We start from the raw sequence: 113140 nt of genomic DNA on the forward strand, positions 1-113140 counted from the left end.
AATAAAGCGGGACAAGTCCACTTCACGGTGATGACACCACCATTCCCATCCGGGCGAAAGGCAAATGCACAACCGGACGCATCTGGACTTATGTGAGAGATGATCAACCATTCAATGGCCAGGCATCGCCCGCGGCAGTCTATTATGCTTCGGGTGATCGGCGCGGCGCGCACCCGCAGAAGCATCTGGCCAGATACGGCGGCATTCTGCAAACGGATTGCTACAACGGGTTTGAACCGATTGCGGTCGCGCAAATGAAAGAGATCCCGATTACATTCGCCTTTTGTCATGCACATGCACGACGGAAATTCTTTGAACTGGCTGATATTGAGAAAAGCGCCCGGGATCGTAAGCGGAATGGCAGGCCAATATCGCCCATTGCGCTTGAAGCCGTTAGGCGTTTCGATGCACTGTTTGACATTGAGCGGCAGATCAATGGACTGAGCGCTGAAGAACGGGTCAAAGAGCGGCAGAAAAAGAGCAAGCTGCTGTTCGATGATATGCATGAATGGCTAATAAAAGAGCGTGCTACACTGTCCAGTTCATCCGATGTGGTCAAGGCCATGGATTACATGCTCAAACGATGGGAGGGCTTTGCACGCTTCATCGCAGACGGCAGAATTTGCCTTACAAACAATGCCGCAGAAAGAGCGCTGAGAGGTATCGCATTGGGGCGCCGTAACTGGACCTTCGCCGGATCACAGCGCGGGGCCGATCGTGCCGCCATCATGCTCACATTTATCATGACCTGCCGTCTTAATGACGTCGATCCGAAAGCCTGGCTAGCCGATGTCTTCGCCCGCATCGCCGATCTGCCCGTATCACGCCTGCACGAACTCCTGCCCTGGCAGTGGAAAAAACTGCCCGAGGTCGAGAAAACCCTCGCTCAGCCCGCAGACTGAACAGCCGTCACAGCATACTTCATCAGAGGATTGCGCGCGCTAGAAAATCCAGCGGTCTTCGGCGCATGGGTACTATGAGTGGGCCGAAAAATTGATTAGAGTTCGTCCCAAATGAACCGCGAGCCGTTCCCACGCGGACCGTCATAGGCACTCCGGGTTTAGGGATCGACTATACGCTCGGTTGTCGCGATGGAGACGCACTGTCTCGAGTGGCGTTGAAAACTGTGATGGTGCTTTGTTCGAACGCCGCCAAGTCTCCGCGGGAAGCGACGGCGCGCGGCTCGGCAAACCGACCCAGCGCAACGCTCGGCATGATAAAAAATTTCTGCTAAACAATTATGATGATGAGTGCGGCAGAGGTTGATGAAACAAGTCGAACGAAAACGCTTCGGCTCACTGATCGCCTTCGGCATTTTTAGCACCGGACTCTTCGCGCCGGTCCTGATCGCGCACCAGCCAGTGGACTGCTCCGAGCGCAAGAGCCGCGCCCGCAAGGGCGGCAATCTTGGCTGGCTCCGTCTCGCCAAGGTCGAGGATGATAAATTTGCGCGCGATGGCGAGGAGCGCGATCAGCACGATCGTGCGGACTTGGAGGATCCCGAAGCTGCGTTCGGTCGCAACAAGAAGGGAGCGCTTGAACTCGAGCGCGATCACCACGGTGAAGACCATGCCGAACACCACCTGGAAGGTGGCGTAGTCGAGAGTGTCAAATGCCCCCAGAAGCAAGCGGTTCACGACTTCGCGCATCAGCGCCCAGACCGACGCCACGACGATCGCCGCAATGATGACGCTGAGGACGAGAATGACAACTTGCTCGAACTTCTCGTAGAGCGTCATCGCCGACCATTGTTCACGGGTCAGCCCAGATCGTTGCAAGTCTTTCATGATTGCCTCTCGAAAGCCGCCCTGGAGAGACAAGCTCCCCGGGGCTTTGCCAGACGGTGCGATATCGCACGGAGCGGAGGGGACGCCGCAAACCGGCGACACCCCATGTGGCAAATCAGCCGTTCTTGACCTCGATGCGCTTGACCTTGGCCTGCGCCTCGGGAGTCTGTGCCAGCTTGATCGTCAGAACCCCGTTCTTGAAGGATGCTTGCGCCTTTTCGCCATCCACGCCGGGGGGGAGCGGAATTGTCCGGTAGATCGCGCCGTAGCTGCGCTCGGAGAGGTAGTATCCCTTCTTCTCCTCCTGGCGCTCGATCTTCTTCTCCCCCTTCACAGTCAACATGTCATCGTTGACCGTCACCTCGATGTCCTTGATCTCCATGCCCGGCAGTTCGATCGACACTTCGATCGCGTTGTCGGTCTCAACCACGTCGGACTTCGTCTCTCCACTGCCAAAGGGCCATTCGAAATGACCGGCCCGATCCCAGAAACTCTCGAACACATGGTTCATTTCGCGCTGGAGCGTCGCGATCGGGTTGTCTTGGCTGCTCTTCGCATCTGGCGTGCTGTCCTTGCGCGCCCAGGGAATGAGGTCTTTAATCTGCATGATTGGTCTCCTTAGGTTTTCAGGCGCCCTTGACGGCGATCCTTTTCGGCTGCGCTTCAGGGGCCCGGGGGAGCGTTAAAGTTAGGACGCCTCCTCGCATCTCGGCTTCGATCCTGTCGGGGTCGAAGTCCTCGGAAAGCGTGAAGGCACGCTCGAAATCGCCCTCGCCATATTCGGCATAGGCAAGTTCGAGGTTTTTCGGCCGCACCGGGTCAACCTTGCCGCGGATCGTCAACACACGATTTTCGAGCGTGATTTCGATCGCATCGGCGGCGACCCCAGGCATTTCAAGCATCATGGAGACACCCTGATCGGTCTCGACGATATCGGTCAACGGGCGGTAGATGCGTCCGCCGCCGGTGGTCTCGGGCGAGTCGGTCGGCGTCTTTTCGGCGGCTTGCGTGATGTCGGTGCTCATCGTTCCAGCTCCTCTCAGGCTGCCTTGATCTCGATTTTCTTCGGCTTTTCTTCCTCGGGCCGGGAGATGACGATCCGCAATACGCCGTTCGTCATCCTCGCCTCGACCTTGTCATCCGAGGCCGCGAACGGCAGGCGGATAGTGCGGGAAAACCTGCCGAAACTGCGTTCGTTGCGGTGCCAGCGCGCACCGTCGGGAACCTCGGGCGCCTTGCGTTCGCCCGAAAGCGTCAGGACGTTGTCCTTGACCGAAATTTCAATGTCGCCCGGTTCGATGCCGGGAAGTTCAGCGGTGACTGCAACGGCCTCAGGGCCTTGCCAGACATTTACCGCCGGGAACGCCGCGCGGGACGGCGGCCAGAAACCGCGGTCGAGATCGCGCATCATGGAGCGCATCAGCGCAAAGGGATCGCTGCTGCGCAGATATGTCGGGTAGAGCATTGCTGGCCTCCTGTTGCTGATCGATACCCCCGAACCGTCGGCATGGAGGGACCGGGCAACGGTGCCGGCCGGATGTGGGTTCGGAGAACGCCTATCAAGATAGGCCGTTCCATTTATTATGCAAGCATGTATGATGGGTGCATTGCGTTTTGGATGGGGGGCGGTTTCTCCTGTGTACCATGCAATCGGCGGAAGGATAACCATGATCTCTTCGGACATCGCGCTGATCGGGACGACGATCCACCGGGTCGCGCAGCTCATCCAGCAGCGGATCGACCAAGACATCCGCGGCAGCGGCCTGACCCGCCTGTCCTGGATGGCGGCGGCGCATGTCGAGGATGCGCCTGGGCTGACCATCGGCGATCTGGCCGACCTGCTGGAGGTCGGCCAGGCCACAGCCGGCCAGCTCGTCGATCGCATGGTCCGGGGCGGCTGGGTCGAGCGGTCGCCCTCGCCCGACGACAGGCGGGCGCAGATCGTCACGGCAACGTCGAAGGCCCGGGCGATGCTGGAGGAACTCGCGCCGCGGCAATCGGCGCTCGAACATGAAATCTTCCAGGATCTGTCGGCGGACGAAAGGCGCGCCCTGCTGGCGCTGCTCGAGCGGATCAAGGCGCGGCTCGGGCGCCAGTGAAAGGGACAAGCGGCATGGAAAGGAAGACCGAATATAACATCTGGTACTGGGTGGTGGCTTTCATAGCCGTGCTTTTCATCCAGAACCTGATCGCCGGCTGGCAATCCGTCGCACCGATCAGCTACAGCCAGTTCGAGAAGTATCTCGCTGACGGGAAAATTTCCTCTGTCGCGGTCGGGTCAGACACTATCACAGGCACCTTCGCCGAACCGGTCGACGGCAAGAAGCAGTTCGTGACGACCGTAGTGAATCCCGCAATCCTGGAACGGATAGACCGGTCAGGTATCGAGATCACTGGCGTTCCGCAAAACACTTTTCTCGGCACGCTGATTTCCTGGGTGGCGCCAGCGCTTATCTTCTTCGGAATCTGGATGCTGCTGTTCCGCAAGTTCGCCGACAAGCAGGGCTTCGGCGGGTTCATGCAGGTCGGCCGCAGCAAGGCCAAGGTTTACATGGAAAAAGAAACCGGCGTCAGCTTCGCCGACGTGGCCGGTGTGGACGAGGCCAAGGCCGAGCTCGAGGAGGTCGTGGAGTTCCTCAAGAACCCGGCCGAATACGGAAAGCTGGGCGCACATATCCCCAAAGGCATATTGCTCGTTGGGCCGCCGGGCACCGGCAAGACGCTGCTGGCGCGCGCGGTGGCGGGTGAGGCCGGCGTGACCTTCTTTTCGATCTCGGGATCAGAGTTCGTCGAGATGTTCGTGGGCGTCGGTGCCGCGCGGGTGCGCGATCTCTTCGAGCAGGCTCGGAAATCCGCGCCGGCGATTATCTTCATCGACGAACTCGACGCTCTCGGGCGGGCGCGCTCCTCCGGCCAGGTCGCTGGCGGCCACGATGAGCGTGAGCAGACGCTGAACCAGCTTCTGACCGAGCTCGACGGCTTCGACCCATCAGTCGGCATCGTGCTGCTTGCGGCCACGAATCGCCCGGAGATTCTCGATCCGGCGCTGTTGCGGGCCGGACGCTTTGACCGGCAGGTGTTGGTGGATCGGCCGGATAAGAAGGGACGTGTGCAGATTCTTGGCGTTCACATGAAAAAGGTGAAGCTCGTCCCGGACGTCGATGCCGAGAAGGTCGCAGCGCTCACGCCCGGCTTCTCGGGCGCCGATCTTGCCAATCTCGTCAACGAGGCAGCATTGCTCGCCACGCGCCGCAAGGCCGATGCGGTGACGATGGACGACTTCAACAATGCCGTGGAGCGCATCATCGCGGGGTTGGAAAAGAAGAACCGCGTTCTGAACCCGCGCGAGCGCGAGATCGTGGCGCACCACGAGATGGGGCACGCGCTTGTGGCGATGGCTCTGCCGGGGGTGGACCCGGTGCACAAGGTCTCGATCATCCCGCGCGGAATTGGCGCGCTCGGCTACACTATCCAGCGCCCGACCGAGGACCGCTTCCTGATGACGCGGGAGGAGCTGGAGAACAAGATCGCAGTCCTGCTTGGCGGGCGCGCGGCCGAGAAGATCATCTACAATCATGTCTCGACCGGGGCGGCCGACGATCTGGTCAAGGCTACCGATATCGCCCGCGCCATGGTCGCGCGGTACGGGATGGACGAAGGCCTCGGGCATGTCAGCTACGACAGCGATCGGCCAGGCTTTCTCGGCACCGGCGACCAGTCGTCGTGGCTGAACCGCCGCTATAGCGAGGCCACTGCCGAGCGGATGGCCTCGAAGGTGCGCGACATCGGGGATGGCGTGTTCAAGCGCACCCTCTCGCTTCTCGAAGCCAACCGGGCGCTGCTCGAGCAATCCGCGCAGGATCTCCTGCAACGCGAGACACTGGACGAGCCCGATCTGGTGGCAATTGGGTCCAAGATGAAAAGAACGGAAGCGGTCGCTGCCTGACACCGTCACTGACGCAGATGATCGCGGACAACCCTGACTGGATAAAGAAACGGAGAGGAAAAATGGCAAACGGAACTTGCGATATTTGCGGTCGCCCGGCGACGGCGCGCGTGCGCGCTTCGGTGAACGGCAGGGTTCAGAACATGGAGCTTTGCGACCAGCATTACAGCGAAATGGCGCGCCGGTCGGGGCGCAGCGCCTCGCCGCTGGAGTCCCTGTTCGGACGGCGTTCCCTTCTTGACGAATTCTTCGGCGAGAGCGGTTTCGGCAGCCTCTTTGGTGACAGTCCGCTGCGAGGCGGCACGCTCGGCTCCATGGGTGATGGCAATGACGCTGTCGTCGACGCCACTTTCGGCGAGGGCGCGCCGCGGCGTGGATCGCGGCGCGGCGGCGGACGCACCATCGCCGACCGGCTGAGCGAACAGGGCAACAAGCTGCTGCAGGATGCCGCACAGAAGGCCGGGGAATTCGGGCGCAGCGAGGTCGATACCGAACATCTGCTTCTGGCATTGACCTCGTCTGACGTCGTCAAGACGATCCTGGAACAGTTCAAGGTCGATGTGGACGATCTGCGGCACCAGATCGAGAAGGAAGCGAAGCGTGGAGAGGCCAAGGCGGAGGGCGAAATCGGCGTCAGTCCTCGCCTCAAGGACGCGCTGAACCGGGCCTTCATCGCCTCGAACGAACTCGGCCATTCCTATGTCGGTCCCGAGCACCTGCTGATCGGCCTTGCCGAGGAAGGTGAAGGCCTGGCCGCGTCGATCCTGCGCAAATACGGATTGACGCCGCAGGCGCTTCGCCAGCAGGTGACCAAGGTCGTGGGCAAGGGAGCCGAGGAGGGCCGCGTGGAGGCGCCTTCCAGCACGCCCGATCTCGACCAGTTCAGCCGTGACCTGACGAAGCTCGCCCGCGAGGGCAAGCTCGATCCCGTCATCGGCCGCGCCCGCGAGATCGAGACGACGATCGAAGTGCTGGCCCGCCGGAAAAAGAACAACCCGGTGCTGATCGGCGAGCCCGGCGTGGGCAAGACCGCCATCGTCGAGGGACTTGCCCAACGGATCGTCGCGGGCGAAGTGCCCGAGGCGCTGCGCGACAAGCGGCTGGTCGAGCTCAACATCAACTCGATGGTGGCCGGGTCGAAGTATCGCGGCGAGTTCGAGGAGCGAGTCCAGAAGATCCTCAAGGAGATCACCGAGGAGAAGGACAGCCTGATCCTGTTCATCGACGAGATCCACACCATCGTCGGCGCCGGCCAGGGCGGTGGCGAAGGTGGTCTCGACATCGCCAACACCTTCAAGCCGGCGCTGGCGCGGGGCGAGCTGAACCTGATCGGTGCGACGACGCTCAACGAGTACCAGAAATACATCGAGAAGGACGCGGCGCTCGAGCGACGGTTCCAGCCGGTTTATGTCGAGGAACCCACGATAGCTCAGGTCATCATGATCCTGCGGGGGCTCCGCGACACGCTGGAAGCACACCACAAGGTGACGATCACCGACGAGGCCATCGTTGCGGCGGCCGAGCTTTCGGATCGCTACATCACCGGTCGCTTCATGCCCGACAAGGCGATCGACCTGATCGATCAGGCAGCCGCACGGGTGAAGATCAGCGCCACGGCGCGCCCCGTGGAAGTCCAGGAGCTGGAGGCCGAAGCCGCGCAGATCAAGCGCGAGCAGGACTATGCCGCAGCCCGCAAGCAATTCGACCGTGCAGCGGAACTGAAGAAGGAACTCGAGCAGAAGCAGAAGGAGCTGGACGAGCTTCTGGAAATCTGGAAGCGCGACCAGGCTTCGGCGACCGCCGAGGTGCGCGCCGATCATGTGGCGCAGATCGTCTCCAAGATCACCGGCGTTCCGGTCACCGAGCTGACCGCCGAGGAGAAGGACAAGCTTCTGAAGCTCGAAGACAAGCTGCATGAGCGCGTCATCGGCCAGGAAGAGGCTATCCGCGCCGTGGCCGATGCTGTGCGGCTGGCGCGCGCGGGCCTGCGCGAGGGACGCGGCCCGACCGCGACATTCCTCTTCCTCGGGCCGACCGGGGTTGGCAAGACGGAACTGGCCAAGACGCTCGCCGAAGTAATCTTTGGCGATCAGGACGCAATCATCCGCATCGACATGTCGGAGTATGGCGAGCGCCACTCGGTCGCCCGGCTGGTGGGCGCGCCTCCCGGCTACGTCGGATACGACGAAGGCGGGCAACTGACCGAGAAGGTGCGCCGTCGGCCCTACTCGGTCGTGCTGCTCGACGAGATCGAGAAGGCGCACCCGGATGTCTACAACATTCTGTTGCAGGTGTTCGACGACGGTCGGCTGACCGACGGCAAGGGGCGCGTGGTGGACTTCACCAACACCATCATCATCGCCACGTCGAACCTCGGTTCGGACATCATCCAGCGCAACCTCACGAAACGCGGCAGCAGTGAGTTCGACGAGGCCAAGCAGAAGTCCGAGCTGATGGAGGTGTTGCGCGGTCATTTCCGGCCAGAGTTCATCAACCGGATCGACGAGATCATCGTCTTCCACTCGCTGAACCAGTCGGAAATCCGCCAGATCGTCGAGTTGCAGCTCAACCGGGTGAAGCGGACCGCCCTTACCCAGGGCGTCGAACTCGAACTCGATGTGAGCGTCGTGGATCACTTCGGCGCGGTCGGCTTCCGTCCCGAATTCGGTGCCCGCGAGCTACGCCGGCTGATCCGGTCGCAGTTGGAGACCGAGTTGGCCCGCGAGATGCTCTCCGGGCGGATCGAGGATGGTGACAAGGTCCGCGTCGCCTGGTCGGAAGACGAACAGAGGGTCGTGTTCGAAAAGATCGTAAAGGACACCGGTGACGACAGCCCGGACGATCAGGCCAAGGCCGGGATCGAGGAGCCCAGCGAAGTTGCCGAAAACAAGACGGACGTTCCGAAGCCCAGCGTTGGGGATGAGGTGCAGTCCAAGGACGACAAGTCCGCCGAGTGACAGCGCAAAAGACTGGCCCGGCGCGATATCGGTCGCGCCGGACCATCTCTTCGGAGAGTTATAGGAAGGTCCACGGCATGAACGTCATTAGATCATTCCGCAATCTCGACCGGCACGGCCAACAGCGCGCGCCTGAGGTCATCGAGGAAGAATTGCGGCAACTTGAACCGCACCTTGCGCGCTTTCGCGAGGATCTGGTCCGGCTCGAAGTCGTTGCCTCGCAGACGAGGGGCAAGAAGCGCATCAAAGTCAGCCTGCGCCTGCAACTGCCGTCGGGCGTGATCGCGGCGCGGGAAGATGGATTCGAGATCGAGCCTGTCCTGCGCAAGGCCTTTGCCGACCTGCGCCACCAGGTCGATCGGCATGTGGCGCGCCTCAAGCACGAGCCTGAATACAAGCGTCCCGCCCGCCGGCGCCGGATCGGCGCCCCGCTGCCGCCCGCGCGGGATGCGGCGGAAGCGGACCGGCGCCAGCTCTTCTTTGAGCTGATCGAGGATCATCTCGATACGATCTATGACACCGTCAGGCGCGAGTTGACCTATCTCGAATGCAGCGGATCGGTACCGGAGGGTTACCTCAGCGTTCGCGATCTTGTCGATGCGACGATCCTCAAGGGACTGGAAAGGTTCGAGCAGCGGCCCACCGAGTTTTCCATAGGCGACTGGCTGCTGAAACTGGCTTTCGAGACCATCGAGGCCGAGGCGCGCGCCGCGCGCCGCGCCGTGCCTGAGGATGCCGCCTCCATCGAGGCGGAACCCGAGGCCCCGGCGGAGGATCCGACCGAGGCGGATCAGGCGATGTTCGAGTTCTACCAGCCCGACGAAGTGCTGATGCTGGAGGACCTCCTCGCCGACGACGGCGGCACAGACCCCGAGAGCCAAGCGGATCGGCATAAGATCGCCATGGTGCTGCACCGGGCAATCGCCGATCTTCCGCCGGTCGAACGCCGCGTTCTCTATCGGCTCTACCTCGACAACGCTACGATCGCGGAGACGGCAGACCTTTTCGGCCTGACCGAGACAATGGTCGCCGAGATCGCAGAAAATGCGGGCGCGACACTACGCGCGAGGCTTGCCGAAGCCGGGTTGGTCAGAGATCCATCAGGCCGCGCGCCCATCGAACGGGAAATCGCTCACACGCGGCGTCTGCCTCAGCCGATCGAGGATCGCCGCCGCGTGGCCGCCGCCCTAACCGGCGAGGAGGCCGGCTCCGACACCTGACATGGAACTGAATAGGAGATCGACCAATGACCATAGCCTCTGAAAACCCGACCGACAAGATGCAGGACATGCTGTGCAGCCTGTCCCGGAATTGGTGGGCATTCGTGTTACGCGGCGTGCTCGCATTGATCATCGCAGTGCTAGCCTTCGTCATGCCTGCGGAATCGCTTCTGGCGCTCACGCTGGTCTTCGGCGCGTTCGCCTTTGCCGACGGCGTGTTCGGCCTCGTCGCCGCGATACGTAACATCCGCAAGGGCGAACGCTGGGGCTGGCTGATGTTCAGCGGCATTCTAGGCATCGCCACGGGCGTCGTCGTGGTTGTCTCGCCTTTTGTCGCGACGCTTGTGCTTGCGACATTCCTCTGGGCCAGCATCGCATTCTGGTCCGTGTTCTCGGGTGCCCTCGAGATCGCGGCAGCGATCCGCCTGCGAAAGGAAATCAACGGCGAAATCTGGCTGATCCTGAGCGGCCTTCTCTCGGTCGTTCTCGGTGTCGTCGTGACCTGGATGCTGCTGACGCGCCCGGTCGAAAGCTTCCTCGCGCTCGGCTGGCTGATCGGCTTCTACGCCGCGGTCTTCGGGGGGATGATGATCCTCCTCGGGCTACGGCTTCGCAAGGGGGATCGTTCGGACGGTGCGGCCTTCGATAACGCTCCCCCATCGGCAAAGGCGTGAGGTGCCCTGTGGTGGATGACGGGCGACTTGCCGGCGAGGAGGACGATTTCACCCGATGGGACGAAACGATCTTCGACCGTTGCCTGAGCACCGGCTTCAATCCGTTCGGCAGCGGTCCGACGCCAATCTTCCTGCGGCACCGGGACGCAGAGGCGCCGGACGCCGATGCGAAGCCGTGCATGCCACCTGACACCGAAAATGCGAGGTGCTGATGTCGAACCGCCTGCCTGACTTGGCATTTGCTGCTGCGGCCGCTGCCTTGGGCATCGGCATCGTTTTCGTTTTTCGTTCGATGTATCTTGCCGAAGACATACTGCCTTTCGCGCAGGAGATGACGCTCATCTTCCTCGGCGCTGTCGTCACGATCATTCTGACCGCGGCGCTTCTCAATCGCCAGACCGATCTCGAGCTTCGCAAGGAAGGAAGGGTCATCATCCTCCAGCAGCAATGCGACATTTACATGGCCTGCATCGAGAAGGTCGCAGAGATCGTGGAAACCGCAAGGCACGATGCGAAGCTGATCGATGAACTGCGTGTTCTCAGCCACAAGCTGGCTGTGGTTGCGAGTGCAGGGGTCGTGTCCAGCTTCGAGCAGGTACTGGAGAGCTTGCAGTCCGGTTTTGCTGACGGCACGCTCTCGGACGGGGACGGAGAGGGCGTGATGAATGCCGTCGCCGATCTCACGATAGCGATGCGGTCGGACGTCCTGCACGCTGCTGCCTTTCCTTCGCAGAACACCGAACGCGCCGTTCGCCTGAATTCGAGGCGAATGGAAAAACTCGACGATCTCGAACGTCACCTTCTCGTATCCACCGACACCCGGGAGAACTGATATGCGCGGCCATAATCGCCCACCATTCCCGCCGAAAATTCCCGGAACCGATCTGCCATCCTGGGACGTGCCGACGGCAATCATCTACCGTCCTGCCCGTTCCGCGATGACATCGGCGCCTCGGCCCAACTACTGGGTCCTCGAGTTCGAGCCGTCCCGGCCGCCGCAGATCGAGCCGCTGATGGGATACACGTCCAGCAGCGATCCCTATCGTCCGATCCGGCTGAAGTTTCCGGATCGCGACAGCGCCGTGGACTTCGCAGAGCGGCAGGACTGGCATTATGTCGTGCGCGAGGACGCTGGGGGAGCCCGGATGGCGAACCCTTGGGCGGGTGAGACGCGCCACCGGCTGCACAGGGGCGTCGATGCCCCGGGAGCCTTCCGGGTCCCGTTCCGCCCCGATCGCCGCCTCTCAAGAGGCGTCCAGCATGAGAGCACGGCCGACCCGTCTACCAGCGACAGGGAGAGTTTCGATCCGGTCCTCGAAGCCTCGCTCGAATCCTTCCCCGCCTCTGATCCTCCGGCGTGGACGGGTGTGACAATTGCAAGAAAGACGACGGGATGACGGCCAGCTACATGCGCTCGATCTACCGGCTCTACCGCGAGGAGGGCCTGACGGTGCGCAAGCGCCGGGCGCGGCGACGCGCGGTGGGCACGCGGGCGCCGATCCTGGTCGAGGCAAGGGCGAACGCGCGCTGGTCGCTGGACTTCGTGCACGATCAGTTCGCCTGCGGGCGGCGCTTCCGTGTGCTCAACATCGTCGATGACGTGACGCGCGAATGCCTGGCAGCGATCCCGGACACGTCGATCTCCGGTCGCCGCGTTGCTCGTGAGCTGACGGACCTGATCTCCCGACGCGGCAAGCCGGGCATGATCGTCTCCGACCACGGCACGGAGTTCACCTCGAACGCGATCCTCGCCTGGTCGAAGGATCATCGCGTCGAGTGGCACTACATCGCGCCCGGAAAGCCCATGCAGAATGGCTACGTCGAGAGCTTCAACGGCCGGATGCGCGATGAGCTCTTGAACGAGAGCCTGTTCTTCGGCCTCGACCACGCCCGCAGCGCCATCGCCGAATGGAGGCAGGACTTCAACACCGCGAGACCGCACTCCTCGCTCGGATACCAGACCCCGGCGGCCTTCGCCGGAACCCTTACCGCAACCGGCTCCGACGCTTCGCTCGATAAGGGCTTCGCGTCTCCGCCCGTTGCTCAACCCGCGCCCAACGGCGTAACAGAAACGGTCGAGACTCTAATCGCCGCTGGATGAAAGTTCAGTGGCAGGTCACTTTGTGCGCAACTTTGTCTTGCCTGACAACGTTGATTCGACCAAGGTGACGGCTTCGATGAAAGACGGCGCGCTGGAAGTGCGGCTTGTCAAGGCCGAGCAAGCCAAACCGAAACAGATTGAAATCTCAGTCAACTAACTTTAATTAGGAGCCCAAGATCATGAATATCAAACAGCCCCAATCAACCTTCTCCGCACTTGCCCTGGCGGTCGTCGTCGGACTTAGCGGACCGGCTCAGGCCCAATCGGCGGCAGGTTCTAGCCCAGGTGCTGCAGCACCCTCTGCCGCATCCAAGGCGGCGCAGCCACAGGTAGATGACAAGGCCGCCCGGGAAGCCGAAAAAAAGCGTGCTGAGCTCACTCAGGACGCCATCACGGCGCTCACCAAGACCCAGGAGGCTTTGACACTCCTTGATGCAAAGAAGACCAAGGAGGCGCTCGCTGCGCTGGAACTGGCCAGCGGAAAGCTGGAACTGGTATTGGCACGCGACGCCAAACTTGCTTTGGCGCCGGTCGATGTACGCGTCATCACCCACGATATCCACGCCAACGTGGAAACGGTGAAGAAAGCGGTCGAGTTGTCTCGGGAGTTGTTGGGTGATGGCGAGGTGCAAAAGGCCCGGCCCATCGTCGCCAATCTGGCCAGCGAAATCGTGATCGAAACCGACAACCTGCCGATGGCAACGTACCCGGCAGCGATCAAGTCGGCCGCACGGCTCATCGACAGCGGCAAGATCGACGACGCCAAGGCGGAACTCGCCCGAGCACTGAACACGCTGGTGGTGACCTCGGTCGCCTTTCCTCTGCCCGTGCTACGGGCTGAAGCCGCGATGGCAAAAGCTGAAAAGCTGGCCGAGACCGACAAGCGCGATGCCAAGCAGAACGAGGAGCTCAGCACCTTGCTGTCGTCCGTGCGCACGGAGATCGAGATGGCGCAGATCCTGGGTTATGGCAAGAAGGCGGATTTCAAACCCATCTTCGATCAGGTGAAGTCCATTGAGCAAAAGTCGGCTGGTGGCAAAAGAGGCAAGGGATGGTTCGACGAGTTGAAGACGCGCCTCCAAAAGCTGTTTTGAGGTGATGAAGGGGCCGACTGTTCGGTCGGTCAGTCTCGCGATGTTCGCAGTCAGCCCCAATAGATTCGCCTATTTTCACTAACTCATACGAGGCATATCACCATGAATGAGCAAACATCGAATCCCAATGCGACGAACAAAGAAATAAACGAACAGGCCGCGGTAAGCAGCCTTCCTGTCAGTCCAGAGGCCAAGCCTGAAGTCGTCACGGAGGTACAGCCTGAGGTTCAGAAGGAAACGGACTCGCAGGCGGCAGACAAACGTAGACAAGTCCTCGATGAGGCCGTCTCGGCCTTGGCGCTGACCAAATCAGCGCTGGCCGCATTTGACGGCAAGGACGCTGCACGCGCATTGGCAATGCTGGCCGAAGTGACTGGAAAGCTGGAGCTGATTGTTGCGCGCGAACCCACACTTGCCCTGGCCCCCGTTGATGTGCGCACCATCGTGCACGACTTGTTCGCCAACACGGAAACCATTGAGGCGATGACCGACGAGGCGCTGGATGCCCTCAAACATGGCGAGGTGCAACAGGCACGTCACGTGCTGGCTTTGCTGGCCAGTGAAATCGTGATCGCGGTCACCAACATCCCTCTGGCGTCCTATCCCGCAGCCGTGAAGTCAGTCGTGCCGCTGATCGATCAGGGCAAGATTGAAGAAGCCAAAGCCGCGCTGCAGGCAGCGCTCAGCACGCTGGTCGAGACGCGCAGCGTGCATCCGCTGCCCGCCCTGCGCGCCAGGCTGCTCCTGAAGCGCGCCGAGACCTTGGTAGAAGATAGTCAGCGGAGCGAAGCGTCCAATGAGCGCCTGGAGACATTCTTGAACGAAGCGCGGCAGCAGTTGGAAATGGCAGAACTGCTGGGCTATGGAAAGAAGAAGGACTTTGAGCCCCTGTATGCTGAACTCAGGAAAGTCAAGCAAAAGACGGCTGGGGGAGGCGGCGGAAAAGGCTGGCTCGATGAAATCAAGGCAAAGCTGTCCAAGTTGTTCTGAAACCGCTGGATAGGGCGTAAGAGGGGCGCGTCGCGCCCCTCTCTTTGCTCAGGAGTGTATGCTTTTTCACCCCATTAGGCCGCGTGGACGAACCTGATCCATAAGCGGATGCAGCCGAGCAGGGCGAAGCCGAGAAAGCTGGAAGCGGTGTGGTCGTAGCGGGTGGCCACGCGGCGGCAGTTCTTGAGACGGTTGATGAAGCACTCGATGCGGGAACGCAGGGCGTAGAGGCGTCGGTTGACGCTGTGCTGCACCTTGCGGCTCCGCTTGGTCGGGATCTCCGGCTGGGCCCCCCGGTCGCGCGCATCCTGCCGCAGGCGGTCACTGTCGTAGCCCCTGTCACCGAGCAGCACGCCGGGATCGCTGTCGCGCTCGGCCATGAGGTGGTCATAGGCGATTAGGTCGTGGGCCTCGCCGGGCGTCAGCACGACGCTGATGGGCAGGCCATCGGCATTGGCACGCAGGTGGAGCTTGGTCGAGAAGCCGCCGCGCGAGCGGCCGAGAGCCTGACTTTGGGTCCCCCCCTTCCTCCGGCAGCGCAGTGGTGCGCCCGGATGATGGTGCTGTCGATCATCTGGAGCATGTCGGCCTCGCCGCCGCTGTCGGCGAGCGCCTGCAACAGCACGTCCCAGATGCCGGAGGTGGTCCAGCGCCGGAACTGGCGGTGGACCGAGTTCCACTTCCCGAGTTCCTCGGGCAGGTCACGCCACGGCGCGCCGGTTCGGGTGATCCAGAAGATGCCGTCCAGCGTGCGCCGGTGGTCCTTCGGTGGGCGGCCGCCGCGGGCCGACTGCTCCGTCAGGAACGGGGCGAAGGAAAGGAAAAGGAAATCCATGGATTTGATGCAACTGCTCTGGCTGTTCTTCATCGTCTCCGCACTGCAGCCGGCACTGCAGAGGAAGTATCTGGAGGCGATGCGCACTCGGAAGATCGCTCAAATCGAGAGGATGCGCGGAAGCCGGGTGATCCTGATGATCCATCGGCAGGAGACGATGAACCTCCTAGGTTTTCCCCTGGTTCGCTACATCGACGTTAACGACTCCGAGGAAGTCCTGCGCGCGATCCAGCTGACGGACGCCGAAATGCCGCTCGACATCGTGCTGCACACCCCCGGCGGACTGGTCCTCGCTGCCACGCAGATTGCTCGCGCCATCCAGGGACACAAGGGCAAGGTCACAGTTTTCGTGCCGCACTACGCCATGTCGGGGGGAACACTGATCGCTCTGGCCGCAGACGAGATCGTGATGTGCGACCACTCCGTGCTGGGCCCGATCGATCCGCAACTCGGCCAAATGCCCGCGGCTTCACTCATCAGGGTCGTCGAGCAAAAGCCGATCACGGAAATCGACGACCAGAGGTTGGTCTTGGCCGATGTCGGTCGAAAGGCGATCGCCCAAGTCGAGACCGTAGCGCGACGGCTCCTGACCGACAAGATGGACGAGGAAAAGGCGGCGACATTGGCGGCGCAGCTGGCCACCGGCACCTGGACGCACGACTACCATATCTCTGCGGAAGAGGCGCGCGAGATGGGGCTGCCGGTACGGACCGACATGCCCGAGGAAATACTCGAGCTGATGACCCTCTATCCGCAGCCCGTCCGCCGTCTGGGCGGCGGCGTCGAATACCTGCCCGAACCCCGCCACCGAGAGGCCCGGCGGGCCACGACCTCGCGCTGAACGGCGCCGCCCTGCCTGCCCCTCCGAAACGACACTCAAAGGGAGAACAGAATGCCCACCGTTGCTTGCCCGAAATGCAGTTCCGTCAATCGCGTTCCGCAGGAACGACTGACGGATAACCCCAGCTGCGGCCGCTGCGGCGCCGCCCTGTTCGAGGGCCGGCCAGTCACACTGACCGCCGCCAGTTTCGACCGACACGCCGATGCCGATCTGCCCCTGCTCGTCGATTTCTGGGCGGAATGGTGCGGGCCATGCAAGATGATGGCACCTCAGTTCGAGGCTGCGGCGCGTTCGCTCGAACCCCAGTTCCGTCTCGGCAAGCTCGATACCGAAGCCGAACAGCAGATCACCGACCGTTACGGGATCCGCGGCATTCCCACCATGATCTTGTTCAGGGGCGGCAAGGAAATCGCGAGGACGAGCGGTGTAATGCCTGCCGCGCAGATAGCGCAGTGGGCGCGGTCGCACGTTTAGAGTATACAAGTATTGGCATTTACTGCGACATGATATCAGGAGAAGAACATGCATGGCGTGACTGGATTTATCGAAAGTGCGGCCTTGTTGGTTTGCGCCGCGTTCGTACTCGTGACGATATGTTCACGGATTGGCGTGCCTAGCATCGTCGGCTACATTCTTGCCGGTATAGTCATTGGACCCGCTGGCCTCGGCCTGATTGCGGAGAGCGCTGCCCTGAGCAGTATTGGCGAAATCGGAGTCGTACTCCTGCTGTTCGCACTTGGTCTGGAATTCTCCTTCGAGAAGCTCGTAACACTCAGGAAGCATGTCTTCGGTCTTGGGGCTGTACAGGTTTCAGTCACGACGATAACGGTTTCGTTGGTAGCGAGTTTGGTCTTCGATCTCGCACCAGTTTCCGCAATCCTCATCGGCGGGGCCGTTGCGATGTCATCCACAGCCATGTGCCTCAAGGTGCTCGCAGGCGCGAACGCTCTTGGATCGGCTCATGGGCGCTTGGCCATCGCAGTGCTTCTGTTTCAGGACTTGGCAGCCGTCGCGTTCCTGCTTCTGCACGATGCAATGAGTGGTGCCGCCGAAGGGTATGGCGTGATAACGGTCATCGCCAGTGCAACGGCAGTGGTTGCTGCTCTGTTCATTGCCCGAGGTCCGTTGCAGGTACTTGCCCGTTGGGTCGCGTTGCGTGGCGATCCGGAGCTTGCCCAACTCCTCGCACTTACCATTGCGCTTGGGTCCACGATCGTCGCGACATCTGCTGGCCTTTCTCCGGCGCTCGCCGCATTCGCGACCGGTATGATCATCGGCGAGGGCGACGCGCGCCATGCTGTCGAGAACGAGATCCGGCCCTTTCGCGACTTGTTTGTCGGGATTTTCTTTATCGGTATCGGGACTCAATTGCCACTTTGGATCCTTCCATCTCAATGGCCTGCCGTGCTGGTCTGGCTTGCAATAATACTCTGCGGAAAGACGCTGATTGTTTTCGTCGTCGCCCGACTATTCGGCGAAGCGCTTCAGACCTCATTGCGGACCGGAGTCATCCTGGCCAACGGGGGAGAATTCAGCCTGATGTTGCTATCGGTTTCCTCGACGTCGGGTACAGTGGCCGAGGAGTTCGCCGGCCCCCTCCTCCTCGCGATTGGAGTGAGCATGTTGGCTGGAAGTCTTATGATTAGATGGGCGGGGTCAGGCCTAGGACCAATCGACATTAGGCCCTGTTGACAAAGTATGGCAGCCATATCTTTGCGGCGGCCAAGGCGAGAAATGCTGACACTCTAACCAAGCAAAGTCAGCCTTCGGCCCCCATTGCGGTCATCACGGGCCGAAGGGATATCCTGTGGAACACAGTCTATCGCAGCCGCGCTGTCGATTATGTTCGCACCCAGAGCATCGATATTCCCGCCGAACTGCTCTCCCAGGTCGCACCGCTTCCCTAGGCCCATATCGCACTCACCAGCGACTATCTCTGGAACGAAATTGACGGCCCCCCTCGAACGCTTCAGGCCGATCCGCGCTAACCGTTTCAACCCAAACAACTTAGCTTTCCCTTAGCGGGTTTTATTGCAGAAATGTCCACGGAACCCCTATTTGCAACACCTCTACCGGCGCGAATTGCTCTCGACTACGGGCAGGACAACCGGGCAACGCTGCTCCGTCTGGCTCTGGAACATATCCGCAATGCACTTATCCAGCGCCGCGCGGTTCGTCTCATAGACCCACCCGGCCGTCACGATGGCCTCCGCGCGCTTCGGGTCTGCCGCCTCGATCATGGCACGGCCGGCGCTGACGCGATCATACCCCATGACCAGGCTGGCAACATGGCTGTCGGCCGAAAAGGGCAGGAAGCGTGGCAGCAGCAAAATCAGGAATATGCCGACGAACAGCCCGACAAGGCCGGCCATCGACATGCGAAAATCCTGACCTTTCCGGTCGTAGGCGCTTTTCGTGTGGGCGGCGAGGTTCCGGCAGGCGCGCTCAAGGTCAGACGCCTGCCGCTCGAGCTGCTGCGCGGCGGTGCGTATCAGGGCCTCGCCGCTGCGCTCGAGGGCGGCCGCATAGTGTTGCGCGCCCTGCCGGAGAATGGGCGATTGCTCTACGCCGTGCAGGCGCTCCGCGACAACGCCGAGCTGCTGCACGAGCTGGGCGAGCTGGGGCTTGTAATCGGCCTGTGGCTCGATCCGTTCGAGCTGGTCGAAAGCAGCTTCCAGCCCGCGCCGCATCACGGTCATTTCCGCGCCGATCTGCGCGCCCTGCGTCTCAATCGTGCGCCGGAGCGCGTCGAAGGCTGCGGCCGGGTCGCCGGCGTCCTCGTCCAGTGCTTCCGGCTCGATTTCTTCCCTGTCGTCGTCCAGCTCCGCCATATTCTCCGTGCCTACCTTTCCATTCCGATACCCCGACTATGCCGGTGGCCGCGTGTCATTTCGTCTTGCAGCGCGCGGGCAATGCTCTGTTCCCGGCGAAGCTCCTGCCCGATTCCAAGCTCCCGGCTGCGATTGCGCACGAGGGATTCCGCCTGCGGGTCGCGTTCAAGGCTCTTGGCAAGGCTGCTCATCTGGCTTTCGACCTTGGCGCGGGCGTCGTCATGCTGCCAACCGCGAAGCTCCCGGCGCTGGCCCTGTAGCTCCTGCCAGCGTTCAACGAACCGCTCGGCCCTGACATTCGGGTCCTGCAGCGCGGCGTTTTCGCGCTTCATCCCGTCGATGACCTGCGCGACACGCTCCCGACCGGAAAGCTCGGTCATGGCGCGCGCCGTCGCCGGATCATGTTGCAGCGTCGAGCGCATCAAATCTTTCATGCCGCCCTGCACCTGGTCGAGCTGCTGGCCGGCATCGCGCATTTCCTGCCGCTGCATGTCGAGAACCGGCAAGCCCCCGCGCCGGTGCTGCACGACCGATTCATAAGCCCGCGAATAGCGGTCAACAGCCGCCTCAAGCGGCGACTGCCCCCGCGCCCGCTCGGCCAGCCGGTCGGGCGCCGGCGCCTGCCGCAAGCTCCCTTCCCTTTCCGGCCGCTCTGTGCGCTCCTGCGAGGGCGCAGGACGCGCATTGAGCTTGAGGCCGGCAAACATACCGCGCCGCTGCTTCTCGGCCTGCTGCGGCCGTTTCTGGTCGATCTGCGGGCCATCCTCGCCGGCGCGGTCTGGCTCGCGGCTCTCGGCCGCCGCGCCGCGCCCGAGTTTCAGGCCCTCAAACGGATTGCGACGCTGCTGTCGATCGCCGGCGAGATCCTCGCGCGGATCTGCACGACGATCCTGCCCGAGATCCGCGCGGATTTTTTGCGAGGATCTCCGATCAAGGGCATGATCCCCGGCCGTCGACTCTCGCTCCGCACGTAGCCCGGCGCGCTCGGCCGGAATTTCGATCTCGCTACGGACGCCCATTTGCTCCGCGATCCCGCGCCGTTCGGCAAAATCGCGGGTATAATCGAGCGTGGTTTCCTTCGCGCCAGACCGCGACAGCCGCCGCTCTAGCTGCTCATAGGCCAGCTCGCCGGCACCGCGCACCTTCCAGGCATAGCGCAGCGTCTCGGTGCCATCGGGCAGGGTGACGGGGGTAGCGCCGATATGCTGAAGGCCGATCTTCTCCCCGGTCTCGGGCGCGGCCTCCGACATGGCGCGTTCCAGGTCCACGCCCCATGTGGTGCGCCGCTCGCCCTTGTCGTTTTCCAGCGTCACGAAATAGCTGCCAGACTTCTGCGGGTCATGCTCGAAGGGCGCGGCCCCATGCTCGACCAGGCGGCCCGCCTGCCGGTCGGTAAACTCGTCCTGGGCTGCGTAGAGCTGCGCCCCGTCGCGATGCCGGGTCATGGCGACATAGGCGTCACGACACGAAAGTGTTGGATCTGTCCGACTTTTGAGAACGTATGGTGATCACGCTGCGAGGATAGATGTTTCGCGCCGCAATGGCCTGAGATCAACGCCGTCTGTTGGGGTCCAGATGTAATCGCCGGTGAGACTGATGTGCTGCCAGCCGAGTGGGGTAATGTGTTTGATGATGTCAAGCGGCGTGGGAATGCCATCTCGGTTGAGCTCGGCGAACGCCGGTTCGAGATAGAGTGTGTTCCAGTAGACGATGGCGTTGATTAGCAGGTTCCGTCCAGATGCTCGGTAGAACTGGACTTGTCCCGCTTTATTTCCGCCTCATGATCTCTTTTCGGCGGATATTTTTTCGAATTGGGCGGGCGATATTCCTCCGAGCGTCGAATGCCTTCTGCGAATATTGTAAAATCCGTTGATGTATTTGAAAAGTGCATCGGTCAGCTGCTGACGTGTTTGCCAGGCATGGCGCCAAATCAGCTCCGCCTTTAGTGTTTTGAAGAATGTTTCTGACACAGCATTATCCCAGCAGTTCCCTTTTCCACTCATTGATGCCTGGAATTTGAGCTGCTTCAGTCGCCTTTGATAGTCATAAGCACAGTATTGACTGCCGCGGTCTGTGTGATGAATGCAGCCGGGTTTTGGATTGCGCAAAGCAATGGCTCTGTTCAATGCCTGTAATGCAAGATCTTGTTTCAGACGGTCGCTGATAGCCCATCCCACAACGCGCCGTGAATGAAGATCGATTATGACAGCCAGATATAACCATCCTTCTCGTGTCCATAAGTAACTGATGTCACCCGCCCATTTCTGATTAGGCTTGTCAGCTGAGAAATCCTGATCCAGCAGGTTTGGGGCTATTTTGAAAGTATGGTTGCTGTCAGTTGTCACCTTATGCTTGCGGGTTCTAACCGCATAAATGTTGTTTTGGCGCATCAAACGCCCAACGCGTCGGTGCCCAACAGATAATCCAATATCCTGTAGTTCTTGCGTCATGCGGGGACGACCATAGGATTTAAGGCTAAGACGATACTGCTCTCGAATATGCGCGAGGATCACCATATCCTGTCTTTGCCTCTTGCTTAATGGTCGTCTGCGCCAAGCACGATAACCGCGCGATGTAACGTCCATAATCTGGCACAGCCGGTGGACCGGAAACTGAGTTCGGTGTTCTTCCACGAAAGCAAACCTCACTTGCTTTGGTTCGCAAAGAACACGGTGGCCTTTTTTAATACCTCCCTCTCCTCCAAAAGTAGGCGGTTCTCTTTGCGCAAGCGTTCATTCTCTTTCGCTAAATCAATTTCACCAGTCGGAGGCATATCCGCGGGGCGAGAGCACTGTATCCATTTCGATAGCGTAGAAAGGCCAACACCCAAATCAGTTGCTACCTGGCGCCGGGTAAGACCACTCGTAAGCGCAATCCGAACGGCTTCGCGTCTGAATTCATCAGTATGTAAGGCTGCCATAAATCTTCTCCTTAATGACTAATAGTCTATTCAAGGAGACGGAATCAAACCGCGACAAGTCCAAGTTTTTCCCGGTGCAGGAAAACGCCGCTCAGATCGAAGCCATGCGGGCCGGTCGGCTGCACGTGTCCGGCTTTAATACCGGTTCCAATCCGATCGCTGTCGCCTGTGCCGGCTTCCGGCCGTTTGCAATGATGGCCTCCAAGGACGGCGCCTTCGGCTACGAGATGGAAATCATTACTTATCCAGGTTCCGGGGTCGAGAAGATCGAGGATCTCAAGGGCAAGAAGCTCGCCTTCACCGCCGAGACATCCAACTCCGGTTTCAAGGCTCCATCGGCATTGCTGAAGTCCGAGTACAAGCTCGAGGCGGGCAAGGATTTTGAGCCGGTTTTCTCGGGCAAACTTGACAATTCGGTCCTCGGCGTTGCCAACAAGGACTACCCGGCTGCGGCTGTCGCCAATTCCGTCATGAAGCGCATGATCGCCCGTGATGTCGTCAAGGCGGATCAGATCGTCTCTATTTACAAGTCGCAGACCTTCCCGACCACCGGATATGGCGTGTCTCACAACCTGACCCCGGAACTGCAGGAAAAGATCAAGGACGCGTTCTTCACGTTTAACTGGGAAGGCTCCGCCCTGCTGAAGGAATTCCAGACCTCCGAGCCGCCTCAGGAGGCCTTCATTCCGATCACCTTCAAGGAGCATTGGGCAGTCATTCGCCAGATCGATGAAGCCAATGGCGTCACCTACGCGTGCAAATAAAGACGCGTGAACATAGGCGCCGGGGCGTTCGCGGCCCGGCGCTTACTCATGTTTTAAAGGCGGAGAACGACAATGCTCAGGATCACGGGGCTCACCAAATCCTACAAGACCGGCGACAAGGCGCTCAACGGGATCACATTGGAAATCCCTGCCGGCCAGGTGGTGGGTTTGATCGGTCCCTCGGGAGCTGGCAAATCCAGTCTCATCCGTTGCGTAAATCGACTGATCGAACCCACGTCAGGCAAGATCTTTCTAGGCGAGCGAGACGTGACCGCGTTGTCTCGGTCCGATCTCAGGGTCGCGCGCCGCCGTATCGGCATGATCTTCCAGGAATATGCTCTGGTCGAGCGGTTGACCGTAATGGAAAACGTGCTCTCCGGTCGGCTCGGCTACGTGCCTTTCTGGCGCAGTTTTTTACGCCGCTACCCCGCAGGCTACGTGCAGAACGCATTCGCACTTCTGGAGCGCGTTGGTTTGACGGCCCATGCCGACAAACGCGCCGATGCTCTCTCAGGCGGTCAGCGACAGCGCGTCGGTATCGCACGCGCGCTGGAGCAAGACCCTGAACTGCTTCTGGTTGATGAGCCGACCGCTTCGCTCGACCCTAAAACCTCACGGCAAATCATGAGGCTGATCGTCGAGATCTGCAAAGAACGAAACCTGCCGGCGGTCATCAATATCCATGACGTCCTGTTGGCGCAGGCTTTCGTTCAACGGATTATCGGCCTGCGTGCTGGCGAGGTAGTCTTCGACGGCACGCCTGACCAACTCGACACAGCTGCACTCACCCGCATCTATGGCGAAGAGGACTGGGTTGCCATGCAGAAGCAAGCCCAGGATGATGCCGAAGAAGAGCTCCTTGCAGTTATTGAACGAGAACGGGCGGAAGAGCGCTTGGCAGGAGCCTTGTGATGGCCCATGTACTCTCGACGAGCTATCCTTCGGTGTGGCGGCGGCCACCACTGTTCATCAGGTCGGCGGTTTTGCGCTGGCTGATCTATGGGGGCGCGCTGATTTATATCATCGTTGCCGTTGCGACCATCGATGTAAACTGGGCGCGTGCCTACGAAGGGCTCGATCGCGGCTGGCGTTTCCTTCAAGGCTTTCTGGTCCCAAACTTTACCACGCGCTGGCGTGATATCGCACAGGGACTTGAAGAGAGCCTGACGATGACGTTGACTTCGACTATCGTCGGTATCCTCGTTTCCATCCCGATTGGCATCGGAGGGGCGCGCAATCTTGCGCCAGCGCCCGTCTACTACGTGTGCCGCTCAATCATTGCCATTTCGCGTGCCTTCCAGGAGATCATCATTGCGATCCTGCTCGTTGCAATGTTCGGTTTCGGCCCGTTCGCGGGTTTCCTGACGCTCACCTTCGCAACGATTGGCTTTATCGCCAAGCTCCTCGCTGACGCTATCGAAGAAATCGATGAAAAGCAGGCAGAGGCCATCCGTGCCACCGGCGCGTCTTGGCTGCAACTCGTCAACTATGCGGTCCAACCACAGGTAATGCCGCGACTGATAGGGCTTTCGCTCTACCGGTTTGACATCAATTTCCGTGAATCGGCCGTCATCGGCATCGTCGGGGCAGGAGGTATCGGTGCAACGCTCAACACGTCGATTGACCGATACGAGTACGATAGCGCCGGTGCTGTGCTGATCCTCATTATCGTCATCGTCATGCTCGCCGAATACGGTTCGAGCTTAATTCGCAAGCGGGTTCAATAATGCCAGTTTCACATTCCCTTGATGGCAGCAAGACATGGCGCAAGCTCACGCCGAGCCGCGAGCTCATTCAGTGGATCGGTTGGCTGCTACTCGTCGCCTTCTTCATGTTCTGCTGGCAGATCATGACAAAAGATACGATCTGGGCGTTTATTTACGATGCGCCCCGGCAAGGCGGCGACATTCTTAGCCGCGCCTTTCCACCTCGCCTGTTTTATGTAAGCGAGCTCATCACTCCGGTTTGGGACACGCTCAACATGGCGACGCTTGGGACGCTTTTTGGCACTGTGCTGGCGGTGCCTATTGCTTTCCTTGCCGCTCGCAACACCACGCCCAGCCTGCTTGTCCTTCGGCCGATCGCACTTTTCCTGATCGTTGCATCACGGTCCATCAACTCGCTGATCTGGGCATTGCTTCTCGTCTCGATCCTGGGACCTGGACTGCTTGCCGGCATCATTGCCATCGCCCTTCGGTCAATTGGCTTCGTCGGAAAGCTCCTTTACGAAACGATTGAGGAGATCGACCAGAAGCAGGTTGAAGCTATCTCATCCACCGGGGCAAGTCGCATACAGGTTATCGACTACGCGATTGTGCCGCAGGTCCTGCCTTCGTTTCTGGGAATTACCGTGTTCCGCTGGGACATCAACATCAGGGAATCGGCGATCCTCGGCCTCGTCGGTGCAGGCGGGCTCGGCCTCAAGCTTCAGTCCTCTTTGAACATGTTGGCCTGGCCCCAGGTAACGACGATCTTCATCGTCATTCTGGCCACGGTTATCCTGGCCGAGTGGGTCTCGGCAGCTGTACGCAAGGCGCTCGTGTGAGCCTGTTTAACGTCAAGGCTTTCGGGTCCCGGGCAAGGCCGTCTGCAGTGTTGCAGTCTAAGTTCGTGCGTTCTTATTCAAAGTCGAGGGCAGGCGCTGCTGAACAAACGTGTTGACTTCGTCCATAATTCCAGTAATCTGGATATATGGAACAGGAACAGGCAATTCTCGCTCTTGCAGCGCTCGCGCAACCAACCCGTCTTGAGACTTTTCGGTTGCTCATAAAACACGCGCCGGAGGGGCTGCCGGCTGGCGACATAGCGCGTGCGCTCGTGGTGCCACAAAACACTATGTCGGCGCATTTGAACATTCTGTCGCGGGCAGGGCTCGTGTCCTCGCAACGGCACAGCAGAATCATCATGTATCGCGCCGAGATTGAACAGCTTCGTGAAATGACGCTGTTTCTCCTGAAAGATTGCTGCGGTGGATCGGCGGAACTGTGCGCCCCACTCATCGCTGAACTTACCCCGTGCTGTATACCTGCTCCGCAGGAAAGTCCGGCATGAGCGCGCTCACGGTAGAACGATTGAGCGGGAGTGACCTCGATCTCAAAAAAGCACTCTCGGGCGCCGATCTTCCGACGAATGACGTCGAGGACGAGGGGCGGACCTTCTTCAGGATTGTGGACGACAACGACAGGACTGTCGCCTTCGCAGGTCTTGAAGCATGCGGGGGTGATCAGCTTCTGAGATCAGTGGTCGTTCTTCCGGATCAAAGAGGGAAAGGTGTCGGCCATGCAGCCGTCTCGGCGGTTCTGGCGCATGTCAAGCCAGGCCGCGCTGTTTACCTTGCGACAACGAACGCATCGCCGTTTTTCGAGCGCCTCGGGTTCATCGAAGTTCAGCGGGAAAATCTGCCAGCTGGGGTGCTCGAAACCCAGCAGCTTTCTTCTCTCTGCCCATCATCGGCGACCATCATGAAGCTTACCCGACCCCCAACCTAACTACGGATCACAGATATGACCGAAAAGACCTATAACGTGCTCTTCCTGTGCACGGGCAATTCCGCACGTTCCATTCTTGCCGAAGCCATCCTCAACAAGGACGGTGACGGTCGTTTCAAGGCTTATTCGGCTGGAAGTCAGCCCAAGGGCGAAGTCAATCCGCACGCGCTCAAAGAACTCGCAGCGCTTGGGTATGCTTCAACAGGCTTCTCGTCAAAGAGCTGGGACGTGTTCGCTGAACCGGGTGCGCCACAGATGGATTTCATCTTTACCGTTTGTGACAGTGCAGCGGGTGAAGCCTGCCCGGTATGGATCGGTCACCCGATGACAGCCCATTGGGGTGTCGAGGATCCGGCAGTCGTGACCGGAACCGAAGTAGAGGTCCAGCGGGCATTCGCGCAGGCCGCGCGGTTCCTGAAGAACCGTATCAACGCATTCCTCAGCCTCCCACTCGCGTCGATCGATCGTATGGCGCTGCAAACACGGCTGCGGCAGATTGGCAGGATGGAGGGGGCCACCGGTGTTCAAGAGGTAACTAATTAATACCAGATGACGGATGCGACCGAGTAAAGAAACGGGCGACATTATCTCGTCGGCGCCTCGGTCTCCGTACTCTTTCTCCAGTCAAGCGAAACGGTGTAAGTTGAATGAACAAATGGGACGTTATCATCTACCACAACCCGGAATGCGGGACCTCACGCAACACACTCGCGATGATCCGCAACGCCCGCATCGAACCCCATGTGGTCGAGTATCTCAAAACCCCGCCATCGCGCGCTTTGCTGGAGCAGCTGATCGACAGGATGGGACTTTCCCCGCGCGACCTCCTTCGCGAAAAGGGAACACCGTTCTCCGACCTCGGTCTGGGCGACACATCTTTGTCCGATGAGCAACTGGTCGATGCAATGATGGAACATCCCATCCTCATCAACCGCCCAATCGTCGTCACGCCGATGGGTGTCAAGCTGTGCCGACCATCGGAAGTGGTGCTGGATATCCTTCCATCCGATCAGCAGGCGGCGTTTACCAAGGAAGATGGTGAAGTTGTGATCGACCAGACCGGTCGTCGCGTGGTCTAACGCAAGACATTGAAGCCGAGCTCGTGTAGCCGCAGTGTTAATGGCAAGGCTGCGGACGATGATTATCTGCTAAGGAGAACGCCAATGCGTCCCGAAGAACCAACACTACGCCTGTCGTTCCTCGACCGCTACCTGACTGTCTGGATTTTTGCCGCCATGGCATTGGGGGTGCTGCTCGGTACTGTCTTTACCGGCCTGCCTGCAGCGCTCGACAGCCTGTCCGTTGGCACGACCAATGTTCCGATTGCCATCGGCCTGATTCTGATGATGTACCCGCCACTGGCTAAAGTTCGCTTCGAGGAATTGCCGCAGGTCTTCGCCGACAAGCGGGTGCTGGGGATTTCGCTCCTGCAAAACTGGATCATCGGTCCGGTGTTGATGTTTGCGCTGGCGGTCATTTTTCTGCGGGATTATCCTGAATATATGACGGGCCTGATCCTGATCGGCCTTGCCCGCTGCATCGCCATGGTTCTGGTCTGGAACCAGCTTGCAAAAGGTGACAACCAATATGTTGCTGGTCTTGTAGCCTTCAACTCCATCTTCCAGATTCTGTTCTTTAGCGTCTATGCCTGGTTTTTCCTCAGCGTCCTGCCGCCGCTGTTTGGATTGGAAGGCAGCGTCATCGATGTTTCTTTCTGGACGATTGCGGAAGCCGTTTTTATCTATCTCGGCATCCCGTTTCTTGCGGGCTATCTGTCGCGCCGTATTCTGACCGCGACCAAGGGACGTGACTGGTATGAGACTGTCTTTCTGCCGAAAATCAGCCCGATCACGCTTGCCGCACTGCTGTTCACCATTGTCGCCATGTTCAGCCTCAAGGGCGGGGATGTCTTGCGCCTGCCGGGTGATGTGGTGATGATCGCCATTCCGCTGACGATCTACTTCCTCATCATGTTCCTTGTCAGCTTCTGGATGGCGAAGTCTGTTGGAACTGACTATCCTCGCACCACGGCGGTGGCCTTTACAGCGGCTGGTAACAACTTCGAGCTTGCCATTGCGGTTGCCATTGCCGCCTTCGGGTTGGCATCTCCGGTAGCATTTGCCGCGGTGATTGGCCCCCTGGTCGAAGTTCCGGTGCTGATTTTGCTAGTGCAGATGGCACTCTGGATGGGCCGCAAGTATTTTACCAAGTCGGCCGGAAACCCGGCTGCGTAAAAAGTAAGGAAGCGCAATGTCTTCGGACATTTTCGATGTCGTCGTGATCGGTGCGGGCCAGGCTGGCCTCGCATCGGCTTACTATCTGCGGCGTGCCGGCGTCAGCTTCGTGATCCTTGATGCTGAAGAAGGGCCCGGTGGTGCATGGCGACATGCCTGGAAGTCTTTGCATCTGTTTTCACCGGCATCCTTCAGTTCGCTTCCGGGATGGATGATGCCGGCGAAGACCGAGGCGACCTATCCCGCCAGAGGTGAAGTGCTGGATTACCTAGCCCGATATGAGGAGCGCTATCAGTTCCCGATTGAGCGACCGGTTGTGGTCCAGTCCGTCAGAAACGTCGATGGCGGGCTTGAGGTGATAGGTGAAGACAAAACTTGGCACGCCCGTAGCGTTTTGAGCGCCACCGGCACATGGGGCCATCCGTTCGTTCCCGGTTATCCGGGGCGCGAGATATTTCAAGGTCGCCAGCTTCACTCAGCCCATTATGTGGATGCTGACGCCTTTGCCGGCCAGCGGGTCGCCATTGTGGGCGGGGGCAATTCCGGGGCACAGATATTGGCAGAAGTATCAAAAGTCGCTGAAACCATCTGGGTCACGCCTCAAGCGCCGGTTTTCCTTCCCGATGATGTCGACGGACACGTGCTATTCCAGCGCGCCACCGCACGGGTGCTTGGCGGGGCGAGTGGCCCAGAAATTGGCAGCCTTGGCGACATTGTCATGGTTCCCCCGGTAAAGGACGCACGGGATCGCGGCGTGCTGGGTTCCGTGCGGCCGTTCTCACGCTTTGATCGGGATGGCGTCGTCTGGCAGGACGGGACCAGAAGCGATATTGACGCCGTCATATGGTGCACCGGATTTCGCCCATCGCTGGATCATCTCCAGGATCTCGGCGTCATTACAGGGGACGGCAGGGTTGATGTGGATGAGGGGCGCTCGATCAAGCAGCCACGCCTTTGGCTTACCGGTTATGGGAACTGGACTGGGGCCGCCTCGGCGACGCTTCTGGGTTCAGGCCGGACGGCCCGCGAGTTGATCCCGAGACTTGTCGCGGCGCTGTAAGCGCGCAATTCCAAGGAAGGCGACAACTGCACAGGCGCCAAGCGCCGTTGTAATGATGAGCGACCACATTGTGCCGATATGGGCGATGGCAAACGCTAGCGCAAAGGGTGCGGTGGCTGACAGTATCAACCGTGCCGCCATGACCTTGCCTTGAAGCCTGCCATAGCCATCGCTACCAAACAGCATCAGCGGTAAAGTACCGGTGACGATGCTGAAAAGACCGCTGCCCAAACCAAAGACAACTGCAAAAGCCATGGCTCCTGCTACCGACGGAGCGCTGAGGATCAGGATTAGTATGCCGCCCGGGATCAATGTGGCGGCAATCGTTGCCAAAGCCAGCGGCGGCAGGTTGCCGCCAAGCACCATATTGGTGAACCGGCTCAGTACCTGCGACGGACCAAACAGCGTGCCGACAATGGCGGCGGTGGCTCCAAGCCCAAGGCCCGACAACAGCGGCACCATATGCACCAGGATCGCCGCACTGACGAGAGATTGCAGCGAGAATCCCACCACCATCAACTTGAAACCGAACTGCCGGACATCCGGGCTCAGACTTCCCTCGACGATCTGCGCCGTGCCGTTTTGTGCCTCTGCTTTACCCTTGGCAAGTCCATAAGACAGCCAGGCGTGGAGCGGCAGGCAGACGAGCAAATTGAGTCCGGCAAACACCAGGTAGACGTTCTGCCACGACAAGTTGGCGTGCAATGCTGTGGTGAAAGGCCAGAAGATTGTCGAGGCGAAGCCGGCAATCAAGGTCAGGTAGGTGATGCAGCGCTGGGCGGTGCGGGGGCTTGCCTGTACCAGCAGCGCAAAGGCGGCCCCATATTGAACCAGATTGGCGGCGATCTCGATCACGATCAGGGCGGCGACAAAGCCGGTCTTACCCGGCGCATAGGCACAGGCGATCAAGGCTACCGCAGCAATTGCGGAGCCGGTCGTCATCACCCGTCCTGCGCCAAAATGGTCGATGGCCCGGCCGAGCCAAGGCGCACTCAAGCCGCCTAAAAGAAGCGCCACGGAGAGTGCGGCGAAAATCCACTCTGTCGACCAGTTCAGATCTCGCGCCATATCAGGCGCAAGGATGCTGAAGCTGTAATAAAGGGTTCCATAGCCGATGATCTGGGTGAGGCCCAGGGCAAGGATAGTGCCGACCGGCGGGCGCTCGCTCATATCGACTTCAGAGCCACGCGCTGTTCAAGCTTTGCGGCCTCTTCCTTCCGTTCGCTGTAACGGTCTGTCAGGTAGTCGGAGGCATCGCGGGTCAGCAGTGTGAATTTGACCAGTTCCTCGCAGACATCGACGACGCGATCATAATAGGCCGAGGGCTTCATGCGGCCATCGGCGTCGAATTCCTGCCATGCCTTGGCGACGGACGACTGGTTCGGAATCGTGATCATCCGCATCCAGCGACCGAGAATGCGCAGTTGATTGACAGCATTGAACGACTGCGAGCCGCCGGAGACCTGCATGACGGCCAACGTTTTGCCCTGCGTAGGTCGCACGGAACCGGTCGTGAGGGGAATCCAGTCAATCTGCGCCTTCATGATGCCGGTCATCGCACCGTGCCGCTCGGGGCTGACCCAGACATGGCCTTCCGACCAGAGAGAAAGGTCGCGTAATTCCTGAACCTTGGGATTGATGTCTGGCGCTCCATCAGGAAGAGGAAGCCCTTCGGGATTGAATATCCGAACCTCGCATCCGAGGTGCGCGAGAAGCCGTGCAGCTTCTTCCGCCAGAAGGCGACTGAAGGAAATCTTCCGCAGCGATCCATAAAGGATCAGGATCCGCGGCTTGTGCTGCGAATAAGCCGGGCGAAGCGCATCAAGGTCGGGCTGGCGAATGAGATCATCTGAGGCGGCTGGCAGATCGGCCATTGGGGCTACTCCGTATTGTAGGATTAAGACATTTGCGTTCCGAGGCTGTTAAGGATCTGACACGGCCAGTTCGGAAGGTGCGCAACCGGCGTCAGATTGACCAGAACAACAGTTCTCCATCAGGAAACGGACCAAGCCGTTGAGCGTCTCGAAATTCGCGCTGTAGACGATGGAGCGTGATTCTCGCTGAGCACTAATCAGGCCAGCATGTTCCAGTTCTTTGAGATGAAAGGAAATGTTGGAAGGCGAAACGTTCACAGTTTCCGCAATCGTACCCGCCGCCAATCCGCTCGGGCCGGCGATGACCAGCTTACGAATGACCTGTAGTCTTGTTTGCTGTGAGAGCGCGCCAAATGCATCCAGGACTTGCCGCTCGTTCATAATATCAATCCTCGTTGAATGCTTGGAGGTGCCGAGAGATACAAGGCGTCAGCGCCTGCCCGAGCGCTTCAAGCCACAAGTTAGTTTGACGTTTCTATGAATATTGAAATTATGGAATGTTTTTGGTCACGTCAAGACATCTTGTTATTGCTATCTCGATCTTTGTTGTCACCCCATTTTGAGCTATCGAAGCTCGTTGGCGCATCTAGGCACTTAGTTGTATGCACTCAAGCTTATTCAAGTGGAATATACGCCAGCTTGTTACGGCCCAACAGTTCCATAAGCATGGATACGCCGGACGGCATAGTTTTAGCAAGTTAAAGTTGCGACGTCCCCAGCAAAATAGAGATGCGACAGGTGCTGACGTTCAGCCCCTATTCCGAGAGGCTGGTCGGGGTTGCAAACGAGGAATGGGGGCGGGTGAATATCCACCTCTTCGGCTTTAGCTTTCTCAGTAGCAATTGTTCTGTCAACAGTTGATACTCGGCTCACCTGCATCGGGCAGGACAGGGATCCAAGTCGTACAATGCTACCAAAAATCTGCCTGCAAGGTGATGTCGATATCGCTGCACTCTCACCGCTGCTTCGCGGCATGCTGCTTGCAGTCGTCTATGCTCAGCGCGAGGGTGGCATCGGATTAACAGCAACTGGCGCAATGAACCGTAAATTCGTACACTGGGCTGCTGAGAACTTCCTCTGGCCAAGATTCACGGCCGAAGACCTCTACAGCATGCACAAGGTGCTCAATGAAAACGACATGCCACCACTTTGTGTTGTGCACGACCTGACCCGTTATCTGAAGCTTCTTCGCCGCAGGAAAAATGTACTGCTGCCAACCAAACGTGGCCTGGAGTTTCTGGTCAATCCACACGCTTTCTTCGATCTGATCGCCACCGATTATCTCTATTCGTATATTCATGCCACCGAACGTAAAGAGGCGATCCAGGCACGATTGCGTTGGTGGCGTATGTATCTCAATCTGCTCAATATCAAGACCAGAGAAGGGTGTAAGGCGATGGACATTGTAAAGATACTCTATCCGGATATCGCTCATCTGTCCGACACTGAAATAACCGTCGATGCGTGGGACCTGAAATTCGAGCTTCAGTACGGTGTCCTGCGACGCTTATGCTGGCTCGGCCTGCTTTTTGAGGCAAGAGAAGGGCTCAGCTTGCTTGACGACGGAACCTTCCACAAAACACCGCTCTGGACAGCTTGCCTGCAATTGGAGTCGGATACGCAAAGCGATATCGGCGTCCATTGACGCCCTTTATTCCGGCGCCGGCTGTCTCAATAAAGCTTGTTCTCGCCGGGCAATGACGGCAGGGTCGCTCATGTAAGCTGTTCGCGATTTACGCTCTCGCTTCTGATAGCCGTTCCCGACACTGCCGTCAGGTATACCAAACATATGGTTGGCCTGACCTGTACGACGCGGACCGCTTTTGCTGCGTTGCTGCTCCCGTCCCGACTGCATCTCAGCGACGATCGACAACATGTCATCCAGTCGCTTGTTCTCGACAACAGGCGAGCGATGAATGGAACGAAGCTTGTCGAATGTTGTATAGGGCAGGGTGTCCGTGCCATGCATGATCTCCAGACGTCCGTCGGGATAGTCGCAGACAACGACCTTCTGACGCGCAAGCCGCTTTGCAACTTCGGTCGGCTCCAGGATAAACAGAACCTTGTCATAACGAAGTGTCAGTGTTTGTGACAGCGTTCGCACTTCCTTCCGGCACAGCGCACCATCAATGTTCTCAGGCGCGGCCAGTGGTCGATGCATGTCCTTGGGATTGCGTGGCTCCTTGCCAAAACGGGCATTGAAATCTGCAATATATTCCGGCGCATATGCATTAGCTGCTTCGATCGTATCGATACCGCGCAGCCGCAATTCCTTGACCAGACGATCCTGCAAAGTCCTGTTTGCCCGCTCAACACGGCCTTTGGCCTGTGGAGTATTGGCACAGATAATGTCGATGTTGAGCTCATAAAGTGCCCGACCAAACTGTGTCAGGCCGCTTGTTCGGTCTTGCTTCGACGGATGAAGCGAACGAAAAACGCCATGTTTGTCGCTATAGAAAGCTAGTGGTTTGCCCCATTGCTGGAGATATGCCTTCGTCGCATGAAAATAATCAAACGTGTTCTCTGAGCCCGCAAAGCGCAAATGCAGGAGCTTGCCAGTGGCATCGTCGATATAAACGAGGAGGGCGCATTTGGGACCCCGCTCCTCGAACCACCAATGATGCGAACCGTCGATCTGTATCAGTTCACCAAAGCAATCACGCCGGCCGCGCGGTTGATGCAGTTGCCGCTTGCGTTCGCGACGCGATGTCCACAATCCCGCTGCTGTCATCCATTGCCGCAGCGTCTCCTTGCTGACTGAAAGCTGATGGCGTTCAATCAGCTTCTCACAGGCCAGTGTCGGCCCAAAGTCCCGATAATACGTCCGTACAATATCCAGAACATCATTCCGGAAATCCTCGCCATAACGGCGATTGCTCGGGCGACCGCGCTTGCCCGAAACAAGGCCCGTTGCACCAAGCCGATCAAATGCTTGTAACATCCGATGAACCTGGCTGCGACTGAGGCCAAGCAGCGCCGCTGCCTCCACCACACGAAGCTGATTATCTCTGATTTGCTGAACGGTCTTCAGCCGGTTGAGTTCTTTCTGCGACATCGTGATCAAACAAGACATGACGGCTCCCATCCGCTGTTTGCTGCTGAAAGCCCAGTCTTCCTTTCCGCGTTCGATTTGAAAAGGGCAAGAGATGCAAAAAATGTCGCATCTCTAAATTGCCCATGTGTCGCATCTGTATATTGCCGTGTGAGGTCATGCTGAAGCGCGACTTTTCGGTTTGAATTTACGCAAAACGATGTCTGTTTGCGAAGAGTTTCTGCCGAAAGACTTCTGCAGGTGTTTTGTACCCTAAACATTTGCGCGGTGTATTATTGAGGCGATGACAAATGAATGCGAGATCTCGATCACTGAGGGTAAGCGGGTCAAGGTCTCGGGGAAGCCAGCGTCTTGTGCGTCTGTTGGTGTTTTCAACGGTGCCTTTTTGCCAGGGTGATTGCGGATCGCAGAACCAGATTTGCGACCCTATCCCATTCTGCAGATAGGACCACTCTGTAAACTCGGTACCACGATCAAACGTAATCGATCGGCGGGCCATTTGGGGCAGGGGCTGGAGTGCTCTAATCACACCTTCCATCAACGGCTTTGATTGACGATCATTATTGCGCAACAAAACCGTGAAGCGGCTCACCCGCTCGACCAGAGACGTTACATTGGCGTTGCCAAACCTCTTGCGAAACTGGATAGTGTCGCCCTCCCAATGACCGAACTGCTTGCGCCTGGCAACCATGTCCGGACGATAAAGGATGCTTAGTTCTGGGGGAAAGCGGCGTCCATGATGACGCCGGGCATGACGTGGGCGTCGTTTGGCGCGACGTTCCGGCAGATATTTCCAAAGCTCTTCTTTGCGACCATCAGCGGAATACACAAACTGATAAATCGTTTCATGACTGACAGAGATTGGATGGCGTTCCAACCGCATTCTCCCGGCAATCTGTTGCGGCGACCATCCATCGTTGATGTGATCGATCACGGACTGCCGGAGCTCATTATAACGGATGAGTTTGCGTTGCTTCGAACGCCGTTCGCGGGATTTCTGGTCAGCAATCGTGCAGTAATAGCCGTTTAAATCTTTGATCTCATCATCGTTAAACTGGTTACGTTTGAGTTCACGAAAAATGGTCGATCGGTGCCTTCCAAGCTTCTCAGCAATAACGTCGACGGAAAGCTTTGCAGTGCGCCAGCGCGCTATTCTGCGGCGTTCATCCAAATCAATATGCGAATAGGTGCGGTCCATGACGAGTTCCTTGCATTGGATAACCCATTGTTATCATTTGCAAGTCGCACTTCAAACTAGAACCCACCCCCGTTATAACCCACCATCGCGTAATACCAATTATGGAACATTCTCTCGCAACGATGTTGAAGCAACAAATCGCTTCAAATTGGCTCCAGCCCTAAAAATGTACGGCGGAATGGCAAGTGAATAGTGACCACAGTTTAATTGCTGAACATTCGGATTTACGCCAGCATTATTCAGACTTTCCAACAGAGCAATTGACAATTCTGGCAATACAACCTTGTCTCTTTTTGCCAAAACAATCTGTATATCCAAATCTGGACGGGCGAGACTGTAGGCGTAATTTCCCAGATCGAGCGGTGCCCAAGCCCTGTGTAGATGAGAAAGGTCTATCGTGGGCTCAAAGCTCTCGCGTATGGCGCGCGTTGCGCGCCCGGTCCAGACCATCTCGGCCAGACTTCCGGCTGTGAGAAACAGCGAAGCTTTCTTAACATTGGTATCATGAGCCGCGACCAGTCCTGCAACCCATGAACCGAGGCTCATTCCAAGTACGGAAATTTCTCGATAGCCTTGGCTTTTGAGCCAGCGAATGAGCTTTTGTCCATCCCACACGGCCTGCCGTAGCGATTGGATCGTTCGGCCGAGATTTGCGCTAAGCATATAATCAGCGTAGTCGGACCCCGGACGGCTTCGTTCAAAATGATAAGGCATTGCGATCTCGACAACCGTAATGCCTCTTTTCGAGAAATATCGTGCGATCTGACTATTACGGGAACGTGCGTTCCAATGATGAAATATCACCAGTGCCTTGTCCCGTGACCCGCTATCCGTGATCTTAGCCCAGACCTGGTTGTTTTCCTCAACGTCTGTCGAAATTTCAGATGGAAATTTGAGGTAGTCCCCTGCCCGCTCAAAATCTCTATCGCTACCGAGTGGCGCTCTGAAGTACGATGGCGTGGCAGCTGCCTGCACCCCGAGCTGGCAGAATTCATCGATAGTGGAAACCTTTGGGGCGCCCGGAAACGCACGTTCTGCATCGAGAATGACGGCTGTTACTTTTTTAGCATCTTCTCCGCGTCGTGCCCGTTTCTCATCCCATTGATCAAGCCAACTATGAAACACTTTGATTACTCACCTCACTCGCGCGCCGGGACCCAAGGGCCGGATCAAATAAGCCATAAATAGCGATTAGGAGCCCGACAAACATCAAGACTGTAAAGCCAGAAAACGTGTCGATTGACAGATAGCTTGCAAATAGAAGCATCACAACGGCGGTCATTTTCCACAAGGTGACTTTAAAATGATTTCCTGCTCCAGTGCGGGTCACTCCATAAAGGAAAACAAAACAGGTCGATATTGCGATTAGCAGACTGCTGTAGTGTGTGGGCATTCGATAGCTGATACGGCTGTGCGCCGTCGCTTGATCGTACAAGATAGATGAAAGGTCGTTGATCACCCAGGCTACAATGCTCGCGCCGTTAGAGGCTAAATACGAGCTTTGTAGCTTCATCACGGTAGCGATCAAAATGCCTAAAACCGTGCAGCGAAAAACCCCCTGCATAACCCAGATTGCGGTCTCGCTTCTAAAGCCCGTACCTGCGTTCGTCTGCGCTGTTGGTCCTTCGCGTAACTTTCGAAGGTCATTGATGACCGAGTAAAGCAGTATGAGGCCGGCGAAGAAGAGATAAAATGAAAAACTCATATAAAGATAGGCAAATGCCGTAAAACCGATCGCAACAGGTATCGTCACGATTTCGGGCCGGACTATCGCGATTGTGCCCCAATCGGTTGCGTAATTTCCTCCTCCACTTATGAGAGGGACCAGACAAACGCCGATCCACTGGAACACACCAGCAAAAAGCAAACAGATTAGGAAGACCGCCCAAAACGAACCCGATGAGGCGTCGATAATATCACGCCATGCCCGGTCGCTGTACTCGGGTGTGCCATCGAAATGCCGACGACGTTCCTCCTGCTTCCACGAATGCACCAGTTCGGAAACGAAGGCCAGGAAGACCGGAAGAAACACCATGAACACGAGGGTCCAGTTCGCCGCCCAAAGGAATCCGACCTGCTTGATCACGCCATCTGATCGGGTGAATGTTACGTTGTGAATGCCAATGATGTACGAAAGGAACCCGAGAGCCGACATTCCAGCAAAAACCGAGGCAGACAGATTCAGTGGAGACCCCTCACCGAAAAGCTTCTCTGACCATCTAGTCAGATTCCATCGCTTACCATCGTTATCGTTTGCGGAGTCCGATGTTGCAAGGCGGGTTTCAAGTTGGGCTGGCACCGACGGTTCGGCTGTTTCAGTCTTCTTCTGCTCACGTCTTTTAGCGACAAGTCGAGAGTGTGCAGCGCTGAGTTCCATACTCCATTCGCTTGTAGCAACCGTATCACCACAACTTAAAACTCTTGCCAACAACCCGATGTTGGTCGTGCTTATGCCTTTTTCATTCTCCTGAAACCAGAGCTGAACCGTTCGAAGATCGACGCCAATCCGCTTAGGATCTACATGCGTTATGGCCTCCGCCAGAAGCTCTGGCGTCCATGGACCTGCCGTATGACCGTCGGATCGTAGCGGGCGACCAGCACCGGCGGCGACAATGAGCTTGAACAATTCTTTGAAGTCGCTCCCATCCCTCGGTGGCGGGAGAAAAAACTTTCCATTCTTTGTCAATAGCTTAGCGGCTCAGATTTCGTTTCGTTTCGCAGTGTTTCTTATCCTATCGTGTGGGATGCCTTAATCAACATTTTTATCACTTGGATTTTGGGATGACTGTTTCATCAGAAAATTGGTGTATGGAGACGAGAAACTGTGCATCGGGCAGTAAGAAGCATTGATCTACTAATGATCGTGTATCGTGCTGCTATCAACTAGGCATCAGTTTCGAGGATTGCACTTACGAGCATCACCCATCTTCTGAAAATGAATTTCGGAGGCCATTATGGATGCTATTGCAGATACATTGGATTGGCGGGATGAAACCAATGTCGTTGACCTAGGCGACAATGGCCCGACAAAACGACTGCTGGATATGTCATCGCTAGCGGAAGATCCGCGCCGGATCGTAGATTATGAGCCGCAAGATGTGGATGACGCCATCGGAAAACTGGTCTATCTCGCCGCTTCTCTTATCTCCGGGCGGATTACGCTCGCACGGGGCGAAATGGCATCAGTTTTGAAAAGCGTCGATAAGAAATTATGATTGCTTTGGAAGCCCGCCAGCGGGCTTCTTCTATTTGCGGTCTGTCGCAATCCATTCGCCAGAGGATTGATCCTTGGCAAATCCAACCGTCCTCGCAATAGCTTGCGCTGACGGATTTTTTTTGACGTTGGTAACGCACTCGACCATGCCGTTGGCACCGTCAACAGGCCAACAATTCGCTAGTGAGACGGAAAGCATTTCAAGTTCACTCCTATCCCACAATAGCGGATTTTTTTCTTCCAGCTTCCTCACGGCAAGCAATGCTTCAGCTTGAGTTGGCACATCGAGCTTGGCGCTCGCCGCTGGCTCATCGGGAACGGGACAAAGTGTAGGGTCGGCCTTGATCGCTGCAACGATATCGGCTTTTGCAATGGCTGTTGCGTTGCTCGAAGCGTTGGAGACTACAAACCAAGTACCGCCCGCGCCAACAGCGATGCCGGCGCTTGCTGCCAGTGCGAGAAGTGCGTTCTGATTCATTAGAGCTCCTTAAAGTTTCAAATTGAACCAATAGCGCCCCTTCAAACCTTGATAATCGGGAATGTCGAAAAAGTAAGGGTCTTTTCGCATTGGACGGGCAATGGAGACGACCTTTCGACAACTATTTCCGCGATCCGAGTTGCCAATGTCTCTATATTGAACATCCTTGTACTGCTGAAGCTCTTTGTTCTGTTCCCTGATCTTGTTGGTGCAGGTGTTGATTGTCTTTTCGCAGCGGTTGGACAGCTTTGCGCCGCGATCACTCATATTGCTGGCTTCCTTGAATCCAGATGGGCAATCCTCGTAAGGCTGATATCCGGGTTTGCCAGACTTAGCTTCATGGCAAATGGGCCATGAGAAACCCGGTTTTGCCATGGCCTTGATCAACTTGGTCATTGGCGGAACGCAATAAGGGACACCATGCCACGAGGGATTTGATGATGCTGCGCACAACAGGACCTGGCAGCCCCAAGATGGCGTCCCTCCCGTGTCCTGCGCTATTGCAGCGGATGGCATCACGGCGATAGTGCCAAGGCCAGCGAGTGCAAACAGAAACTGCTTCATTTCAGGTCATCCTCATATTGTAGCGGTTGAAACCAACCCGGTAGGCAACATGTCTCGGGCGTGAAATGGGGACCGTGTGATGAGATCTCCGGCCGCGTAGCTGCATAGTGCGATAAGTGTGAACGCGGAAAACCATTAGATTCCAATGCGATAGACCAGGAGCTGATTTGGAATATCGCGGCATACCGCTGGATAGGCAAAGACGCCGATCAAGAACGCATCGAACGACATTTGCCGTTGTTCGTGGAAAAACAGCGATACGGTGAGGAATAGGGCCGCGATTATGCCGTGGACCCACCAGATTTTCGACGACGGGATGATAAGCAAAAACGATAGCAGGATGGCCAGCAACAAGCAGGCCATAGGATCGCGCGCGAAATTGAGCGCAATATGAGCGATTTCCGACAACTATCGGTCTGTCCTTCTTGGTTTTCTGCGCGCGTTGGCAAACGGGGGAGAGATTTCGCTTTTGCGCTCTACGAGTAGGTTGAAATCCGCGATAGGCTGACGATCGAGCGTTTTGTCGACGGCCTTGCGCCGCCACTCATTCATATCCAGAACATAGGTCGCCCACATGCCATATCGCGCCGACATGGCGGTACGCTGATAGCCTATATATTGAGGGTGGCTGAGGTAGGGTGAATCCACCCTCGCCCAACCCACACGAAGCATTTCGAGAGCTAGGTCGCGTCCCCGCGATGTGCATCTCGCTCGCGCCATGCCTTCAGCATCATAGCCGACGACACCGCAGGAGACGGCGGACGCCCCGATCGCTCTTTTGAGCCAAGCTTTTGCAAAGGGGCCACAGGGTACAGGCGGCGGTGCTTTCGTGACGTCCCTGTTCGTCCATTTCGGATCAAGCGCCCATTGAGGCAATTCGCACGCGTCAATGTCCGCGAGCCGAACTCGTTGGGCATAAGTGGGAAACCAGAGGGTCCGACCATCAATAACCGCGACACGACCCTTGAAGATTGGAAGCGGTACCGGCTGGCTAGGTTGAACCGATACGCTGGCAGCTGGCGCGCGTTTAATAGCATCAGCTGCGAATGCTGGTGTCGATGCGACGGCAAATGACATTGCTACGATCAGATATTTCATTGTTGGGCATTCCTCGTCCGTTCGTTTGCCGATTTGCTCAACAGGATGGCAGGATGCTGAACGTCTTCGAATTGCCAGAGGCCTGCCCGCTTCTCACGAGCTTCCTGTTCGGCCACTGCGTATGCTGGATAGTAGGGAAGCCCGTCAGCCTTCAGCGCGGCAAAGGCATAGCCGCTCGTAATCAACACCGTCGATAAATCGAGGCGATTTCCGCCGATTGTCGCGTAGCAAACGACATAGGAAGTATCGGCAGTTTGCGCTACGGGAGCGCACACCGGTTTGGTGTCTTTGATATAAGCCGCGAATACGGCAAGCGAAGCCTCGCCGCAGTCCTTCTTTCTTCCGGTCGTATCAGTGAAAGCAGTTCCCCGAAGGCATGACTGAACACCATAGAGACGATAGCGCTGACCTTCAGAGACCCACGTATCCCCAGATTCCAAAGTAACGCCCGGCTGGAGGTCGAAATATCCCTCCGGCGCGGCAAAAGCCGTTGGCGAGAAAAGGACCACACATAGCGACATTAAGGCTGACTTCATTGGGCCTTCACCCGCGGATCGGCCCACATCCCATAAGAGCCGTCTTCTCCGATCTTCTGCGCCTTCTCCAGATCGGGACGCTCTAGCTTCCCGTCTTTCGATTTCGCAATGCGGAGCGCGCCGAGAGAGAGCATTTGCTCTTCGAGCATATCAACGGTGTCCAGGCTTCCGGGGTAATTGTAATAGCCGTAGCACGTCACATTTTGTTTGGGCGCGCTCTCTTCACTTACAAATGCCCGACAAAAGAGAACCTTCGGCGACTGCAACATGATCTGCAACTGCTGCTTGGCGTAGTCAGAGCAAGAACCAGCAAAATCATCCTTGCGGTTCACCATTTCGCCTTTGCAGGCTTCTAGCCCGTACAGATTCAGAAGGGTCTTATCATCAACCCGAAATTCGGTCGGTGAAGTTGCCTTATAGCCCGAGGCGGATGCAAACCCCTTCCGAGCCGTAACTTTTCCGTCTCCGTCATAATACTCAATGACAAGCACGGTCTTACCCGGCGATGCCAGCGACTTGATGTAATCCTTGTTGATTGCAGGCGCGGCGATTGCGGCTGTTGCCAACATACAACTGCTCATTGCGATTGCGATGGTTCTCTTCATTTTCTAGCCCTTACCGTATTGCTTATTCGTTTTCCCTGCTCATAGGGGGTTTATGATTTGCGAAAAAGCATGTATCACTTAGCCAAATCGGTATCATGCTATTATGAACTTAATCGGTTTTCGCCGCAATCTCAACAGCGCATGTGAGGTCGGCGACTAGAGCTAAAAGGGCTAGAATGGAAGGGCTATCAATCAAAGCGCTACTACTAAGCGCCGCACTGTACGCTCCGCTCGGGATTGCCGCCGCTTGCGCAGAAGAAACCGGCGGAATTGCGCCATTTGTGCAAGATAATGGCGACAAGTCGTCCGCTCAGAATGCATCCGGATCGCCATCTGTTTTGACGGTTTTCAATCGCCGCTGGCCAAGCGAAAGCAAAGAATTTGTTGTGGGCGCCGATGGCGTCGTCGCCATCGAGGATAAAAGCGGAAACGAGCCCAAAACGAGTAATCATATTGGCAATATACAGAGCGCCTATTTTTCCACTGGCTCTCTATCAGAGATTACCAATACGGATATTTCTAATCCGAATGAATCGTCCCGTTTCGGTAATTTATCCCTCGATAAACAGGCCGCAATATCCGTCCCGGAATGCGGCCCCTCCCCCCTAACGCCTGACGAAATCAAATCACTCGTCGAACAGGCTGCTCGTCGACATCAAGTTGACGTTCTGTTTGCGACGGCAATCACTTGGGCGGAAAGCCAATTCGACCGTTCTCGCAATTCAGACAAGGGCGCTCGCGGTCCGATGCAGCTCATGCCGAAAACCGCTGAGCGTTTCGGCGTCCGCGACGTCTGCGATCCGGCGTCGAATATTGAAGGCGGCGTTAGGTACCTACGTGTACTTTTGGACGAGTTCCAAAACCCGCTGCTTGTTGCCGCCGCTTATAACGCAGGCGAAGGCCGCATCTATGAGTATGGCGGCGTTCCACCCTTCAAGGAAACAGTTGGCTACGTGGCCAAGGTCGTCAATTACCAACTCGGCGTGGCTATGCCAGCGCCGAAAAAGAAGCCCGTTGGCGTCGGTCGGAGATCCTCGCCGGTCATAGCGAGCGAAACTGAATCCGGGGTCATTGCAGTCAAGAAAACCGGCACCTTCGTTGGTGGCGTGATGCATTTTTAAAGGAGAGAAGGATGATCAACGAACAAAATAAGGTTTGGCATATCAGCGCTTCAAAGCTGGCTATTTGCCTTGGTTTGCTGGCCGCGGCGCAAATTGCCGGGGCAGATTTGGCGATGGCACAATCAGGTGGCGTTGGCGGTGCCTTCGCGCCGGTTCAGACCGTGTTCCAAGCTATCGTTGATTTCATTAGCGGCCCTATCGGACGCCAGTTTGCAATCATAGCCGTCATGGCGCTCGGTTTCCTCGCCTTTGCAGGCCGACTGTCTTGGTTTCTTGCAGGCGGTGTCATCCTCGGCATTGGATTGGTTTTCGGCGCTCCGTCAATCGTCGACGAGCTGATCAGCACGGTCGGAAACTAGCGATGGCCGAATACGAGGATGTAAAGCCGCAACTGACCCCGTTGGTGATCGGACTTACCCGATCTCCTACCATGTGGGGTGTTCCGTATATGGCGGTCGTCGTTGTTATCGGGATCACAATCATAGCATGGCTGGTCAGCAAGTCCTTCTGGACGCTGCTGCTGGCCCCGATCAGCTATGTGGTCCTGTTCTCCCTTTGCGCCTGGGACAACAAAATCCTCGATGTTCTCGAAGTCACCGCGCGCAAAACGCCCCGCACACGCAACAAGTCCTTCTGGGGAACTAATTCGTACGGACCATAGCAAATGTTGAAAGTCGTCAGGGAAGAACTCGGATTTGGCAAGGTCGCTCACAATGAGCGGCCTATGGCAACACATATCCCGTATCTGCGGCATCTGTCCGATACTGTGATTGGCTTGGAAAACGGCGCTCTAATGTCGGTCATTAAGCTAGATGGCCTCTTTTTCCAAACGGAAGATCAAGCCGAACTCAATATGCGCTCGAATGTTCAGAATACGATCATTCGAGCGCTTGGATCGAGCCGTTTTTCTGTCTGGTCGACTGTAATTCGCCGACAGGTCGATTCCGAAATTGGTGGCGCTTTCGATGACCCGTTTTGCGATCAACTAAACAGCCGGTATATGAGCCAGTTGCGCCATAAACGCATGTTCGCCAACGAAATTTACCTCTCCATCGTGCGAACCAATATGCGCGGCGCCCTCGGCCTCAGCGACGTGGTAAGCCGTGCTTTCACGCGATCCGGCGGGGCTGAGGTTCGAGATCAGCAAACGCGGGAAATAGTGACCGAGCTCGAAGAGCTCGTCGCCAATATGACCCGTGAGCTGCAAAAGTATGGCGCACGCGAGCTTGGTATCACCTATCGCGATGGGGAGCCATATTCTGAACCGTGCGAACTCATCAATACAATCCTTACCTGCGGTGTACCGCGCAAAATGCGACTGCCGCGGATGGGGATTCGAAATTACGTCGGAACATCACGCCTGCATTTCGGCAAGCGAGCAATACAAACACAAGCTGCTGTCGATGAAGACAATCGCTTTGGCGCAATGCTCTCCATAAAGGAATATCCGCCGTACACCGGTCCGGGAATGCTGGACGGTCTGCTACAGGTAAATCACGAGTTTATACTGACGCAAAGCTTCACAATCTCGGACAAGCCGATTGCGCAAGAGCGTATTACCCGGCTTCAGCGCCAGATTGCCGCGTCGGATGAATCCGGTAGCGCGGTCGAAAGCGATATCGACTTTGCTCTGAACAGTCTCATGAACCAGGAGGCTGTTTTTGGCATTCACCATTTCTCTTTGCTTTGCCTGTCTCGCGACCTTGACGGTTTGAGCAAGGCAGTTTCCGAGCTCGGTAGCTGCCTGACAGATATGAACATCAACTGGCTGCGGGAGGATATGAATCTTGAAGCGTCCTTCTGGGCGCAATTGCCAGGCAACCACAGCTATCGTGCGCGTAAGGCCATGCTGTCATCGGCTAATTTCTCCGGCCTGTCATCGATGCATAATTTCGCGACCGGGCAATCGGACAATCTTCATTGGGGCTTGCCGATCACGATACTCGAAACCACCTCGCAAACACCATACTGGTTCAATTTTCACCGTCGCGATATTGGCCATTTTTTGGTCACTGGGCCAACTGGTTCCGGCAAGACCGTCGCTCTGACATTCTTGCTGGCCCAAGCAATGCGTGTCAGTCCAACGCCGAAAGCTGTCTTTTTTGACAAAGATAGAGGTGCCGAGATCTTCGTGCGAGCGATGGGAGGAGCTTACGAAGTCCTCTCACCGGGAACACCCACTGGTTTCAACCCGCTTCAGCTGGAAAACTCCGGCCCTAATCGTGATTTTCTGCTTCGCCTTTTGAAATCAATGTTGCGTTCAAACGATCACCGCGACTTCAGCCAGGAGGACGCAGATACGCTGGAACGGGCGATTGCCCGTATCATGGAAGAGCCTGCAGCGCAGCGCAACTTGCCAAACCTGTCGGGCTTGCTGGTGGGACGTTCGCGTGCGGACGCGAACGACTTGGCGTCAAGGCTACGTCCTTGGATCGACGGCGAAAAAGCATGGCTCTTCAACGCGCAGCATGATGTGCTGTCGTTTTCGGGACGCAGTGTTTTCGGCTTCGATATGACGAGCATTCTCGGCAACCAGGATATTCGGACGCCCGCGCTGATGTACCTCTATCACCGTCTCGATGAGCTCCTGAACGGCGATCCAGTCATGTTCTTCATGGATGAGGGCTGGCAGCTGCTTATGGACGAAACATTCAGTCATTTCATCATCGACAAGATGAAAACCATTCGTAAGCTCAACGGCATTGTCGGCTTCGGAACGCAGTCAGCCGCCGATATTGCCAAAGCCAAAGCGTCTCACACCCTTATCGAGCAGTCGGCCACGAATATTCATTTCCCGAACCCGCGGGCGGATGAAGAGAGCTACATCAAGCGCTTTGGCCTGACGGTTAAAGAATTCAATTTCATCAAAAACACCCCGCCTGAAAAGCGCACCTTCCTCGTCAAACACGGGAATGACTCGGTCATTGCCCGTCTCGATCTCTCAAACATGCCGGACCTCGTCAAAGTGCTGTCTGGTCGAAAAGAGACCGTCGAGGAATGCGCAGCCCTGCGGGAACGATATGGCGATGAGCCTGAAAACTGGTTGGCTGAATTCTGCGGATGGGAGAGGAGTGATGCATAAGAAGTCTGCATTATGCATATTTTTGGCGTCAGCAACCATGCCATTGTCGGCGTGGGCTGGTGGCGTTCCTGTCATTGACGGATCTAATTTGTCCGAACGAACGGTCCGGGATCAAAAAACATCGGAAATCGAGAAAACGGATAAAGACCGGTTTTCGCTCAACAAAAGTGTGACCTGCGCTGTCTATCGTCCGGGGCGCAAGGATGATCCCGTTGCAGCCGCCAAAGCCAATCCGGAAATTTCCGGGTTGGTCAAACGAGTGGCACGCGAAGAGGGTGTAGACGAAAATCTATTTCTAGGGCTCGTTTATCAGGAAAGCCGCTTTAATCCATGCGCGAAATCGGGTGTGGGGGCTATCGGTTCGGCACAGTTGATGCCTGATACCGCAAAAGAGTTGGGCGTAGATCCGCATAACATTGAACAGAACCTCCGCGGTGGTGCTCGTTATCTTAAACAGCAGCTCAAGCGTTTTAACGGCAACGCCAACCTCGCCCTTGCAGCGTACAATGCTGGCGCTGGCAACGTCAAAAAATACGGCGGCATTCCACCCTTCAAAGAAACGCAGGGGTACGTCCGGAATATCACGCAGAAATGGACACCGGCGTTCGGTGGGGCAAAGGACCTGCCCATGAATTACGGCGGCGGTGATACAGCATATTCCGGTATGCGGGATTCGACCATCAATTCAATGGCAACGACGCAGGCGACACAGGAAAGTACCGCCAACGTCGCCTCATGGCTTCAACAGCTCGGCGGTATGCAGTCCGGCACAATTCAAGACAGTTGGGATCACAACGCCGGCGCTCGAAATGCAAATCTCGAAATGGTCAACCAGGTGATTGTCCTCGGCAATTCAATGGCCGACCTGCTCAACAGCCGCAATGCAGTTTCAGCCAGTGGCATTTCGGGCGCATCTCAATCGGCTTCGTTCAAGAAGAAAGACGACAAGCCGCGAGAAACGACCGGCGTCTGCGATCCCCGTACCGGTCTCGAATGGAATGCTGAAGAAAAAGCCTGCGTTCAAAAGCGTGAACGCGAGGCGAACATCAAACTCAACCTTGATCCTCAATAAGGGAGACTAACAATGAAACGACTGATCATTTCGGCGTCTGCGATTGCCGTAGCTTCGGCATCGTTCGCTCCCATGGCGGCTTATGCAGGTGGCGTCCCTGTCATCGACGCTGCCAATTATGAAGTGGCCAAGCAAACCTCGGTTACGACCGACAAGATCCTCGGGACAAACAAGGAAATCCTGACGACGGTCGAGGAGACATTGAAGGCCGTTACCGGTGATCGCGGCGGCGATGCGAACCAGATGCAAAACCTGGCCGTCGGGAATGGCTTTAGCGTATCATCAATGCCCTCTTTCGACAGCCTTATGTCCGGCGGGGTGCCAAATTTTGGCAGCATGGGCGGTGACATCGCCAAGGTCGCGTCCACTTTCATCAACGGGCTTCAGCTCGTTAAGAACCTGTCGGGGCAAGCAAATAGCAGCTTTAGCGGAGACAAGTCCTATGAACAGATGGTCAACACTGTGCTTGGTGTCGCCGCACTCGTAAATGGTTCGCAACAGGCGGTAACGACGCGCCGGAGCGCTTTTGAACAGGCCGGGCAGAGTATCGGTCAGGCAAAGGACATTAAAGGTTCCATCGACCAAAACACGCAGCTGCAAGTCCAAGCAGGACTGACCGTCAATGAACTGATCGGCGTGATGAACGGTGCCGTGTCGTCATTACAGGCCGATAATCAGCGCCGCCTCACCGACATTTCCAATTCCAAGAAGGTGTTGACGTACAGTGCAAACTAACATCGCTAACAGCTTCCTGAAGTGTTTTATCTTTGCCGCCATTGCAGCTGGCGTTGCCGGCTGCGGAACGGTCAAGGAAAAGACTGCTCCTTGCAAACGTCCCGCAAATCTCACGTCATTTGCCGAAGACATTCGGCAAGACTGTGGACCTATGGCCTTTGTTAATGGCGATCAAGCGACCGCCATTGCTGCGATCAATTCGATAGCAACGGAATAATCGGGGGCCGCTATGCATGATTTCTTGAGCGATCTTTTGGAGAGAATTGATAATTCCGGCGAGAATTTTTCATCGCAGGCTTACAATATTATTGGCTCTGAAATCACGCCGCTGCTCAAGGTGATGTTCATCGCCTATGTTGGATATTACGGTATCCAAGTAATTATGGGGACTTCGCGGATTAGCGTAGCCGAAATTGTTACACGCGTATTCCGCATGGTCTTCATTCTGGCATTAATCAGCAATTGGGGATACTTCAACGATTTTTTCTATAAGTGGCTGAACAATACCCCTGAAGATGTAGGTCGTGCCATCCTGACCGCCACCGGGACGGGAATTACCGAACCGACAAATGGTCTTTCCATGATCTGGAAAACCGCGAATGAGGCGGCTTCCGCGTTTGCCGAGCAATCGGGCTATTTTTCCGTTTTGCCTTCTATGGTTGGCTTTCTCATCATGGCCTGCGTGGCAATCTTCATCGCAGTTGCCCTCGCAATTCTCGTATTAGCCAAGGTGATGTTATGGGTTCTGATCGGAACCGCACCGATTTTTATCGCCTGCATGTTGTTTGAACAATCGCGCAGCCTTGGACAGGCGTGGTTCCAACAGGTTCTTCTATACGCACTGATCCCGTTATTCGTGTTTGTCGTCGCCGCTTTCCTTATCGCCGCAATGGACCCTGAACTGACGAAGGTATCCGCTGCCGCCGCGGAGCGACGCCTTACGCTGAGTGATATTTCAGCTTTCCTCCTGCTTTGTTTTGCCGGGGCATTTGTCCTGTTGAACATCCAAGTCCTTGCTCAGGGCATTGCAGGAGGCTTGGCCGTCGGTATTGGCGCTGCCGCAACGCGAATTGCTCGCATGACCGGTGTCACCGCTCCAATGCAGATTGCGCGAGCTGGCTTCAAGGGGATCGGCGCGAGCTACCGAGGTGGACGCTCACTTTACAATCGTTTTGGCGGCGGCGGCGGGGGCTCAATTTCCCCGACAAGCCAAGGCGCAAAAGAAGCAATGCAAAACCGAATAAGCAGCAACAGCCTGCCTCGCTGAGGCTGCAGGTTCATAAGAGGTAGAGGGCTAGATCATGACTGATTCCAAAGAAGCTGCATTGAGAACTTATTTTCAGGACGGTGATCGTTGGGAGAACGAAATCGTCCGGAAAGCAAAACGTTCAAAGGCCGTGGCATGGTTCGTAACCATCATATTCGGGGTCGTCGCGCTTTTCGCATTGCTCGCGCTCGTTATGCTGGTTCCGCTAAAATCTTTCGAGCCTGTGATTGTCGTCGTAGACAAGGCTACCGGCTACATCGAAACCAAAAGCGGACTGACAAAAGCGCAAAATCTGACCGATTCACGCGCAATCACGCAAGCCAACGTCGTTCGGTATATCAGGACGCGCGAAGGCTATGATCCTTACGCGATCGATACAAACTTTGGCACGGCGGCACTATTGTCGACAGGTGATGCCGCTCGCGAATTGCAAGAGCAATACAGCGCTGCGAATCCGAACAATCCGGCGAAGGTCTACGGGAAAAACAAGCGCGTACTTGTCGATGTGAAGTCTGTCACCTTCCCCAACGATTCAACCGCTCTTGTCCGTTTTTCAACCACTGAAAAGTCCGATACCGATGCCATTACCAGACACTACATAGCTGTCGTGCGCTATCGCTACACGGACGAACCCGCCACAAACGAATGGCGGTTTGAAAATCCCCTCGGCTTCCAGGTTTACAATTACCGGCGTGATCAGGAAACCGTCACGGAAGGGAGCAAGGGATGAAAAACCGCTTCCTAATTGCGGCGGCGTTCTCCACCGCCATCCTTTCGCACGCCCACGCAGCACAGACGCCAAGGGCTGGATCGCTCGATTCACGTGTTACCAGTGTTGTCTACCAGCCTAACAATGTCGTCAAAATCTCTGCGACGTACGGCATATCGACAATGATCATCTTCGATGAGGATGAAAAGTTTGAGACGATTTCACTCGGCGATACAGAGAGCTGGCAGGTTGCTCCAACCGAAAAAGGCAACATTCTGTTTGTGAAGCCGACTGCTAAGAACGTCGTTACAAATATGAACGTTGTCACGACCAAGCGTATCTATTTTTTGGAACTGCATGACTATGCGCCGGATGCGGGCAGACAAGTCTTTGGCGTCCGCTTCATTTACCCCGAGAAGGATTTGAATGCAGCGATGCGCAAAGAGGCTGAATATCGCGCTGCCAACCCGAATATCTCTAAAATCGACAAGGCTAACGTCAATATCGACTATTCCTTTACGGGAGATACGAAACTCAAACCCTCAATGGTTTTCGATGACGGCAAGAAAACCTTCTTCAAATTCACTGGTCGGACGCCAGCAATCTTTGCAGTAAACAGCGATTTTTCCGAAACATTGCGCAACTTCCGCAAGGAAGGCGAATATCTGGTCGTGGATGGAACGGCAACTCAATACACCCTCCGCGACGGTGATCGGTGGATCTGCATCTTCAACCTTAGAAAGCCGGATTTTGGCGCACCCGATCCCGACATCATGGGTCCTGCGCCTGATCAAGTGGCAACCAAGCGGAGAAGGAGCGGCAACTGATGAAACAGTCTCCCGAACTGGAAGTACTGGCGTCTGCCGATGACGCCGGAGTCAGCAACAAGAATGCAAAGCGGAATCAGACGGCTGCGATGGCGGTTTTTCTGCTTGCAGGTGTAGCTATGGCTTATTTTGTTCTCAAACAACCTTCGGAGAAGCCGCGCGATCTTGTGCGCGGTGACGAGGAGTTCAGCACCACGTCATTCAGACCGCCGTCTTTCGTGCGCGATCAGGATCAGCCTTCTGCTGCGCCCGAGCCCAACATCATAAATATCCCGCCGCCTCCACCGCCACCGGAGCCGGAGAAAGTCGACACCACGACGTTTAATGTCCCTCCCCCGCCTCCGCCGACGGTCGCAGTGAAGGAACCCGATCAGGCACCCACGCCGGAGATCGTTGAAGAATTTCCAGACCGGTTCAAATCCAAACTTATTCAGATGGATCAAGCGCGATCAGGCGGAGCAAATGGGGGACTTGGTGGCGATAGTGGCGAAGGAACACCGACTGTTGCTGGCGAAGACAGAAACAGCAAGTTTCTGGCGACGGCCTCGGCAATGGCCGATCGTAATGCCAAGGCTACGAAAATCAAGCGCATCGACGCGGTTGTGCCGGAAGGAACGATGATACCCGGTATTCTCGAAACCTCGATTGTAAGCGATCTACCAGGCCAGGTTCGCGCCATCACATCAGAAGACGTCTACAGTTTTGATGGTCGTCGCATTCTGATTCCGACCGGCACCCGCCTCATTGGTGAATATCAAAGCGACGTCATGACAGGCCAGACCCGCGTTTTCGTAGTCTGGACACGCTTGCTTAGAGATGATGGTGTAAGCGTGCGCCTGAACTCCGTGGGAACCGACAGCCTTGGCCGTTCCGGCCTGACCGGCATCGTCGACAAAAAATGGCGTGAACGGTTCGGCGCGTCCATCATGTTGTCTGTGGTGGGCGCGGGCGCTAGCTATCTGACTGGTTTCGGCAGCGGGGAAGCCTTCGGTCGTAACAACGATGATGCGAAACGGGGTGAAGAACTAGCCCGCGAAACAATCGCCGAAACATTCTCTCAAATGGCAAATACCGCTCTGAGCGAGAACTTGCGTATCAAACCAACAATCAGCGTCCATCAAGGCGAACGTATCTTCATATTCGTGCGTCAGGACCTCGATTTTTCGGCCATGTACGACGATCCCGTAACAGAAGCGATGAAGGAAATTCAACGTGAACGCAGGGGCAAATAGTGCGGCAGCAGCCACACAAAGCAGATATTACTTTTTAGATCGAGCACTTGAGCCACTGCGGCCATTTCTCAACGATCCAAAGGTCGTGGAAATAGCCGTCAACAAACCAGGTCACGTCTATATCGAGCGACTTGGTGCCGATCACATGGAGTTCCACGAGGTTCATGCGCTTTCATCGGCGGAGATTCAGAATATCGGTGAGCGCGTTGCGGGTGCGACTGATCAGTTTATCAGTAAATCCGCGCCAATCCTGAGCGCAGCGCTTCCGACTGGCGAGCGCATTCAGGTGGTTCTTCCGCCTGCTGCACCGGATGGCGGCTCGATATCGATCCGCAAGCAGGTCGTTAGCAATTTCAGCTTGGAAGAATACAGGGATAGCGGTTCGCTGGACAAGGTTTCCGTGGCTGTTGGTGGGCTTAGTGATATTGACCGACTGCTGATCGAGCATCTGAAGCAAAACAGAATTTTCGATTTCATCAACACGGCCATTACGCAACGGGTTTCGATCCTGATTAGCGGCGGTACATCATCGGGAAAGACTACCTTTCTGAATGCCTGCCTGAAATCTGTCCATCTAAAGGAACGAATTATCACGCTGGAAGACACCCGCGAGCTGTTACCGCCCCAGGAGAACCGCGTTCATCTGGTAGCCTCGAAAGGTGGACAGGGCACGGCTGACGTTACAATTCAGCACTTGCTTGAATCGTCCCTTCGTATGCGTCCTGACCGTCTGTTCGTTGGTGAGATCCGCGGAGCTGAAGCGTTTTCATTTCTTCGTGCCATTAACACCGGTCATCCAGGTTCTATGTCGACTGTTCATGCTGATACTCCGCAAGGAGCCTATGAACAGCTTGCCATGATGATGCAACAAGCCGGGCTTTCAGGCGGATATTCGAAGCATGACCTCATGTCGTACATTCGAATGGTCATCCCCATTGTCATCCAGTTGCGCCGAGACGGCGGAAAACGAGGCGTATCGGAGATATTTTTTGCGCGAAACGAGGAGCCATGAGCAAGGGATACAAAGCGGTTTATCTAATATTCTGTGCCGGCATCGCATTCTTGGTATGGACCTTGGCTTATGGAGTCGTACTCGGAGTCATTTATAAAGACAGCCGAATTTTCAATATTACCATCACCGAGAATCCTTTTGCTCCGCTTCAGCAAGTCTGGGCCTATGCGTCCAACTCAACTCTGCAGCGCGTTGCCATCGGGGCCCTATTGCCTGCCATCGCAGCCGCGGTCTTTGCGGGCTATCTTGGTCTCAGAAGCTACGAAAACCCCTTGGGCGATGCAGCTTTTCAGGACGTCATGGGCCTTCGTCGCGGCAAGTGGTTCCGCAAGAAAGGGCATATATTCGGTCGGTTCGGCCGAAATGTGCTGCGAGCGGCCGACAGTCGCCATCATCTGATTATCGGCCCTACACGATCGGGAAAAGGAGCGGGTTATGTCATTCCAAACGCTCTCATGCATGAAGGGTCTATGATCGTATCCGACTTGAAGGGCGAAATTTTCAAAGCGACAGCAGGGTATCGCAAAAAGAACGGTAGCCAGGTTTTCCTCTTCGCCCCCGGCTCTGAAACGACAAATCGTTATAACCCTCTCGATTTTGTGCGCCCCGAGCGCGGTAATCGCACCACGGATATACAAAATATCGCCAGCATTCTCGTCCCTGAGAATCTAGGCTCTGAAAATTCAGTCTGGCAGGGCTTGGCACAACAAGTCGTAGCCGGGATTATCAGCTATGTTCTGGAGAGCCCCTATTATCACGGACGGCGCAACCTCGGCGAAGTCGTTTCCTTCGTGAACAGTGGTGTTGATCTTCAGGCGCAGATCAAGTTCATCAAGGAAAAAGAGCCGAACCTTTCAAAATATACGGTCGAAAGTTTCAACGCATTTCTGGCATTGTCAGAGCGGGCGGCGGCATCCGCGCTACTGGATATCCAGAACGCTCTTAGACCCTTCCGAAATGAACGTATTGTAGCCGCGACAGAAATAACCGACATGGATATCGCCGCCATGAAACGGCGGCCTATCTCCATTTATCTCGCACCCAATATTACCGATATTACGATCCTGCGCCCACTTCTCACTTTGTTCGTGCAGCAGGTCATGAACATTCTGACTCTGGAACACGATCCCAATTCACTTCCCGTCTATTTTTTGCTGGATGAATTTCGACAGCTTAAAAAGATGGATGAGATTATGACGAAGCTTCCCTATGTGGCTGGTTATAATATCAAGCTAGCTATCATTATTCAGGATCTCAAGAATCTCGACGAGATTTATGGCGAGACTTCCCGTCACTCCCTTCTCGGCAACTGTGGTTATCAGCTGGTGCTAGGTGCCAACGATCAGGCCACGGCGGAATATGCGTCCCGTGCACTCGGAAAAAGAACCATCCGTTACAAGTCGGAATCCCGCACCATCGAGATTCTCGGTTTACCTCGGCGCACAAAAGTTGAGCAAATCCGAGAACGCGATTTGATGATGCCGCAAGAAGTACGGCAAATGCCAGAAAGCAAGATGATCTTGCTCGTTGAAGGACAGCGACCGATCTATGGCGACAAGCTGCGATTTTTCAACACCCAACCCTTTAAATCCGCTGAAGCTTATTCGCAATCGCACGTTCCTGATGTGCCTACGATTGAATATCTACCTCATAGGCCAGTTCCAGCACTGACGAGCGAATACGCGAGTGACGGGCAACAGGCCATTGAGCAGACAATTACGCCCCTGCCCTCTCGTCCTCAAAAGCATGAGGAACCTCCGCATGAATCGGGCGCAAACAATTCTCCGTCAATTCCTAACGCTGATGACAGAAAAAAAACAAATAACAGAACGGTCAATCTGAGCGTCAAACTACCTTCAACAGGCAGTGAAACGAAGTCGGCAATTCCTCCCGCTGATATCCATGATCGGATTGAAGAAGTCGAAGCGCAGCTTAAACCGAGCGCAGAACGATTATTGAAGGCTGTGAACGAAAAAGTCGAAGCCTCGGGCGCATCGCCTCGAAAGCGGAAAAGTTATCTAGACATATTCAATGCTACTGTGCCAGACCCGGAAGATATTGGGCTGATGACCAATGTCACATTGTGAAAATAACTGCAGCACTCGAAAGAGGTGTTGAGTGAGACTCAGCAATCGCGCCGAGCTCAGCAGCACAATTGGGTATAACTTGCCTCGACGCTTCTGACCGGCCAAATTGAAAAAGCTGCCACTCAATTGGTCGCCGAATTCCGGCAGCTTTGCGCCTTAATCCTGCCGTTCGAATGACAACTTAGATTTGCCAAAAGCCGACATTGCTTATGGAGCAGCCGAGCCCCAACCGATTACTTCGGCGTATATGTTCGAATCCCGCGCGGTCCGCCAGTCAACTTATTGGAATCATTCTCTGATTCTATTTCGACCGCTGAAACGGCGCAGGACTGCGGGTTTTCGGGCCAAAGCTGTTGACTGCGCTACTTGGCCAAAACACTGATTTCCTTCTCTCTCCGCTGATATTCTCCAGACCTCCTGACTGTGCGGATTTAGTACGGAGGTGTAAGTCATTGTAAATGCGTCTTCATTTTCTTTGGTTTATCCGTACTTTTGTACGAGATAGCGGAGGGAGAAAGAACCTGCGGTCAAACTTTGCTAAAACGACTTCCACGGGCCACACATCACCATCGGTCAGTGCGGCATGCCCCCATGCCATCAGCGGATAAACTTCCCAATAGTCGGTCACAGTCGTGCAAGCGAAAGCAGGCATCAATTCCGGTTCAATCCGTGTTCGCCGCGCGTCAGAAGAATCCGTTTCCAGAATGCTTCACGCCCGAGGACGACTTCGTCGGGCGTTGGCGCGGGACGGGCTTCCAGCAAAGCGAAGCGGAACGCCTTGCGGCAATATTCCAGCGTCGGATCGTTCACGAGGGCGCGAAGCTCCACATTCCCGCCGTGGCCGCTGGTGACATAGGCACACCAACGCGACCAGATCCCCTGATCTCCATAAGCTGACCCGATGTAGCGCTTGCCCGTTGTGATATCCGAGATTAGATAAATGCCCTTAATGCTGGAAAGCGCCGCACGCCAATCGGGTCGAGAGTTGCGCACAAGCGATTCAAGTTCCTCAAAGGACAGATCGATGTCCTCGAAGCCAGGAAAGGACCGCCCGGAATAGGGTTCGCGCAAAATTTCCTGCACCTCCAGGTCGGAATAGTGATTCTCAAACTTCACCCGCGTTGCTCGCTGGCGATAGGCTGAACCCAATTTCAGCCGCCCGAGGAAGCCTTCACCTTCCTCGATAAGTTCGACCTCGTAGCGATCGCTGTGCCGTGTAACGACGCGGAACACCCCGCCAAACAGCCAAATGTCCGGCTCGTGATAGAACTGAACGAGCGAGAAAATGAAGGGCCGGTTGAAATCATCCCGTGCAGGTCGATATTCTTGCCAGCCCTGCCATTCCTGTTTGTCGCGCGCCCACACTTCAAGCGGTTGGTTCTCGCCATTCCAGCGGGCGAAGTGCAGCTTGTAGTGCTCGGGCGAGGCAATCGGCCAGATATCCGCAAGCCGGATCATCGGGTAACCTCCCGCAAAATGACCTCCGCCTGCGCCAGAACCATCTGCACGGCTTCCTGCTCCAGATCGGGTGGGTAACCGTATTTCTTGAGGATCCGCTTCACCAGAACCCGCATACGGGCACGGGCACTGACCTTGTGCTGCCAGTCAACGGTAGCCGAGCCGCGCATCTGCTGGACCAGTTCGGTGGCAATGATTCGAAGCTGCTCGCTACCCATCGCCTCGACTGCGCTCTCATTTTCAGCGAGCGCATCATAGAAGGCAAGCTCCTCCGGCGACAGGCCATGCTCCTCGCCACGGGCGGCCGACGCCTTGATATCCCTCGCCAGCGCGATCAGTTCTTGGATCATCTCGACAGTTGAGATGGCATTGGCATGATAGCGCGCAACGGCCTCTTCAAGCCGTCGTGAGAAGGATTTTGTTTCCACCACGTTCGCGCGAGACCGGCTCCTGATCTCGCCATTGAGCAGCTTCTTCAAAGCTTCGAGCGCCAGGTTCTTCTTGTCCATCTGCTGGATTTCAGCGAGGAACTCGTCCGACAGGATCGACAGGTCCGGTGACTGGATACCAGCAGCCTTCAGGATATCGACGATCTCGGCATTGGCGACCGCTTGGTTGAGCAACTGTTCCACCGCCAGCGATTTGGCACGGTCGGACATCTTGCCGGTCGCCGTGGTCTTGACCAGCGCGGCGCGCACCGCCTGGAAGAAGCCCACCTCATCGCGGATGGCGCGGGCTGCATCGCTGGCCGAGGCCAGCGCATAGGCCTTGCTCAACTCCAGCACGGTATCCTGATAACGACGGTGCGCCTTCTTCCTGTCCTCAGCGCTCTGCACCCGGGCGGCTTCCCGCTCCTGCCATTTCAGGATCCAGTCAATGGCATCAGCAAGGGCAGCCAGACGCTGCTGTGGCTGGCCACTGATGCCGCGGCTATAATCGTGACCGTGGAACATGCCGCGCACGACCTCGTACTTTTCCATCAGGACGGCAACGGCCTCTTCTTCATCAATACCGGTCTTGTCCTGATCGGACTTGGTGTATTGGCCGAGCGCATTCTTCAGGTTCTGGGCAATGCCAATATAGTCAACAATCAGGCCGCCGGGCTTGTCGCGAAACACACGGTTGACCCGAGCGATAGCCTGCATCAGCCCATGACCGCGCATTGGCTTGTCTATGTACATGGTGTGCATGCATGGCGCATCGAAGCCCGTCAGCCACATGTCGCGCACGATCACCAGCTTGAGTGGATCATCGGGATCACGCATGCGTTTGGCCAGATCATCGCGGCGCTTCTTGTTGCCGATATGCAGCTGCCAGGTGAGTGGATCGGCCGCCGAGCCGGTCATCACAATCTTGATCGCACCCTTGTCGTCATCTTCCGAATGCCAGTCCGGACGCAGCTTGATGATCTGGTTGTAAAGGTCGACGCAGATGCGACGGCTCATGCACACGGCCATGGCTTTGCCGTTCATACCGGTGATGCGGGCTTCAAGGTGCTCGACCAGATCGGCAGCAATCAGCGACAGGCGCTTTTCTGCACCGACCAACCGCTCGACGGCCGTCCATTTGGCTTTCTGTTTTTCTTGTTCCGTTGCTTCATCGTCTTCGAGGATCGCCTCGATTTCAGCATCGATGCGAGGTTTCTCGTCCTCGTCCAGTTCGATTCGTGCCAGCCTGCTCTCGTAGAAAATGGGCACCGTCGCTCCATCCTCGACGGCCCGGCTGATGTCGTAGACATCGATATATTCGCCGAAGATCGCCGGCGTATTGACATCGTCGGCTTCGATCGGCGTGCCGGTAAAGCCGATGAAAGATGCGTTCGGCATCGCCTGGCGGATATAATGCGCATAGCCATAGCGACGCTGCCCAGTTGTCCTGTCGAGTTTTGCATCAAACCCGTACTGGCTGCGATGCGCCTCATCTGCCATGACGATGACATTGCGCCGAGCGGTCAGTTCGGAGAAGTTCTCCTCACCTGCCTCAGGCGAAAATTTTTGCACTGTGGTGAATATCACGCCGCCGGATGCACGATTGAGAAGCTGGTGTAAATCATCGCGACTGCCTGCTTGCTCTGGTGTCTGCCGGATCAGGTCACGACACAGGCCAAAGGTAGAGAATAGTTGGTCGTCCAGATCGTTGCGATCTGTCAGAACCACCAGTGTCGGGTTCTCCAGTTCCCTTGAGCGGACGATCAGGCCACCGAAGAACGCCATCAACAGGCTTTTGCCCGACCCTTGTGTATGCCAGATCACGCCAATCTTGCGGTCACCTTCCGGGCTTGCGGCTTCGATGGCTGCTGCCAGTGCTTTTCTGGCACCATGGAACTGGTGATAGCCGGCAATGATCTTGAATGGCCCGGCGCCCTTGTCACCAAACACGATGAAATCGCGCAGCAAGGCAAGGAAACGGCTCTTGTTGAACACACCACGCAGCAAGGTTTCCATCTCGCGGGGCCCATGCGGCTTTAACTCATCAGCGCTCGGCCGCTACCAGATCGTCCGCACCACGCTGCGGACGATCGCCAAGACGCTCAAGCTTCCGCCGTCGGCACTGTTTGATGCCGAGATGCAGGACCGATGCGCCTGCTACCTCCTCGGCCTGCGTGGCATCGACAAGTATCTGGCGGGGCGGCTCTCGGAAGATACGCTGATCAACAATCTTGCCCATGAATGGGCTTCGCTCCCCACCGCGATGGGCAAGGGTGCTTATGCCGGCCAGAACGCAGCTGTCGGTCCGGATCGCGTGCGTAAGGTGTTGGCCAAGGTCCGGCAACGTCATGGTGCCAGCCAGCCGGCGCGCGAGATTGTGGTTGAGAAGGAAGTCGACAAGCCCGTCGTTCCCGTCAGCGTCGAAGCTGAAATCCGCAAGCGCACCGATCAGTGGAGCTGGATTACCACCATCTTCGGTAGTGGTGGGGCAGGCCTTGCCGCACTCGCCGGTATGGACTGGCAGACCGTCACCGCCATCGGCGCGCTTGCACTCGGCGGGCTTATCATTGCACTGCTGCTACGGCGGCAGATCGTGTGCGCTGTGCAGGATGTGAGGAGAATGATCGAAGGGTGACATGATCAGCGGCTAATGCTTCGAACCCTACTCTATGACAATCCGATTGCCGGTTGTCGAGTATAGCCGCGAGTTCCAGGAGCGTGCAGCCGACGAGCTCGATCTGCTGCCAAAGGGGTCGGCTATCGCCGAACTGCTCGCCGACTACAGCGTCATGCGGGATCAGGCCCGCGCGTGCAAAGGACGGTGATCTGCGATCTGATCGCCGGCCGCGATATGGTCGAAGACGCGAAAGCAGATCGCCGGATAAGGCGGCGATGGCCGATAATGCCCCGCAGTCAGACGGAGGGGCGGCTGCTCGCCAAGGGTGCCCGTGCGGGCGCCGGCCGATGCTCCGGGCTCGCTTGCTCGAAGTCGCCGAGAATCGGGCAGTCGGGCCGGTGGTCGCCCGCGCAGGCGTCGGCCAGCGTCGTGAGCGTGGCGACCATGTCCTCCATCTCGGCGATTTGATGCCGAAGCTCTTTTGTTCTGGCCGACCGCGGCTCGGTGCCTGGCCGGCAGCTGGCGCCGGAGCGAACCCCGGCGCCGATCGCTCAGCGGGTCGGGCCGCCGTAGACGATGCCGTTCGGGCGATCGCCGACCGGCACTGTCTTGACCACTTCCTGGCTCCCCACGTCGATGATCGACACGGTATCGTCGGCAATGTTGGTCACGAACACGAATGCCCCGTCGGTCGATGCCGAGACGCCATGGGCGCCGCCGCCGGTGGTGAGGGTCTTCACTACCTGACCGGTCGCGGTGTCGATCACGGACACGGTGTTGTTAGGCTCCGCGTCGGTGCCCTGGTTGGCCACATAGACGTAGGCTCCATCAGCGGTCGCGAACATCTGGATCGGGTTCGGCCCCACCTCGATCCTGTTCGTTACTTGGCGGGTTGAGGTGTCGATGACCGCCACACGGTTTTCGTCGCGAAGCGAGACATAGACCTGATCGCCGGAGGGCGTGAACCCGACCTGGACCGGCGCGGTTCCGACCGGAATGCGTGCCACCTCGGACAGCGCCTGCGTGTCGATGACGGACACGGACCCATCCTCGACATTGGCCACGTAGAGCTGGGTCTCGTCCGGGCTGAGCCGCAGGCCGTGCGGATAGTCCCCCGTCGCGATACGCCCGATGACCTCGGCCTTTGCGAGATCGACCACGGCGATCTCGTCGCCGCCGGCCAGCGAGACAAAAGCGCGCCCCTGCCGGTCGGCGACCACATGGGCCGGGTGCGAGCCCACCGCGACGGTCGCCTTGGGCGCGGCGATGTTCTGCGGATCGAGAATGACCAGCAGACCCTCGGCCGCAGCTTCCTCGCCGTTTCCGTGGCCGTCGGATTCGTGATCCCCCTCGGTGGCAGGATCTCCGACTGCCAGCAACAGCTTCCCATCGGGCGTCAGATCGACGTTGTGGGGCCCGACCGGGATCGAAACGGTGTCGACCGATCCGGTGCCGAGATCGATGGCGCTGATGGAATTGCCGCCCTCATTGGCAGCGTAGACGGTTCCACTTGTCTGGCCGAGGGCTGCCGGTGCCTCGCCAGCGTTCGTCTCCAGCCAAGCCTGCATTTCAGCGATCTCGCCTTCCTGCGCCGCGATGATCTGGTCCGCCCACGCCTTGGTCTGCGGATCGTCCCCGTATTGCTGGACGATCCTGGCCATGTCGATCGCGCCCTGATGATGCGGGATCATGCCCCGGACGAAGGCGACATCGGGATCGTCGGCCATGACGCCGTCCATCATCAGCCCGTGCGTCTCGTTCATCGCGTCGACATAGGCCTGCGTGAAGTCGGGAAGGTTACTGCTCGCCCGGGCCGCTTCCGCTTGCGCGGGCGGGCTTGCTGGGTGGTGGGTGTCATGCCCGGACTGGGCGAGGGCGGCGCCTGGCAGGCCTGCCAGGATGCTGACGGAAAGGGCGATTGCGGTTCGGTTCATTGATTTCATCCTTTGGTACGGGAGCGCCGGTCCAGATTCGCGGACGCGGGTCTCCGATATGTTCGCGTGGTCTTTCGGGGTCGCGCCGGAGCAGCCGGAGACATCTTCGTTCTCGCGGCGATCCCTGCGCCTCACGCCGCGATGAGACGTGGCGGCCTCAGGATTCCTTCAGGGGACCGATCGCGCGGGTCAGGGTGCATCAACGTGAAAGCTTCGCCGTTCGCGGCCGGGCCGAGCGTCGGCGGCTCGACGAGAACGGCGGCGGTCAGACAGGTCTGGCAGCAGTCCGCCAGATTTGGACTACCGTCATCACTCACGCAGCCTGCGAATCGATCTGCGCCATGTTCGTCCGGCATGTGATGGCGGGCGCAGTGGCTGGCCGTGGCAGCAGTCTGTTCCTGGTGGATGGCGTGTCCGGCGGGACTGGCGTGTGCCGGGACCTGCAGAACCAGGGCGCTGATGGCAAGCAGCAGGATGCAGATCGCAAACTGGCGCAATCCGCCGCATCTTGCCCTGCCAGCAACTCGCGCGCTCCCGTTCATGCGCCACCTTCCTTCCCGGTGGCACGCGAGGCCCGTGCGATGTCACGTTCACGTCGCGCGCCACCCGACACAGCAAGACCGCCCCGCTGACGGAGGCAAGCCGCCTCGGCCAGGTGCTGTTTCGGATCATTGGCAAGGTGGCCGGTCATGTGGAGACGCCTGACTCAGATTTCCTGCGCGCCGAGAAAACGCCCGAAGGGTTGGATAGTCGGGCCGAACAGGAACACTTCATACGGCTCGGGATCGACGCCCGGAAAATCCATGCCGGGCGAGCCGGCAGGCATTCCGGGAACGGCCAACCCTGTCGCATCCGGTCGTTCGGCCAGAAGGCGGCGGATCGCCGCGGCAGGCACATGGCCCTCGACCACATAGCCGCCCACCTCGGCGGTGTGGCAGGAGGCCAGTTCGGCTGGCACGCCGAGCCGCTGCTTGAGGCTGTCCATATCGGTGGATTCCACAACCCGCACCGGGAACCCCGCAGCCTCGATATGCGCGACCCAGCCATCGCAGCAGCCGCAGGACGGATCCTTGGTGACGTTCACCAGAGGCAGCGCTTCGGCATGCCCCCGGCCGATTGTAGACAACAGCAGGGGAAGTGCGCCGGCAGCGGCCAGAATGGCGCGCCGGCTGATGCGGTGATCGTTTCTCATCGTCAAACCTCGCTTCATGGATTCATTGTCTCCCCGTCACGGTCCATGTGCGGCGCACAATGCGGTGAGCAGCGAATCGAAGGCCGCGGCACCGCCATCACAGCTTCACCTTCCGCAAACGCGCGGCATTGGCGATGACACTGACCGAGGACAGCGCCATGGCGGCCGCCGCGATGATCGGCGACAGCAGGATGCCGAAGAACGGGTAGAGCACGCCCGCCGCGACCGGCACGCCTAGGGCGTTGTAGATGAAGGCGAAGAACAGGTTCTGGCGGATGTTCCCCATGACCGCTTCCGACAGCCGCCTCGCCCGCACGATACCTATAAGATCGCCCTTCAGCAGCGTGACGCCCGCGCTTTCCATCGCCACGTCGGTGCCGGTGCCCATGGCGATGCCAACATCCGCGGCAGCCAGCGCCGGCGCGTCGTTCACCCCGTCGCCCGCCATCGCCACCACCTCGCCCGCCGCCTTGTGCCGCTGCACAACCGCGCTTTTCTGATCGGGCAGAACCTCCGCCTCGACCTCGTCGATGCCGAGCTGGCGCGCGACCGCCCTGGCCGTCGTCCAGTTGTCGCCGGTCAGCATGACCACGCGGATACCTTGCGCCTTCAGCGCGGCCAGCGCCTCGGGCGTTGTGGGCTTGACCGGATCGGCGATGGCGAAGATCGCCGCCACCTGCCCGTCCACCCCCATGAAGATCGCCGTTGCCCCGTCCTCGCGCAGCCGGTCGGCCTCATCGGCCAGCGGCGCGACATCGACGCCCTGCTCGGCGAGGAACTTCGCATTGCCAAGGGGAATGCGCTTGCCCTCGACCACCCCGAGCGCGCCCTTGCCGGTGGGGGAGTCGAAATCCGCGACCGGCGCGAGTTCGAGCCCTCGCTCCTCTGCCGCCCGCACGATGGCCAGCGCCAGCGGATGCTCGCTCGCCCGCTCCACGCTGGCAGCAAGCCGCAGCGCCTCGTCTTCGGTGAAGCCAGGGGCGGGAACGATGGCGGTGACGGCGGGCCGGCCCTCGGTCAGCGTCCCGGTCTTGTCGACGATGATGGTGTCGACCTTCTCCATATGCTCCAGCGCCTCGGCATTCTTGATCAGCACGCCGGCCTGCGCGCCACGTCCGACGCCGACCATGATCGACATCGGCGTGGCCAGCCCGAGCGCGCAGGGGCAGGCGATGATCAGGACCGAAACCGCCGCAATGAGACCGAAGGAGAAGCGCGGCTCCGGACCCCATATCGACCAGGCGACGAAGGCAAGCACCGCGACCAGGATCACCGCCGGCACGAACCAGCCCGACACCTGATCGGCGAGGCGCTGGATCGGCGCGCGGCTGCGCTGCGCCTCGGCGACGAGCTGGACGATCTGCGACAGCATGGTGTCGCGGCCGACCTTCTTCGCCTCGATCACCAGCGCGCCGGACTGGTTCATGGTGCCGCCGATAGCCTTGGCACCAACCTCCTTGGTCACCGGCATCGACTCGCCCGTCACCATCGATTCATCGACGGCGCTGCGGCCCTCGATCACCTCGCCATCGACCGGCACCTTCTCGCCGGGCCGCACCCGTAGGCGGTCGCCGACATGGACGCTGTCGAGCTGTACCTCCTCCTCGGTCCCGTCGTCACGAATGATCCGCGCGGTCTTGGGCGCGAGGTCGAGCAGCGCGCGGATCGCGCCGCTGGTGCTCTCTCTCGCACGCAGTTCCAGAACCTGGCCGAGTAGGACAAGGACGGTGATGACCGCCGCCGCCTCGAAATAGACCGCCACCGACCCGTCATGCTGCCGGAACTGGTCAGGAAAGATGCCGGGCGCGAGCGTCGCCACCATGCTGTAGATCCAGGCAGCTCCGGTGCCCATCGCGATCAGCGTGAACATGTTGAGGCTGCGGTTGACGAGCGATTGCCAGCCACGCTGGAAGAATGGCCAACCGGCCCACAGCACCACAGGCGTCGCCAGCAGCATCTGGATCCAGTTCGAGGTCCGCTGGCTGATGAGGTGGTCCAGACCAAGAAGATGGCCGCCCATCTCCAGCACGAACACCGGCAGCGTCAGCACCAGGCCGATCCAGAACCGGCGCGTCATGTCGATCAGTTCCTCGTTCGGCCCGGCCTCCAGGCTGACCAGCACCGGCTCCAGCGCCATGCCGCAGATCGGGCAGGAGCCGGGGCCGACCTGCCGGATCTCGGGATGCATCGGGCAGGTGTAGATCGTCCCCTCGGGCACCGGCTCGGCCCGTTCCGTCGCGGCGGCAGGGTCGAGATAGCGTTCCGGGTCGGCCAGGAACTTCTCCCGGCACCCGGCCGAGCAGAAGTAATAGGGCCGACCCGCGTGCTCGGCCTTGTGCGCGGTCTTGTGGGGATCGACCATCATGCCGCAGACCGGGTCCTTGACCTTGTGGGCACTGTCCGCTGCGACAGCCGCGTGCCCCTGCTCATGGCCGTGGGCCGCATGATCGTGGTGCTGATGATCGTGTTCAGTATTGTTGGTCATTTTTACGCCTCCTCGGCGTCTCGTCCTCGGCCTTGCGTTCGCCGTTCTGCGCTTTCCAATCGCTAGACGGTCAAGAGGTGACTGGAAGCTGGAAAAGTATCGCCGTTTAGTGATTCCCATGGAAATTTCGAACGTTGGTCTGTTCTGGCGCGGCATGTGACCGCATGATGTCAATGTCGGCTGCAGTCTCCTCGCCATCGAGGCAGTATTCCTCCACCTGCAACGTCGAGAAGTAGATGTTGAATCGCTCGCGCAGGAGATGGTTCGCCTGCCGCAGCACCCGCTCGCCGTCTTTCCAGTTCCGAACGCAGATGTGGCTCGAGAAGACATTGCGCCCGGATGTCAGGCTCCAGGCATGGACGTGATGCACATCCGTCACCCCCTCCAATTGCCGGATGGCCGTGATTGCGGCCTCCAGATCCAGGTCTTCCGGCGTGCCCTGAAGCAGGATGTGCAATGCCTCACGCAGAATGCCCCAGGAAGCCCAGAGCAGGACGAGCCCGAAGGCCATGCCAAGCAGGGGATCAATGGCGAGGAAGCCCGTAAATCGGATCACCAGCGCCGAGATGATGATGAGGAAGCTTCCGACGAAGGTCTGGAGGATGTGCCAGTAGGCGCCGCGCATGTTCAGGTTGCCCTTCTGGCGTTCGTACAGCAGCCAGAGCGCGACAAGCTCGGTGGCGATCCCGCCGGCAGCGGCAAACAGCATCGGTGTCGTGGCCAGTTCGATCGGCTCCATGAGACGCATCGCGCCCATCCACAGCACGAAAAGAGCCATCGCGACGAGAAACAGGCCGTTGAAAAGGGCGCCGAGGATCTCGGCCCGGACATAACCGAAGGTACGTGCCGGGCTGGATTTCCGTTCAGTCAAGCGAAGCGCGACCAGTGCGATGAGCACGCCGCCCACGGCAGAGAAGGTGTGGAAGGCATCGGAGATGACAGCGACGGAGCCCGTCCAGATGCCGATTCCCAGCTCGACTACAAAGTAAAGGCCGGTGAGCCAGCCCGAGATGACAAGCGCCTTGCGATCGCCGCCCGCGGGCATGTGACCGGCATGGCCGCCGTGAGACATCGACATGAGTCCGCCTCCTTGTTGCTGAGGGAGAACGCCGGCATCCGACGTCCTCTGCCTGGCCTATGCGCTGACCGCGAATTCGGTCATCATGCCGGTCTCAAGATGCGGCATGTGGTGGCAATGCAGCATCCAGCGCGCGGCCTCGCCGGCGTCGAGCGCGATATCGACCATCGACATCGGCGGCACATATACCGTGTCGCGCAGCGCGCCCCGGACTGCACGTCCGTTCAGTCCGACGACCTGGAACACATGCCCGTGCAAATGCATCGGGTGGCCCATCATCGACATGTTGTGGAATGACAGCACGATCCGCTCACCGCTCTGCGCGGTCACCGGGCGATGCTGGCCCCAGACGGCGCCGTTGATCGTCCACACATAGGGCTGCATCGAGCCGCCCAGCATCACCATGTGGCTGCGGTCCACCGGCCGATCCGGCAAAGCGCCCGCGGCGATCAGACGCGTCTCCTGCGCAAAGTCGCTGTCGAAGGCAGGCGCTTCGGCCTCCGCCATGGTGTCGATGCGCCGTATTTCGGCGCCCTGCGTGGCAAGGATCAGCCCGGTCCGCTCTCGCGCGCCTTCCCGCAGCGCGAGGATCGGCCAGGCGCCGCCCTCCTGCGGCAGGTCGATCTCGAGGTCGAGCCGTTGGCCCATGGCCAAGCCGAACCGCGTGCCGGGGACGGGCTGAACGGCATGGCCATCGACCGCGACGAGCCGGGCCTGCGCTTCGCCAGTCTCGATCCAGAACACCGTTGCCGCGGCGGCGTTGATCACCCGCAGGCGGATGCGCCCGCCGCGCTCAACCTGCACCACCTCGGGATCCGAAAGCGTGCGGTCGTTGGCAAGATAGGCGTCCCAGTCGTAGTCGTTGAGGTCCATCGCCATGCCGTCCATGGCGCCCATTCCCGTCATGCCACCCATGGCGCCGTGATCCATGCCACCCATCGGCATGTTCCCCATCGCGCCGTGGTCCATGGCCGCCATGCCGCCCATGACCGCGCCGTGGCCGCCTCCATGACCGCCGGCGGTCCCGTGGCCGCCAAGGATCTCGGCCATCACCTCCTCGGGTGCCTTGAACGAGAAATCATGCAGGAACAGCACCACCTCCTGCCGGTCGGCGGCGACATCCTCGGCGCTGCGCACGATCAGCGGCGCGGCCAGAAGGCGCATCTCATGCAGCGGCACATGCGCGTGCATCCAGTAGGTGCCGGGCAGCGGCGCGAAGTCATAGGCGCGAGTCTCGCCGGGGGCGAGCATCGGCAAAGGCATGTCGGGCACGCCATCCTGTGCGTTGGGCGGGATCTGGCCGTGCCAGTGGATCAGCGTGTCAGTATCGAGATCGTTGCGCAGATCCACCCGGAACCGCGCGCCGGGATCGAGTGTCAGCCCCTGTCCGGCTGGCCCGGCAAGACCCCAGACGGTGGCGGCGCGACCGTCGATGTCGAGCGTCCGGGTGGCGGCGTGCAGCGACAGCGGGGCGGCGCCCTGCGCTGCCGCGATCCGGGGCAGATGCGCATAGGCCAGCATGGCGGCGCCAGCGGCAAGAAAGCCGCGTCGTGAAAGGGTATTCATGGTCGTCTCCTCGGGACAGCTCGTCCCGTTCATCAAAACCGACAGGACGCCGCGGGCCTCGGCCCGGACGCGCGATCAGAGGAGACGGTGCTTGGGAGGTCGTTCGTTCAGTCCAGGTGCCCGACCGGCAAGCACTGCACCGGTGGGCAGGTCATGGCTGGCAGGCGCGTAATCGCTGCCAGAGCTGTCGCTCGGGGAGGTCAGGAAGACCGAAAGACCGGCGCAAAGCAGCTCACAGCTTCCGGTGTCGATCGATCCGCAGTGCTGTTCGCCATCACAGGAATGTTCGCTGCCGGCCGCAACCTGCATCATCTCGCCGACATGCATCGAGTGATCCGGCTCTGCGCTCAAGCGCGCCGCATGCGCGGAGGTCACCGTCGTCATGACGGCGATCGCGAGTACGGCAAGCATAGTGACGAGGCGCGAGAACATGCCGGAAAGATAGGCGCTGGTCACGGGAATGTCAATTGCCTCCGGCGTCGCGCCTCTGGCAGAAATTCATCCTCGGCATGTAGCCAATAGAAATTCCTCGCCACCAATCATGCAACTCATGCGAAAAGAACTCCGTAATATCTTGTGGCCCGGGTTGCTCGTCGGAGGCCTGGTCATGGCGGTCTTCGCTGGCAGGCACTATGCCCAGACCGCATCCAACGCCGCGTCATCTGCAGAAGTCATCGAACAGGGCCGGCAGATCTATGCGGACCAATGTGCGTCCTGCCACGGTGCGCAGCTCGAGGGGCAGCCGGACTGGAAGACGCCCCTTCCGTCCGGGCGTCTCCCGGCGCCACCACACGATGCCGACGACCACACGTGGCACCATCCCGATGACATCCTGTTCCGGATCGTCAAGGAGGGCACGGCCGCCATCGTCGGGGGCGGCTATAAGAGCGACATGCCGGGCTTTGCCGTCCTCAGCGACGCAGAGATCCAGGCTGCGCTCGCCTATATCAAGAGCACCTGGCCGGAGCGCGAGCGGACCTACCAGGAGAATGTGTCGCAAGCACGCTGAGCGCTGATGGCACCTTCGGGATGGAGCTTCGCTGCAGGCCGGAGCTGCCCGTGCGACCGGCTGCTCAGTTTTCCGAGGCCCACCCGGTGACAGTTGTGGCTGCCGGACAGAAGCGGCATATTTGGATCAACCCGATGGCGACACCTTTGGGTGCGATGTTCGTGGGATTATTCATGGATTACTTGGCCTTTGAAGCGCGCCCGATCATGGCGCAGCGTCGGGTTTTCCCTCAATGAACAATCCCGGCTCCAGTTCATCGAAGCGGGTTCAAGACCGCACGGAGCGGCTCAACAAGAACTGCTTCTGCGTTACACTGGACCTTCCATCGCTGCGCGAGGCGCTGGAGCAGGAGGCAGGTGAGCCGGCGTTCTTCGAGACGTTCATCGGCCCCAAGACCCACCTGTTCTCGCACGTGCCGGTGTTCCTTTCGGCCACCACCGTCAATGAGATGCGCGCGATCGCAGTGGCTGTGGAGACCACCGCCCAACTCGAGGCATACAAGACCGCGGTCCTCTCCTGGGCGCCGGAAATCGCGTGGGGGGATCACGGCCCGCTCGGGGCATTGATGGGCTACGACTTTCATCTCGGCGAAGACGGCCCCCGGTTGATCGAAATCAACACCAACGCCGGCGGCGCGTTTCTCAATGCCTTTCTTGCACGAGCGCAGCGCGCGTGCTGCGCCGAAATGGATATCCCCCCGGCGCTGCCATCGTTCGAGGACGCGGCGTTTCGCATGTTCCAGAACGAATGGATTCGGCAGCGGGGAACGGGCACGCCACAACGCATCGCCATCATCGATGACAATCCGCCGGAACAGTACCTTTATCCCGAGTTCGTGCTCGCGCGGCAAGTTTTGGCGGCACGAGGGGTAGACGCGGTCATCGCCGACGCCGGTCACCTTAGCTACGACGATGGTCGGCTCAGCGTCGACGGAAAGACGATCGATCTCGTTTACAATCGGGTCACCGATTTCGCCTTTGATCAGCCCGAGCACAAGGCATTGCAGGAATCCTACCGTGATGGCGCGGTTGTCGTAACGCCGAATCCGCACAACCACGCGCTCCTTGCCGACAAGCGCAACCTTTCGCTTCTTTCGAATTCCACGACACTTGAGGCATGGGGAGTCGACCCGGGGATTCGGGCCGGGCTTGCTGCCGTTCCACGCACCGTTTTGGTCAATCCCGACAACGCTGATGCACTTTGGAAATCCCGCAAGGACCTGTTCTTCAAGCCGACAGGAGGACATGGTGGCAAGGCGGTATATCGTAGCGACAAGCTGACGAAAGGAGTCTGGGCGGAGATCGCGGGAGGCGGATACGTTGCCCAGACGCTGGTCCGCCCCAGCGAGCGCATGATCAAGATCGACGAGACACCCCAGAGGCGCAAAATGGACGTGCGACTGTATACCTATGATGGGCAGGTGCTTCTGGTGGCCGCGCGCCTTTATCAAGGCCAGACCACAAATTTCAGGACGCTAGGGGGTGGGTTCGCGCCGGTGTTCGTGATCTGAAGCGAGAGCTGTTGGGATCTTGTATAATGAAATCAATCCCTTAAGGTGGAGAAGGTTGGGCGTCAGACCCATCCCCTCCGCCAAACACCGCCGATTGCCCTCTATAGTGCGATAATGCCGCCGATCACCGCATTACATCGGATGAGATAGCAAACCGCCGTTTCTACGCCACAGCCCAATATATCTTGACCGCCCATGGCGGCTTGCGGCCCCGACTCCGTCGTGCATCTCATCCAGAATGAACGGCAGGTTGCGGGTGGGAACGGAGCCCTTCGAAACGACCTCTAGAGGGTCGAAAGCACTCATTCTAAACGTGGTGAAATTGCAGAATTAGAGAATGTCGCTCGACTTTGGCCGGTCCATGCGTTTTCCGTGACCGTCTAGAGCCTACGTCGATATGCGACAGCGATCTGACCTTTGAACTTCTCGCTTGTAATTGTGTACCACTATAACTTACCAAGTCACACGCGAGGAAGGATGACATGGCATCATACTCATTCTTATGGGTAAAACTATGCGGCGTTCTAACTTGTCAATTGACAATTTAATATGGCGGAGTATATATTTTGCCTAGAAAGAGGCACACGTCGAAGGAAATAGAAGGAGTCCTCCAGGAGCTCGAAAAGCTCGGGTGGAAGCTGATCGAGGGAAAAGGGCATTGTTGGGGTATCCTGCGTTGCCCTGCCAATGATCAGGATTGTCGCTGTGGCGAGTTTTGCCAGATGTCGGTCTGGTCGACACCCAAAAACCCTCAGCAACACGCTAAGAAGCTCCGCCAGAAAGCCCTTGCTTGCGTGCAACTAAAGAAAAATGACGAAGGAAATGTCGATGGCTGAGGAATTCGAATTCGAGTTAGTTTTCGCGCTCCCTGACGGGGAACACGATCCATTTGTGTTGTCCGACGCCATCTTCGAAGCTGGCTTCGGGGACGCCCTGGTGGGCACTGGTACGCCCGGCTTGCTCGGTGTCGAGTTAGAAGCGGAAGGCGATGACGCTGAGAACGTAATTCTTAATGCAGCACGGGCGCTGATCAAAGCGCTTCCCGAAGGCACGACCCTTCACGAGGTTCGACCTGACCTGGTAAGCCTGGCTGACGTCGCTGAGAAGCTTGAAGTGCAGCGGCAGGCGCTCCAGCAACGAAAAATGCCTCTTCCTGTCGCAGGCGGACTCTACCGGATCGATGAGATCGTTAAGGTTGTGACAGAAGCATCTAAGCCCCAGGAGGGCCGTCGGCGCCCACGCTTCAATATTGACGCAGCATCCAAGTGGTTTCGCGCTGGCGACGCGGCGCGGCGGGTGAATGCCCTCCTGACTATGAAAGAGATCGACCCTTTAACGATCGAGTTGAGGCCACGTCAGGAACGCTAGGGGAGCTCCACAGTCCACCGCCTACAACGGCCGGCTATAGGGTCGGCATTTATGCATTAGATATATTAAAGACATTGAGTTTTACACTCGGGCATCGGATTCGACTTAGCACGTTTATTCCCGCCCCATAATGTAGTTTGCTCCTGTAACTGACCCCAGACCCGCTTAAATCTCAATCCCACTTCAAACATTCCGAGCAGCAAAAGTACCCGTCTGATTAAATATTCTTTGCCGTCAAAACGGCAGAAATCCTCCAAGGAAACTGATCATATCGGTTATCCACGCGATGGCTGCATTGAACCAGCTTCTTAGGACAGTAGCTACGTACACGATCGCAACCAAACCAAGGACGAGCCAGAACAGAACCGCAAAGAATTTTGCAAAAGCATCGTCAGCCTTCGGATCGGGGGGTGAATTATAAATGTAATCGGGTCGCATGGTCATCTAACGCTCGTGTTCGTCGCGGTCCTTCTTTTCCTGTTGCTCTTGCTCTAGTTCCTGCAATCGTGCAACCTGTTGTTGCGGAGGATCTGTACGGGCAGTCTCTCCGTCCCGAACGACGGCCTTTGTTTCCATACTAGCCCGATTATCGAGTTGTTTGGAACCTTCAACTTTCTCGTCGGTCCGATCCCGTTCTTCAAGCAAGTTCGCTTCCCATGCCCGGCGATCGACCATTTGTTCGACGCGATGCTTCTGTCCGTCGATCTCCTGTATGACGGTTTTCATGACGCGTTCCGTACCAGTGGACCGCAAATGAATTTCATCGCCGATATCGGCGCCGGCGCGATGCAATGCATCTGGTAATCCGACACCCCAGACCGTGCGACTGCCGTTGGCAGTTTCAATAACAACGAACGGCGAAGGCTCGTTCTTCTCATCATCCTGATAGGCCTTCTCGCCTGTCTCGACGAGGATGCCCTGAACGCCCTCCTTATAGTCGATTGTCTTGGAGTGCGGCGCTCCGGAATTATCTGCATTCTGTTGCTCTCTATCGACCTTGATCGACCGATCCGAACCTGCAGATTGCTCCTGATCCCGGTGAGCCGCCTCCAGCGCCCTGCCCTCGATCGGAACAATTTCATTGCGCAAATAGGACTGCTCGCGACGCGCCAGATCTTGCCAATCCAGTTCCGTCGGCTGATAACCCTTCACCGAAATTCCGTGCGCCTGGCCCTCCAGCCAAGTTTCACGGCGGAACTCCTTGCTCCCCGTTATCTCGATGCTCGTCCAGCCTCGATGCGCTGCTGTTTCGACCATCAAGCGCACGCCCTGAACATCGAACGATTTAGCGCGCAGCTTCTCGCCGTTGTCCTGGAACACTTCGCGCTCACCCATTGAATCGGCAAAGACTCGCTGCGTCCCCCCGTGATCCTCACGAATATAATATCGGCTCGTGATTTCATTCGGGAATGAACGATCCATTTCGGTCTGATAAGATGCCGCCGCCGCTTTCTCCTCGTCATCCATGCTGGAACGAGGTTCGTTGGCATTATCAGCCGATGACCGACCCTGCTCGACGTCCGCAACAACATGCGCGGGCTTTGCAATTTCGGAATCGGGTTCCCGAGCAATCTGCATCGACGAGCTATCCTGCTCGCTTTCACGCGATGGGGTTTCGACGCTCAATCCACGCTGTTCCGTCAATTCCATATGCTCGCGCATTAGATTGACATGCTCGCGCGTATACTGCGCTACCTGATCCAGATCGGCTTTCTCCTCCGGTCCGAGATTGCGGCCAAGCCGGAACAAAGCTGTTTCAACTTCTTTCTCATATGCCTCAAAATCGCTTCTCGACATTTCGCGCACTTTGTCACCCTCCAGTATGATGTTTTGCAACTTTACCAAATTGGTGCGGTAATGTGACCCGAAATCTGCATGAAGGATGTTAGAAGTTTTCGCTTCAGATTGAAGCGAACTGGTTGATATAACTATATCTCTTTGTTGCATGGCGTACGCCGCAATCTGACGATCGCCGCTCGCCATTGCTACTTTCTCCCATCCCTGTGTTACCTTTACGGTATATTCACGGCTTCGGATGCTTCGAGCCATGCTACGCCGACCTGAGCGCTTTGCGTCATAGCGCGACTGAGCCGCCTCACTTGTTCCCTCATGTTCCGTTCGTCCATCGCGACTAACCGGCCGCACCTGATTGCGCGTGTAGGCTGGAGCACTTGCAAACTCGCGCCTGTCAGTCATTTCCATAGCGATACCGTGCTCGCGCGCCTTTTCAGCCATAAGTTCGCGCCACTGACGAAAAACCTGTGGCGAGGTTTCCACCCGATCACCGGCATACGAACGCATAGCGATAATGGCATGAGCATGTATATGCGGTCGCTTTCCGCCCTGCCCCATCTCCTTCGGGTCGCTGAACGGATCATGCATCGCAAATATGTAGCGATGCCCTTCGAACTGCGCGGCCAGAAAATCCCGAACAGCACTTTCAAAAGCCTGAACGTTGGTGCCAGCTTTGGCAGACATGATGACATGCATCACATCCCTGCCCTTGCGGCTGTGCAACTCCCGACGCCACTGCTTTTGCACCAGGTCGCCGGCGGAACGCGCATCTGAGACAACGCGCCCCTTATCATCACGAACGTCGCCCTTATGATCCTCTACCAGATTTCTCAACTTGGCAGCGCCATATCCCACGCCATTACCATACCCGGTAAAACGGAACCGCGCCCTCCCGAGCTCGGACGCTGCGCTTTCGTTGTAACGCCTCTGAATAATGTCCGCCGCCTTCGGGTCGCCGGTCAACCGTTCCCCTTCCATGCTGCGCAACACCACCACACCGTCAACTTTTAAAACGCCATGTGATGGTTGCGAAACGGCATAAGCAAAGCTGCGATTACCGAATGCGCTAGTCAAACTATCGCGCACGTGCTGGTGCAAAGCTTCTTCTGTTGCGAACCCGGCAGCTTCGATCGTCACCCGGAAAGTTCCAATATCCCTGCTCTCGGCCCGATTTTGAAACAATGGCTCCCAATGACCGCGCAACCGTGCCAGCTCCTCGCGACCCTTAAGGCGTTCACCGTTTTCCTTTTCGACGCAAATTTCCCCGCTGCGCGATACGTAATTGACCATCGCGCCGAACCGCGCACCGCCACCATACGACGCCATTTTGACTACAGCCGGTTGACTACCTGCTGCCACTGCGGCCAAACGTGTTTCCATCGGCCTCGCGATAGCAACCTGTTTGTTTGACGCACTGCCTGCGCTTGTCAGCGCTCTTGAGGATGGCCTGCGCATTTTAGGCACTGAACCACCACCTGCTGCAGCGGCGCCACCTGCGATCTGTAATTCACGCAATCTCCGGCGCATTTCTTCCTCGGCGCTGCTTGCAGCACTCGAACCAAGTGAAAGCTCATGCAGCATCGCCGCACGGCGCTGCTCCCATTCGCTCTCAAAGGCCCCGAGAAAGAATTCCATGGTCGCTATTCCTTGCTGCGGTGTCTGTATCCTGACCGCTTGGTGACGCGCCTCAATTCACTCAGAACCGCAACCTGCATCTTTTGTACGTCACCCACCACCATGCGGATTTCGCCATCTGAAACCAATTTGCCGCTATTCAGCGCTCGAGCAACCTGATTGAGATTGATGCCAATCATGCGCATATCCTCAAGCATGAGAGACAAAAGCGCCCTGTCTTCGTCATTGAAGATCGGCTTTGTCCCCGCCCCTTGCAGCAAAACGGCCTTGAAAAATGCACTCATCGTCATGTCAACGGCCTTCGCGGCGTCGTCGATCGCATCATATTCGTCCGCCGAAACACGGCTATGAATGGTTTGCGGCTTAGATTTTACAGCCCCCATGTCCTCTGAAATTGCTTCATTCATAGCCGTTGTTAGCTCCAGTTCAGCGCAGCAATCGACAATCGCGGACCTGTTTCGCGATTGCTTAGCAAAAATGTAGCACATTTTTCCGTATCCTGCCTAACCATTTACAAGGGGAGCCATCCAATATTCGTCTAACTTGGCCCCGCTCCGCTTACCTTACGCCGGGGCGCAGCCTCGGCGCTGCAAAGAAATTACACTCACCAAGGTTCACCACCAGAACGCTTTATTCGCCTTTGTGTACCCCTCTCGTACTCGTCAGCAAGGGACGCTTCGCTCTTCGCCCTTGCCGGACTGCGAGCGGGCGGCAAGGACGGCTTTTGCGCGGCTCCGGGGTTCACACTCGATTGGGAGAAACATGTTCCCAAACTCCAGTTATCGAGTGATGTGATTATTTGATGTGAACACATGTTGTGTCACATGCTACAAACTGAGTTGTCACATCATGTGAAACTACCTTATCTTCACATGCATTCTCGCGCCCTGTTGGCAGCATTGTCGGCGCTTCAGGCAATAATCGACACCAAGAAAACCAGCATATCCAGGTACAGGAGGGCCATCGTGACACTTCGAATATCTTCGGTAAGCGGCAAAGGTGGAGCCGGGAAGACGACCGCGGTCATTTTGACTGCAGGTGAACTCGCACTCAAAAATCGACGGGTATTGCTCATTGATGCCGATCCACGACAGAACTTAGCCGAGTGGTGGAAGCGGTGCGAAGCAAAGGACAACGTACCGGCATCGATCTCGCTCGCGACCGCACTTCGTCAGAATAATATAGAGAAATTAATGGCGTCACAGGAGGGCAACTATGACGCCATACTGATCGACGCGCCGGGCGTCGATAGTGTTGTGATGGATACGATAATCGACCATTCAGATATCGTCATCACACCCATTCAGCCCGCCCAAGACGAGATTAAAGCAGTTGGTGAGGCCGCGGAGGCGATTGCGACACGAACGGACGTTCTTGATCGTAGTATTCCTCAAGCAGTTCTGCGAACACGTATCACGATCGTCAATCGGCATCTGGAAGAATACCGGATCATTCGCCCTTTCGTCCAAAATCTGAGCGAACACGGCTATAATTCCGTGTTGCTCGATACAGAGTTGATCGAGCGCAACTGCTATCGCGAAATCCGCAGCGGTCTTGGCACGCTACAAATGCTCGAACCGAGTGAACCGGTTCTTAAGGCCAGAGCTGAGGTTAATGCGTTCGTCGAGGAGTTGGAGCAACTTAAAATGGCGCAGCAAAGGGAGACTATCAATGGCTAAGGGAAAAATCTCTCTTTCTGACTTCCCTGTCGCGGAACGTCGAAAACGTTCTGCAGATATGGATAAGCTCACTGCTTCTTCCCCGCCGATTTCGCACACGCACGACGAAGACGCTGCAAGAATTGGAAATGAATCGGCGCCAGCGACATCAAGACAGAAAAAGCAGTATACGCCTCTTGAGACAACACCGGAACAGCACCGGGCAAGTGCTATTGAAACTGCGAACCGTCGGGAAGACTCCCGTAATCGACTGCGTGAGCTTCGCAAGTCTCGTGAGCGTGAAAGCAAGCATTTCGTCAACGTTTCGCTTGATTATGAAACCAAGCGTCGACTTGAGAAAGCAGCACACGACAACGGTCTCAAGATGACCGTCATACTTCGAGACGCAATTGATCAGTATCTCAAAGATAACGGATACTGATCATGCTTGGTCGAAGTTTTCTCATCGGCATTGCGGTCGGAATTGCCGTTGGGATCTATATCGCTCCATCGCTGCGCACCAATCTGGATCTTCATACCGACGAACGGAAGGTCGCTAGTCTGGCAAAGCAAAGCTACGATGCCATTTGGCCTGATGACGAAACAGCCAGGACGGAGTTATTTCGATTGTCGAACTGGAATTACGCCGATTACGGCCGTTCTTCCAAAGTGTCGGTCCTGCGTTGTATTCCAATCAAAGAGCAGACTGTTGCATGCGAATTGTCTGCATCGCTAAGCTGGTTGAATGAGCCCAAAGCTATCGAAGCCGTCTTCGAGGGGGTGGCCAATGATTGGCGCCTTGTGGCGGTGAAATCCAGATAACCGATGTGACGACAATCGGCATTGGAATCCCAAACGCTAGCGCCGAATGCGCCCTCCTCCTTCATTTCAATATAAACGCGCGCTGAAAACAGGCGAACACGAACTCTGAAGTGCTGCTATTTCTGAAAAATATGGTAATGATCGCCGTTGTGGCACGGCAGGTAAAAGGGGTTCCAGCGTGAGTAGTGAGTCATTGGATTTCGCAAATGAGCATTCTTTGGAAAGGACCAATGATCCTGAGATCGATAAGCCAGTCTTTAGGCGTTCAGGTTTTAACGGAATAAGCACGTTTGAAGAAATAGATCAGCGACTTGCAAAATACCTGCGCGAAGCACGAGAACAAGCGGGCCTGAAACAAGCTGATTTTGCGCCCTTGATGGGGCTTTCAACACCAGTGTACGGTCGATATGAGCGCGCATTTTCAAAGCTCCATGTCACACGTATGATCCATATCTGCGAAGTGCTTGGCTTGATGCCAATTGACATGCTCTACGAGGCAGCACCTCATTTGTGGGGGAAAAGCGAGGAAGAAGCCAAGGATCGCGTGGAACTTGCGAAACTCGTGGCAAATCTCCCGCATAGCACGACGCGCGACTTGCTTTCGTTGGTTAAAAAAATGGCAGACTTACAAAGCCAGGTCGACGCCAAACCGCAAAGCACGGATCCTGTTAAATAGTCGAAGTTGACATGGCAATTGCGAACAGCCGACAATTGCTCGAATTGCGCAATCTGAATTGCAATCATGGATTGTCGGGTTCGGTATTGTACTTCCATACTTAATATGGTACTATTTATCACACCAAATTGGATACGGAATTTGTTATGCAACGTGTGGAAGCAAATATAGCAGTTAGTGTTTCGGACCTCAAAAAAAGTCCGTCCGCGGTAATGGACGAGGCTAAGGGCGAGGCTGTCGCCGTTCTTAATCACAATCGAATTATGGCTTATATGGTTCCCGCAGATGTCTACGAAGCCATGCTCGAGCAGCTGGACGATATTCGCCTGACTGAGATAATCCGGAAACGAGCCGACGAAAAAGGCATTTCGGTCGATTTCGATGCCTTATAAGCTTGAATTCCTGCCCTCAGCACTTAAAGAATGGAATAAACTTGGCTCAACAATCCGAGAGCAATTAAAGAAAAAATTGCGTGAACGTTTGGAAACGCCGCGGGTCGTTAGCGCCTCACTTCACGGTATGCCTGACCATTACAAGATAAAACTACGTCAATTAGGCTATCGGCTGGTTTATTCCGTCAACGACGACACCGTGACGGTGTTGGTCGTGGCAGTTGGAAAACGTGAGCGTGGCGATGTTTACAATACCGCTCGCACCAGAACACAGTAATATCTCATCCGTCAGACCCGATGCAGCGCAAAGAGACCTGCTGGACTGTCAATCGGCGTTTAAACGGAACCCCTTATCGGCGTCCAAAAAGTACCCCTCCTTTAGGTTGCAACGTTTAGCGTGCGCGGGCCCGGAACTTTCAATTTAGTGCAGGGTTTGCGCGCGCGGATCACTAGCGTTCTTCGGCTTTAGCTTTGAGAGCGGTTTTTGAAGCGCCACGATTCATTTCCCGTTTCAACGATCTCGCAATGATGGGTAAGCCGGTCGAGCAGAGCGGCGGTCATTTTTGCGTCGCCGAAGACAGTCGGCCATTCGCCGAACGTCAGGTTTGTGGTGACGATGATTGAAGTTCGCTCGTAGAGCCTGCTGATGAGGTGGAACAGCAACTGTTCGCCCGCTTGGGCGAACGGAAGATAGCCAAGCTCGTCCATAATGACGAAATCGAGCCTGGAGATAAAGTCGGCAAGACGCCCCTGCTTACCATTACGCGCTTCCGTTTCAAGACGATTGACGAGATCGACGACGTTGTAGAAGCGCCCGCGCGCGCCGTTGCGGATCAAGGCACGGGCAAGTGCGATGGACAAATGGGATTTTCCAGTGCCAGTTCCTCCAACGAGAACGACATTGTGCTGCTCGGCAAGGAAAGCTCCGCTCGCGAGCTGGCGCACCAGTCCTTCATTGACCGGCGTGTCGGTAAAGTCGAAGTCGTCGATGTCCTTGGCCAGCGGCAGCTTTGCGACGGTGATCTGGTATTTAATCGAGCGCGCCTGTTTCTCGGCGATCTCCGACTGCAACAGGTCGCCGACAATGCGCGGTGGTTCGTGCTGGCGTTTGATGCCAGAGGCCATGATCTCGTCATAGGCGCTGCGCATGCCGTAAAGCTTCAGCGTGCTCATCATGTCGAAGATTTGAGATCGTTCCATATCAGCTTGCCCTCCTGAGGCTGTCATAACGTGCGCAGTCTGCCACAGGCTCATGGGTCAGGCGCAGCGCATCGGGGATGGAAAGAATGGCGGCGGGCTGTGGATCACGCTTGCGAGCCAGAATGTTGATAATCACAGCGGCGGAGAATACGCCTTGATCAAGCGCCTCCTGCGTCCGTCCGTTTCCTTCTCGAAACGGGTGCACATAATTCAACTCTGCCAACACTTTACCGGCGATCTCGGCGAACCGTTCGACCGACGATCCGCGCAAAATTTCGGGATTCCGGATCGGTCTAAAGGCTTCATCCAAGCCCATCTCGATACGCGAGCCGTGTAGGAACGAGGTTCCGCCTTTCGACAGATTGCCAATTGGTTCCACTCTCTGGCCGTCGACAACGGGGCTTTCATTGCGCGTATGACCGGCCCATTCATAAATATCCTGGAAAATATGACCATGAATGGCCTTCAGATGTTGCGCGTCGAAAGCGCCTTTTGGTCCGTCACCTTCAGTAATTTCAGCCAATCGGAAAGCTGTCGCGCGATATTCTTCGACGCGCAGTTCCTTATGGGACTGGATTCCGAGTTTGTTGCGCAGCACGTCCCTGCGGTCGGGATCGTCTGATATATTCGGATAGGTATAGGAGCCTTTGGGTCCCGTTTCAGCCATGACGAAGATCAACAAAAAGCCGCCAGCCCAAGGCAGGCGGTCTCATGTCCCAAAATGTTGAAGGGGAATTACTGAGGTTTGCGAACAACGCGCGCTTTGTATTCGTCGCGCGAGATCTCGCCAGCGACATAGGCCTCGGTTGCCGCCTCCAACAATGGATCGTGGACATAACCCTGTCGCATATTTGCGGCGCGCGCCTGATCTGTAGCCTTTTTACGCTTGGCAACAGCTTCTGCTGATCGATCCGGACGGGGGGCATGAAAGTTCATCTTCAAAACTCCTGTTGTTGTCTACACTAGCATCAAAAGCGGTGAAAATCCAGAAAACAAAGGGATTTTACGGCACTACTGTGAATTGCGCCCGGCATTTGACCGGGCGCTGTTGGGCTATCAATTGCGCGGTTCCCATTCGAGAACGGCCTGAAGGCTTGGGTCGTCCTGTCCGCCGAAGCGGCCCAGATTGGCGTTGTAGTTCAGGCGACGGATCGAGAGATTGCGCTTAAAACCTTCGCCATCGGCCTTTGCCTTTTTCCAGATGCCGCCAACCTCGATATTAAAGCCACGCGGTGACTTGGCGAAAACGCGATGCGTAGGAGCGTCCGGGTTTTCCGAGTTGAAGGGCACGACCTCGATGTCGATATCGTCGGTCAGGGTCGAGATGCGGCCTTTGCCGGATGCAGTGTCGAGGTCTTCGCTGTCGAACTGGATGAAATTGGTGATTTCGTTGGCCATGGTATTCACTCCTCTATGTGGTTGCGATGATCGTTCACTGGCACGGCGGTAAGCGGTGTTGCACCCTTGGTCCGGAGCGCAGCGGAGGAAGCCGAGGCCGAAAAATTTGTCGCGCGAGGAGCCGCAGGCGGGGAAATTTTTCAGGCTTCCGGCTTTGCGGCAACCGCGTCGACGTGCGAACGAGCGTCAAAAGCAACCGGATTAGAGGTGTATTCTATGCGCCAATATGGCAACCCATCTCGTCGGCATAGACCGTTTATACGGTACCGATATTGCAATGCATGATAGACGGATAGAATGCTTTTTCAACGGTCCTCGTGTAATCTTGGCAAATATGGATAACCGGAACGGTTCTCTGCGCCGGATCACTCGACAATGCCAATATGGCTATACAGGCCGGGCTTATCTGGAGGCATGGGGCCGTCGATAGAGATGCGGGCTCTCCACATCCATTGCCCAAATTCCAAGCAAACGTGCGCGTGCTTCGTTCTCGGCATACCCTTATTCGGCAATGTCGATGCCGTGGTTTTGCGGCAAGTAGCGTGACATCGCTTCGGCCTGCCCTGCGCGCAACCAGGCCGTATGGCAACCGCGCGGCGAAAACGGAGCGAAAGATCAATGTATCCCCTCCATTCCATGACGGGCAGCAAGCCCGAAAACCGAGCGGGCAAGATGCAGTTCGCCGGCGGCTGCGCGCGCTGTCATGGCGCGCAAATAGCCGCCCGGCGACTTCACTTCCTGTTGGTCGAACTTCTGCAGTGTAATGGCGATGGCAATTGCGGCGGCCTGTTCCCCCATCTGATCCACCGCGCGACGGCGTGCATCTTCGGAAATACCCGCCAAGCGGCAGACTTGTGGGGCGAGCCGGGCTAATTCAGCCCAGTTGCGGGGGAGCGACATTCCATAAGTGGTTAGCGCCGGTATTGCCCGTAACACATCCTGTAGGGCCACTAACGCTTGTGGCGGGTGGTGCGGTCGATTGTTTTTACCCGAATTGCGCCCCAGGCTTTTTTCGAAAGCCCTCTTACCGGCGAAGCCGGTCATCAAAAAATTGAGTTGTTCGGCGCTAGCCGAACGCATTTCATCACTACTACTTTCAAGGGAATAGGGGTTTGTAATCTGTTTGTGCATGTCGTTTTCGGCATACGGGCATGTCGAATCTTCGTTTCTATCGGACGGCTGCTCACGGTGAGGGAGCTGCATTACCCGCTCGACGATCCATTCAATCAAGCCTGTTGCGCGACGCAGAACAGCACTTGATGCCTTGCTCGCGATGCCTACTGCATCGAGAACACGCTCGAAACGCTTCTCGATTATTGAGCGCAGCCGAGCGGGGATGTCCTCCATAGTGGCGAGCGCGTTACGTAGATTGCGAACGGCGCCGCGATAGCGACGCAGGTTCGCATTGAGTGCTTTCTTTTCCGCCTTTGTCTGTCGGACCATCCCATCGAGTTCCGGGAAGCGGGCGATGAGAACGCGCAGATCGATGCCGCAAGCCTCGGCAATACTGCCGTCCCCGCTACGGACCGGATAGCGCTTATAATTACCACTGTCCTGCATGGTGATTAAACCGGCATCGAAGAGCTGTGACAACATACGGCTCACACGTCCCTCGGATCGTCCAATCTCGAAGGCAAGCGCCGCATTGGATTTGAACACGATCGGTCGGCCGCCTTTGTCATAGCTCTCTGCTGGAGCCGTATTGATCAGTGTAACAAGCAAGTGCGCCTCTGTGCCATTAATGAGGCCAAGGCAAGGGAGTGACTGCGCAAGTCCGATCAGCTGGCCGCGTGTAACAGTTCCCATCTCTGCGAACCGAGCCATTCGACGAAACTCGGTTCGTTGTGGTGTCTGTTTACGGCCGACTCGCCGCACAGGTTGTAGGGCTTCCCCCATACTCCTCATCTCCTCACTGAGGACCAGGCAAAGATTTCCCGTTCGCCGAAAAGCGTTTCTGTTTGACATTGGAAGATGGGAGTGCGATTCTACTTTTACTGAAGGTTTGAAATTTGCACCCCGCTTCCGGATTTATTCGGGAGCGGTTTTTCTTTTTTACCCGGTCACATTCTCCTCAAAGTTTGGTATTCGACGGCAATGAATGTTACCGATTTGGTTCATTCCGACAACCCATAAACAGACGTTCTGCCTGAAAAGTGCGCTTTAGATGCCATTATATTTAGAATTTAGGACCATAATTACCCTTATGAGTCATCCAACCGGTATTTCCGTATTACCTTTTCGGTAATCTGCATCAAACTTACCCATTCTATTAACCGAAGCCATCTCGCCTCTCTTAATGGGCCTCCGGCAACCCTACAGCGCGATATGGGAGCGCGGGTGCCTCCGGCCGGCGGCGTCCGCTACGCTCTCACCGCAAATGGCGCACTAAAATTGTTTGAAGATCCAAAACGGATTAACCCGAGATCAGGATTCTACTGAAGGGTCTTCGATGTTTTCATATAAGCGACGGGTGTAGAGCGGCAATCAACGTGGGAACGGCGTCAATCTAGATGAGTTTGTCGCGATGAGCGTCCCGTAGGGAGGGCTTGCCCGACCGCAGGGACGTTCATCGCGACGGCGCAAACCCGGTTGGGTTCACGCCGTCTGGTGATCGCGATGTGTTGGGTGCATTTTTCTTTTTCTCACAAAGGAAGAATGCATGCCCGGCAGACACATCACAGATCAACAATTGAGGCTTTACATGCAAAATCGCGAGAAGCACAGTGTTCCTGTTGCAGCCGCCAAGTCAGGGTTCAGCGCATCAACGGGTTATCGGATTGAAACAGATCCTCGCCTGCCGAGCGAGAAGAAGGTCAAACACGAACGCCGTCGACCTGATCCATTGGCCGGGATATTCATAGAAGAAGTTGTTCCTATGCTGCAAAGCGCACCAGGACTGCGGCCGGTTGGCATTCTTCGGGAACTTCGCAAACGCCACCCTGAACTCGGAGCTGGCATCCGCCGCACACTTGAACGACGGATCAGCGCATGGCGTGCGCTCCATGGAGAAGACCAGGAAGTCATCTTCCGGCAGGTTCATGAGCCGGGACATATGGGGCTTTCGGACTTTACCCATGCGCCGGGTCTTAAGGTTACAATCGCAGGGGTAGTTTTGGATTATCTACTCTACCACTTCCGTCTTGCATATAGTGGCTTTGAGCATGCCCAGATTGTTGAAGGCGGTGAAAGTTTTGCTGCGCTAACTACTGGTTTGCAAAATGCTCTTTGGTCGCTGGGTGGCGCACCGCGTGACCACCGTACAGACAGTCTTTCGGCTGCATTCCGTAATATCAATGCTGATAGCGCTCGCGATATGACGGATCGCTACGAAGCCCTTTGTGCCCATTACGGTATGAAAGCCAGTCGCAACAATCGCGGCGTCGCTCATGAGAATGGAGCAGTTGAAGGTTCTCATGGCGATCTGAAGCGGGAACTGGAAGATGCGCTTTTGCTGCGCGGAACGCGCGACTTTCCCGACGTCACCAGTTTTGCTGCCTTTCTTGATGGCGTTGTCGGTCAGCGAAATGCCCGCCGGATCAAAGAGATTGCCGCTGAGCGCGAAAGCCTGCTACTGCTACCGCGCGACCGCCAGCCGGAGGGCGTAGATGAGATTGTTCGCGTCACCAGCAGCGGAGGGTTTACCCTTCGCAGGGTGTTTTACACTGTTCCATCACGGCTGATCGGACACCGCTTGCGCGCACGGCTCTTCAAGCAGCACATCGAACTGTTTCTGGGTGGCACTCATGTGATGACGCTTCCGCGAGTGCGCGGCCAGCTTGGTCCTCTTCAGCATGTTGTAAACTACCGCCATGTCATTCATTCGCTTCGCCGAAAGCCGGGAGCTTTGCCGCGACTTATCTATCGCGATCAGCTCTTCCCAAGGGACGCTTATCGCAAACTCTATCACGCCGCCATGGAAGCATTGCCCGAACGCGATGCCTGCCGTCTAACGGTAGAATTGCTCAGCCTCGCTCATGAGCGCAATGTCGAGGCTGCATTGGCGGATGCCATTGAGACTACGCTTAATGCCGGGAGTTTGCCCACAATTGATGAAATGCGCGTCAGGTTCGCACCCAACCCGGCCAGCGTTCCCCAGGTTAATGTCGATCTGGGCAAGCTGGTCGATTACGATCAGCTGATCAGCACGCATAGGCAGGTGATGGCATGAGGTCCAACGATCAAATCGATACTGCGCGCCTGTCTTTAATGCTCACTGATCTGCGGCTCCCAGGGATATCATAGGCCTGGCATAGCTTCACTGAACGGGCTGACACCGAAGGCTGGCCTGCAGCCAGGTTGCTTGCGGCTCTTACCGAGTTCGAGATTGCCGAGCGCGAAACACGGCGCATGCAGCGCCATCTCACCGAAGCACGTCTTCCTCCGGGGAAAACCCTCGATGCATTCGACTTCACAGCCGTCCCGATGGTCTCAAAAGCCCGTGTAATGGCATTGGTCGCAGGCGATGTCTGGCTGAAGAATGGGGCTAATCTGATGTTGTTTGGCGGACCGGGCGGCGGCAAGTCGCATCTTGCGGCGGCTATCGGCGTAGGACTGATCGAGAATGGATGGCGGGTGCTGTTTACCCGCACCACCGATCTCGTTCAAAAGCTGCAGGCCGCGCGACGAAATCTCGATCCTGAAGGTGCAATAGCAAAGCTTGACAAGTATCATCTGCTCATACTCGATGACATGGCCTATGTGAGCAAGGATCAGGCTGAAACCAGTGTGCTCTTTGAACTCATCAGTGCACGATACGAGCGACGATCAATTCTCATCACTGCAAATCAGCCTTTTGGGGAATGGGACAAGGTCTTCCCCGATAAAGCCATGACGCTGGCTGCCATCGACAGACTGGTTCATCACGCGACCATCTTCGAGATGAATGTGGAAAGCTACAGGCGCAAAACCGCTATCACACGTCTAACACTGGGGGAGAATGAAGCATCCGACGTAGCCGATGCATTACCTCCGGCTCTCGTTCCAGCTCAGTGACGCGCCGCGACAAACAAACGCAAATGTAGATTGTCGCGCAATCAAAGTCGGCCTGATTAAAACGGGCCGACTTTTTGCGGACCTGAGCGACAAATATAAGTCATCCAGATTGTCGCGCAGCGTCAATCTCCAAATCAAACTTATGTCGCTCTGCGTCAAGTAACCAAAAATAGTCCTTGCAACACACAGATACTCGGTACATCTTCATTAAATCGCGAGCACCAAAATCTTCATCCGGTTTGTCGCGCTTCCTATCTAAATTGTCGCGCCACAGACGGGTTGGAATCTGAATTCAAGGCAATTATATTTTCGGCGTTCAAAGCGGAATGAACGTGACCAGATTGTGTTGAACGGCCCCGGTGTCTTTGGGAAGAGCACCGGGATTTAATTCCTTCGGTCAACTCCGGGTTTGGCGCGAAAAAACGATTGAGCGCTTAAAAGCCAACTGAAGCCATCAAAAAGCGTCAGGCCTCTTCGAAAGACGGGCACCCTATGGCGATGTAGAGAGTATTCATGCTATCTCAGCCGCTACCGCACAGTTAAATTTTGTAAGCACAGCTTTCAATCAAAGGCTTGTTTACAATTTTATGCGCAGTATCGACTTATGAACGACAATTACCCTTCGTCAATAATCGATTGGACTGGCCAATCATCTTTCAAACGCCGACAATGCATCCGGCTATTGGTCGCCGTTGTTGTCATGTTGATAGCTTTTGTCGGGGTCACGACGCTTGCTTACAGCCTCCTCGCATCAAGCACATCTGAGCGCGCCATCCTTTCAGAAGACGCGTCGTCGAATGAAATGTTTGGCTGATCCCAACAAGGTCCCTTCGCTTAGCCTGTTACAGGACACTGAATGATATGCCGCCCTGCCGATCAGTATCTTCTACATCCAGAGATAAGAGATCATGAGCATCGGAAGGTTTCAGTTCCACTTTCTGGGCATCCATCGCCACAGCAATAGCCTGCTTATTCCCCCAGAGTTTTCCACGCCTAGTCGTATCCGGACTGTCGGCAGGCTCCGCAATACTAAATTCAATCTGGCCAGCATCAATGCCGTCACAAATCAAACTGCCTGACCCGTTCAGGAATATAACACTCAAGTCTGCGCCTCCTCACAAGAACTCATACTGGTCATATGGCCAGCGGGGACTTGGTTCAATGATCAATCGATCGGGTAGCCGCGATAAGCGGCAGTTGCGCGTCCCCTGCGCATTCAATAGTGTCCATCGGCAAAGCAAACGTCGCTCCATTTAAGAGGATCCATATGGCAACGGGCACGGTAAAATTTTTCAATTCTGACAAAGGTTTCGGTTTTATCACGCCAGAAAGTGGCGGCAGTGATGTTTTTGTGCATGTCTCCGGCTTAGCCCAAGCAGGCGGATCGCTCGGAGAGGGCCAGAAAGTCAGCTACGAAATCGGCCAGGATCGTAAGACCGGCAAAGCCAAAGCGGAAAACGTTCGACCGATCTGAATCGGCATCCCGCAGACTTGTCGCCAGGTCCATCGCTGCAATCTGGCGGCGATGGTCTTCGTACGAGCGGCCTACACTTATATTTCCGATCTCCCTTAATCAGCGGTATTCCATGCGCGCTTTGCTGAAAACCGGAGCCGAGACGCCCATCTTCTTTGGTTGCCGTCCGCGATACCGGTTACCCCTAGGAAGCCCCTCGCCTAACGGTTCGAACGTCGGAAAAAGGGAAAACCAGTGCGATAAGCAAATCAACGCCAGACCGGCCATGAGAATTAACCCGAGCGTGAAAAATCCACTGAGAGCCCAAAATATGATCGGGTTATCGCTCATATAAATGTCCGACCCTCGTCTGTTGACGATCCTCCCGTTCTGTATGACCCCAACGAGACCCTGCGCACCGGCCCAGACCAGCCAACAAAGCAATCCCGCGACTAGGCCCGAGCCCAGAATTTGGCTTATCCGCGATAGACGTTTCCAACTCATGGCTGTGCCTTAAGAAACGGGTCAAAGCAGTCTCATACTGAGACGAGACACCCACTTGCCTTCATTCCCGACAACAGGAGTTGGCGGATTGAGAAGGTCCCTCCCCTCGCCTTCTGTGTCAGAGACCGTAGATATCCGCCAGGCGAGTTGATGGCCGACAGTTTCTGCAAAATCCACGCAATAGCGGTTGAAGCGGTTTCTGGCCCCATGAAACGGATAGCTTCCTGATAGGCTGATTGACTGATGCCGAGAAAGCCCGAGACGATACGCGAGGCATCAAGAAGCTCACGCCATGTGCCAATTCCGTTCACACCATACTCGCAGATATCCGGACAGGATCGAAGCACCTGGTCGAGAGATATGGATGGCGTTAACTCGGCAGAAGTTTCGCTTTCAGCTTTCACGGGAACTGGTATTTCTGCAGAAGGCGCTTTCAAATCAATCTTTTTGCTATTTTGAGATTCAAAAAGGGATTCTGACAGGGATTCATTATGCTGCCGCTCATATTGAGCGACGCTGCCGCTCATTTCCGGAACAATCTCTATTGGTTTCAACACGATAGCCATTTCACCACGAATGGCTTCAAAATTGGCCCTGATCGCGGACAGTTCATCAAGAGATGCGCGGCGAGGAATAGCGTCGACAATGGCGCGGAAGCAAATGAACAACGCTTCGAGACGCGCGCCACGCTCACCTGTTTCTTCGGCCTTATCCGCAAAAGCTGCCGCCATATCTCGGCGCATGACGGACACTTCGTCGCGAAGACGCTTCAGTTCTTTCTGATCGGCGAGAATCTTATCTGCGATAGCAGCAATTTCAGACGCGCGATCGAGCAAGGGCGCAAAGGAAAAGCCGAAAGCAAGCTCGACGCCGCCTTCCCTATCCTTATGAGCATAGCGTTTGCGGGTCGGGCTATCGTTGCGCGCAATGATCCCAGCGTCAATCAGGGACGCCAGATGACGGCGCAGTGTCGATTCCGGCATGCCATGGGCGCGCAGCGAAAGCTGTCGATTGGATGGGAAAACGACAAGACCGCTTTTCTCATGCAATTCATCATCAGGCAAAAATGACAGAAGTGAGCTCAGCACGGCAAGACAACGATCGTTCAGACCGAATTCAGCCTTAGTGAGGCAAAGCTGTTTGTAGAGCGCCCATCTGTTTACGCCTCTCCCCTGCTCAGGCTTTTCCTGCGGGTCAGCATTTTGGGCAAAAGCCTTCATTCGTCCACGAAATGCGGACGTGTTAGTCTTCAGAATTTGCATTCCCTCTCACCTTTCAAAAGGCAAAAGAAATCCACCCGCCAAAATGACGTTAAAAACATTGACAAAGATTCTGAGAAATGCGATTCGTAATTTGCTAGGATTACAGATCGGCTCTCACAGACTTTGTTTGTGGGGGCTTTTCTTTTGCGGTTTAATCTCCAGTTTGTGTCTTTTTTGATTGCTCAAACTCATCATAAAGAGAGTCTAACCGAGCAGATATCCAGTCACCAAAATCACCAGCATTAGCGTCAGTGAGTTCGATTGATGTCTTTTTAGGCATCCGATTTATTGAGAACGTAACTGAGGAATCTTTGGATCTCCAGGACTTAACCGGCACCATTTTTTTATTTTTGGTAAGTGGCTTTAGAAGCTGGAAAACACGAACGAACCGTTCATCCGATGAGAGTGCTTTAAGTTCACCGTCTAAGAGTTCACGTACGTAGGATATATTGCCTGCCTCTGCAAGATAAGCGGCGACCTTCACCCATCGATCTCTGCCTGCTTTTGGCGCGGATCCGATACCGCGAATGATGTCGTCTGGAATACGTTCAGCTGTAGAAATAAGGTGTGAAAGCGCGGCTTTATCGATCGCAAGCGCAGACATGATAACATCACGCTTGAAGCCCCTGCCCTCCAATTGGAGCGCATAGAGAGCCTTCTCAATATATGAAAGGTCTTGCCTGGCGTTGTTTTCCTGTCCCTGAGCAACTACGAGTTCGTTATCGGAAAGAGGCTTAACGGTCGCCTTTACGAGCTTTCCAGCTTCCTTCACTGCGCGAAGTCGTCTGCGACCGTAGGCTACCTGATAACGACCTTCTTTATCTGGATGGGGGCGAACGAGAATGGGGACCTGTTGTCCATGTTCCCTTATTTGAGCTGCAAACTCTGCGAAGCTCTCATCGCTCTCTTCAAGACGATCTGAGACAAATGGCTCATCAATAAGATCAGGTTCGATCTCAGAAACTGAGCTAGATTTCAGTTGCTGAATGGAACGGGAAACAGCGCCGATTGCGCCCTTGTGTGAGAACGCAGCAGATGCGCGTTCAGGAGTTTGAACTTCATCGGGAGCAGAGTTGTCGGACGACAACTTTTGAGGAAGCAAGCCTTCAAGCAGGTTTTTGCGAGCCATTACGATCTCCCCCAAGCTGTGTGAATTAACTGTTCGATCTCCGAATTAACATTGTCCAGAGCCTCATGGGCACGGTCATAAGTGGCTCTTGTGAACTGTTCTCTTGGGACTTCGTAAAGGGTTTGCTTAGTGATGCCAGCGTCAGAAATTGCAGTAGATTTCAACATTGGGTGATTAAGAACGTGATCGCCGAACATGGTTCTCATGAAAGACATCATCTGGTTCTGCGGACCATCACCAGGTTCGTAGCGGGTGACTAGATATCGCATCCAATCGTAGTCCATCGAGCCACCAGCTTCAGCGACAACCGACAGCAGTTCCGATGTCATGAGCAGGAACTGACACATCGACATGACATCGAGCATCTGCGGATGGACAGTCACCAATACTGCAGTTGCTGCACAAAGAGCTGACATCGTCAGAAAGCCGAGCTGGGGTGGGCAGTCTACAACAACGACATCGTAGTTATCCGCAACGGATGAAATGGCTTCATCCATTCTCGTGAAAAACATGGATTGATGATCGTTGCGTGCAAGAACACGAGCGGTGTCATGCTCGAATTCGACGAGTTCCAGATTACCCGGAACAAGATCGAGGTTCTGCATGTAAGTCTTCTTTATGATCTCCGAGAGAGGTCGTCTCTCGCCATCGTATCTGACAGCGCCATACAGAGTTTCATTGTCGCCTACATCGAACTCTGGTTGAAAACCGTGAAGAGCGGATAGAGATGCCTGCGGGTCAAGATCGATAGCAAGAACGCGATGGCCATGGAGAGCCAGGTACTGTGCAAGATGTGCAGCGGTGGTTGTCTTGCCGGAGCCGCCCTTAAAATTTACGACAGCTATTACCTGGAGATGTTCGTGTTTCGACCGGATAGGAAGATATCTGCGGTCGTGCTTGCCGTTCTCATCGAGATATTTACGTAGCTCGTGGATTGCTTCAGCACTGTAAGATCGGCGACCATTCGCGCTAACTTCGGGCTGGACCCCTTTGCCTTCTAAAGAGAGGTGGCGTAGGTATCCGTCGTTCACGCCGATGAGTTTTGCAGCTTCAGTGGAACTAAATGAACGCAAACTTTTACGAGCTTCCGGGGGGTATAACTGAATGCGATGCTTCTGTAGCTGCGCAGACAAGTCTTTCGCATGAGTAGCGATTAGTTTGTGAATAGCTTTGTTAAGTTTTGCGTTCGACTCCAAGTCACGCTCCAATGTAGACACGCTTTTTTGCGTAAACACAGATAATTTCCGTCTATGAATACCCCGATTCCCAGCGAGGCTCAACATATTTAAAGTTAATGATCGGTTAATGAGAGTTGGACGCAGATTAAAGGAGTTGTCGCCCGACAACTCCTAGCTATGAGGACGGATTTAAGTTGAAAATTTAGCGGAGAGGGGAGGGGGCTTTTGTTTTTGGATTAAAATCGTAATGGAGAAATGGGCATAAATACACTACATGGCGCGTGTGATGGCATAGCTGTTCGTATTGGCTATCAGAAACAAATTTATCTAAACAAAGTGCTTGTTTATCACGGCGATTATGGTGCCGATTATTCACTTGTTGATGCAAACAGGAAAAGCAGGCAAGAGGATAAAGTTTTTGAAAACCAGCATTTTCGTGCGCAGGCTTCTTACTTTCATGAACTCTTTAAATTGTGATCGAGCTTTAGCAGGTCAACTTATCTTAGTCGGATAGTCAACGACAGCAGTCGCTTCGAAGCATGCTGGGGTCGATGTGGACGGGTAGACCAGGTGTGGCGGGCCTCAGTCATCCCGAGACATCTCAGATGACCTGCGGTGGTTTGCCGATCAATTCTGTTCCAACAATATTCGACTTAAGGCCTTCGGCTCCAGGCGTGCTACGTTGTGTCCGCAATTGAGCGAAAAGGTTGTCCAGTCCGGCTGGTGGCTCAGGCGTCGATAAAGCTCAAGGAAAGGACTTCCTTCCCAGCCATGTGCGCCTACGAATGTCTTGCGCGGAACATCTCGCCAGCGTCCAGTGAGTGTAATTGATTGGAGAAACGTTCCGATCGGATGTGGGCGGCATCTCGAGTCGAGACTGGGTGGTGGCGCGCAATTCAACCCGTCAGCCGCTGCACCTGCGACAAACATGTCCCGAAAACGGGGTGTTGTCAGCGACCACACAGAGTCTCCTGAATCGGGTACGTAGGCATCGACGTAGATCAGGGCCCGGATTGGCGTCGGATTGATGTCTGCGACGCCGCTCATGACCATCCCGCCATAGGATTGCCCGACAAGAACTAGGTCATCGCAGGTTTGCGACTGCACGAGTTCGGCGACTTCACCTATGTGGCTTTCAAGGTTGGTCATGGGAGCAGGAACATTGCCCAGTCCCGAAAGCGTTACCGGCACGACGTTGTGCCCGTGCCTTGTCAATATGTCTGCTAAGTTCCGGTAGACCCACCCGCCCTGCCATCCCCCGGGTATCAGAATAAAAGTGGCCATAATATTTGTTCCATTCGTTGGTGTCGCAACGCGCTCTAGATGTAGCCTTATTTTTGTGCTTTGTTGCCGAAATGGTCGGCAGCTTTGCGCCAAATTCCTATCGCTCTCTTGTGCGTTCGACACTGTCGGCTTTTGGACCTCATTGCGACCCTTGTCGTTATGAATGACTTTCCTTGCAATGGACACTAGGATGGCTGGAGTTGGCGCAGTTTTTTAGGTTGACTCGTCAAGAGAGACAGGAAATTGACAGCAAAACCAAAAACTTTATACGGCCCTCAAGCACAGACGAAACGCGAAATGATACGGAAGTTGGCGGTTATCCTCAGTGCCATTATCTTGGCGTATTCGATCCCCGCAAAGGCTGATCGACTAGTTTGTTCTCAATCAGAACATCTGCGCTACATGAAAATGGTCGGTGAGGTTGGCGAGATGGGGATCGACCGTGACCCTGTGGGGGAAGATGTTGCGGCTTTCGAGAGGTTAACAGCCGCATATGAAACCCTCAACCCGAAAGGACCGAAGACCTCGCTTTTCGTGGCGTATGTTCCCACCGGTCAGATTTATAGTAAGGTATGTGCGCAAGAGCGCTGCACGATGGAAGAAATGGCAACGCCGGAGCAAGCCTGTTTGATCGATCATATGAACCAATGCAGCTATGTTGCACTTCGCTTCCGGGGCGAAGAGTTCTGCCTCCTCCGTTCGCCGCAAAATTAGTTGTTTGATTCTGCCATCTGATGGATTTCTCACCGGCATGATCGCCGAACTCCGTGCGGTATGCGGCTAACTTGTCTCGGAAATCCTGAACTTTGCATCGGGACGCGCTAACTTTGAATTCTCACGGGAACCTTTGTCGCGATAGTCGGACGTGAAAGTCCGACTTGCACGGCAGATTTTTGCGGCACTACTTGCCGCTTCTACCCTCCCTGCCTGCAAGCCGACTGACCGTTTCCCACCTCAACCCGGCCGTTTTAGTTCGTAATAGCTAAACTGGCTGGTTGTCTTTCGATCAGACACTCTCCTTTCCGATGACAGGAAACTTGCAGAGAATGGCATCGCATGAACGGATAAGTCCGGGCAGGTAGGACTGGTCTCCCTCCACGATGAAACGATGATATTGATTGATGTGATCAGCAGTAATTTCAATCACCGCTTCAACATGACCCAACTTCTGCATTCTCAGAACGACATTGATTTCCGGTTCCAAGCCCTTGAGTGTGGCTTCGCCTGCCAAAGAGGTCGCCAATACATCTAGTTGACCGCGGAATTTCCTGATGTCCGTAGTCATCAGGATTGGCCCTGCACATTCGACATGTGCGCCGTTAGCCTCCATGCGCGCGCGAACCATCAGCCAATTCCCATCCCAGAAGTCCAACACATCCGGGAACTGGCGTCCATCTATCCAAAGCGAAAAGCCGCTAAAGTGCAAACTGGGTTCATCTGTCATAGCCGCGACAATGCCATGGCGTCCGTCCGTTTTCTACTCGCCAACGAAAAGACCACCGCTCCTCTTGCCATACTTTCCCTGTACCTGAAATTCTCAAGAAGGCTTTCTTCGATTATTGCTTCGAGAGCATAGGTAAGGGCCTGCGTTTTGGCCGCACCCTGATGAATGCCATCTCCGCGTTGGGGGTGTTTCAGAAACTCAACGGCTTTTCTTTTGTCAACAAGGGGAGGGGTCACTGTTGTGAGCACCCTTCCGGTCTGGTCTTCCTGATCGTGTCTCTATCGATTGGGCTGTCCCTGCTCCGTTTTGACGGCCTGTTCATGCATGGCCAGTCGCGCAGCCTCGATTGCCGCAGTAAAGGATTTGGCCCTAAAGCATCGGATTTTCAGTACTCCGGTAGCAAATTTGACGGTTATGGCGTCTGTAATCAGTCTGCGGTGAACTGAAATCCCGACGATGTCCTCCAAATGTATTTCAACACTCAATTCGTCAGGATGAGGATGCAATGCCCGGTTCATGTCGTTTAGGCGGAAACTCAGAGTGGCGGCTGTCAGTTCGCACTTGCCCCCTACCCACAATCCACCTTGCCTACGACGACGCTCATCAATCTGACCAGAGATTGTATCCGGCAAAAGATCGGTTTCCGACAAGCTTGCATTATCAAGGAAAGCGTTGACGAGACGGCTATCGATAACGTTTGGCGTGGCATCCTCCCGATAAAAGTCTGTTGCAACAGGTATCCAGATACTAGCGCATGGGAGAAGCTTTAGACAAATGCACCAGATTGCCTGACTTCAAAGCAGCCTTGAAAAACTGTGCCGACTGGCATTGTTGTATAGTCAAGATCGGCTGCCACTGCGCGGATCGGCACCACACTTGGTCGGCACGGCGGGGACGTAGGCTCCATCGGTGGAGCGACCATTCTCGATGTTGATCTCGGCCGTTCGTGGTCATCTTCAGCACTCTGGAACGCGGACCTTGCTCATGACCGGTGCCGTGAGGAGTATTAGTCACATAAACCGATGCAGATTTGTCGCTTGATTGGAAATTCTTGCAGAACGTTTGGAGGAAGCTATGACGGCAATATTGGAAGGAAGAAACCTTCGGCTCCGGCAAGCGTCCGTTGAGGATGTGGAAGCTCGCCTTTCCCTGGGTAATCACGCAGAAATAATAGAGATGTTTGGAGTGAGTCGGGGCCTCCAACTTCCGTTGACAAGAGACGGTGCGACGCGATGGGTCCAGAGGCTCATCGATCATCCGCATGCCTGGGTGATCGAGATTCACGGCAGACTGATCGGCGAAATCAGGCTGGATAATGTTGATTTACACGACCGGCGTGCGTCGATGGCGGTTGGAATTCTCGATCCGCAATTGCTGGGCAAAGGCTTGGGCAGCGAAGCTATTTTATTGCTTCTGCGACACGCCTTTGCTGACTTGCAGCTTCATCGAATAGGAATCCGGGTGCTTGCTTACAATCAACGTGCAATCCCAGCTTATAAAAAATGCGGATTCGTCATTGAAGGCAGGGAACGAGAGGCGGCGTTTGTAAATGGTACCTGGCACGACGACGTAATGATGGGGCTGCTTGAACACGAGTTTTTTACGCGGAACTCCTGATATTCGCGACAAGCCAGCTGTCTTTTTGGAAACCAATTCAAACGTTGCTCTTCCGCGTCCCTGCGTAGATGATCGTAGGCCGCGCATCTTGGGGCTATTTGAAGCCGAACTGGTCGATAACTTCCGTCAAATCGACATGGCCTCGGCAAGCTCCATTGCCTGGCGATATCTCACCGTTCTCCAGCGATGTCGCATAAACGACGGCCGGATCGGCTTCGATGCGTCCTCTAAGGGCAGCAAGTTTTGGCCAGCGCGCCATGTCGGCCACTTGATGGAAGTCGAGCCAACGGGCGACCCCGATCAGAATGCCGTCAGCTAGTGTCGGATTATCGGCGATCAGAAATCGAGAGTCTGCAATCATCTCCTCAAGCCGGTCGTGGCGTTCGATGACGCCTTCGCTGCCCCATTCTTTCAAGGCCGATTGCATCGCCGGGTTGGGGGGCTGCATTTCCATCGCAGCCCAAAGGGGGCCAAACACTCCGGTGAATCCGGTGTTGATGAACGCCATCAACTGATGCATCCGGTCGGCTTCGTGCGACAGTGGATCGAAGCTAATGCGCCGCTCGGTGTCTCGGGCCTCCAGCCACGCAGCGATAGCCATGGTTTCGGTGAGTACGTCACCTTGATCTGCTACCAACGCGGGTGTCTCAACGCGCGGATTGATCCGCTTGTAGGATGGATCACGCATCTCGCCGAGCATGTCGACGCGGCAGAGCTTATAGGGCCTGCCCATCCATTCGAGAGCGGCGACGAGTCCCATAGAGCTTCCCGCCGGAAAGCCGTATAAGAGTATGGGTTCCATGTTCTTGTTCTCCATGATTTCTTCTGATCACGCTGCGCAGCGAAGCCGAACCTTAGCAGGCGGTTTCGCCAAGTAAATTACGCACTTTTTTGTTACCATGAGCTGCTGATGAAAGACGTTATTTCCCGCTGCCCTATCGAAGAGGTCATGCTGATTCTCAGCGGTCGTTGGCCGACGTTGCTGATCTATTATCTGCAGGAAGGTACGAAGCGGTTCAGTGATCTTCGCCGGGACAATCCGACAATCTCTCACAAGATGTTGACGCTCGAACTGCGGAAGCTCGAGGATGCTGGTATTGTACGCCGTACCGAATTCGGGGGCTATCCACTTCGCGTCGAGTACGACCTGACAACTGCCGGAGAGCGACTGGTGCCGCTCATCGATGCGTTAGGCGATTGGTGGGAAGCTACCGATGGCAATATTGGAGAGCAGGGCGCGGATAACTTGGACATTCCAGATTCACAGCCCGACCTCGTTTGATCGCAAATTGAGCATCCGGCTGAGTGTTGCCACGTTCGTACGATTCTCCTTTTTCGATCGCAAAGCGGCCAGTCAGCTTTCCACCCCCGTTGCAGACATACGCAAATCAATCTTGCAATGACAGGTTGGGCCTTATTGCGGACCTTTTACAAGCCGGACGAAAATGACCTATGTCGCCCGAGGTACTCGCGCTAATCGTCTCTCCCGGGTTCGTTTGGATCGTTGGAAAACAGGGCGATCTTATTGCCCTGAGGGTCGCGTAGGTAACCGACATAAAATTTAGGACCGTATGAGTTACGGAAGCCCGGTTGGCCCTCGTCAACGCCCCCTGCGGCAAGCGCGGCGGCGTGAAGGTCACGAACCTGTTTTTGACTGCGAGCCTGGAATGCGATCATTGTACCGTTGCCAGCTGAAGCCAGGCGCCCGTTGAAGGGAGGCTTGACGTAGAAATCCGGCAGAGCGGCTGACGGGCCCGGCTGTTCGGGTAGCACGTAGCTCAGGCCTTCGGTCCCCTCAGTCAGCTCGTAATCAAGCGCTGGCAGGAACGCAGAGTAAAACCTTCTCGCGCGAGCGATATCGTCAGCGCCAACGGTTACGTAGCCTATCATGCTGCCCATTCTCCTCAGAAGATTTGGTTATTGTAACGAAATCCCTGCGCGACCGTAGCACCAACTTACAGGTCCGTTCAACGTCCGCTTCGTCGGCAATGCAGCCCTTCTATGGTGACCATCGCAACGACCGCTTCCAACACTATTCAGACATGCAGATCGTCCGCAATAATTGGAGGCAGGCGAAAGGAATGATTGTTGTTATAGCGTTGCTTTGAAGCCATTCGACCATACGATCAGCATAACATTGCTCAATATCGACGGAGTCTGCATGCGTAGGAATTGGAATCTGATAAGGAGCATGATGAATGCGGCAATTGATGTTTGCGAGTACGTCGACTTCTCCGGAAAATATTTGATATCAAATCATACGCGCGCGCCATGAAGCCGGGGAAGAATTGCATTACGTGCCGGAGACCGCCCGTTCTGTAGTTTCCATGGCTCATATCAGCGCTGAGTTGATTGTTGCAGATGCTTCCCACCCTGCAAATGAGAATATTGGTCATATGATCTCGTGGTATGATGAATTCCTGTCCAACGGTCTTAACGCAGCAGTCGCTGGCCATCGCGCTCCTCAAGGTCGATCATTGATTAAGCATCGGACATCATAGCAGCCGTGACGCCCGTCCGCTGCGCCGTTTGGCATTGTTGTAATAGTCGGATGCTTGTTGCACGGAGCGATGACGTGATTGTTCCATGGCTTCAGGCAGCGGAATGCCACGATTGGCGGCTTCGGTGAGATAGCCGGAGCGAAGACCGTGGGCGGAGAACTCTGTGGCATCCAGCCCTGCCATTTGCGCGCGCTGTTTGACGATCCGGTTGACGGCGCTGGGTTCGAGCGCTCGCGCGGACACATTGCCCCAGCGATCGACTTTTCGAAACACACAGCCCTTGTCGATCCTGGCTGCTTCCAGCCAGATGGTAAGAGCTTCAACGGGCCGACCGGTCAGATAGACGATTTCATCGTGATCGGCACCACTGGTTTTGGTGCGACCGAGATGAATGCCGAGTGAGGGTAGGGGAGAACCGTCCTCATCGGTGACGGGCGTCTGTTTGACGAGCTGTTCTATACGCAAACCGGCGATTTCACTGCGCCTTCGCCCGCCTGACGCAAAGGCCACCATCAGGATGGCCCGGTCACGCAAGGCGGTGAGATCCTCGCCGGAACAGGTTGCCAGCAGCTTGCCCAGAATATCGCCGGTAATCGCATTGGCACTCTTGCGGCTGCGTGGCCGGTTCACGGCACGCACCGCAAGCCGGATGGCCGATTTGACGGACGGCGATGAAAACGCACCCTCCAGGCCGCGCCAACGGGTGAGTGTCGACCAGTTGGCCAGACGACGGCGGACGGTGGCAGGCGCATGCGGTCCAGATACCCGCAGAAAGCCACCTCGGCGCAGGTCTGTTTCCACGTTGGCCGGCATGCCATGATCGGGTTCGATCTCGCGTTGCTGCGGACGCCAAAGATGATGCGCGATGAATTTGAGCAACAGGGCTTCGGGTGCGGGGAAGGGGACGGGGCTGCCGGTTGCAGCGAGTGACCAGGCTTCAAGATAGGCCAGGTCTGAAGTCAGTGCGCGCAGGGTGTTTTCGCCCATGCCCTCATTGACGAGATGCCGGAGCGTTGCGACATCTTCATCGCTCAGAATACCTGCCAGCATATCGCGCCGGTGCATCGGCAACACGGCGGCAATCGTGTCGAGTGTTTCGGCGCGGCGTTCGACAGCTGAGTTGGATGTTGCGCTCAAAAACCTGTCCTCTAAAGGGTCGAAAGCGCTTGGTTCGTGCGCTGCTTTTGCTCCGATTCTCACTGATTTGCGGCCTGAAATCAATCACCTCCGATAAGAGGTACTTATCGGATGTTAGAGGGACAGAAAGATAGCGTCTATGTAACGAAAGTAGGGCATTTATTCGGTTTCATATCGGAGAATTTATCCAATATATTGACTATGTTAGTCTATGGAGTGCGGGTAATGTTCAGGGGTTAAGCGGGGTAAGCGGGGCATATCCGTTGGCGGTGCCATTTTGTTGTGCAGTTGCACGGTGAGTTGCAATCTACCATAATTCCTTTTGCCCAAGAAGGTCGTATAGATTGCACGATGAAGAAGACGCCGATTACCGAGCTCGATATTGATAGTCTTGATGAAGCCACGCTGATGGAATTGAACCGGCACATCGTTGAACGATTGCAGTTTCTCCATCAACAAAAGACAGCCGCTGTGCTGCAGGAGATCAAGATCGGCAGTGGCGTGATGTTTGAAGGGCCAGATGGTACGATGGTTCGAGGCTTTGTTATTCGTCGCAATCGCAAGACGGTGACGGTGCACACGGATGACGACAAACAGTGGAATGTTTCACCATCATTACTGAGCGTGACAGGTGGTCATATTATGGATGAAGCACCAGCAAGAGCAGGTCGGGTGGTGCCTTTCTCAAAGCCTGGCCGTCGTAAGTAAGTGGGATCAGGCCTTGGCGATAATGAGGCCTGCAAGCTCCGGAATGGCTGTTTGTTGACTGGATATACCAAGCCGGTCGCCGAGATAATGCCAGAAGGAAAGCCGAAGCTTTTTGCAGGTCTTCATAAGGCCCAGCATGGTATCGCGGGCAATGCGCCCCTCTTTGCTCATTGTGCCACCCGAGATCTTGCGTTTGGTGACGCAGCTGCGCAGATCGCTCTCGGACGCGTTGGTGTGCAACGGAATTTCCGGGCGTTCGAGAACCTTGAGCAGTTCTTCCTTGCGGCGTAGCAGGCGTGCCAACAGCTTGTCCAGCTCCACACAACCCGTCCGGATAGAGAAGATGCGGTCAAACCGTTGCCGGAAAGCGCTGATTGATCCTGGTGAGGGGCTCTTCTGCCTGAATGCCTTGAGCGCCTTGTAGAAGCTCCAAATGAGATCGCGTATATTTTCCACCCACCGGACGTGCTGTGGCGTCGCCGGCATCAGCTTTTGCAGCAGTCGCTCCGCATGCACCCAGCACAGCGCATGATTGCCAACCCGGAACTGGCCGGCATCGTCGGAGATAATGACGGCATTGCCCAGCAGGCCGTGGTGGCGAACAGAACCCCAGATGCCCGCTTCCGCGACGGCCCGAACCATGTCCTTATCGAAGATGTCGACACCTTTTTGCGCCAGGTGTTCCAGAAAGGGGACCTGGTTGCAAAAGCGTTGAGGTGTGCGTGTTTGCAGCCTGGCGATGACTGTCGGATCCACGCCATGTCGCGTCTTCAGATAATCAGAAGCAGCATCGTTAAGCACATAATCCTGGTAATTGCCGCGCAAGAGCGACAGGAAGTTCAGGCGGGATTTTGTTTTCGTGGTGCGAAAGACGGTAAAATGCTCGCCGCCAATATGGGTGGTATAGAAGTTATCACGCGCATGACGGGCCCCGGTGTCATCGACCGTTACATAGGCTTCCGACACCAGGCCAGCATGCAGAACGGCAGCATCCTCAGCAACAAAGCCATCCAGCCCCCTAGTGAGCAAACGCACAACCTGGCGTTTGGAGATGTCCATGCCGATGTCATTAAGCAGGGTCGACAACCGTTGCGCTGTGACCTGACCTTGCGCATGCAGCATCAGGCAGAGCCGCCTGAGGTTTGGGCCATAACCACCGACGATTCCGGCAGGTAGCGGCGCAAGAATAGTCTTACCGTTCGGAGCAACCCAGCATTCGCGCCGGTAGTGAATAACCTCAGCGCGCAAAACTATATCGCGCACGTAATAGCTCTTGTAGCCCTTGAAGCGTGAACCGTCCGGAACACGGGCATGAAAAACCACATCCCGATCAACGCGCTCGACATCCAGTTTCGGTCCACGCGGCTTCTTCTTGCCCGCCTGCTTGTCCTGAGCTTTCGCGTCCGTTGCCTTATCCATGCCCGACGGTTTGAACGGCGGCCGTGGCGGCAGGTTTTTCAGCCGCGCAATTTCATCGCGAAGGAGTTGGTTCTCAACTTTAAGCCGGGTGTTTTCCAGACGGAGCTCGGCATTCTCCTTACGGAGTGCTGTATTCTCAGCTTCCAGTTTTTCAAGCCGAGCCTCTGCACGTTCGGTTTTCTCAACCAAACCCGTGACCAGACTGCGCAACGCGTTCAGTGAAAGCGTGTCAGCATGCTTGGGCGAGGGAAGCATTCTCTTCGGCATCGCAAAAGAGAATCATGATTTGCCAAAATCAGGAATCCCATAGCCATGAAATATCGATGCGGAACTTACGATATGCACAGTGTTTAATATTTCTGACTTGGAATCAGAAACAGGGTCTTGGCCACCAAATTTGCTCCGCTTACGCGAAGGGCACCCGAGCTTCACAAATCGTGGTGCAAACACTTGCAGAAATACGATGTTACAAAAGGATTCATATATTGCACTACGAATGCAACCCCATTCTCATCGCGGGTGCGCGTACAGTGCTGACGATTGCTCAAGCTGGTGGACGTATCGATTTTTCGAGCTTCTTTATCGCCTCACGCAGAGAACGTTGCTCGTCAAAATAGTCCTCCCAGACCATTTTCTTTCCGAGCAGCGCGGGAACGGTCCGGATTGTAAATCGCTTGGGGTCGAGGCCCCTTCTGACCTGGGTCCAGTTGAGCGGCATCGACACCGTTGCCCCCTCGCGCATTCGGGGTGAGAGCGGTGCAACGGCTGTCGACATGCGGTCATTGCGTAGGTAGTCCAGGAAAATACGGCCTTTGCGCTGGCTTTTGGCCATTTTGATCAGGTAGCGGTCGGGCAAGTCGCCGGCCATTTGCTGGCAAACATCGTGTGCGAAACCCTTGGCTTCTGCCCAGCTGAGTTTTTTGCGTTTGCCGCGGCCAAGCGGCGTGACCACATGCAGTCCCTTGCCGCCCGTGGTTTTGCAGAAGCTGACCAGACCAAGCTGATCAAGGCGATCGCGCATTTCCAGCGCCGCTTCGATAACGCTCGAAAAAGCCACGTCAGGGCCAGGATCGAGATCAAACACCAGCCGACCAGGGATTTCGGGTTCATAGGATAAACAATTCCACGGATGCAGTTCGACGCCACCCATTTGAGCGACTGCTGCGAGCCCTTCCACCCGATCGATCTGGAGATAGGGCTTCCTGTCACCAAACACCTTTACAAGTTCGATCAGGTTCGAGGTACCTGGGAGCGCGTGACGCTGGAAGAACTGCTCGCCCTGCAAACCATCGGGCGCGCGAACCACCGAGCAGGGCCGGCCTTTGACATGGTTGATCAACCACGGTCCCACCGCCTCGTAATAGCGGGCGAGATCGAGTTTTGTGACCGGCTTTCCATCCCCGGCATCCGGCCAGAGTGTCTTATCAGTGCTCGAAATCAATACGCCCATGATATTGGGTTTGCCGCCTGCTTGAGAGGCGAGAATAAGTCCAGGCTTTGCGGTGTCGTTTTCAGGGACATCGACGTCGCTCGGCGCTGCCGGCTTTTCGGCAACCACCTCTTTCGCTGGCTTGTCCTCGCGCAACCCTTTGAACGCCGCTTGGCGAACGAGGCCGTCTGCCGTCCACCCGGCGAATTGTATCTCTGCGACCAATTGCGGTTTCATCCATTTGATATCGGTGCCTCCCTTGGGCGCACCGATACCAGTAAAAGGCGATTTCTTGGCCTCAAGCGCACGAAGTTTCGGTAGAATGCCCGCAACGGTTTTTGCGCCATAGCCGGTGCCGACACGACCAACATATACGAAATGTCTGCCGCGATTGACGCCGACGAGCAAAGAACGGAATTTGCCCTTGGTCGCGGCATAGCCGCCAATCACCACTTCATGGCCTGAACGGCATTTGGACTTGACCCAGCTGTCGGAACGACTTGAGACATAGCGGGCGTCCGCCTGTTTGGAAACGATGCCTTCCAGCGAAAGACGACAGGCGGAACGCAGAACCGCTTCCCCGCCTGTTTCAAAATGTGTCACATAGCGGATCAGCGGATCCTCACTGACGCTTTCTACCATCTGATCGAGTCGTTGCTTGCGGTGGGTGAGCGGAAGTTGCCGCAGGTCCTCGCTGCCGTCAAAAAGCAGATCAAACGCGAAATAAACCAGGGCATCGGTTTTGCCCTCGGACAAAGCTGCCTGCAACGCTGCAAAATCAGGTGCTCCACTTTCGTCCAGGGCGCAGATTTCCCCATCGATGATGCCGTCGGGGAGTGCTGCCGCGCTTTTTACAATGGCTGGAAATCTTTCTGTCCAGTCGAGACCCTTTCGGGTTCTCAAGGTGACTATGCCAGAATTGACGTGCATCTGGATGCGGTAGCCGTCGAATTTGATTTCGTGAATCCAGTTTTTCGAAGCCGGCGGCCTCTCGCGGGTTTCGCATAATTGGGGTGGGATGAAGTCCGGCATGGTGGCGGGCTTTGACTTGGCGGTCTCCGACATCCTTTTGTTCTTTTCGCGCTTTTTAGCAGCAAGGCCATGACCGCTTTCCCAAACGGCGTCTGCCGCGATAGCGTCAGTTTCAACCATGAAGGGGCGCGGCTTTCTGCCTTTGCCGGTTGCTATCATCTGCATGGAACGAGCGGATGCGACAGAGGTGTCATTGTCGTCCAAAACGGCAGCACCGTCGCCGGACACGGAAAACGCGTCTTGATGCTTGATCAGCAACCAGTTGGTGCGCTTGGAGCCGTTGTGATCCGCTTTCATGCGCACCAGCACAAAGCTGCCATGCAGTCGCTTACCTTCCAGCGTGAATTTCAGATCGCCTTTGGCAAGCGCCTCGCCGGCGGTCAGTTCTCCTTCTAGTGTCCAGTAACCACGGTCCCAGAGCATCACAGTGCCGCCGCCATATTGACCTTTGGGGATCGTTCCCTCGAAATCCCCGTAATCAAGCGGATGGTCTTCGACCTCGACCGCCAGGCGCTTGTCGCCGGGATCAAGAGAGGGTCCTCTGGTTACGGCCCAGGATTTGAAAACACCGTCAAGTTCGAGACGCAGATCGTAATGCAGTCGCGTCGCAGCATGTTTCTGAATAACGAAGCGCAGCTTCTTCGAGGCCTTTGGCCGGTTCGCGCCTTTTGGCTCCTGCGTCTTTTCAAAGTCGCGCTTTTTTTTGTAGGTTGCGAGTTTATCGCGGGCCATGACTGTCCTCATCAAGCTGTCAGTGCCACATCGAGACGTCCACTATAAAGCGGTGATGCCAGACTGCTCAATTCTGACCCGCAGCGTCTTGCTGCCGCGAGACGAGAGAAGGAAGAACTTGACCGTCGCTGGCCCCGCGGTCTCCTCGGCACCTGATCACTGAGACAACAACCGCGAAAGATGGTTTTTGTTCCTGCCGTGCTCTGCGCACTCAAAAAACCCTGCAAAAGCGTGGAGCTTTGCACGGGGGACATCCGCAACAAACAGCGAATGCGCCTTAATGTCTGAAGCGCTTTTTTTTTGCCTTCAATGCGATATTCAAAACCGTAATCCACGCCAGGACGCAGTCTGCTGTCGCCAAAGGGCTGGCGCAGAGGACCGGCAAGCACCGATCTGAATGCGCGCACAGCACTTGACGGGCGATACTGAAACAATCGCATGGCAGCGAAAGACAGAACTGTGACGAGCAGCACTGCGAATGTCCACCACCTTTTATGGAAGAGGAACAGCGGCAGGACAAAAATGCAATGCGCGTCGAGCAGGAAAAACGAGGGAGTGCGCATGGTTTCCCGCCACATGATGGTCCGGCCGTAAAGATCCTCGTCCCTATTCATGGCATTGCTTCGTTCCGTGATGCTAGGCCAGACGAGGGTTGCAGCACGCTCTCAAGAAACAACACGCCGATCAGACTTCCGGCTTCCAGTTTGACAAGGGGACCCTTGGGCACAACCCCTTCGATATCCTGCGCCATGCGTTGACCGGCCTTGCCCGCCATCTGAAAATAGCAAACACCGGAACTGGCGCCATTGGTGCCAATCAACGTCGTCTCGACCGGCCGATCAAGGGGCACGGAGATTGATGTAATTATGACTTTTCCAGCTAATTAAATGGAAGAAAGCACTTCTTAATCCATCTCCAGAGTAGAAACATAGTGGGAGTGACCAGAAACATCCCCAATCTAAGCCAGATTGTTTTCCCGGTTTCATCCAACAGGATTTTTAAAGGACCTAAGCCACATGAAACTCCAGCCATGCAGACCTGGCGTGAAATAGCATGCTTGAAATCCGCATGATATCAGTATCATAGATACAGCTGTGTTCGCGCATAGGTTAAAGTTACACTGCCCCCGTCACGATGTCGTTTCCATCCATCGCACCATTGTTGCTATAAGCAACTGATTGCAAAATAACGCATCCGGATTTCAGATGGTTCCTCGCTTCTTCAGACGCTACTTTGCCAGTTTCGCCGCTTGTCTATGCGGTTTGCTGCTGTTGCCGTAGATTCTGGGCGTACCGGGCAATCCAACGCTTGGGCAGGATTTTGCATGGACCTCGGGTCTTCTGGCAATGGTTGCTTATCTGGTGATGTTTCAATGTGTTAAAATGATCCAGAGCCGAGACAGATTTGGCAAGCCAAAGCTTTCCACGCGGCTTGATAGCGGCCTTCATGCAGCTTCCATAGTGCTGTCTGCAGTGCTCGGGGTCGCAGTCATCCTTCTCGTTTGGTTAAATGTTGAGGTGAGCGGAGGAAGGCAAAGCGAAAAACATCATGAGGCTCTGTTCTCTGCCAATGATTTTTTTGTCGCAACCATTGTCCGCAGAAGGCTTCAACCCACGCGTTGTCGATAAGGAGAACGATCAATCCATCGACGCTGGAGGTCTTGGGCTATACCCAAAATGATTATCGTTGCCAGAAGCGGCGCGGAACATTCTAACCGCTGGGATGTTAGATGGGGAGCAAGCGCAGTCAAGGCTAGCCCAGCCTAAGGAGTGAACCATGAAACCTGCCACCATTGCTGCGGTCCTCTTCACCATGGCACTGTGTCATCTGCCGAGTGCCGTATCGGCTGAAGAATCCGGCCTTCCCAATCAATCAAGTGGACAAGAACCCGAGGTCCCTGGCAACAATTCCACTACGGGCGCTAAACCTGTTCCACCCAACAGCAAATCGGCGCCGAAATCTCCGCAGGAGCAGCAGGAAGATGCGCAACGCAAGGCAGAAAAGCTAAGGAAATGCGCGCCGGGACAGGATGCCAAAGCATGTCGTGAATATAATGTGAAACACAGCAAGAAATGAACCCGCTTTACAGCAGGACATAGATTAGCATTTCGATAAATCACACGCCATGCGTCCTACAACGAAAGGCGGGCGACGGCCTATGGCAATTTAAGCGTGGCGAACTTCAACGAATGCGTAGGAGCGCGAACCACACTGATCGATAATTGATCCCTAGGCCATAATTTGAACTGGATGCCTTCAGACTGTTCCCGATCAGGATTGCTTTTTCTTATGCGAAGGCTTGCCCTTGTGTTTGGTTGAAGCGAGTTCCTCGAGCTCTTTTTTACTCATCGTGTTTTCCATTTGTTTCGAGGCTCCCCGAAGCTCTGCTTTGGGTTTGTCTCCGCGTTTTGCGGCAAGGTCCGCACCCGCTGCTTGTTGTTGCGCAGGCTTGTTGGACGCGATGCGGTTGCACGACCTGCAACCGCACTTTCGCAGAGCCAGGGGTCATCGCTTTTCGGAAACGCCTTCGTGTAGGCTGCGGTTGAGGAACATCTGCGTCGTCTCATCGAGATGATCTTCAAGCCATTTCGCCATTTGCTGTTCTTCTCGAAGGCTTTCCTCACAAAGCCGCGCGATGTCGGATTCACCGAGAAAGGTGGCTGCCGAAATCAGAATACGGTAGGAGGCGATCTCCATGTTCTCGAACGAATAGCTGGCAAGAGAACCTTTCAATATTTCGTCGCCTGCAAATACCCCGCTCAGCGATTGTGCCATCGCCATCATCTTACCACCCGCATCCTTAAGCGCCGAGGAATCCTCGCCGAGAATCTTAAGGCATTGATCAAGACGCGAAGCTTGTCTTTTGGTCTCCTCGACATGCTGTTGAATGCGTTCGGCCAGCACCGGATAGTTCTCAATCCGGGACAAGAGGCCATTCATCATTGTCTCCGCCTGTTCCTCCATGGCATGGGCGTCACGCAGCCACTGCACGAGCCATTCTTTTGCTTCTGTCATGTCTAAATCTCCTCTTGTGGAACATGCCCCCAACCACTGTGAAACAGCTTTGTTCCCCGACATGAACCCGCGATGCGCATGACATCGGCAATGAGCGACCTTGGTCGCGTGGCTTACGATCTGGATCGTGCGCGGGCTGCGGAAGCGCGAAGATAAACCCTTGGCTTTTGGGAGAGTTTTCATTGCGCATATTCACAATTGCCGCGCTTCCGCTTTGGCGTTCAAAAACTTTCCTGCAGCGAATTGGCGCGCAAGCCCGTTTGACTACCGCTCCAATTGACAGGCAAATTTCTCGACCGATGAGAAAATGTGCGCCATTGCGGTTCGGCAGAGGGGGCGATAGGGTCAGCAGCCAGGGAACAAGGAAGCGTCGGAACAGTTGATGTTTTGCCGGGAACGTGCAATCCCGTCGCGCCAACTTAAGACGGAACGCCGCCGGCTTTAGGGAGATGTTCCCAATTGAAAAATAATGATCTTCAATCTTTCTTTGCCCGCGATGCGAGTGTAGTGGCACCGCAGCTCATCGGCTGGGGGCTAACGCTTGAGGGAGTTGGGGGCATGATTGTGGAGACCGAAGCCTATAACCGGATGGATCCCGCCTCCCACAGCTTCAAAGGCCCGTCCCGAAGAAATCGTTCGATGTTCGGACCTCCTGGCCATGCTTATGTCTACCGAATATACGGTCTGCATTGGTGTTTGAACTTTGTCTGCCTGGATGGTTCTGCTGTCTTGTTGCGAGCGCTAGCACCCGCCAAGGGTCTTGCTTTCATGCAACAAAGAAGAGGGACCAGCAATGAGTTGGCTTTGGGCTCAGGACCTGCGAAACTTGCCCAGGCGATGGGGGTTACCGCTGAGCTTGACGGCGCGCCACTTTTTGATCAGCCGTTCGAACTGATCGCTTCACAGGCGGATCCACGCATTGAAACAGGCCCTCGCATCGGGATCAGCCGCGCGCAGGACGTTGCCTGGCGGTTTTGGCTTTCAGGAAGTCCTTATGTCAGCCGCCCGCCTGCCCGCAGACTGACGTGATGGTTACGGCCATCCCAACATCGCGTTCCGGCTAAGAAAGCGGCTATCGGAGTTTCGCCCCTGTATCACGTGAAGCCCGGGTAGGGCTCGTCTCGCAAACATGCAGCCAGGTGAACACAATTGGCTGCCAGCAGCCTAGTGGCGGTCACAACGGCTTCGGGGATCTCGTCGAGATCGATAAAGTTGGTGGACTGCATGGCCTCGCCCACCCAGTAGGTGACGGCGTTGGCAGGCAATGTGAAGCCAACATCATTGAGCGCCTGAAAAAGCTCGGCCGAAACATGATGCGCTCCGTCCTCGTTTCCTACCACAACGACAGCCGCGACGCGTCCGTAGGAGGGCATGCGGTTTCTGTCATCGGCTTCCGATAAAAACGCGTCCATACGTTCCAAAGCGCGTTTGCAGACGCTGGATGGTTGGCCGAGCCAGATCGGCGTGCCGATCAGAATAATATCGGCTTCGACGATTTTCTGTCGCAGCTCGGGCCATTGATCATCCCCACCTTCATCCGAGCTGACGCCAGACGCAATGGTAAAATCTGTCAGAAGCACATGCTCGGTTTCCACACCAAACGGATGAAGCTCAGTTTCGACATAGGATAACAGCTTTTTTGTCGAGGACTGCTTGTCAGACGTTTTCAATGTCGCGTTGAGAGCGAGAGCTTTCAACGGCTTCTGTGATCGGCTGCTCATTATTATTCCTTTATTGTCTACACCAGCACCGGGCGCACCGGACTGTTTCTTGGTGTCGGGGGGCGGCCATACCCCAGCTATTGACCGGTTATGGATCGGCATTGTCGCGGTTGACCTAACCACAGCAACTGCAAAATGTTTCGCGCTCCCTCCACTGCATTGGTCGCAATTTGGGATGAGATGTCCGCTGAACCTCCTGGCTCGGTAGGATATGACAACGAAAAGCAGCTTTGGCTTGAAGGTTAGGGAACCTTGAACCAATCGGCGGGTTAGGAGCGCAGTTCTTGAAGGGAGAAAGCGAATGCCAGCCAGGAAAAGCCAGCCAGCAACCGCCACGATTCACGACCAGAAGCTTGAAAGAGGGGCGGGAGGAGAGCTTCATCAGACTGTCGAGGAGGGCAAGACGCGGCTGACCACCGCCCAGGGCGTACCGATAGCCGACGATCAGAACAGTCTCAAGATCGGGTCGCGCGGCCCGGCTCTCATGGAGGATTTTCATTTTCGGGAGAAAATTTTTCATTTCGATCATGAGCGCATTCCCGAACGCGTGGTTCATGCACGTGGATATGGCGCGCATGGCTATTTCGAGAATTATGCGTCGCTGGCCGCCTATACACGGGCAGATCTTTTTCAGCGTGCTGGCGAGAAAACGCCGGTTTTTGTCCGCTTTTCCACGGTGGCGGGCTCAAAAGGATCGTTTGATCTGGCGCGGGACGTGCGCGGTTTCGCCGTCAAATTCTACACCCAGGAAGGAAACTGGGATCTTGTCGGCAACAATATACCGGTCTTCTTCATTCAGGACGCGATAAAATTCCCGGACATCATTCACGCGGTGAAGCCGGAGCCGGATCGCGGTTTCCCGCAAGCGCAATCCGCGCATGACAATTTTTGGGATTTCATCAGCCTCACGCCGGAATCCATGCATATGATCATGTGGGTGATGTCTGACCGCGCCTTACCGCGCTCTTTCCGGTTCATGGAAGGATTTGGGGTCCACACGTTCCGTCTGGTCAATGCCAGTGGCGAACCCACATTCGTGAAATTCATCTGGAAGCCAATGCTCGGATTGCAATCGGTGCTGTGGAACGAGGCCGTCAAGATCAATGGGGCGGATCCGGACTTTCATCGCCGCGATCTGTGGAACGCCATTCAAGCCGGAGATTTCCCGGAATGGGAACTCAATCTGCAGGTCTTCGACCAGGAATTTGCCGACAGTTTTGATTTTGATGTGCTGGATCCCACCAAGATTATTCCTGAAGAGGTTCTCGCCCCGATACCGGTCGGCCGATTGGTTCTGGATCGCATGCCGGATAACTTCTTTGCCGAGACGGAACAGGTTGCCTTCATGACGCAAAACGTGCCCCCGGGTATCGATTTTTCAGACGATCCCCTGCTTCAGGGGCGCAATTTCTCCTATCTCGACACGCAACTTAAACGACTTGGCAGCACCAATTTCACACATCTGCCGATCAACGCTCCCAAATGTCCGTTTCATCATTTTCAGCAGGATGGGCACATGGCGATGCGAAATCCCGTGGGACGGGTGAATTATCAGCCCAATTCATGGCAGGAGGAGCCGCGAGAAGATCCTCAAGCAGGTTTCACGACCTATCCGACCGAGGAACGGGGTGAAAAGCTCCGGCTCCGCCCCGAAAGCTTCGCGGATCACTACAGTCAGGCACGACAGTTTTTTATCAGTCAGACAGAAGTGGAACAGCATCATATCGCCGCCGCGCTGACGTTTGAATTAAGTCGATGCGAGAACGTGAAGATCCGGGAGAGAATGGTTTCACACCTGCTCAACATTGATGAGGGGCTGGCAACCAACGTCGCTGATAAGCTTGGTATTCAGGCGCTGCCCGCTGCTGCGGACACCGCGCTTATGCCGCGACAGGACCTAGAGCCCTCGCCAGCGCTCAGTATTATCAAAAACGGCCCCGAGAGCTTCGCGGGACGGAAACTCGGCGTTCTGGTGAGCGCAGGCTTTGATGCCGGAATCTTCAACACGCTTAAAGATCGGTTTGCAGGTGGCCATGCCATGGTCGAGGTCGTCGCCCCGCAGGTGGGTGGTGTCGAGGCAGAGGATGGCAGCTTGATTGCTGCGGATTATATGGTTGATGGCGGTCCATCTGTTTTGTTTGACGCAGTTGCACTCGTGCTTTCGGAACAGGCTGCGGAGCGCTTATGCGGTGAAGCGACAGCGCGGGATTTCGTGTCGGATGCCTTTGCACATTGCAAATACATCGCTTTCACGCAAGGTGGCCTGCCGCTGCTGCAACGTGCCGGAATTGATCCAGATATGGATGAAGGGCTGATTCTGCTTGAAGACGAGAAGGCGATCCAGAATTTCTACACGGCCTGCGCAAAATTGCGCGTCTGGGCGCGGGAAACCGCGGTCAAACTGTGACAAGCAAAGGGCCTCCCGCCCGCGCGTTGACGATGGCGGGAGGCGCAAATTTTGGTGCCGTCACCACTCAACCCCTATATTGAACCCTCCTTAAGGTGGGAGCGGTTTATGCATTGCGCAATCCAAGTCGTGGTTTACTAAACGATGACCATATGAGCATCCTGGATGGGTGCGCACTTATAGGGCTGGTTTGGTCGTCAAAGCCACCAAACACATTGCGAAGCAAGGATAGGTCCGCGCTCCTTAAATAGGCGGTAGCGCGAATAATCGCAACCGCGTGTGGGTTTTTTCGCAGCTAACGACGCAGGTTGGGCAGCGAGAGAAATGAATGGCATTGCTCATCAAACTCGGTTGCGATCAGACCGCGAGCCGCTTCGACGGGGCGTTGGTCGATTTGCTCGACACGGTAGAGCTTTTCGTCGTGAAACGCTGAACTATGGTTCAAGCCCGG

The 113140-nt window shown here is 56.3% G+C and carries 116 protein-coding genes and 7 pseudogenes (1 of these 123 cut by a window edge); 64 read left to right on the top strand and 59 right to left on the bottom strand.

Annotated features, from left to right (window positions below; all coding sequences use genetic code 11):
- Positions 1-20 precede the first annotated feature (20 nt).
- Positions 21-902, top strand: a pseudogene (gene tnpC, locus CEV32_RS04405) (IS66 family transposase); the annotation flags it as partial.
- Between the two features lie 393 nt (positions 903-1295).
- On the opposite strand, the gene CEV32_RS04415 reads toward tnpC, so the two are convergent.
- The 4 genes from CEV32_RS04415 to CEV32_RS04430 all read right to left on the bottom strand — a co-directional run bounded on the left by CEV32_RS04415 (position 1296) and on the right by CEV32_RS04430 (position 3252).
- Positions 1296-1739, bottom strand: coding sequence for a phosphate-starvation-inducible PsiE family protein (locus tag CEV32_RS04415; RefSeq protein WP_445433062.1), 444 nt, complete (start codon positions 1737-1739; stop codon positions 1296-1298).
- Between the two features lie 163 nt (positions 1740-1902).
- A complete protein-coding gene (locus tag CEV32_RS04420) occupies positions 1903-2394 on the bottom strand; it encodes an Hsp20/alpha crystallin family protein (protein ID WP_094574580.1) in 492 nt (163 codons plus the stop codon).
- Between the two features lie 19 nt (positions 2395-2413).
- Positions 2414-2812: an Hsp20/alpha crystallin family protein gene (locus tag CEV32_RS04425; protein ID WP_012754153.1), complete on the bottom strand. Its 399-nt coding sequence runs from the start codon at positions 2810-2812 to the stop codon at positions 2414-2416.
- Positions 2813-2826: 14 nt separating this feature from the next.
- The gene (locus CEV32_RS04430) at positions 2827-3252 is read right to left on the bottom strand and encodes an Hsp20/alpha crystallin family protein (protein WP_094574582.1); all 426 of its coding nucleotides are present in this window, start codon (positions 3250-3252) and stop codon (positions 2827-2829) included.
- Positions 3253-3454: 202 nt separating this feature from the next.
- Here CEV32_RS04430 and CEV32_RS04435 point away from each other — a divergent pair, with 202 nt between their 5' ends.
- From CEV32_RS04435 to yfdX2, 11 genes and pseudogenes are all read left to right on the top strand, one after another.
- Positions 3455-3886: a MarR family winged helix-turn-helix transcriptional regulator gene (locus CEV32_RS04435; RefSeq protein ID WP_003603275.1), complete on the top strand. Its 432-nt coding sequence runs from the start codon at positions 3455-3457 to the stop codon at positions 3884-3886.
- A 14-nt stretch (positions 3887-3900) separates the two neighbouring features.
- Positions 3901-5733, top strand: coding sequence for an ATP-dependent zinc metalloprotease FtsH (gene ftsH / locus CEV32_RS04440; RefSeq protein WP_094574584.1), 1833 nt, complete (start codon positions 3901-3903; stop codon positions 5731-5733).
- 62 nt (positions 5734-5795) lie between these two features.
- Positions 5796-8690 carry an ATP-dependent Clp protease ATP-binding subunit gene (locus CEV32_RS04445; protein WP_094574586.1) on the top strand — a complete coding sequence of 965 codons (2895 nt, stop codon included), beginning with the start codon at positions 5796-5798 and terminating at the stop codon, positions 8688-8690.
- 77 nt (positions 8691-8767) lie between these two features.
- Positions 8768-9910, top strand: coding sequence for a sigma-70 family RNA polymerase sigma factor (locus CEV32_RS04450; protein ID WP_094574588.1), 1143 nt, complete (start codon positions 8768-8770; stop codon positions 9908-9910).
- A 26-nt stretch (positions 9911-9936) separates the two neighbouring features.
- Positions 9937-10584, top strand: coding sequence for an HdeD family acid-resistance protein (locus CEV32_RS04455; protein WP_094574590.1), 648 nt, complete (start codon positions 9937-9939; stop codon positions 10582-10584).
- 211 nt (positions 10585-10795) lie between these two features.
- On the top strand, positions 10796-11416 hold the full coding sequence (locus CEV32_RS04465; protein ID WP_037094075.1) for a hypothetical protein: 621 nt from the start codon (positions 10796-10798) through the stop codon (positions 11414-11416).
- A gap of 1 nt (position 11417) precedes the next feature.
- Entirely contained in the window at positions 11418-11981 is a 564-nt protein-coding gene (locus CEV32_RS04470; protein ID WP_094574592.1) for an NADH dehydrogenase ubiquinone Fe-S protein 4, read from the top strand.
- A 14-nt stretch (positions 11982-11995) separates the two neighbouring features.
- Positions 11996-12685: pseudogene (locus tag CEV32_RS04475) on the top strand (IS3 family transposase); the annotation flags it as partial.
- A gap of 13 nt (positions 12686-12698) precedes the next feature.
- Positions 12699-12842, top strand: a pseudogene (locus tag CEV32_RS04480) (Hsp20/alpha crystallin family protein); the annotation flags it as partial.
- A 22-nt stretch (positions 12843-12864) separates the two neighbouring features.
- Complete coding sequence (yfdX1, locus tag CEV32_RS04485; protein WP_094574594.1) at positions 12865-13779, top strand: heat resistance protein YfdX1; 915 nt, start codon at positions 12865-12867, stop codon at positions 13777-13779.
- Between the two features lie 102 nt (positions 13780-13881).
- On the top strand, positions 13882-14769 hold the full coding sequence (yfdX2, locus tag CEV32_RS04490; RefSeq protein ID WP_094574596.1) for a heat resistance protein YfdX2: 888 nt from the start codon (positions 13882-13884) through the stop codon (positions 14767-14769).
- Between the two features lie 74 nt (positions 14770-14843).
- Here yfdX2 and CEV32_RS04495 read toward each other — a convergent pair.
- Positions 14844-15604 (bottom strand): IS5 family transposase gene (locus CEV32_RS04495; RefSeq protein WP_374883688.1). Its coding sequence is split into 2 segments (ribosomal slippage): positions 14844-15298 and positions 15298-15604, totalling 762 coding nucleotides; the frame shifts between segments, so codons are not numbered across the junction.
- Between CEV32_RS04495 and CEV32_RS04500 the strand changes: the two genes are divergently transcribed.
- The 3 genes from CEV32_RS04500 to CEV32_RS04510 are packed head-to-tail and all read left to right on the top strand — an operon-like array spanning position 15603 to position 18137.
- Positions 15603-16445: an SDH family Clp fold serine proteinase gene (locus tag CEV32_RS04500; RefSeq protein ID WP_094574598.1), complete on the top strand. Its 843-nt coding sequence runs from the start codon at positions 15603-15605 to the stop codon at positions 16443-16445. The genes CEV32_RS04495 and CEV32_RS04500 overlap by 2 nt on opposite strands.
- Before the next feature lie 51 nt (positions 16446-16496).
- A complete protein-coding gene (trxC, locus tag CEV32_RS04505; RefSeq protein WP_011982916.1) occupies positions 16497-16919 on the top strand; it encodes a thioredoxin TrxC in 423 nt (140 codons plus the stop codon).
- A 48-nt stretch (positions 16920-16967) separates the two neighbouring features.
- Positions 16968-18137 carry a cation:proton antiporter domain-containing protein gene (locus tag CEV32_RS04510; protein WP_094574600.1) on the top strand — a complete coding sequence of 390 codons (1170 nt, stop codon included), beginning with the start codon at positions 16968-16970 and terminating at the stop codon, positions 18135-18137.
- 377 nt (positions 18138-18514) lie between these two features.
- Here CEV32_RS04510 and CEV32_RS04520 read toward each other — a convergent pair whose 3' ends face one another.
- The 4 genes and pseudogenes from CEV32_RS04520 to CEV32_RS04540 form a co-directional block, all read right to left on the bottom strand.
- Positions 18515-19276, bottom strand: a complete 762-nt coding sequence (locus tag CEV32_RS04520) for a DUF6118 family protein (RefSeq protein ID WP_235818716.1) — start codon at positions 19274-19276, stop codon at positions 18515-18517.
- Positions 19277-19287: 11 nt separating this feature from the next.
- Positions 19288-20721 carry a hypothetical protein gene (locus tag CEV32_RS24025; RefSeq protein WP_328587909.1) on the bottom strand — a complete coding sequence of 478 codons (1434 nt, stop codon included), beginning with the start codon at positions 20719-20721 and terminating at the stop codon, positions 19288-19290.
- Between the two features lie 63 nt (positions 20722-20784).
- Positions 20785-21030: pseudogene (locus CEV32_RS04535) on the bottom strand (Tn3 family transposase); the annotation flags it as partial.
- Positions 21031-21054: 24 nt separating this feature from the next.
- Positions 21055-22196 (bottom strand): IS3 family transposase gene (locus CEV32_RS04540; protein ID WP_376857326.1). Its coding sequence is split into 2 segments (ribosomal slippage): positions 21055-21932 and positions 21932-22196, totalling 1143 coding nucleotides; the frame shifts between segments, so codons are not numbered across the junction.
- A 14-nt stretch (positions 22197-22210) separates the two neighbouring features.
- Here CEV32_RS04540 and phnD point away from each other — a divergent pair.
- The 10 genes from phnD to CEV32_RS04590 all read left to right on the top strand — a co-directional run bounded on the left by phnD (position 22211) and on the right by CEV32_RS04590 (position 29742).
- The gene (phnD, locus tag CEV32_RS04545; protein WP_445433061.1) at positions 22211-22960 is read left to right on the top strand and encodes a phosphate/phosphite/phosphonate ABC transporter substrate-binding protein; all 750 of its coding nucleotides are present in this window, start codon (positions 22211-22213) and stop codon (positions 22958-22960) included.
- Between the two features lie 72 nt (positions 22961-23032).
- The gene (gene phnC, locus CEV32_RS04550; RefSeq protein WP_094574604.1) at positions 23033-23872 is read left to right on the top strand and encodes a phosphonate ABC transporter ATP-binding protein; all 840 of its coding nucleotides are present in this window, start codon (positions 23033-23035) and stop codon (positions 23870-23872) included.
- Positions 23872-24687: a phosphonate ABC transporter, permease protein PhnE gene (gene phnE / locus CEV32_RS04555; protein ID WP_015647707.1), complete on the top strand. Its 816-nt coding sequence runs from the start codon at positions 23872-23874 to the stop codon at positions 24685-24687. The genes phnC and phnE (CEV32_RS04555) overlap by 1 nt, the downstream gene beginning before the upstream one ends.
- Positions 24687-25505 (top strand): phosphonate ABC transporter, permease protein PhnE, encoded by an 819-nt coding sequence (gene phnE, locus CEV32_RS04560; RefSeq protein ID WP_094574606.1) that lies wholly within the window; start codon positions 24687-24689, stop codon positions 25503-25505. Before phnE (CEV32_RS04555) ends, phnE (CEV32_RS04560) begins: the two co-directional genes overlap by 1 nt.
- A gap of 146 nt (positions 25506-25651) precedes the next feature.
- Positions 25652-26011 carry an ArsR/SmtB family transcription factor gene (locus CEV32_RS04565; RefSeq protein WP_094574608.1) on the top strand — a complete coding sequence of 120 codons (360 nt, stop codon included), beginning with the start codon at positions 25652-25654 and terminating at the stop codon, positions 26009-26011.
- Positions 26008-26448: an arsenic resistance N-acetyltransferase ArsN2 gene (gene arsN2 / locus CEV32_RS04570; protein ID WP_094574610.1), complete on the top strand. Its 441-nt coding sequence runs from the start codon at positions 26008-26010 to the stop codon at positions 26446-26448. Before CEV32_RS04565 ends, arsN2 begins: the two co-directional genes overlap by 4 nt.
- A 15-nt stretch (positions 26449-26463) precedes the next feature.
- Positions 26464-26991: an arsenate reductase ArsC gene (locus CEV32_RS04575; RefSeq protein WP_094574612.1), complete on the top strand. Its 528-nt coding sequence runs from the start codon at positions 26464-26466 to the stop codon at positions 26989-26991.
- A gap of 104 nt (positions 26992-27095) precedes the next feature.
- A complete protein-coding gene (gene arsC, locus CEV32_RS04580; protein ID WP_094574614.1) occupies positions 27096-27527 on the top strand; it encodes an arsenate reductase (glutaredoxin) in 432 nt (143 codons plus the stop codon).
- A gap of 84 nt (positions 27528-27611) precedes the next feature.
- Positions 27612-28682, top strand: coding sequence for an ACR3 family arsenite efflux transporter (arsB, locus tag CEV32_RS04585; protein ID WP_094574616.1), 1071 nt, complete (start codon positions 27612-27614; stop codon positions 28680-28682).
- Between the two features lie 16 nt (positions 28683-28698).
- Complete coding sequence (locus CEV32_RS04590; protein ID WP_094574618.1) at positions 28699-29742, top strand: ArsO family NAD(P)H-dependent flavin-containing monooxygenase; 1044 nt, start codon at positions 28699-28701, stop codon at positions 29740-29742.
- On the opposite strand, the gene arsK is transcribed toward CEV32_RS04590, so the two are convergent.
- The 3 genes from arsK to CEV32_RS04605 are packed head-to-tail and all read right to left on the bottom strand — an operon-like array spanning position 29692 to position 31997.
- Positions 29692-30912, bottom strand: a complete 1221-nt coding sequence (gene arsK, locus CEV32_RS04595; RefSeq protein WP_094574620.1) for an arsenite efflux MFS transporter ArsK — start codon at positions 30910-30912, stop codon at positions 29692-29694. The genes CEV32_RS04590 and arsK overlap by 51 nt on opposite strands.
- Positions 30909-31616, bottom strand: coding sequence for an arsenical resistance protein ArsH (arsH, locus tag CEV32_RS04600; protein WP_094574622.1), 708 nt, complete (start codon positions 31614-31616; stop codon positions 30909-30911). Before arsH ends, arsK begins: the two co-directional genes overlap by 4 nt.
- 48 nt (positions 31617-31664) lie before the next feature.
- Complete coding sequence (locus CEV32_RS04605; protein WP_094574624.1) at positions 31665-31997, bottom strand: ArsR/SmtB family transcription factor; 333 nt, start codon at positions 31995-31997, stop codon at positions 31665-31667.
- 526 nt (positions 31998-32523) lie between these two features.
- On the opposite strand from CEV32_RS04605, the gene CEV32_RS04610 reads away from it, so the two are divergent.
- Positions 32524-33261, top strand: a complete 738-nt coding sequence (locus CEV32_RS04610; protein WP_094574626.1) for a hypothetical protein — start codon at positions 32524-32526, stop codon at positions 33259-33261.
- Between the two features lie 6 nt (positions 33262-33267).
- On the opposite strand, the gene CEV32_RS04615 is transcribed toward CEV32_RS04610, so the two are convergent.
- The 4 genes from CEV32_RS04615 to CEV32_RS04630 form a co-directional block, all read right to left on the bottom strand.
- A complete protein-coding gene (locus CEV32_RS04615) occupies positions 33268-34689 on the bottom strand; it encodes an ISNCY family transposase (protein ID WP_094574843.1) in 1422 nt (473 codons plus the stop codon).
- 166 nt (positions 34690-34855) lie between these two features.
- Positions 34856-35866: an IS30 family transposase gene (locus CEV32_RS04620; RefSeq protein WP_094574628.1), complete on the bottom strand. Its 1011-nt coding sequence runs from the start codon at positions 35864-35866 to the stop codon at positions 34856-34858.
- Between the two features lie 99 nt (positions 35867-35965).
- Positions 35966-36991 carry an RcgR family putative quorum lactone hydrolase gene (locus tag CEV32_RS04625; RefSeq protein ID WP_094574630.1) on the bottom strand — a complete coding sequence of 342 codons (1026 nt, stop codon included), beginning with the start codon at positions 36989-36991 and terminating at the stop codon, positions 35966-35968.
- The gene (locus CEV32_RS04630) at positions 36981-38552 is read right to left on the bottom strand and encodes an RcgA family putative transporter (protein WP_094574632.1); all 1572 of its coding nucleotides are present in this window, start codon (positions 38550-38552) and stop codon (positions 36981-36983) included. The genes CEV32_RS04625 and CEV32_RS04630 overlap by 11 nt, the downstream gene beginning before the upstream one ends.
- Before the next feature lie 268 nt (positions 38553-38820).
- Here CEV32_RS04630 and CEV32_RS04635 point away from each other — a divergent pair, with 268 nt between their 5' ends.
- Entirely contained in the window at positions 38821-39081 is a 261-nt protein-coding gene (locus tag CEV32_RS04635) for a hypothetical protein (RefSeq protein ID WP_094574634.1), read from the top strand.
- 30 nt (positions 39082-39111) lie between these two features.
- On the opposite strand, the gene CEV32_RS04640 is transcribed toward CEV32_RS04635, so the two are convergent.
- The 6 genes from CEV32_RS04640 to CEV32_RS04665 form a co-directional block, all read right to left on the bottom strand.
- The gene (locus CEV32_RS04640) at positions 39112-39558 is read right to left on the bottom strand and encodes a hypothetical protein (RefSeq protein ID WP_094574636.1); all 447 of its coding nucleotides are present in this window, start codon (positions 39556-39558) and stop codon (positions 39112-39114) included.
- Positions 39559-39567: 9 nt separating this feature from the next.
- Positions 39568-40122 carry a hypothetical protein gene (locus CEV32_RS04645; RefSeq protein ID WP_094574638.1) on the bottom strand — a complete coding sequence of 185 codons (555 nt, stop codon included), beginning with the start codon at positions 40120-40122 and terminating at the stop codon, positions 39568-39570.
- Positions 40123-40257: 135 nt separating this feature from the next.
- Positions 40258-40530, bottom strand: a complete 273-nt coding sequence (locus CEV32_RS04650; RefSeq protein ID WP_235818717.1) for a hypothetical protein — start codon at positions 40528-40530, stop codon at positions 40258-40260.
- Positions 40531-41220 carry a thermonuclease family protein gene (locus CEV32_RS04655; RefSeq protein ID WP_094574640.1) on the bottom strand — a complete coding sequence of 230 codons (690 nt, stop codon included), beginning with the start codon at positions 41218-41220 and terminating at the stop codon, positions 40531-40533.
- Positions 41217-41756 (bottom strand): thermonuclease family protein, encoded by a 540-nt coding sequence (locus tag CEV32_RS04660; RefSeq protein ID WP_094574642.1) that lies wholly within the window; start codon positions 41754-41756, stop codon positions 41217-41219. The genes CEV32_RS04655 and CEV32_RS04660 overlap by 4 nt, the downstream gene beginning before the upstream one ends.
- Positions 41753-42361 carry a hypothetical protein gene (locus tag CEV32_RS04665; protein WP_094574644.1) on the bottom strand — a complete coding sequence of 203 codons (609 nt, stop codon included), beginning with the start codon at positions 42359-42361 and terminating at the stop codon, positions 41753-41755. Before CEV32_RS04665 ends, CEV32_RS04660 begins: the two co-directional genes overlap by 4 nt.
- A gap of 176 nt (positions 42362-42537) precedes the next feature.
- Between CEV32_RS04665 and CEV32_RS04670 the strand changes: the two genes are divergently transcribed.
- The 13 genes from CEV32_RS04670 to CEV32_RS04730 are packed head-to-tail and all read left to right on the top strand — an operon-like array spanning position 42538 to position 55505.
- Positions 42538-43482 carry a lytic transglycosylase domain-containing protein gene (locus CEV32_RS04670; protein WP_094574646.1) on the top strand — a complete coding sequence of 315 codons (945 nt, stop codon included), beginning with the start codon at positions 42538-42540 and terminating at the stop codon, positions 43480-43482.
- Between the two features lie 11 nt (positions 43483-43493).
- Positions 43494-43841, top strand: a complete 348-nt coding sequence (locus CEV32_RS04675; protein WP_094574648.1) for a TrbC/VirB2 family protein — start codon at positions 43494-43496, stop codon at positions 43839-43841.
- 2 nt (positions 43842-43843) lie between these two features.
- Positions 43844-44143 carry a type IV secretion system protein VirB3 gene (locus CEV32_RS04680; protein ID WP_011982849.1) on the top strand — a complete coding sequence of 100 codons (300 nt, stop codon included), beginning with the start codon at positions 43844-43846 and terminating at the stop codon, positions 44141-44143.
- Positions 44144-44146: 3 nt separating this feature from the next.
- Entirely contained in the window at positions 44147-46564 is a 2418-nt protein-coding gene (locus CEV32_RS04685; RefSeq protein WP_094574650.1) for a VirB4 family type IV secretion/conjugal transfer ATPase, read from the top strand.
- On the top strand, positions 46557-47636 hold the full coding sequence (locus CEV32_RS04690; protein WP_374883454.1) for a lytic transglycosylase domain-containing protein: 1080 nt from the start codon (positions 46557-46559) through the stop codon (positions 47634-47636). Before CEV32_RS04685 ends, CEV32_RS04690 begins: the two co-directional genes overlap by 8 nt.
- A 12-nt stretch (positions 47637-47648) precedes the next feature.
- Entirely contained in the window at positions 47649-48371 is a 723-nt protein-coding gene (locus CEV32_RS04695; protein ID WP_094574654.1) for a type IV secretion system protein, read from the top strand.
- On the top strand, positions 48361-48588 hold the full coding sequence (locus CEV32_RS04700) for a hypothetical protein (protein ID WP_235818718.1): 228 nt from the start codon (positions 48361-48363) through the stop codon (positions 48586-48588). Before CEV32_RS04695 ends, CEV32_RS04700 begins: the two co-directional genes overlap by 11 nt.
- A 12-nt stretch (positions 48589-48600) precedes the next feature.
- Complete coding sequence (locus CEV32_RS04705; RefSeq protein ID WP_094574656.1) at positions 48601-49638, top strand: type IV secretion system protein; 1038 nt, start codon at positions 48601-48603, stop codon at positions 49636-49638.
- A 34-nt stretch (positions 49639-49672) separates the two neighbouring features.
- On the top strand, positions 49673-50368 hold the full coding sequence (locus tag CEV32_RS04710) for a virB8 family protein (RefSeq protein ID WP_094574658.1): 696 nt from the start codon (positions 49673-49675) through the stop codon (positions 50366-50368).
- Positions 50365-51174: a TrbG/VirB9 family P-type conjugative transfer protein gene (locus CEV32_RS04715; RefSeq protein WP_094574660.1), complete on the top strand. Its 810-nt coding sequence runs from the start codon at positions 50365-50367 to the stop codon at positions 51172-51174. Before CEV32_RS04710 ends, CEV32_RS04715 begins: the two co-directional genes overlap by 4 nt.
- Entirely contained in the window at positions 51174-52406 is a 1233-nt protein-coding gene (gene virB10 / locus CEV32_RS04720) for a type IV secretion system protein VirB10 (protein ID WP_094574662.1), read from the top strand. Before CEV32_RS04715 ends, virB10 begins: the two co-directional genes overlap by 1 nt.
- Positions 52387-53418, top strand: a complete 1032-nt coding sequence (gene virB11, locus CEV32_RS04725) for a P-type DNA transfer ATPase VirB11 (protein WP_094574664.1) — start codon at positions 52387-52389, stop codon at positions 53416-53418. Before virB10 ends, virB11 begins: the two co-directional genes overlap by 20 nt.
- Positions 53415-55505 carry a type IV secretory system conjugative DNA transfer family protein gene (locus tag CEV32_RS04730; protein ID WP_094574666.1) on the top strand — a complete coding sequence of 697 codons (2091 nt, stop codon included), beginning with the start codon at positions 53415-53417 and terminating at the stop codon, positions 55503-55505. Before virB11 ends, CEV32_RS04730 begins: the two co-directional genes overlap by 4 nt.
- 651 nt (positions 55506-56156) lie before the next feature.
- On the opposite strand, the gene CEV32_RS04735 is transcribed toward CEV32_RS04730, so the two are convergent.
- Both CEV32_RS04735 and CEV32_RS04740 read right to left on the bottom strand, forming a co-directional pair.
- Positions 56157-56963 (bottom strand): GIY-YIG nuclease family protein, encoded by an 807-nt coding sequence (locus CEV32_RS04735; protein WP_024899893.1) that lies wholly within the window; start codon positions 56961-56963, stop codon positions 56157-56159.
- The gene (locus tag CEV32_RS04740; RefSeq protein ID WP_208620795.1) at positions 56960-59407 is read right to left on the bottom strand and encodes a type I restriction endonuclease subunit R; all 2448 of its coding nucleotides are present in this window, start codon (positions 59405-59407) and stop codon (positions 56960-56962) included. Before CEV32_RS04740 ends, CEV32_RS04735 begins: the two co-directional genes overlap by 4 nt.
- Before the next feature lie 121 nt (positions 59408-59528).
- On the opposite strand from CEV32_RS04740, the gene CEV32_RS04750 reads away from it, so the two are divergent.
- Positions 59529-60026: a lysozyme family protein gene (locus CEV32_RS04750; RefSeq protein ID WP_143128786.1), complete on the top strand. Its 498-nt coding sequence runs from the start codon at positions 59529-59531 to the stop codon at positions 60024-60026.
- Positions 60027-60060: 34 nt separating this feature from the next.
- Entirely contained in the window at positions 60061-60216 is a 156-nt protein-coding gene (locus CEV32_RS23585) for a hypothetical protein (protein WP_164844754.1), read from the top strand.
- Positions 60217-60559: 343 nt separating this feature from the next.
- On the opposite strand, the gene copM is transcribed toward CEV32_RS23585, so the two are convergent.
- The 8 genes from copM to CEV32_RS04790 all read right to left on the bottom strand — a co-directional run bounded on the left by copM (position 60560) and on the right by CEV32_RS04790 (position 68719).
- Complete coding sequence (gene copM, locus CEV32_RS04760) at positions 60560-61942, bottom strand: CopM family metallochaperone (RefSeq protein WP_208620797.1); 1383 nt, start codon at positions 61940-61942, stop codon at positions 60560-60562.
- A gap of 131 nt (positions 61943-62073) precedes the next feature.
- Positions 62074-62484: a hypothetical protein gene (locus CEV32_RS04765; RefSeq protein WP_024899897.1), complete on the bottom strand. Its 411-nt coding sequence runs from the start codon at positions 62482-62484 to the stop codon at positions 62074-62076.
- Positions 62481-62633, bottom strand: a complete 153-nt coding sequence (locus CEV32_RS23590) for a hypothetical protein (RefSeq protein WP_164844753.1) — start codon at positions 62631-62633, stop codon at positions 62481-62483. Before CEV32_RS23590 ends, CEV32_RS04765 begins: the two co-directional genes overlap by 4 nt.
- Positions 62634-62648: 15 nt before the next feature.
- A complete protein-coding gene (locus tag CEV32_RS04770; RefSeq protein ID WP_024899898.1) occupies positions 62649-63134 on the bottom strand; it encodes a DUF411 domain-containing protein in 486 nt (161 codons plus the stop codon).
- Between the two features lie 97 nt (positions 63135-63231).
- Complete coding sequence (locus CEV32_RS04775) at positions 63232-65619, bottom strand: heavy metal translocating P-type ATPase (protein WP_024899899.1); 2388 nt, start codon at positions 65617-65619, stop codon at positions 63232-63234.
- Between the two features lie 106 nt (positions 65620-65725).
- On the bottom strand, positions 65726-66697 hold the full coding sequence (locus CEV32_RS04780; protein WP_024899900.1) for a cation diffusion facilitator family transporter: 972 nt from the start codon (positions 66695-66697) through the stop codon (positions 65726-65728).
- Between the two features lie 57 nt (positions 66698-66754).
- The gene (locus CEV32_RS04785; protein ID WP_094574672.1) at positions 66755-68263 is read right to left on the bottom strand and encodes a multicopper oxidase family protein; all 1509 of its coding nucleotides are present in this window, start codon (positions 68261-68263) and stop codon (positions 66755-66757) included.
- A gap of 75 nt (positions 68264-68338) precedes the next feature.
- Positions 68339-68719 carry a hypothetical protein gene (locus CEV32_RS04790; RefSeq protein ID WP_200869487.1) on the bottom strand — a complete coding sequence of 127 codons (381 nt, stop codon included), beginning with the start codon at positions 68717-68719 and terminating at the stop codon, positions 68339-68341.
- A gap of 151 nt (positions 68720-68870) precedes the next feature.
- Here CEV32_RS04790 and CEV32_RS04795 point away from each other — a divergent pair, with 151 nt between their 5' ends.
- The 4 genes from CEV32_RS04795 to CEV32_RS04815 all read left to right on the top strand — a co-directional run bounded on the left by CEV32_RS04795 (position 68871) and on the right by CEV32_RS04815 (position 72150).
- A complete protein-coding gene (locus CEV32_RS04795; protein ID WP_161662579.1) occupies positions 68871-69272 on the top strand; it encodes a c-type cytochrome in 402 nt (133 codons plus the stop codon).
- Between the two features lie 50 nt (positions 69273-69322).
- The gene (locus CEV32_RS04800; protein WP_128095077.1) at positions 69323-69508 is read left to right on the top strand and encodes a hypothetical protein; all 186 of its coding nucleotides are present in this window, start codon (positions 69323-69325) and stop codon (positions 69506-69508) included.
- Positions 69505-70782 carry an ATP-grasp domain-containing protein gene (locus CEV32_RS04805; protein WP_094574674.1) on the top strand — a complete coding sequence of 426 codons (1278 nt, stop codon included), beginning with the start codon at positions 69505-69507 and terminating at the stop codon, positions 70780-70782. Before CEV32_RS04800 ends, CEV32_RS04805 begins: the two co-directional genes overlap by 4 nt.
- A gap of 828 nt (positions 70783-71610) precedes the next feature.
- Positions 71611-72150 (top strand): hypothetical protein, encoded by a 540-nt coding sequence (locus tag CEV32_RS04815; protein ID WP_024899907.1) that lies wholly within the window; start codon positions 71611-71613, stop codon positions 72148-72150.
- A gap of 234 nt (positions 72151-72384) precedes the next feature.
- On the opposite strand, the gene CEV32_RS04820 is transcribed toward CEV32_RS04815, so the two are convergent.
- From CEV32_RS04820 to CEV32_RS04830, 3 genes are read right to left on the bottom strand one after another with little or no spacing between them, the layout of a single operon-like run.
- Positions 72385-72594, bottom strand: coding sequence for a hypothetical protein (locus CEV32_RS04820; protein WP_094574676.1), 210 nt, complete (start codon positions 72592-72594; stop codon positions 72385-72387).
- Positions 72595-75579 carry an LPD7 domain-containing protein gene (locus CEV32_RS04825; protein ID WP_094574678.1) on the bottom strand — a complete coding sequence of 995 codons (2985 nt, stop codon included), beginning with the start codon at positions 75577-75579 and terminating at the stop codon, positions 72595-72597.
- Between the two features lie 5 nt (positions 75580-75584).
- The gene (locus CEV32_RS04830) at positions 75585-75986 is read right to left on the bottom strand and encodes a plasmid mobilization protein (RefSeq protein WP_328587910.1); all 402 of its coding nucleotides are present in this window, start codon (positions 75984-75986) and stop codon (positions 75585-75587) included.
- Positions 75987-76544: 558 nt separating this feature from the next.
- On the opposite strand from CEV32_RS04830, the gene CEV32_RS04835 reads away from it, so the two are divergent.
- From CEV32_RS04835 to CEV32_RS04860, 6 genes are all read left to right on the top strand, one after another.
- Entirely contained in the window at positions 76545-77258 is a 714-nt protein-coding gene (locus tag CEV32_RS04835) for a ParA family protein (protein ID WP_094574847.1), read from the top strand.
- Positions 77251-77679, top strand: coding sequence for a ribbon-helix-helix protein, CopG family (locus tag CEV32_RS23875; protein WP_235818719.1), 429 nt, complete (start codon positions 77251-77253; stop codon positions 77677-77679). Before CEV32_RS04835 ends, CEV32_RS23875 begins: the two co-directional genes overlap by 8 nt.
- Before the next feature lie 2 nt (positions 77680-77681).
- Entirely contained in the window at positions 77682-78059 is a 378-nt protein-coding gene (locus tag CEV32_RS04845) for a hypothetical protein (protein WP_094574682.1), read from the top strand.
- Between the two features lie 178 nt (positions 78060-78237).
- Complete coding sequence (locus CEV32_RS04850) at positions 78238-78735, top strand: helix-turn-helix domain-containing protein (RefSeq protein ID WP_167382737.1); 498 nt, start codon at positions 78238-78240, stop codon at positions 78733-78735.
- Positions 78736-78881: 146 nt separating this feature from the next.
- The gene (locus CEV32_RS04855; RefSeq protein WP_094574687.1) at positions 78882-79127 is read left to right on the top strand and encodes a type II toxin-antitoxin system Phd/YefM family antitoxin; all 246 of its coding nucleotides are present in this window, start codon (positions 78882-78884) and stop codon (positions 79125-79127) included.
- A complete protein-coding gene (locus CEV32_RS04860; protein ID WP_162699577.1) occupies positions 79117-79404 on the top strand; it encodes a type II toxin-antitoxin system RelE family toxin in 288 nt (95 codons plus the stop codon). The genes CEV32_RS04855 and CEV32_RS04860 overlap by 11 nt, the downstream gene beginning before the upstream one ends.
- 188 nt (positions 79405-79592) lie before the next feature.
- On the opposite strand, the gene istB (CEV32_RS04865) is transcribed toward CEV32_RS04860, so the two are convergent.
- From istB (CEV32_RS04865) to repC (CEV32_RS04885), 6 genes and pseudogenes are all read right to left on the bottom strand, one after another.
- Positions 79593-80327, bottom strand: coding sequence for an IS21-like element helper ATPase IstB (gene istB / locus CEV32_RS04865; protein WP_094574691.1), 735 nt, complete (start codon positions 80325-80327; stop codon positions 79593-79595).
- Positions 80260-80496 (bottom strand): annotated as a pseudogene (locus tag CEV32_RS23880) (IS21 family transposase); the annotation flags it as partial. The pseudogene CEV32_RS23880 and the gene istB (CEV32_RS04865), both read right to left, overlap by 68 nt.
- Positions 80491-80994: pseudogene (locus CEV32_RS04870) on the bottom strand (Fic/DOC family protein); the annotation flags it as partial. The pseudogenes CEV32_RS04870 and CEV32_RS23880, both read right to left, overlap by 6 nt.
- A gap of 68 nt (positions 80995-81062) precedes the next feature.
- Positions 81063-81263 carry an antitoxin VbhA family protein gene (locus CEV32_RS04875; RefSeq protein WP_094574693.1) on the bottom strand — a complete coding sequence of 67 codons (201 nt, stop codon included), beginning with the start codon at positions 81261-81263 and terminating at the stop codon, positions 81063-81065.
- A gap of 120 nt (positions 81264-81383) precedes the next feature.
- On the bottom strand, positions 81384-81725 hold the full coding sequence (locus CEV32_RS04880) for a DUF736 family protein (protein WP_094574695.1): 342 nt from the start codon (positions 81723-81725) through the stop codon (positions 81384-81386).
- 615 nt (positions 81726-82340) lie between these two features.
- Entirely contained in the window at positions 82341-83621 is a 1281-nt protein-coding gene (gene repC / locus CEV32_RS04885) for a plasmid replication protein RepC (protein ID WP_094574697.1), read from the bottom strand.
- Positions 83622-84384: 763 nt separating this feature from the next.
- On the opposite strand from repC (CEV32_RS04885), the gene istA reads away from it, so the two are divergent.
- Positions 84385-85893: an IS21 family transposase gene (gene istA, locus CEV32_RS04890; protein WP_094574699.1), complete on the top strand. Its 1509-nt coding sequence runs from the start codon at positions 84385-84387 to the stop codon at positions 85891-85893.
- Positions 85890-86717: pseudogene (gene istB / locus CEV32_RS04895) on the top strand (IS21-like element helper ATPase IstB). The gene istA and the pseudogene istB (CEV32_RS04895) overlap by 4 nt, the downstream one beginning before the upstream one ends.
- An 842-nt stretch (positions 86718-87559) precedes the next feature.
- On the opposite strand, the gene CEV32_RS04905 reads toward istB (CEV32_RS04895), so the two are convergent.
- Positions 87560-87820: a hypothetical protein gene (locus CEV32_RS04905; RefSeq protein WP_094574704.1), complete on the bottom strand. Its 261-nt coding sequence runs from the start codon at positions 87818-87820 to the stop codon at positions 87560-87562.
- A gap of 164 nt (positions 87821-87984) precedes the next feature.
- On the opposite strand from CEV32_RS04905, the gene CEV32_RS04910 reads away from it, so the two are divergent.
- A complete protein-coding gene (locus tag CEV32_RS04910) occupies positions 87985-88191 on the top strand; it encodes a cold-shock protein (protein WP_094574707.1) in 207 nt (68 codons plus the stop codon).
- A 99-nt stretch (positions 88192-88290) separates the two neighbouring features.
- On the opposite strand, the gene CEV32_RS23340 is transcribed toward CEV32_RS04910, so the two are convergent.
- From CEV32_RS23340 to repA, 4 genes are all read right to left on the bottom strand, one after another.
- Positions 88291-88521, bottom strand: a complete 231-nt coding sequence (locus CEV32_RS23340; protein WP_138787083.1) for a hypothetical protein — start codon at positions 88519-88521, stop codon at positions 88291-88293.
- A 185-nt stretch (positions 88522-88706) separates the two neighbouring features.
- The gene (gene repC, locus CEV32_RS04920; protein ID WP_094574711.1) at positions 88707-89936 is read right to left on the bottom strand and encodes a plasmid replication protein RepC; all 1230 of its coding nucleotides are present in this window, start codon (positions 89934-89936) and stop codon (positions 88707-88709) included.
- A 151-nt stretch (positions 89937-90087) separates the two neighbouring features.
- The gene (gene repB / locus CEV32_RS04925) at positions 90088-91065 is read right to left on the bottom strand and encodes a plasmid partitioning protein RepB (protein ID WP_094574714.1); all 978 of its coding nucleotides are present in this window, start codon (positions 91063-91065) and stop codon (positions 90088-90090) included.
- Positions 91065-92261, bottom strand: a complete 1197-nt coding sequence (gene repA / locus CEV32_RS04930; protein WP_094574853.1) for a plasmid partitioning protein RepA — start codon at positions 92259-92261, stop codon at positions 91065-91067. The genes repB and repA overlap by 1 nt, the downstream gene beginning before the upstream one ends.
- 237 nt (positions 92262-92498) lie before the next feature.
- Here repA and CEV32_RS04935 point away from each other — a divergent pair, with 237 nt between their 5' ends.
- Positions 92499-92720 carry a hypothetical protein gene (locus CEV32_RS04935; protein WP_094574716.1) on the top strand — a complete coding sequence of 74 codons (222 nt, stop codon included), beginning with the start codon at positions 92499-92501 and terminating at the stop codon, positions 92718-92720.
- Between the two features lie 150 nt (positions 92721-92870).
- On the opposite strand, the gene CEV32_RS04940 is transcribed toward CEV32_RS04935, so the two are convergent.
- On the bottom strand, positions 92871-93527 hold the full coding sequence (locus CEV32_RS04940) for an alpha/beta fold hydrolase (RefSeq protein WP_094574718.1): 657 nt from the start codon (positions 93525-93527) through the stop codon (positions 92871-92873).
- 243 nt (positions 93528-93770) lie between these two features.
- On the opposite strand from CEV32_RS04940, the gene CEV32_RS04945 reads away from it, so the two are divergent.
- Complete coding sequence (locus CEV32_RS04945; protein WP_128094906.1) at positions 93771-94241, top strand: hypothetical protein; 471 nt, start codon at positions 93771-93773, stop codon at positions 94239-94241.
- Positions 94242-94533: 292 nt separating this feature from the next.
- Here the strand turns inward: CEV32_RS04945 and CEV32_RS04950 are convergent, their stop codons facing one another.
- On the bottom strand, positions 94534-94971 hold the full coding sequence (locus tag CEV32_RS04950; RefSeq protein WP_094574722.1) for a WapI family immunity protein: 438 nt from the start codon (positions 94969-94971) through the stop codon (positions 94534-94536).
- 161 nt (positions 94972-95132) lie between these two features.
- On the opposite strand from CEV32_RS04950, the gene CEV32_RS23345 reads away from it, so the two are divergent.
- Together CEV32_RS23345 and CEV32_RS04965 are read left to right on the top strand one after the other, a co-directional pair.
- Positions 95133-95417, top strand: a complete 285-nt coding sequence (locus CEV32_RS23345) for a hypothetical protein (protein ID WP_138787086.1) — start codon at positions 95133-95135, stop codon at positions 95415-95417.
- A gap of 628 nt (positions 95418-96045) precedes the next feature.
- Positions 96046-96588: a GNAT family N-acetyltransferase gene (locus CEV32_RS04965; protein WP_094574728.1), complete on the top strand. Its 543-nt coding sequence runs from the start codon at positions 96046-96048 to the stop codon at positions 96586-96588.
- A 94-nt stretch (positions 96589-96682) separates the two neighbouring features.
- On the opposite strand, the gene CEV32_RS04970 is transcribed toward CEV32_RS04965, so the two are convergent.
- Entirely contained in the window at positions 96683-97390 is a 708-nt protein-coding gene (locus CEV32_RS04970) for a glutathione S-transferase family protein (RefSeq protein WP_094574730.1), read from the bottom strand.
- Between the two features lie 108 nt (positions 97391-97498).
- Here CEV32_RS04970 and CEV32_RS04975 point away from each other — a divergent pair, with 108 nt between their 5' ends.
- A complete protein-coding gene (locus tag CEV32_RS04975; protein ID WP_094574732.1) occupies positions 97499-97870 on the top strand; it encodes a winged helix-turn-helix transcriptional regulator in 372 nt (123 codons plus the stop codon).
- Between the two features lie 191 nt (positions 97871-98061).
- On the opposite strand, the gene CEV32_RS04980 is transcribed toward CEV32_RS04975, so the two are convergent.
- Together CEV32_RS04980 and CEV32_RS04990 are read right to left on the bottom strand one after the other, a co-directional pair.
- Positions 98062-98478: a VOC family protein gene (locus tag CEV32_RS04980; RefSeq protein ID WP_094574735.1), complete on the bottom strand. Its 417-nt coding sequence runs from the start codon at positions 98476-98478 to the stop codon at positions 98062-98064.
- A gap of 605 nt (positions 98479-99083) precedes the next feature.
- Positions 99084-100154 (bottom strand): site-specific integrase, encoded by a 1071-nt coding sequence (locus CEV32_RS04990; RefSeq protein WP_374883459.1) that lies wholly within the window; start codon positions 100152-100154, stop codon positions 99084-99086.
- Positions 100155-100577: 423 nt separating this feature from the next.
- On the opposite strand from CEV32_RS04990, the gene CEV32_RS04995 reads away from it, so the two are divergent.
- Complete coding sequence (locus tag CEV32_RS04995; protein ID WP_094574737.1) at positions 100578-100934, top strand: hypothetical protein; 357 nt, start codon at positions 100578-100580, stop codon at positions 100932-100934.
- A gap of 6 nt (positions 100935-100940) precedes the next feature.
- Here CEV32_RS04995 and CEV32_RS05000 read toward each other — a convergent pair whose 3' ends face one another.
- The 4 genes from CEV32_RS05000 to CEV32_RS23595 form a co-directional block, all read right to left on the bottom strand.
- Positions 100941-102620 (bottom strand): IS66 family transposase, encoded by a 1680-nt coding sequence (locus CEV32_RS05000; RefSeq protein ID WP_143128788.1) that lies wholly within the window; start codon positions 102618-102620, stop codon positions 100941-100943.
- Between the two features lie 277 nt (positions 102621-102897).
- On the bottom strand, positions 102898-105546 hold the full coding sequence (gene ligD, locus CEV32_RS05010; RefSeq protein ID WP_094574739.1) for a DNA ligase D: 2649 nt from the start codon (positions 105544-105546) through the stop codon (positions 102898-102900).
- 11 nt (positions 105547-105557) lie between these two features.
- Positions 105558-106160 carry an IcmT/TraK family protein gene (icmT, locus tag CEV32_RS05015; RefSeq protein ID WP_094574741.1) on the bottom strand — a complete coding sequence of 201 codons (603 nt, stop codon included), beginning with the start codon at positions 106158-106160 and terminating at the stop codon, positions 105558-105560.
- Positions 106157-106396, bottom strand: coding sequence for a hypothetical protein (locus CEV32_RS23595; protein ID WP_094574743.1), 240 nt, complete (start codon positions 106394-106396; stop codon positions 106157-106159). The genes icmT and CEV32_RS23595 overlap by 4 nt, the downstream gene beginning before the upstream one ends.
- Before the next feature lie 926 nt (positions 106397-107322).
- Here CEV32_RS23595 and CEV32_RS05030 point away from each other — a divergent pair.
- The gene (locus CEV32_RS05030; RefSeq protein ID WP_094574747.1) at positions 107323-107622 is read left to right on the top strand and encodes a hypothetical protein; all 300 of its coding nucleotides are present in this window, start codon (positions 107323-107325) and stop codon (positions 107620-107622) included.
- A gap of 195 nt (positions 107623-107817) precedes the next feature.
- Here CEV32_RS05030 and CEV32_RS05035 read toward each other — a convergent pair whose 3' ends face one another.
- Together CEV32_RS05035 and CEV32_RS05040 are read right to left on the bottom strand one after the other, a co-directional pair.
- A complete protein-coding gene (locus CEV32_RS05035) occupies positions 107818-108048 on the bottom strand; it encodes a DUF3008 family protein (RefSeq protein ID WP_376857394.1) in 231 nt (76 codons plus the stop codon).
- A gap of 3 nt (positions 108049-108051) precedes the next feature.
- Positions 108052-108561, bottom strand: a complete 510-nt coding sequence (locus CEV32_RS05040; protein ID WP_094574751.1) for a ferritin-like domain-containing protein — start codon at positions 108559-108561, stop codon at positions 108052-108054.
- A gap of 459 nt (positions 108562-109020) precedes the next feature.
- Here CEV32_RS05040 and CEV32_RS05045 point away from each other — a divergent pair, with 459 nt between their 5' ends.
- A complete protein-coding gene (locus tag CEV32_RS05045) occupies positions 109021-109590 on the top strand; it encodes a DNA-3-methyladenine glycosylase (protein ID WP_094574753.1) in 570 nt (189 codons plus the stop codon).
- Positions 109591-109655: 65 nt separating this feature from the next.
- Here CEV32_RS05045 and CEV32_RS05050 read toward each other — a convergent pair whose 3' ends face one another.
- Positions 109656-110282, bottom strand: a complete 627-nt coding sequence (locus CEV32_RS05050) for a flavodoxin family protein (protein ID WP_094574755.1) — start codon at positions 110280-110282, stop codon at positions 109656-109658.
- Positions 110283-110583: 301 nt separating this feature from the next.
- On the opposite strand from CEV32_RS05050, the gene katE reads away from it, so the two are divergent.
- On the top strand, positions 110584-112689 hold the full coding sequence (katE, locus tag CEV32_RS05055; protein ID WP_094574757.1) for a catalase: 2106 nt from the start codon (positions 110584-110586) through the stop codon (positions 112687-112689).
- A 295-nt stretch (positions 112690-112984) separates the two neighbouring features.
- Here the strand turns inward: katE and CEV32_RS05060 are convergent, their stop codons facing one another.
- Positions 112985-113140 carry the final stretch of a hypothetical protein gene (locus CEV32_RS05060; protein WP_094574760.1) on the bottom strand. It continues 237 nt past the right edge of the window, so only the last 156 of its 393 coding nucleotides appear in the window; the start codon falls outside the window, past its right edge — the gene reads right to left on this strand; its stop codon occupies positions 112985-112987.

It is taken from the genome of Brucella rhizosphaerae (assembly GCF_002252475.1).
Classification (GTDB): domain Bacteria; phylum Pseudomonadota; class Alphaproteobacteria; order Rhizobiales; family Rhizobiaceae; genus Brucella; species Brucella rhizosphaerae.

Excerpts from the sequence above, each read along its gene's own strand:
- CEV32_RS04415 (WP_445433062.1), bottom strand. The coding sequence starts at position 1,739 with ATGACGCTCTACGAGAAGTTCGAGCAAGTTGTCATTCTCGTCCTCAGC.
- CEV32_RS04420 (WP_094574580.1), bottom strand. The coding sequence starts at position 2,394 with ATGCAGATTAAAGACCTCATTCCCTGGGCGCGCAAGGACAGCACGCCA.
- CEV32_RS04425 (WP_012754153.1), bottom strand. The coding sequence starts at position 2,812 with ATGAGCACCGACATCACGCAAGCCGCCGAAAAGACGCCGACCGACTCG.
- CEV32_RS04430 (WP_094574582.1), bottom strand. The coding sequence starts at position 3,252 with ATGCTCTACCCGACATATCTGCGCAGCAGCGATCCCTTTGCGCTGATG.
- CEV32_RS04435 (WP_003603275.1), top strand. The coding sequence starts at position 3,455 with ATGATCTCTTCGGACATCGCGCTGATCGGGACGACGATCCACCGGGTC.
- ftsH (WP_094574584.1), top strand. The coding sequence starts at position 3,901 with ATGGAAAGGAAGACCGAATATAACATCTGGTACTGGGTGGTGGCTTTC.
- CEV32_RS04445 (WP_094574586.1), top strand. The coding sequence starts at position 5,796 with ATGGCAAACGGAACTTGCGATATTTGCGGTCGCCCGGCGACGGCGCGC.
- CEV32_RS04450 (WP_094574588.1), top strand. The coding sequence starts at position 8,768 with ATGAACGTCATTAGATCATTCCGCAATCTCGACCGGCACGGCCAACAG.
- CEV32_RS04455 (WP_094574590.1), top strand. The coding sequence starts at position 9,937 with ATGACCATAGCCTCTGAAAACCCGACCGACAAGATGCAGGACATGCTG.
- CEV32_RS04465 (WP_037094075.1), top strand. The coding sequence starts at position 10,796 with ATGTCGAACCGCCTGCCTGACTTGGCATTTGCTGCTGCGGCCGCTGCC.
- CEV32_RS04470 (WP_094574592.1), top strand. The coding sequence starts at position 11,418 with ATGCGCGGCCATAATCGCCCACCATTCCCGCCGAAAATTCCCGGAACC.
- yfdX1 (WP_094574594.1), top strand. The coding sequence starts at position 12,865 with ATGAATATCAAACAGCCCCAATCAACCTTCTCCGCACTTGCCCTGGCG.
- yfdX2 (WP_094574596.1), top strand. The coding sequence starts at position 13,882 with ATGAATGAGCAAACATCGAATCCCAATGCGACGAACAAAGAAATAAAC.
- CEV32_RS04500 (WP_094574598.1), top strand. The coding sequence starts at position 15,603 with ATGGATTTGATGCAACTGCTCTGGCTGTTCTTCATCGTCTCCGCACTG.
- trxC (WP_011982916.1), top strand. The coding sequence starts at position 16,497 with ATGCCCACCGTTGCTTGCCCGAAATGCAGTTCCGTCAATCGCGTTCCG.
- CEV32_RS04510 (WP_094574600.1), top strand. The coding sequence starts at position 16,968 with ATGCATGGCGTGACTGGATTTATCGAAAGTGCGGCCTTGTTGGTTTGC.
- CEV32_RS04520 (WP_235818716.1), bottom strand. The coding sequence starts at position 19,276 with ATGGCGGAGCTGGACGACGACAGGGAAGAAATCGAGCCGGAAGCACTG.
- CEV32_RS24025 (WP_328587909.1), bottom strand. The coding sequence starts at position 20,721 with ATGACCCGGCATCGCGACGGGGCGCAGCTCTACGCAGCCCAGGACGAG.
- phnD (WP_445433061.1), top strand. The coding sequence starts at position 22,211 with ATGACTAATAGTCTATTCAAGGAGACGGAATCAAACCGCGACAAGTCC.
- phnC (WP_094574604.1), top strand. The coding sequence starts at position 23,033 with ATGCTCAGGATCACGGGGCTCACCAAATCCTACAAGACCGGCGACAAG.
- phnE (WP_015647707.1), top strand. The coding sequence starts at position 23,872 with ATGGCCCATGTACTCTCGACGAGCTATCCTTCGGTGTGGCGGCGGCCA.
- phnE (WP_094574606.1), top strand. The coding sequence starts at position 24,687 with ATGCCAGTTTCACATTCCCTTGATGGCAGCAAGACATGGCGCAAGCTC.
- CEV32_RS04565 (WP_094574608.1), top strand. The coding sequence starts at position 25,652 with ATGGAACAGGAACAGGCAATTCTCGCTCTTGCAGCGCTCGCGCAACCA.
- arsN2 (WP_094574610.1), top strand. The coding sequence starts at position 26,008 with ATGAGCGCGCTCACGGTAGAACGATTGAGCGGGAGTGACCTCGATCTC.
- CEV32_RS04575 (WP_094574612.1), top strand. The coding sequence starts at position 26,464 with ATGACCGAAAAGACCTATAACGTGCTCTTCCTGTGCACGGGCAATTCC.
- arsC (WP_094574614.1), top strand. The coding sequence starts at position 27,096 with ATGAACAAATGGGACGTTATCATCTACCACAACCCGGAATGCGGGACC.
- arsB (WP_094574616.1), top strand. The coding sequence starts at position 27,612 with ATGCGTCCCGAAGAACCAACACTACGCCTGTCGTTCCTCGACCGCTAC.
- CEV32_RS04590 (WP_094574618.1), top strand. The coding sequence starts at position 28,699 with ATGTCTTCGGACATTTTCGATGTCGTCGTGATCGGTGCGGGCCAGGCT.
- arsK (WP_094574620.1), bottom strand. The coding sequence starts at position 30,912 with ATGAGCGAGCGCCCGCCGGTCGGCACTATCCTTGCCCTGGGCCTCACC.
- arsH (WP_094574622.1), bottom strand. The coding sequence starts at position 31,616 with ATGGCCGATCTGCCAGCCGCCTCAGATGATCTCATTCGCCAGCCCGAC.
- CEV32_RS04605 (WP_094574624.1), bottom strand. The coding sequence starts at position 31,997 with ATGAACGAGCGGCAAGTCCTGGATGCATTTGGCGCGCTCTCACAGCAA.
- CEV32_RS04610 (WP_094574626.1), top strand. The coding sequence starts at position 32,524 with ATGCTACCAAAAATCTGCCTGCAAGGTGATGTCGATATCGCTGCACTC.
- CEV32_RS04615 (WP_094574843.1), bottom strand. The coding sequence starts at position 34,689 with ATGTCTTGTTTGATCACGATGTCGCAGAAAGAACTCAACCGGCTGAAG.
- CEV32_RS04620 (WP_094574628.1), bottom strand. The coding sequence starts at position 35,866 with ATGGACCGCACCTATTCGCATATTGATTTGGATGAACGCCGCAGAATA.
- CEV32_RS04635 (WP_094574634.1), top strand. The coding sequence starts at position 38,821 with ATGGATGCTATTGCAGATACATTGGATTGGCGGGATGAAACCAATGTC.
- CEV32_RS04640 (WP_094574636.1), bottom strand. The coding sequence starts at position 39,558 with ATGAATCAGAACGCACTTCTCGCACTGGCAGCAAGCGCCGGCATCGCT.
- CEV32_RS04645 (WP_094574638.1), bottom strand. The coding sequence starts at position 40,122 with ATGAAGCAGTTTCTGTTTGCACTCGCTGGCCTTGGCACTATCGCCGTG.
- CEV32_RS04655 (WP_094574640.1), bottom strand. The coding sequence starts at position 41,220 with ATGAAATATCTGATCGTAGCAATGTCATTTGCCGTCGCATCGACACCA.
- CEV32_RS04660 (WP_094574642.1), bottom strand. The coding sequence starts at position 41,756 with ATGAAGTCAGCCTTAATGTCGCTATGTGTGGTCCTTTTCTCGCCAACG.
- CEV32_RS04665 (WP_094574644.1), bottom strand. The coding sequence starts at position 42,361 with ATGAAGAGAACCATCGCAATCGCAATGAGCAGTTGTATGTTGGCAACA.
- CEV32_RS04670 (WP_094574646.1), top strand. The coding sequence starts at position 42,538 with ATGGAAGGGCTATCAATCAAAGCGCTACTACTAAGCGCCGCACTGTAC.
- CEV32_RS04675 (WP_094574648.1), top strand. The coding sequence starts at position 43,494 with ATGATCAACGAACAAAATAAGGTTTGGCATATCAGCGCTTCAAAGCTG.
- CEV32_RS04680 (WP_011982849.1), top strand. The coding sequence starts at position 43,844 with ATGGCCGAATACGAGGATGTAAAGCCGCAACTGACCCCGTTGGTGATC.
- CEV32_RS04685 (WP_094574650.1), top strand. The coding sequence starts at position 44,147 with ATGTTGAAAGTCGTCAGGGAAGAACTCGGATTTGGCAAGGTCGCTCAC.
- CEV32_RS04690 (WP_374883454.1), top strand. The coding sequence starts at position 46,557 with ATGCATAAGAAGTCTGCATTATGCATATTTTTGGCGTCAGCAACCATG.
- CEV32_RS04695 (WP_094574654.1), top strand. The coding sequence starts at position 47,649 with ATGAAACGACTGATCATTTCGGCGTCTGCGATTGCCGTAGCTTCGGCA.
- CEV32_RS04705 (WP_094574656.1), top strand. The coding sequence starts at position 48,601 with ATGCATGATTTCTTGAGCGATCTTTTGGAGAGAATTGATAATTCCGGC.
- CEV32_RS04710 (WP_094574658.1), top strand. The coding sequence starts at position 49,673 with ATGACTGATTCCAAAGAAGCTGCATTGAGAACTTATTTTCAGGACGGT.
- CEV32_RS04715 (WP_094574660.1), top strand. The coding sequence starts at position 50,365 with ATGAAAAACCGCTTCCTAATTGCGGCGGCGTTCTCCACCGCCATCCTT.
- virB10 (WP_094574662.1), top strand. The coding sequence starts at position 51,174 with ATGAAACAGTCTCCCGAACTGGAAGTACTGGCGTCTGCCGATGACGCC.
- CEV32_RS04730 (WP_094574666.1), top strand. The coding sequence starts at position 53,415 with ATGAGCAAGGGATACAAAGCGGTTTATCTAATATTCTGTGCCGGCATC.
- CEV32_RS04735 (WP_024899893.1), bottom strand. The coding sequence starts at position 56,963 with ATGATCCGGCTTGCGGATATCTGGCCGATTGCCTCGCCCGAGCACTAC.
- CEV32_RS04740 (WP_208620795.1), bottom strand. The coding sequence starts at position 59,407 with ATGGAAACCTTGCTGCGTGGTGTGTTCAACAAGAGCCGTTTCCTTGCC.
- CEV32_RS04750 (WP_143128786.1), top strand. The coding sequence starts at position 59,529 with ATGCAGGACCGATGCGCCTGCTACCTCCTCGGCCTGCGTGGCATCGAC.
- CEV32_RS23585 (WP_164844754.1), top strand. The coding sequence starts at position 60,061 with ATGACAATCCGATTGCCGGTTGTCGAGTATAGCCGCGAGTTCCAGGAG.
- copM (WP_208620797.1), bottom strand. The coding sequence starts at position 61,942 with ATGAACCGAACCGCAATCGCCCTTTCCGTCAGCATCCTGGCAGGCCTG.
- CEV32_RS04765 (WP_024899897.1), bottom strand. The coding sequence starts at position 62,484 with ATGAACGGGAGCGCGCGAGTTGCTGGCAGGGCAAGATGCGGCGGATTG.
- CEV32_RS23590 (WP_164844753.1), bottom strand. The coding sequence starts at position 62,633 with ATGACCGGCCACCTTGCCAATGATCCGAAACAGCACCTGGCCGAGGCG.
- CEV32_RS04770 (WP_024899898.1), bottom strand. The coding sequence starts at position 63,134 with ATGAGAAACGATCACCGCATCAGCCGGCGCGCCATTCTGGCCGCTGCC.
- CEV32_RS04775 (WP_024899899.1), bottom strand. The coding sequence starts at position 65,619 with ATGACCAACAATACTGAACACGATCATCAGCACCACGATCATGCGGCC.
- CEV32_RS04780 (WP_024899900.1), bottom strand. The coding sequence starts at position 66,697 with ATGTCGATGTCTCACGGCGGCCATGCCGGTCACATGCCCGCGGGCGGC.
- CEV32_RS04785 (WP_094574672.1), bottom strand. The coding sequence starts at position 68,263 with ATGAATACCCTTTCACGACGCGGCTTTCTTGCCGCTGGCGCCGCCATG.
- CEV32_RS04795 (WP_161662579.1), top strand. The coding sequence starts at position 68,871 with ATGGCGGTCTTCGCTGGCAGGCACTATGCCCAGACCGCATCCAACGCC.
- CEV32_RS04805 (WP_094574674.1), top strand. The coding sequence starts at position 69,505 with ATGAACAATCCCGGCTCCAGTTCATCGAAGCGGGTTCAAGACCGCACG.
- CEV32_RS04815 (WP_024899907.1), top strand. The coding sequence starts at position 71,611 with ATGGCTGAGGAATTCGAATTCGAGTTAGTTTTCGCGCTCCCTGACGGG.
- CEV32_RS04820 (WP_094574676.1), bottom strand. The coding sequence starts at position 72,594 with ATGACCATGCGACCCGATTACATTTATAATTCACCCCCCGATCCGAAG.
- CEV32_RS04825 (WP_094574678.1), bottom strand. The coding sequence starts at position 75,579 with ATGGAATTCTTTCTCGGGGCCTTTGAGAGCGAATGGGAGCAGCGCCGT.
- CEV32_RS04830 (WP_328587910.1), bottom strand. The coding sequence starts at position 75,986 with ATGAATGAAGCAATTTCAGAGGACATGGGGGCTGTAAAATCTAAGCCG.
- CEV32_RS23875 (WP_235818719.1), top strand. The coding sequence starts at position 77,251 with ATGGCTAAGGGAAAAATCTCTCTTTCTGACTTCCCTGTCGCGGAACGT.
- CEV32_RS04845 (WP_094574682.1), top strand. The coding sequence starts at position 77,682 with ATGCTTGGTCGAAGTTTTCTCATCGGCATTGCGGTCGGAATTGCCGTT.
- CEV32_RS04855 (WP_094574687.1), top strand. The coding sequence starts at position 78,882 with ATGCAACGTGTGGAAGCAAATATAGCAGTTAGTGTTTCGGACCTCAAA.
- CEV32_RS04860 (WP_162699577.1), top strand. The coding sequence starts at position 79,117 with ATGCCTTATAAGCTTGAATTCCTGCCCTCAGCACTTAAAGAATGGAAT.
- istB (WP_094574691.1), bottom strand. The coding sequence starts at position 80,327 with ATGGAACGATCTCAAATCTTCGACATGATGAGCACGCTGAAGCTTTAC.
- CEV32_RS04875 (WP_094574693.1), bottom strand. The coding sequence starts at position 81,263 with ATGAACTTTCATGCCCCCCGTCCGGATCGATCAGCAGAAGCTGTTGCC.
- CEV32_RS04880 (WP_094574695.1), bottom strand. The coding sequence starts at position 81,725 with ATGGCCAACGAAATCACCAATTTCATCCAGTTCGACAGCGAAGACCTC.
- repC (WP_094574697.1), bottom strand. The coding sequence starts at position 83,621 with ATGGGGGAAGCCCTACAACCTGTGCGGCGAGTCGGCCGTAAACAGACA.
- istA (WP_094574699.1), top strand. The coding sequence starts at position 84,385 with ATGCCCGGCAGACACATCACAGATCAACAATTGAGGCTTTACATGCAA.
- CEV32_RS04910 (WP_094574707.1), top strand. The coding sequence starts at position 87,985 with ATGGCAACGGGCACGGTAAAATTTTTCAATTCTGACAAAGGTTTCGGT.
- CEV32_RS23340 (WP_138787083.1), bottom strand. The coding sequence starts at position 88,521 with ATGAGCGATAACCCGATCATATTTTGGGCTCTCAGTGGATTTTTCACG.
- repC (WP_094574711.1), bottom strand. The coding sequence starts at position 89,936 with ATGCAAATTCTGAAGACTAACACGTCCGCATTTCGTGGACGAATGAAG.
- repB (WP_094574714.1), bottom strand. The coding sequence starts at position 91,065 with ATGGCTCGCAAAAACCTGCTTGAAGGCTTGCTTCCTCAAAAGTTGTCG.
- CEV32_RS04935 (WP_094574716.1), top strand. The coding sequence starts at position 92,499 with ATGGGCATAAATACACTACATGGCGCGTGTGATGGCATAGCTGTTCGT.
- CEV32_RS04940 (WP_094574718.1), bottom strand. The coding sequence starts at position 93,527 with ATGGCCACTTTTATTCTGATACCCGGGGGATGGCAGGGCGGGTGGGTC.
- CEV32_RS04950 (WP_094574722.1), bottom strand. The coding sequence starts at position 94,971 with ATGACAGATGAACCCAGTTTGCACTTTAGCGGCTTTTCGCTTTGGATA.
- CEV32_RS23345 (WP_138787086.1), top strand. The coding sequence starts at position 95,133 with ATGAATGCCATCTCCGCGTTGGGGGTGTTTCAGAAACTCAACGGCTTT.
- CEV32_RS04965 (WP_094574728.1), top strand. The coding sequence starts at position 96,046 with ATGACGGCAATATTGGAAGGAAGAAACCTTCGGCTCCGGCAAGCGTCC.
- CEV32_RS04970 (WP_094574730.1), bottom strand. The coding sequence starts at position 97,390 with ATGGAACCCATACTCTTATACGGCTTTCCGGCGGGAAGCTCTATGGGA.
- CEV32_RS04975 (WP_094574732.1), top strand. The coding sequence starts at position 97,499 with ATGAAAGACGTTATTTCCCGCTGCCCTATCGAAGAGGTCATGCTGATT.
- CEV32_RS04980 (WP_094574735.1), bottom strand. The coding sequence starts at position 98,478 with ATGATAGGCTACGTAACCGTTGGCGCTGACGATATCGCTCGCGCGAGA.
- CEV32_RS04990 (WP_374883459.1), bottom strand. The coding sequence starts at position 100,154 with ATGCACCGGCGCGATATGCTGGCAGGTATTCTGAGCGATGAAGATGTC.
- CEV32_RS04995 (WP_094574737.1), top strand. The coding sequence starts at position 100,578 with ATGAAGAAGACGCCGATTACCGAGCTCGATATTGATAGTCTTGATGAA.
- CEV32_RS05000 (WP_143128788.1), bottom strand. The coding sequence starts at position 102,620 with ATGCCGAAGAGAATGCTTCCCTCGCCCAAGCATGCTGACACGCTTTCA.
- ligD (WP_094574739.1), bottom strand. The coding sequence starts at position 105,546 with ATGGCCCGCGATAAACTCGCAACCTACAAAAAAAAGCGCGACTTTGAA.
- icmT (WP_094574741.1), bottom strand. The coding sequence starts at position 106,160 with ATGAATAGGGACGAGGATCTTTACGGCCGGACCATCATGTGGCGGGAA.
- CEV32_RS05030 (WP_094574747.1), top strand. The coding sequence starts at position 107,323 with ATGAAACCTGCCACCATTGCTGCGGTCCTCTTCACCATGGCACTGTGT.
- CEV32_RS05040 (WP_094574751.1), bottom strand. The coding sequence starts at position 108,561 with ATGACAGAAGCAAAAGAATGGCTCGTGCAGTGGCTGCGTGACGCCCAT.
- CEV32_RS05050 (WP_094574755.1), bottom strand. The coding sequence starts at position 110,282 with ATGAGCAGCCGATCACAGAAGCCGTTGAAAGCTCTCGCTCTCAACGCG.
- katE (WP_094574757.1), top strand. The coding sequence starts at position 110,584 with ATGCCAGCCAGGAAAAGCCAGCCAGCAACCGCCACGATTCACGACCAG.